The sequence below is a fragment of the uncultured Ramlibacter sp. genome, from assembly GCF_936925435.1.
Classification (GTDB): domain Bacteria; phylum Pseudomonadota; class Gammaproteobacteria; order Burkholderiales; family Burkholderiaceae_C; genus Ramlibacter.
In genome coordinates this window covers 56,142-140,028 of sequence record NZ_CAKZHQ010000051.1, presented here as the reverse complement: position 1 = coordinate 140,028, position 83,887 = coordinate 56,142, and the positions used below count along the sequence as shown (strand labels likewise).

The 83,887-nt window shown below is 67.5% G+C and carries 85 protein-coding genes, 1 pseudogene and 1 riboswitch (1 of these 87 running past the window's edge); of the genes and pseudogenes, 39 read left to right on the top strand and 47 right to left on the bottom strand.

The annotated features are described in order from the left end of the window. Positions 1-468 (bottom strand): DEAD/DEAH box helicase family protein (locus Q0632_RS21635; protein WP_298934169.1); only part of this gene is annotated, 468 nt, incomplete at its 3' end. Between the two features lie 117 nt (positions 469-585). On the opposite strand from Q0632_RS21635, the gene Q0632_RS21630 reads away from it, so the two are divergent. The 6 genes from Q0632_RS21630 to Q0632_RS21605 all read left to right on the top strand — a co-directional run bounded on the left by Q0632_RS21630 (position 586) and on the right by Q0632_RS21605 (position 6,362). Further along, positions 586-1,782 carry an amino acid aminotransferase gene (locus Q0632_RS21630; protein WP_298934167.1) on the top strand — a complete coding sequence of 399 codons (1,197 nt, stop codon included), beginning with the start codon at positions 586-588 and terminating at the stop codon, positions 1,780-1,782. 60 nt (positions 1,783-1,842) lie between these two features. Next, a complete protein-coding gene (locus Q0632_RS21625; protein WP_298934165.1) occupies positions 1,843-2,484 on the top strand; it encodes a YitT family protein in 642 nt (213 codons plus the stop codon). Between the two features lie 73 nt (positions 2,485-2,557). After that, positions 2,558-3,421 (top strand): phosphonate ABC transporter ATP-binding protein, encoded by an 864-nt coding sequence (gene phnC / locus Q0632_RS21620; protein ID WP_298934163.1) that lies wholly within the window; start codon positions 2,558-2,560, stop codon positions 3,419-3,421. Between the two features lie 36 nt (positions 3,422-3,457). After that, complete coding sequence (phnD, locus tag Q0632_RS21615) at positions 3,458-4,423, top strand: phosphonate ABC transporter substrate-binding protein (RefSeq protein ID WP_298934161.1); 966 nt, start codon at positions 3,458-3,460, stop codon at positions 4,421-4,423. 74 nt (positions 4,424-4,497) lie between these two features. After that, positions 4,498-5,268, top strand: a complete 771-nt coding sequence (phnE, locus tag Q0632_RS21610) for a phosphonate ABC transporter, permease protein PhnE (protein ID WP_298934183.1) — start codon at positions 4,498-4,500, stop codon at positions 5,266-5,268. Further along, on the top strand, positions 5,265-6,362 hold the full coding sequence (locus tag Q0632_RS21605; RefSeq protein ID WP_298934159.1) for an iron-containing alcohol dehydrogenase: 1,098 nt from the start codon (positions 5,265-5,267) through the stop codon (positions 6,360-6,362). Before phnE ends, Q0632_RS21605 begins: the two co-directional genes overlap by 4 nt. A 7-nt stretch (positions 6,363-6,369) precedes the next feature. Here Q0632_RS21605 and ygiD read toward each other — a convergent pair whose 3' ends face one another. Next, the gene (ygiD, locus tag Q0632_RS21600; protein WP_298934157.1) at positions 6,370-7,215 is read right to left on the bottom strand and encodes a 4,5-DOPA dioxygenase extradiol; all 846 of its coding nucleotides are present in this window, start codon (positions 7,213-7,215) and stop codon (positions 6,370-6,372) included. A 196-nt stretch (positions 7,216-7,411) separates the two neighbouring features. Between ygiD and Q0632_RS21595 the strand changes: the two genes are divergently transcribed. Further along, positions 7,412-8,746, top strand: coding sequence for a polyhydroxyalkanoate depolymerase (locus tag Q0632_RS21595; RefSeq protein WP_298934155.1), 1,335 nt, complete (start codon positions 7,412-7,414; stop codon positions 8,744-8,746). Beyond that, on the top strand, positions 8,743-9,336 hold the full coding sequence (locus Q0632_RS21590; RefSeq protein ID WP_298934153.1) for an RnfABCDGE type electron transport complex subunit B: 594 nt from the start codon (positions 8,743-8,745) through the stop codon (positions 9,334-9,336). The genes Q0632_RS21595 and Q0632_RS21590 overlap by 4 nt, the downstream gene beginning before the upstream one ends. Here the strand turns inward: Q0632_RS21590 and Q0632_RS21585 are convergent, their stop codons facing one another. From Q0632_RS21585 to scpA, 10 genes are all read right to left on the bottom strand, one after another. Beyond that, complete coding sequence (locus Q0632_RS21585) at positions 9,337-10,809, bottom strand: methyl-accepting chemotaxis protein (protein WP_298934150.1); 1,473 nt, start codon at positions 10,807-10,809, stop codon at positions 9,337-9,339. It lies immediately after the preceding gene. An 89-nt stretch (positions 10,810-10,898) separates the two neighbouring features. After that, positions 10,899-11,192 carry a hypothetical protein gene (locus Q0632_RS21580; protein ID WP_298934148.1) on the bottom strand — a complete coding sequence of 98 codons (294 nt, stop codon included), beginning with the start codon at positions 11,190-11,192 and terminating at the stop codon, positions 10,899-10,901. Between the two features lie 91 nt (positions 11,193-11,283). After that, complete coding sequence (locus Q0632_RS21575) at positions 11,284-11,766, bottom strand: VOC family protein (protein ID WP_298934146.1); 483 nt, start codon at positions 11,764-11,766, stop codon at positions 11,284-11,286. A 1-nt stretch (position 11,767) separates the two neighbouring features. Further along, complete coding sequence (locus Q0632_RS21570; protein ID WP_298934144.1) at positions 11,768-12,793, bottom strand: alkaline phosphatase D family protein; 1,026 nt, start codon at positions 12,791-12,793, stop codon at positions 11,768-11,770. After that, the gene (locus Q0632_RS21565) at positions 12,793-14,844 is read right to left on the bottom strand and encodes an acetyl/propionyl/methylcrotonyl-CoA carboxylase subunit alpha (RefSeq protein ID WP_298934142.1); all 2,052 of its coding nucleotides are present in this window, start codon (positions 14,842-14,844) and stop codon (positions 12,793-12,795) included. Before Q0632_RS21565 ends, Q0632_RS21570 begins: the two co-directional genes overlap by 1 nt. A 17-nt stretch (positions 14,845-14,861) precedes the next feature. Then, positions 14,862-15,482 (bottom strand): glutathione S-transferase family protein, encoded by a 621-nt coding sequence (locus Q0632_RS21560; RefSeq protein WP_298934139.1) that lies wholly within the window; start codon positions 15,480-15,482, stop codon positions 14,862-14,864. A 20-nt stretch (positions 15,483-15,502) separates the two neighbouring features. Further along, entirely contained in the window at positions 15,503-17,035 is a 1,533-nt protein-coding gene (locus Q0632_RS21555; RefSeq protein WP_298934137.1) for an acyl-CoA carboxylase subunit beta, read from the bottom strand. An 18-nt stretch (positions 17,036-17,053) separates the two neighbouring features. Then, complete coding sequence (locus tag Q0632_RS21550) at positions 17,054-17,833, bottom strand: hypothetical protein (protein ID WP_298934135.1); 780 nt, start codon at positions 17,831-17,833, stop codon at positions 17,054-17,056. Then, on the bottom strand, positions 17,830-18,828 hold the full coding sequence (meaB, locus tag Q0632_RS21545; protein ID WP_298934133.1) for a methylmalonyl Co-A mutase-associated GTPase MeaB: 999 nt from the start codon (positions 18,826-18,828) through the stop codon (positions 17,830-17,832). The genes Q0632_RS21550 and meaB overlap by 4 nt, the downstream gene beginning before the upstream one ends. Before the next feature lie 5 nt (positions 18,829-18,833). Next, a complete protein-coding gene (gene scpA / locus Q0632_RS21540; RefSeq protein WP_298934131.1) occupies positions 18,834-20,984 on the bottom strand; it encodes a methylmalonyl-CoA mutase in 2,151 nt (716 codons plus the stop codon). A gap of 90 nt (positions 20,985-21,074) precedes the next feature. On the opposite strand from scpA, the gene Q0632_RS21535 reads away from it, so the two are divergent. Both Q0632_RS21535 and Q0632_RS21530 read left to right on the top strand, forming a co-directional pair. After that, positions 21,075-21,710: a GntR family transcriptional regulator gene (locus Q0632_RS21535; RefSeq protein WP_298934128.1), complete on the top strand. Its 636-nt coding sequence runs from the start codon at positions 21,075-21,077 to the stop codon at positions 21,708-21,710. A gap of 20 nt (positions 21,711-21,730) precedes the next feature. Further along, complete coding sequence (locus tag Q0632_RS21530) at positions 21,731-22,081, top strand: cupin domain-containing protein (RefSeq protein WP_298934126.1); 351 nt, start codon at positions 21,731-21,733, stop codon at positions 22,079-22,081. A 466-nt stretch (positions 22,082-22,547) separates the two neighbouring features. On the opposite strand, the gene Q0632_RS21525 is transcribed toward Q0632_RS21530, so the two are convergent. Continuing rightward, positions 22,548-23,096, bottom strand: coding sequence for a carboxymuconolactone decarboxylase family protein (locus Q0632_RS21525; protein WP_298934124.1), 549 nt, complete (start codon positions 23,094-23,096; stop codon positions 22,548-22,550). 94 nt (positions 23,097-23,190) lie between these two features. Here Q0632_RS21525 and Q0632_RS21520 point away from each other — a divergent pair, with 94 nt between their 5' ends. After that, on the top strand, positions 23,191-24,171 hold the full coding sequence (locus Q0632_RS21520; RefSeq protein WP_298934122.1) for a hypothetical protein: 981 nt from the start codon (positions 23,191-23,193) through the stop codon (positions 24,169-24,171). Positions 24,172-24,227: 56 nt separating this feature from the next. Here Q0632_RS21520 and Q0632_RS21515 read toward each other — a convergent pair whose 3' ends face one another. The 3 genes from Q0632_RS21515 to Q0632_RS21505 form a co-directional block, all read right to left on the bottom strand. Continuing rightward, positions 24,228-24,650 (bottom strand): hypothetical protein, encoded by a 423-nt coding sequence (locus Q0632_RS21515; RefSeq protein ID WP_298934120.1) that lies wholly within the window; start codon positions 24,648-24,650, stop codon positions 24,228-24,230. 105 nt (positions 24,651-24,755) lie between these two features. Continuing rightward, positions 24,756-25,430, bottom strand: coding sequence for a lipoprotein-releasing ABC transporter ATP-binding protein LolD (gene lolD, locus Q0632_RS21510; protein ID WP_298934118.1), 675 nt, complete (start codon positions 25,428-25,430; stop codon positions 24,756-24,758). Continuing rightward, on the bottom strand, positions 25,423-26,676 hold the full coding sequence (locus tag Q0632_RS21505; RefSeq protein WP_298934116.1) for a lipoprotein-releasing ABC transporter permease subunit: 1,254 nt from the start codon (positions 26,674-26,676) through the stop codon (positions 25,423-25,425). Before Q0632_RS21505 ends, lolD begins: the two co-directional genes overlap by 8 nt. 35 nt (positions 26,677-26,711) lie before the next feature. Here Q0632_RS21505 and Q0632_RS21500 point away from each other — a divergent pair, with 35 nt between their 5' ends. After that, positions 26,712-27,659 carry a phosphoglycerate mutase gene (locus tag Q0632_RS21500; protein ID WP_298934114.1) on the top strand — a complete coding sequence of 316 codons (948 nt, stop codon included), beginning with the start codon at positions 26,712-26,714 and terminating at the stop codon, positions 27,657-27,659. Next, positions 27,656-29,365 (top strand): single-stranded-DNA-specific exonuclease RecJ, encoded by a 1,710-nt coding sequence (gene recJ, locus Q0632_RS21495; protein ID WP_298934112.1) that lies wholly within the window; start codon positions 27,656-27,658, stop codon positions 29,363-29,365. The genes Q0632_RS21500 and recJ overlap by 4 nt, the downstream gene beginning before the upstream one ends. 4 nt (positions 29,366-29,369) lie before the next feature. On the opposite strand, the gene Q0632_RS21490 is transcribed toward recJ, so the two are convergent. The 3 genes from Q0632_RS21490 to Q0632_RS21480 form a co-directional block, all read right to left on the bottom strand. Beyond that, positions 29,370-29,696 carry a hypothetical protein gene (locus Q0632_RS21490; RefSeq protein WP_298934110.1) on the bottom strand — a complete coding sequence of 109 codons (327 nt, stop codon included), beginning with the start codon at positions 29,694-29,696 and terminating at the stop codon, positions 29,370-29,372. Between the two features lie 121 nt (positions 29,697-29,817). Then, positions 29,818-30,384, bottom strand: coding sequence for a DUF2799 domain-containing protein (locus tag Q0632_RS21485; protein ID WP_298934108.1), 567 nt, complete (start codon positions 30,382-30,384; stop codon positions 29,818-29,820). 32 nt (positions 30,385-30,416) lie between these two features. Further along, a complete protein-coding gene (locus Q0632_RS21480) occupies positions 30,417-30,779 on the bottom strand; it encodes a hypothetical protein (protein WP_298934107.1) in 363 nt (120 codons plus the stop codon). A 118-nt stretch (positions 30,780-30,897) separates the two neighbouring features. Between Q0632_RS21480 and Q0632_RS21475 the strand changes: the two genes are divergently transcribed. The 3 genes from Q0632_RS21475 (at position 30,898) to Q0632_RS21465 (ending at position 34,279) form a co-directional block, all read left to right on the top strand. Continuing rightward, positions 30,898-31,815, top strand: a complete 918-nt coding sequence (locus Q0632_RS21475; RefSeq protein ID WP_298934105.1) for a delta(1)-pyrroline-2-carboxylate reductase family protein — start codon at positions 30,898-30,900, stop codon at positions 31,813-31,815. 50 nt (positions 31,816-31,865) lie between these two features. Next, entirely contained in the window at positions 31,866-33,770 is a 1,905-nt protein-coding gene (locus Q0632_RS21470; protein ID WP_298934103.1) for an acyltransferase family protein, read from the top strand. Positions 33,771-33,946: 176 nt separating this feature from the next. Then, on the top strand, positions 33,947-34,279 hold the full coding sequence (locus tag Q0632_RS21465) for a hypothetical protein (protein WP_298934101.1): 333 nt from the start codon (positions 33,947-33,949) through the stop codon (positions 34,277-34,279). 4 nt (positions 34,280-34,283) lie between these two features. On the opposite strand, the gene Q0632_RS21460 is transcribed toward Q0632_RS21465, so the two are convergent. From Q0632_RS21460 to dcd, 3 genes are read right to left on the bottom strand one after another with little or no spacing between them, the layout of a single operon-like run. Continuing rightward, positions 34,284-34,667 carry a VOC family protein gene (locus Q0632_RS21460; protein WP_298934099.1) on the bottom strand — a complete coding sequence of 128 codons (384 nt, stop codon included), beginning with the start codon at positions 34,665-34,667 and terminating at the stop codon, positions 34,284-34,286. A gap of 3 nt (positions 34,668-34,670) precedes the next feature. Then, positions 34,671-35,075 carry a GFA family protein gene (locus Q0632_RS21455; RefSeq protein WP_298934097.1) on the bottom strand — a complete coding sequence of 135 codons (405 nt, stop codon included), beginning with the start codon at positions 35,073-35,075 and terminating at the stop codon, positions 34,671-34,673. Positions 35,076-35,097: 22 nt separating this feature from the next. Then, positions 35,098-35,664, bottom strand: coding sequence for a dCTP deaminase (gene dcd / locus Q0632_RS21450; protein ID WP_298934095.1), 567 nt, complete (start codon positions 35,662-35,664; stop codon positions 35,098-35,100). 149 nt (positions 35,665-35,813) lie between these two features. On the opposite strand from dcd, the gene Q0632_RS21445 reads away from it, so the two are divergent. From Q0632_RS21445 to Q0632_RS21435, 3 genes are all read left to right on the top strand, one after another. Continuing rightward, positions 35,814-37,367 carry an ATP-binding protein gene (locus Q0632_RS21445; RefSeq protein ID WP_298934093.1) on the top strand — a complete coding sequence of 518 codons (1,554 nt, stop codon included), beginning with the start codon at positions 35,814-35,816 and terminating at the stop codon, positions 37,365-37,367. Beyond that, a complete protein-coding gene (locus tag Q0632_RS21440; RefSeq protein WP_298934091.1) occupies positions 37,364-38,032 on the top strand; it encodes a response regulator in 669 nt (222 codons plus the stop codon). Before Q0632_RS21445 ends, Q0632_RS21440 begins: the two co-directional genes overlap by 4 nt. Before the next feature lie 65 nt (positions 38,033-38,097). After that, on the top strand, positions 38,098-38,916 hold the full coding sequence (locus Q0632_RS21435) for an intradiol ring-cleavage dioxygenase (RefSeq protein ID WP_298934089.1): 819 nt from the start codon (positions 38,098-38,100) through the stop codon (positions 38,914-38,916). Here Q0632_RS21435 and guaD read toward each other — a convergent pair. The 6 genes from guaD to Q0632_RS21405 all read right to left on the bottom strand — a co-directional run bounded on the left by guaD (position 38,913) and on the right by Q0632_RS21405 (position 45,317). Then, positions 38,913-40,187, bottom strand: a complete 1,275-nt coding sequence (guaD, locus tag Q0632_RS21430; protein ID WP_298934087.1) for a guanine deaminase — start codon at positions 40,185-40,187, stop codon at positions 38,913-38,915. The two genes, Q0632_RS21435 and guaD, sit on opposite strands and share 4 nt — an antisense overlap. A gap of 4 nt (positions 40,188-40,191) precedes the next feature. Next, a complete protein-coding gene (locus Q0632_RS21425) occupies positions 40,192-41,265 on the bottom strand; it encodes a BMP family ABC transporter substrate-binding protein (RefSeq protein WP_298934085.1) in 1,074 nt (357 codons plus the stop codon). A gap of 79 nt (positions 41,266-41,344) precedes the next feature. After that, positions 41,345-43,195 (bottom strand): tetratricopeptide repeat protein, encoded by a 1,851-nt coding sequence (locus Q0632_RS21420; RefSeq protein ID WP_298934083.1) that lies wholly within the window; start codon positions 43,193-43,195, stop codon positions 41,345-41,347. Then, positions 43,195-43,593 carry a hypothetical protein gene (locus tag Q0632_RS21415; protein ID WP_298934058.1) on the bottom strand — a complete coding sequence of 133 codons (399 nt, stop codon included), beginning with the start codon at positions 43,591-43,593 and terminating at the stop codon, positions 43,195-43,197. The genes Q0632_RS21420 and Q0632_RS21415 overlap by 1 nt, the downstream gene beginning before the upstream one ends. A 14-nt stretch (positions 43,594-43,607) precedes the next feature. Further along, positions 43,608-44,648: an adenosine deaminase gene (locus Q0632_RS21410; RefSeq protein ID WP_298934055.1), complete on the bottom strand. Its 1,041-nt coding sequence runs from the start codon at positions 44,646-44,648 to the stop codon at positions 43,608-43,610. Between the two features lie 27 nt (positions 44,649-44,675). After that, entirely contained in the window at positions 44,676-45,317 is a 642-nt protein-coding gene (locus tag Q0632_RS21405) for a TetR/AcrR family transcriptional regulator (protein ID WP_298934053.1), read from the bottom strand. Between the two features lie 42 nt (positions 45,318-45,359). On the opposite strand from Q0632_RS21405, the gene Q0632_RS21400 reads away from it, so the two are divergent. Both Q0632_RS21400 and Q0632_RS21395 read left to right on the top strand, forming a co-directional pair. Beyond that, positions 45,360-45,620 (top strand): DUF4287 domain-containing protein, encoded by a 261-nt coding sequence (locus Q0632_RS21400; RefSeq protein ID WP_298934051.1) that lies wholly within the window; start codon positions 45,360-45,362, stop codon positions 45,618-45,620. Continuing rightward, positions 45,617-45,997 carry a DoxX family protein gene (locus tag Q0632_RS21395; protein ID WP_298934049.1) on the top strand — a complete coding sequence of 127 codons (381 nt, stop codon included), beginning with the start codon at positions 45,617-45,619 and terminating at the stop codon, positions 45,995-45,997. Before Q0632_RS21400 ends, Q0632_RS21395 begins: the two co-directional genes overlap by 4 nt. Positions 45,998-46,019: 22 nt before the next feature. Here the strand turns inward: Q0632_RS21395 and Q0632_RS21390 are convergent, their stop codons facing one another. The 6 genes from Q0632_RS21390 to Q0632_RS21365 form a co-directional block, all read right to left on the bottom strand. Continuing rightward, positions 46,020-46,373 carry a hypothetical protein gene (locus tag Q0632_RS21390; RefSeq protein WP_298934047.1) on the bottom strand — a complete coding sequence of 118 codons (354 nt, stop codon included), beginning with the start codon at positions 46,371-46,373 and terminating at the stop codon, positions 46,020-46,022. A 239-nt stretch (positions 46,374-46,612) separates the two neighbouring features. Further along, positions 46,613-47,773 carry a BMP family ABC transporter substrate-binding protein gene (locus Q0632_RS21385; protein ID WP_298934045.1) on the bottom strand — a complete coding sequence of 387 codons (1,161 nt, stop codon included), beginning with the start codon at positions 47,771-47,773 and terminating at the stop codon, positions 46,613-46,615. Positions 47,774-47,812: 39 nt separating this feature from the next. Next, positions 47,813-48,733, bottom strand: a complete 921-nt coding sequence (locus Q0632_RS21380; RefSeq protein ID WP_298934043.1) for an ABC transporter permease — start codon at positions 48,731-48,733, stop codon at positions 47,813-47,815. Next, positions 48,733-49,806 (bottom strand): ABC transporter permease, encoded by a 1,074-nt coding sequence (locus tag Q0632_RS21375; RefSeq protein ID WP_298934041.1) that lies wholly within the window; start codon positions 49,804-49,806, stop codon positions 48,733-48,735. Before Q0632_RS21375 ends, Q0632_RS21380 begins: the two co-directional genes overlap by 1 nt. Further along, the gene (locus tag Q0632_RS21370; RefSeq protein WP_298934038.1) at positions 49,793-51,319 is read right to left on the bottom strand and encodes an ABC transporter ATP-binding protein; all 1,527 of its coding nucleotides are present in this window, start codon (positions 51,317-51,319) and stop codon (positions 49,793-49,795) included. Before Q0632_RS21370 ends, Q0632_RS21375 begins: the two co-directional genes overlap by 14 nt. A 33-nt stretch (positions 51,320-51,352) precedes the next feature. After that, positions 51,353-52,285, bottom strand: coding sequence for a LysR family transcriptional regulator (locus tag Q0632_RS21365; RefSeq protein WP_298934036.1), 933 nt, complete (start codon positions 52,283-52,285; stop codon positions 51,353-51,355). 94 nt (positions 52,286-52,379) lie between these two features. On the opposite strand from Q0632_RS21365, the gene xdhA reads away from it, so the two are divergent. Both xdhA and xdhB read left to right on the top strand, forming a co-directional pair. Next, complete coding sequence (gene xdhA, locus Q0632_RS21360) at positions 52,380-53,942, top strand: xanthine dehydrogenase small subunit (protein WP_298934033.1); 1,563 nt, start codon at positions 52,380-52,382, stop codon at positions 53,940-53,942. Continuing rightward, positions 53,939-56,335 (top strand): xanthine dehydrogenase molybdopterin binding subunit, encoded by a 2,397-nt coding sequence (gene xdhB / locus Q0632_RS21355; RefSeq protein WP_298934031.1) that lies wholly within the window; start codon positions 53,939-53,941, stop codon positions 56,333-56,335. Before xdhA ends, xdhB begins: the two co-directional genes overlap by 4 nt. Here the strand turns inward: xdhB and Q0632_RS21350 are convergent. After that, positions 56,332-56,868, bottom strand: a complete 537-nt coding sequence (locus Q0632_RS21350) for a hypothetical protein (protein WP_298934029.1) — start codon at positions 56,866-56,868, stop codon at positions 56,332-56,334. The genes xdhB and Q0632_RS21350 overlap by 4 nt on opposite strands. Before the next feature lie 45 nt (positions 56,869-56,913). On the opposite strand from Q0632_RS21350, the pseudogene Q0632_RS21345 reads away from it, so the two are divergent. Further along, positions 56,914-57,825: pseudogene (locus Q0632_RS21345) on the top strand (alpha/beta fold hydrolase). Here the strand turns inward: Q0632_RS21345 and Q0632_RS21340 are convergent. Then, entirely contained in the window at positions 57,822-58,487 is a 666-nt protein-coding gene (locus Q0632_RS21340) for an ureidoglycolate lyase (protein ID WP_298934027.1), read from the bottom strand. The pseudogene Q0632_RS21345 and the gene Q0632_RS21340 overlap by 4 nt on opposite strands. A 138-nt stretch (positions 58,488-58,625) precedes the next feature. On the opposite strand from Q0632_RS21340, the gene Q0632_RS21335 reads away from it, so the two are divergent. Continuing rightward, the gene (locus tag Q0632_RS21335; protein ID WP_298934025.1) at positions 58,626-58,775 is read left to right on the top strand and encodes a hypothetical protein; all 150 of its coding nucleotides are present in this window, start codon (positions 58,626-58,628) and stop codon (positions 58,773-58,775) included. A gap of 42 nt (positions 58,776-58,817) precedes the next feature. On the opposite strand, the gene Q0632_RS21330 is transcribed toward Q0632_RS21335, so the two are convergent. After that, positions 58,818-59,717, bottom strand: a complete 900-nt coding sequence (locus Q0632_RS21330) for a LysR family transcriptional regulator (protein WP_298934023.1) — start codon at positions 59,715-59,717, stop codon at positions 58,818-58,820. Between the two features lie 112 nt (positions 59,718-59,829). Here Q0632_RS21330 and Q0632_RS21325 point away from each other — a divergent pair, with 112 nt between their 5' ends. The 6 genes from Q0632_RS21325 to Q0632_RS21300 all read left to right on the top strand — a co-directional run bounded on the left by Q0632_RS21325 (position 59,830) and on the right by Q0632_RS21300 (position 66,957). Then, positions 59,830-61,062, top strand: coding sequence for a PQQ-dependent sugar dehydrogenase (locus Q0632_RS21325; protein ID WP_298934021.1), 1,233 nt, complete (start codon positions 59,830-59,832; stop codon positions 61,060-61,062). Further along, a complete protein-coding gene (locus Q0632_RS21320; protein ID WP_298934019.1) occupies positions 61,059-61,646 on the top strand; it encodes a c-type cytochrome in 588 nt (195 codons plus the stop codon). Before Q0632_RS21325 ends, Q0632_RS21320 begins: the two co-directional genes overlap by 4 nt. Positions 61,647-61,757: 111 nt before the next feature. Continuing rightward, positions 61,758-63,908 (top strand): indolepyruvate ferredoxin oxidoreductase subunit alpha, encoded by a 2,151-nt coding sequence (locus tag Q0632_RS21315; RefSeq protein WP_298934017.1) that lies wholly within the window; start codon positions 61,758-61,760, stop codon positions 63,906-63,908. 13 nt (positions 63,909-63,921) lie between these two features. Further along, positions 63,922-65,508 (top strand): indolepyruvate oxidoreductase subunit beta family protein, encoded by a 1,587-nt coding sequence (locus tag Q0632_RS21310; RefSeq protein ID WP_298934015.1) that lies wholly within the window; start codon positions 63,922-63,924, stop codon positions 65,506-65,508. 30 nt (positions 65,509-65,538) lie between these two features. Next, the gene (locus Q0632_RS21305) at positions 65,539-66,522 is read left to right on the top strand and encodes a tripartite tricarboxylate transporter substrate binding protein (RefSeq protein WP_298934013.1); all 984 of its coding nucleotides are present in this window, start codon (positions 65,539-65,541) and stop codon (positions 66,520-66,522) included. A 3-nt stretch (positions 66,523-66,525) separates the two neighbouring features. After that, complete coding sequence (locus Q0632_RS21300) at positions 66,526-66,957, top strand: thioesterase family protein (RefSeq protein ID WP_298934011.1); 432 nt, start codon at positions 66,526-66,528, stop codon at positions 66,955-66,957. A gap of 6 nt (positions 66,958-66,963) precedes the next feature. On the opposite strand, the gene Q0632_RS21295 is transcribed toward Q0632_RS21300, so the two are convergent. The 4 genes from Q0632_RS21295 to Q0632_RS21280 form a co-directional block, all read right to left on the bottom strand. Then, on the bottom strand, positions 66,964-67,842 hold the full coding sequence (locus Q0632_RS21295; RefSeq protein WP_298934009.1) for a DUF4214 domain-containing protein: 879 nt from the start codon (positions 67,840-67,842) through the stop codon (positions 66,964-66,966). Between the two features lie 152 nt (positions 67,843-67,994). Next, a complete protein-coding gene (locus Q0632_RS21290) occupies positions 67,995-68,195 on the bottom strand; it encodes a hypothetical protein (RefSeq protein WP_298934006.1) in 201 nt (66 codons plus the stop codon). A gap of 47 nt (positions 68,196-68,242) precedes the next feature. Beyond that, positions 68,243-68,539, bottom strand: coding sequence for a LysR family transcriptional regulator (locus Q0632_RS21285; protein WP_298934004.1), 297 nt, complete (start codon positions 68,537-68,539; stop codon positions 68,243-68,245). Positions 68,540-68,548: 9 nt separating this feature from the next. Continuing rightward, positions 68,549-69,274 (bottom strand): hypothetical protein, encoded by a 726-nt coding sequence (locus Q0632_RS21280; RefSeq protein ID WP_298934001.1) that lies wholly within the window; start codon positions 69,272-69,274, stop codon positions 68,549-68,551. 132 nt (positions 69,275-69,406) lie between these two features. On the opposite strand from Q0632_RS21280, the gene Q0632_RS21275 reads away from it, so the two are divergent. Together Q0632_RS21275 and Q0632_RS21270 are read left to right on the top strand one after the other, a co-directional pair. Further along, complete coding sequence (locus tag Q0632_RS21275) at positions 69,407-70,246, top strand: IclR family transcriptional regulator (protein WP_298933999.1); 840 nt, start codon at positions 69,407-69,409, stop codon at positions 70,244-70,246. Between the two features lie 165 nt (positions 70,247-70,411). Beyond that, entirely contained in the window at positions 70,412-72,082 is a 1,671-nt protein-coding gene (locus tag Q0632_RS21270; RefSeq protein ID WP_298933997.1) for a DUF4214 domain-containing protein, read from the top strand. A 25-nt stretch (positions 72,083-72,107) separates the two neighbouring features. Here Q0632_RS21270 and Q0632_RS21265 read toward each other — a convergent pair whose 3' ends face one another. Further along, the gene (locus Q0632_RS21265; RefSeq protein ID WP_298933994.1) at positions 72,108-73,424 is read right to left on the bottom strand and encodes a glycerate kinase; all 1,317 of its coding nucleotides are present in this window, start codon (positions 73,422-73,424) and stop codon (positions 72,108-72,110) included. Positions 73,425-73,471: 47 nt separating this feature from the next. Between Q0632_RS21265 and Q0632_RS21260 the strand changes: the two genes are divergently transcribed. Beyond that, positions 73,472-75,748 carry a DUF4214 domain-containing protein gene (locus Q0632_RS21260; RefSeq protein WP_298933992.1) on the top strand — a complete coding sequence of 759 codons (2,277 nt, stop codon included), beginning with the start codon at positions 73,472-73,474 and terminating at the stop codon, positions 75,746-75,748. 115 nt (positions 75,749-75,863) lie between these two features. Beyond that, on the top strand, positions 75,864-76,460 hold the full coding sequence (locus Q0632_RS21255; RefSeq protein ID WP_298933990.1) for a hypothetical protein: 597 nt from the start codon (positions 75,864-75,866) through the stop codon (positions 76,458-76,460). Positions 76,461-76,496: 36 nt separating this feature from the next. Here the strand turns inward: Q0632_RS21255 and Q0632_RS21250 are convergent, their stop codons facing one another. The 4 genes from Q0632_RS21250 to xdhC form a co-directional block, all read right to left on the bottom strand. Beyond that, the gene (locus tag Q0632_RS21250) at positions 76,497-76,997 is read right to left on the bottom strand and encodes a 6,7-dimethyl-8-ribityllumazine synthase (protein WP_298933988.1); all 501 of its coding nucleotides are present in this window, start codon (positions 76,995-76,997) and stop codon (positions 76,497-76,499) included. 88 nt (positions 76,998-77,085) lie between these two features. Continuing rightward, a riboswitch (FMN riboswitch) is annotated at positions 77,086-77,243 on the bottom strand. Positions 77,244-77,318: 75 nt separating this feature from the next. Next, entirely contained in the window at positions 77,319-78,746 is a 1,428-nt protein-coding gene (locus Q0632_RS21245; RefSeq protein ID WP_298933986.1) for an 8-oxoguanine deaminase, read from the bottom strand. Between the two features lie 7 nt (positions 78,747-78,753). Then, entirely contained in the window at positions 78,754-79,971 is a 1,218-nt protein-coding gene (locus Q0632_RS21240) for a urate hydroxylase PuuD (protein WP_298933984.1), read from the bottom strand. 99 nt (positions 79,972-80,070) lie between these two features. Then, a complete protein-coding gene (gene xdhC, locus Q0632_RS21235; protein ID WP_298933982.1) occupies positions 80,071-80,877 on the bottom strand; it encodes a xanthine dehydrogenase accessory protein XdhC in 807 nt (268 codons plus the stop codon). 184 nt (positions 80,878-81,061) lie between these two features. Here xdhC and Q0632_RS21230 point away from each other — a divergent pair, with 184 nt between their 5' ends. Further along, positions 81,062-81,505 (top strand): hypothetical protein, encoded by a 444-nt coding sequence (locus Q0632_RS21230; RefSeq protein WP_298934181.1) that lies wholly within the window; start codon positions 81,062-81,064, stop codon positions 81,503-81,505. 2 nt (positions 81,506-81,507) lie between these two features. Here the strand turns inward: Q0632_RS21230 and uraH are convergent, their stop codons facing one another. Continuing rightward, positions 81,508-81,861: a hydroxyisourate hydrolase gene (gene uraH, locus Q0632_RS21225; protein WP_298933980.1), complete on the bottom strand. Its 354-nt coding sequence runs from the start codon at positions 81,859-81,861 to the stop codon at positions 81,508-81,510. 65 nt (positions 81,862-81,926) lie between these two features. On the opposite strand from uraH, the gene Q0632_RS21220 reads away from it, so the two are divergent. The 3 genes from Q0632_RS21220 to uraD all read left to right on the top strand — a co-directional run. Beyond that, positions 81,927-82,589, top strand: coding sequence for a GntR family transcriptional regulator (locus Q0632_RS21220; protein WP_298933978.1), 663 nt, complete (start codon positions 81,927-81,929; stop codon positions 82,587-82,589). A gap of 85 nt (positions 82,590-82,674) precedes the next feature. Further along, positions 82,675-83,610, top strand: coding sequence for an allantoinase PuuE (gene puuE, locus Q0632_RS21215; protein WP_298933976.1), 936 nt, complete (start codon positions 82,675-82,677; stop codon positions 83,608-83,610). 5 nt (positions 83,611-83,615) lie between these two features. Next, positions 83,616-83,887, top strand: the beginning of a protein-coding gene (uraD, locus tag Q0632_RS21210; protein WP_298933974.1) for a 2-oxo-4-hydroxy-4-carboxy-5-ureidoimidazoline decarboxylase. It continues 1,510 nt past the right edge of the window; 272 of the gene's 1,782 nt are visible here — the first part of the coding sequence; its start codon is at positions 83,616-83,618; its stop codon lies beyond the right edge, outside the window.

Sequence of the window (83,887 nt, the reverse complement as noted above, 5' to 3'; positions counted from 1 at the left end):
GATGACGTCGTCGCGTTCCAGAAGCGCCCGGGTTGCCGAGTGGCGCATGCGGTCGATCTGTTCGTTGATCTGGGATTCCTTCTCGATATAGGTGTCGGTGCGGGCGACATAGGCTTCGGGCTGGTAGTAGTCGTAGTAGCTGACAAAGTACTCCACCGCGTTCTTGGGGAAGAACTCGCGGAATTCGCTGTACAGCTGGGCCGCCAGGGTCTTGTTGGGGGCAAACACGATGGCCGGCCGCCCGGTGCGGGCGATCACGTTGGCCATGGTGAAGGTCTTGCCCGAGCCGGTCACGCCCAGCAGGGTCTGGAAGACCTCGCCGTCGTTGATCCCCTCGACCAGCAGCTCGATGGCCCTGGGCTGGTCGCCGGCCGGCGGGTACGGCATGAACAGCTCGAACGGGGAATCAGGAAAACTGATGAATTCGCCGTTTTGCTGCTGCTGCGGGGCTTCGGTGACTTCGGACATGGCGGTGGGGGCGTGGGGTCTGGGGTGACAGCTTAAAATTGGGGACAGCCGGACAGAGTACAACACCGCCGGCCTCCTGTGCACGCAAGCGCTACTGACAACTTCCAGAGGAACTTCATGTCTTTGTTCACCGCCGTCGAAATGGCCCCGCGCGACCCCATCCTGGGTCTGAACGAACAGTTCAACGCCGACACCAATCCCCACAAGGTCAACCTGGGCGTGGGGGTCTACTACGACGACAACGGCAAGCTGCCCCTGCTCCAATGCGTGCAGGAAGCCGAAAAACAGATGGCGGACGCGCCCAAGGCGCGCGGCTACCTGCCGATCGACGGCATCGTCGCCTACGACAAGGCCGTCCAGACCCTGGTCTTCGGCGCCGGCAGCGAGCCGGTCACCAGCGGCCGCGTGGCCACCGTCCAGGCCCTGGGCGGCACCGGTGGCCTCAAGATCGGCGCCGACTTCCTCAAGAAGCTCAACCCCGCCGCCAAGGTGCTGATCAGCGATCCCAGCTGGGAGAACCACCGCGCTCTGTTCAGCCAGGCAGGCTTCACCGTCGAGGCCTACCCCTATTACAACGCCGCCAGCCGCGGCATCGACTTCGACGCCATGCTGGCCGCCCTGAAGGCCGCGCCCGAGGGCACGGTGGTCGTTCTGCACGCCTGCTGCCACAACCCCACCGGCTACGACATCACCGCCGACCAGTGGGACCAGGTCATCGCCGCCGTGAAGGCCAGCAAGCTCGTGCCCTTCCTGGACATGGCTTACCAGGGCTTCGGCTACGGCATTGCCGAAGACGGCGCCGTCATTGGCAAGTTCGTTGCCGCCGGCCTGTCCTTCTTCGTCTCGACCTCGTTTTCCAAGAGCTTCAGCCTGTACGGTGAGCGCGTCGGCGCCCTGTCCGTGCTGTGCCAGGACAAGGAAGAATGCTCGCGCGTCCTGAGCCAGCTCAAGATCATGATCCGCACCAACTACAGCAACCCGCCCACCCACGGCGGCACGGTCTGTGCCATGGTGCTCAACACCCCCGAGCTGCGCGCCCTGTGGGAAAAAGAGCTGGGCGACATGCGCGCCCGCATCAAGCAGATGCGCGTGGCCCTGGTCGAAAAACTCAAGGGCGCCGGCGTGACCCAGGACATGGGCTTCATCACCGACCAGATCGGCATGTTCAGCTACTCGGGCCTGAGCAAGGACCAGATGGTGCGGCTGCGCAACGAGTTCGGCGTGTACGGCACGGACACCGGCCGCATGTGCGTGGCGGCGTTGAACAGCAAGAACATCGACTACGTCTGCGCCTCCATCGCCAAGGTGATCTGACCCTGGCGCAACTTTTGCCTTGCGCGCTGGCGCGCCTCTTGCTGTGAAGGCGGCATGACCATGGCCGCCCCTTCCCCTGCCCCCGTCGTCTCCCGCGCCATCGCGGCCGTGCAGCCGCACAGCCCGGTGGAAGACGCGCAGGCGCTGTTTGCCGGCACCCTGTTCGTCTCGCTGGCCCTGCTGCTGTACAACAAGGCCGGCCTGCTGACCGGCGGCACGGCCGGCGCCGCCTTCCTGCTGCACTACGCCACAGGCTGGAGCTTCGGCAAGCTGTTCTTCGCCATCAACCTGCCCTTTTACTGGTTCGCCTGGCGCCGCATGGGCCGCGAGTTCACCCTCAAGACCTTTGCCAGCGTCAGCCTGCTGTCGCTGCTGGCCGACTGGTCACCCACGGTCTTTCGCATTGAAACCCTGCACCCGGCCTATGCGGCCATCGCCGGCGGCTTTCTGCTCGGGACGGGCTGCCTGTTCCTGGCCCGGCACCGCGCCAGCCTGGGCGGCGCCACCATCGTCGCCTTGTACCTGCAGGACCACCACGGCATCCGGGCCGGCAAGGTGCAGCTGGCGATCGACTGCTGCATCGTGCTGCTGGCCCTGTTCGTGGTCGATCCCGCACGCGTGGCCTGGTCCATCCTGGGCGCCGCCGTCATGGGCATCTTCCTGTGGCTCAACCACAGGCCCGGGCGCTACACAGCACTGTGAGCTGCGCGGGGCAGTCATCTGCCCGTCACGAAGCCGTCATGCCTTGGTCACGCCACCGTCTTAACTTCGGCGGATGCCCTCTGCCGTCACTGTCCACCACGCCACCAAGACCTTTCCGACCCAGCGCGCGCTGAGCAACGTCAGCTTCGAGGTCCAGCCCGGTGAGCGGGTCGCCCTGATCGGCGCCTCGGGTTCGGGCAAATCCACCCTGCTGCGCAGCCTGTGCGGCCTGGAGCGGCTGGACGCCGACAGCGGCAGCGTCGAGGTCTTCGGCCGCCAGCTGCAAGGCGGCGGCCGCCTGTCAGCCGACATCCGCGCGCTGCGCCGCCAGGTCGGCATCATCTTCCAGCAGTTCAACCTGGTCGGCCGCCTGCCGGTGCTGACCAATGTGCTCACCGGCCTGGCCGCTGAACAACCTCTGTGGCGCACTCTGTCGCGCAGTTTCCCAATAGAAGCCCAGGCCCGCGCCCTCGATGCCCTGGCCAGCGTGGGCCTGCAGGCCCATGCCTTCCAGCGTGCCTCCACCCTGTCGGGCGGCCAGCAGCAGCGCGCCGCCGTCGCCCGCGTGCTGCTGCAGGGCGCCCGCCTGCTGCTGGCCGACGAGCCCGTGGCCTCGCTCGACCCCGAATCCACCCGCCGCGTGATGGACCTGCTGCTGGAACTGAACCGCCAGCAGGGCATGACGCTGATCGTCAGCCTGCACAACGTTCCGCTGGCGCGCCGCTATTGCGAACGCGCCATCGCGCTGCGCAACGGTGCCCTCATCCATGACGGCCCGACCTCCGATCTAACGCCGCAGTTCCTCGAACACCTGTATGGCAGCGCCGCCCACGAGCTGCTGGCCGATGGCGACGCGACCGACAACCAGACCACAGCGCCGCGGCCTGCCTGCGTGACCGTGCCCACACGCCTGGCCGAGGCCGCCATCGCGGCCTGACAGCTTTTCCATCCATCCGACCCGAAGAGACGCACCATGAAACACCGCACCCGCCTGCTCGCTCCCCTGCTCCCCTTGCTGGCCTGCATGGCCCTGGCCGCGCCGGCCCAGGCCCAGGACATCAGCTTCGGCATCATCGCCACCGACTCGGCCAGCACCCAGCGCGAACGCTGGGAGCCCTTCTTTCGCGACATGGAGAAAAAGACCGGCCTGAAGATCACCTCGTTCTACGCGCCCGACTACGCCGGCGTGATCGAGGCCATGCGCTTCAACAAGGTCCAGGTCGCCTGGTACGGCAACAAGGCCGCCATGGAGGCGGTGGACCGCGCCAACGGCGAGGTTTTCGCGCAGGTGATGTTTGCCGACGGCACTTTCGGTTACCACAGCCTGCTGATCACCCACAAGGACAGCCCTTACAAGACGCTGGACGACGTGCTGAAGAACTCCAAGAACATCAACTTCGGCATCGGCGACCCCAACTCCACCTCCGGCTTCCTGGTGCCGACCTACTACGTGTTCGCCCAGAACAACGTCGACCACCGCACGGCTTTCAAGACGGTGCGCAACGCCAGCCACGGCGCCAACATCCAGGCCACCCTGGCCAAGCAGGTCGACGTGGCGGCCAACAACACCGAGGAGTTGATCAAGCTGCAGTCGGCAAAGCCCGAGCTGTACAGCCAGCTGCGCACCATCTGGCAGAGCCCCCTGATCCCCAGCGATCCCTTCGTCTGGCGCAAGGACCTGGACCCGGCCGTCAAGGCCAAGCTCAAGAACTTCGTGCTCGGCTACGCCAAGACCGACGAGGCCGAGAAGGCCATCCTGAAGAACATCTACAACTACGGCGGGTTCCGCGAATCGAGCAATGACCAGTTGATCCCAATCCGCCAGCTCGAGCTGTTTCGCGACCGCACCAAGATCGCCAGCGACGACAAGCTCAACACCGACGAGCGCGGCAAGCAACTGGCCGAGATCGACCGCAAGCTCGCGGCGCTGAAGAAGTGAGCGCGGTCCAAGCCGCTGCGGCCGATACCGCCGGTTTCGCCCAGGCCAGCGCGGCTTCGCTGCAGCAATTGCGCCTGCGCGCCGAACAGGAACGACCGGGCTGGCTGCACTACGCTGCTTGGGCGGCCGCCATCGCCCTGCTCGCCTGGGCCTGGCGCGGCGCCGAGATCCGCCCGCTCGACCTGGTGCGCGACTCCGGCAACATCGCCACCTACGCGCGCGACTTCTTCCCGCCGGACTTCCGCGAATGGCGCATCTACCTGCGCGAAATGGTCATCACCTTCCACATCGCCATCTGGGGAACATTGCTGGCGGTGATCGCAGCCGTCCCGCTGGGCCTGCTGAGCGCCTCCAACGTCACGCCGCGCTGGGTCCACCAGCCAGTGCGCCGGCTGATGGACGCATGCCGTGCCATCAACGAGATGGTCTTCGCCATGCTCTTCATCGTCGCCGTCGGCCTGGGGCCCTTCGCCGGCGTGCTGGCGCTGGCGGTGCACACCACCGGCTCCCTGGCCAAGCTGTTCTCGGAGGCGGTCGAGGCCATCGACCCGCGGCCTGTCGAAGGCATCCGCGCCACCGGCGCCCACAGCCTGGTCGAAGTGGCTTACGGCGTGCTGCCCCAGGTGGCGCCGCTGTGGGTCTCGTTCACGCTCTACCGCTTTGAATCGAACGTGCGCTCGGCATCGGTGGTCGGCATGGTCGGCGCCGGCGGCATCGGTGTGGTGCTGTACGAGGTGATCCGCGGCTTCCAGTACGCCCAGACCTGCGCCGTCCTGCTCATCCTGGTTGCCAGCGTCACCCTGATCGATCTGCTCTCAGCGCGCTTGCGCACGAGGCTGATATGAGCACCGCCTTCCAGTGGCACATGCCGGTGGCGGTGGACGCCGGCCCCGGCAGCCTGGAGCGCATCGCCGCGGCCCTGGACCAGCGCCGCGCCGTGGTGCTGGCCTTCACGCCGGCACGGGCGCTGGGCATCCACACGCGCCTGGCGACGGCGCTGGGCGAGCGGCTGGCGCTCTGGCTGGACTGCGACGACAGCATCTCCAGCCTGGCCCGGGCGCGCGAGCTGGCGGCCGCCGCCTGGCCCGCATTGGCCGCGCCCGATGCGCCGGTGCTGTTGGCCATCGGCGGCGGCACCACGCTGGACCTGGCCAAGCTGCTGCGCTGCCGCCCGCAAGACGGCAACTTCAACGCCCTGCAGGCCGCCGTGCGCGGCGAGCAGGCCTGGCCGCTGCTGCAACTGGCCGACCTCTGGCTGGTGCCGACGACGGCGGGCACCGGCAGCGAGGTCACGCGCTGGGCCACGGTCTGGGACACCGAGGCCGCCCTGCCCTGCAAGCGCTCGCTGGACGAGCCCTTCGGCTGGGCCCAGCGCGCCTTCGTCGACCCGGCCCTGACCCACAGCTGCCCGAGCGCGGTCAGCCGCGACAGCGCCGTCGACGCCCTGGCCCATGCGCTGGAGGCGATGTGGAACCGCCATGCCAACCCGGTCAGCGACAACCTGGCGTTCTCGGCGGCGCGGCGCATCCTGCGGCATCTGCCACGCAGCCTGCGCGATCCCGGCGACGCGGCCTTGCGCGCCGAAATCAGCCAGGCCGCACTGGAGGCAGGCCTGGCCTTCTCGCAGACCCGCACAGCCCTGGCCCACGCCCTGTCCTACGCGCTGACGCTGGACCAGGGCATCCCGCACGGCATGGCCTGCGCGATCTGGCTGCCTTCGGCCTGGGAACTGGCCGTGGGCCATGACCCGAGGCTGGACGGTTTGCTAGGCGGCCTGTTCGGCGGCGACCCGGCCCAGGGTGCGCAGCAGTTGAAGGAATGGCTGGGCTCGATCGGCATCGATGCGCGCCCGCAAGCCCATGGCATCACCGACGCGCCCGAACGCATCCACGACGCGCTGACCAGCGCCCGCGGCCGCAACTTCCTGGTCGCGGCCTAGGCTGGGATCAACCCCAGACCACCGAGCGCATCGCAATCGATGCGCTCTGGTAGTCGGCGTTGAAGAAGCGCACCGGCTCCTTGGCGTCGGCCGCGCCAGCGGCGTGCAGCAGGGGCAGGTAGTGGTCGTAGGTGGGATGGGCCAGCTGCGCCACGTTGCCCAGCTTCTGGAAGTCGGCCAATGCAGCCAGATGGCCCTTTTGCAGCAGGTCGGCGGTCTTGCTGTCGAACTCCAGCGCCCAGTCATAGGCCTGGTTGGGCGCCGTGCCGCGGCGGGTGGCGCGCAGGTTGTGGACGATGTTGCCGCTGCCCACGATCAGCACGCCGCGCTCGCGCAGCGACTTGAGCTGCTGGCCCAGGGCGAAGTGTTCGGCCGGCGGCCGGCTGTAGTCCATGCTCAGTTGCAGCACCGGGATGTCGGCCTTGGGAAACATGGGCTTGAGCACCGACCAGGTGCCGTGGTCGTAGCCCCATTCGTGCGCGTCCAGGCCCACGGGGGGCTGGCGCAGCGAGCGGCTGATCTCGGCCGCCACTGCCGGCGCGCCGGGCGCCGGGTAGCGCTGGTCGAACAACTCCTGCGGGAAGCCGCCGAAGTCGTGGATGGTCTTGGGGCTGGCCATGCCGGTCAGGTACCAGCCCTGGGTCAGCCAGTGGGCCGAGATGCACAGGATCAGTTGCGGCTTGGGCAGTTTGGCGCCGAATTCCGCGCCCAGGGCCTGCCAGCTGCGCCGCCAGGCGTTGTCCTCGATCGCGTTCATGGGGCTGCCGTGGCCCAGGAACAGCACCGGCATGCGCGGGCTGGGCTTGAGCGCCTTGAGCGGCTCCAGGGTTGCTGCTTCGAGTTTGTCCGTCATCCAGTGTCCTCCTGCCAGGGTCAGACCGCCGGCGGCGGCGACCAAGCTTCTTCTGCGCATAAGTGATTGATTCTGATTTGTAACCAGTTTGGGATGGTCTTGCATCCGCAAGGTTCCCGGGTTTTTCCCGTGTTTCTCCGGGGACTGGAGGATTGTCTCAACTGCTATATTGCACTGCACAACACCGGACATCCGCATGCTTTACCAACTCTATGAAGCCCAACGGTCGCTGATGGAGCCCTTCGCGGACTTCGCCCAGGCTGCCTCCAAGATGTACAGCAACCCGCTGACCGCATTTGGCCAGAACCCGCTGTCGCAACGCGTGTCGGCCGGCTACGACCTGACCTACCGGCTGTGGAAGGACTACGAGAAGCCCGAGTTCGGCCTCAAGACCGTCAACGTCGATGGAACGGACGTGGTGATCCAGGAAGCCATCGAGCTGGACAAGCCGTTTTGCGAGCTGCGCCGCTTCAAACGCTTCACCGACAACGCCAAGGTGCTCGACGGCCTCAAGACCCAGCCCGTGGTGCTGATCGTCGCCCCGCTGAGCGGCCACTACGCCACCTTGCTGCGCGACACCGTGCGCACCATGCTCAAGGACCACAAGGTCTACATCACCGACTGGAAGAACGCCCGCATCGTGCCCCTGGCCCAGGGCGCGTTCCACCTGGACGACTACGTCAACTACGTGCAGGAGTTCATCCGCCACCTGCAGGCCCAGTACGGCAACTGCCACGTGGTCAGCGTCTGCCAGCCCACCGTGCCGGTGCTGGCCGCAGTCTCGCTGATGGCCTCGCGCGGCGAAACCACGCCGCTGACCATGACCATGATGGGCGGCCCCATCGACGCCCGCAAGTCGCCCACGGCGGTGAACAACCTGGCGACGAACAAGAGCTTCGAATGGTTCGAGAACAACGTGATCTACCGCGTTCCGACCAGCTTCCCGGGCGCCGGCCGCCGCGTCTACCCGGGCTTCCTGCAGCACACCGGTTTCGTGGCCATGAACCCCGACCGCCACATGACCAGCCACTACGATTACTTCAAGGACCTGATCAAGGGCGACGACGCCAGCACCGAAGCCCACCGCAAGTTCTACGACGAGTACAACGCGGTGCTGGACATGGATGCCGACTACTACCTGGAGACCATCCGCGTGGTGTTCCAGGAGTTCGCCCTGGTCGCCGGCACCTGGGACGTGATCAGCGAAGAAGGTGACCTCGAGCGCGTGCGCCCGCAGGACATCCGCGGCACGGCCCTGCTGTCGGTGGAAGGCGAGCTCGACGACATCTCCGGCTCGGGCCAGACCGAGGCCGTCCATGGCCTGTGCACCGGCGTGCCCAAGAGCCAGCAACGGCACCTGGAGGTCAAGGGCGCGGGCCACTACGGCATCTTCAGCGGCCGCCGCTGGCGCGAGACCGTCTACCCCCAGGTCAAGGCCTTCATCGCCGACCACAATACGCAGCAAAAACGCGCTGCAGCCCCCGCAAAACGGACCCGCTCTGCTACCAAAAAGGTAGCATCCAAGGCGTGAGCCCACTGGCTGCGCGGCTGCATGCCGCCCTGCCCCAAACCCAGTGCACGCGCTGCGGTTACCCCGACTGCGCGGCCTATGCCCAGGCCGTCAGCACGGGCGAGGCCGCCATCAACCAGTGCCCGCCCGGCGGCGCCGAAGGTATTGCGCGGCTGGCGGCACTGACCGGCCAGGCCGTGCTGCCGCTCAACCCCGTCCATGGTGTGGAGAGCCCGCGCGGCATGGCGGTGATCGACGAGGCCTGGTGCATAGGCTGCACCCTGTGCCTGGACGCCTGCCCCACCGATGCCATCCTGGGCGGCAACAAGCGCATGCACACCGTGATCGAGGCGCACTGCACTGGCTGCGAGCTGTGCCTGCCGGTCTGCCCGGTGGACTGCATCAGCATGGACAACGCCAGCGGCGCTGCCACGGGCTGGCAGGCCTGGTCGGCCGCGCAGGCCGCACAGGCCCTGCAACGCTACGAACTACATAGCAAGAGGCCAAAGAAAGACGGGAGCTCCGCCCTGGAAGAGCCGCAAAAAGACGGCAAGCGCTCCGTCATTGAGGCGGCGCTGGCGCGCGCGCGGGCGCAACGCGGCCAGGCCTGATCAGGCGGCCTTGGCCAGGGCCACGCTCTTGTAGACGCCGCAGCCCACGTACAGCTCGCCCAGCTTGAGCACATAGGACATCTTGGTCTGGACGGCGCGCGTCACCGGGTTGGTGATGTCGTACTCGGCCCAGCCGGGCTCCAGGTCGGCCTGGCGCACGATGGCCGCCAGCAGGGCGTCGCCGTCCACGCCGGGGATGTCCTGCACGCGCGTTCCCAGCTTGGCGGGGTTGCCGCCAAAGCCCAGGTAGCTGCCCTGGCTGTCCAGCGCAAAAACATACATGTCGCGGTCGAAGAAGCCGCCTGCCTGGGCCGTCAGCTGGCGCAGAAAGGCCTCGCGGCCCAGGCCGCTGGCGAACAGCGACTGCGCCCGCTCGACCAGGCCGATGGCCTCGCCCGCCGTGCCCTGGGCCAGGCGGAAATGGGCGACCGCGCCGGACAGGGTGCCGGCGCGCTCCTTGAGGTAGACCGCCTGGTTGGCCGATTCCTCGACCAGCGTGGCGTTGTGCCGGGTGATCTCGTCCAGGTCGTGCACCGTGGCCGAGATCTGGCTCAGGCCCGTGCTCTGCTCGCCCGAGGCGCGCGAAATCTGCGACATGCTGTCGGCCACGCCGCGCACGCCGTCGACGATGCCCTGCATGCCGCCGCCGGCGGCGCGGATGCGCAGCACGCTGTCCTCAACCTGGGTGTTCGAACCCTCGATCAGTTCGCGGATCTTGCGGGCCTCGTCGCTGCAACGCTGGGCCAGGCGGCGCACCTCGGAGGCCACGACGGCAAAGCCGCGGCCCTGGGCGCCGGCCCGCGCGGCTTCCACCGCGGCGTTGAGCGCCAGGATGTTGGTCTGGAAGGCGACGCCGTCGATGATGCCGACGATGTCGCGCATGCGCTGGGTGTCGGCCTGGACGGCGGCGATGGTCTCGACCGCCGCGGCCATGGAGCGCTGGCCCTCTTCGGCGGCGCTGCGCACGTGAACGGCCCGCGCGTCGGCCTGGCCGGCGGTCTGGGCGTTTTGCTGCACCGTGCCGGCCAACTGGGTCACGCTGGCCGAGGTCTGTTCCAGGCTGCTGGCCTGGCGTTCGGTGCGGCCCTGCAGGTCGACAAAGCCCCGGGCCAGCCGGCTGCCTGCCTGCTCCACCAGAGCGGAATTGGTGCGCACGTCGGCGACGATGGCCGACATGCGGCCGGCCATGCGTTCCATCATCTGCGATAGCGCGGCCAGCTCGTCACGGCCGGTGCCTGCGGCCGCGGCGGCCAGGTCGCCCTGCTCGATGCGCTGCATGCGCTCCAGCGCCGCGCCCATGTCGGCGCGCAGGCTGCTGGCCAGCGCCGCCAGCAGGTACAGAACCAGGGCGATGCAGGCGCCGGCACCCAGGCGCAGGGCTGGGGTCGGGGCCAGCCAGGCGGCGGCGCACAGCGGCGCCAGCACGCACAACGCCAGGCAGGCCAGCTTGGCGTTGAGGGACAGTCGGCGCATCAGGCGCGCGCCGGGTAAAAGAATTTTGGACAGCAAGGTCAACAAACAGCGGATGCTTCAGGACCAGGGGCCGCAACGCGGCCGCCGGCTCAATTGGCGTATTGCAGTCCCGTGCGCTGGCGCTCGAAATAGCGGAACAGGCCCATGGCCAGCGCGCGCAGTTCGTCGTCGGCAGTGGCATGGGCCTGGCACAACTGCTCCAGCGCATAGCGGCGCTCGCCCAGCATCATGGTGCTGCTCACGTACACGCCGTGGTCGGCCATGCGCACTTTGAAAGCCTGCAACGCGTACGGCGGCCAGTCGACTTCGCTCGCCGGGATGGCAGGCAGCGAGTGCGCGTAGGCGCGCGGCGTAGCGGAAATGGCTTGCTTGAGTTGGGCCATGGCGAACTCCTGTTTGGTAGGACAGGTAGAGCTTAGGCAGGCAAGGCTGTCTGCATTGCCGCGATAAAAGGCGGCAAAAGGGGCTATTTCGTCAGCCGGGCGCGACCTGCAACGCGCAGAAGGCCTTGACCACCTCGGGCGGGGCCTGGACCAGCTCGATCAGCACGCCCTCGCCGCCGATGGGATGCTCCTCGTTGCCCTTGGGGTGGATGAAGCAGATGTCAAAACCGGCCGCGCCGCGGCGGATGCCGCCCGGGGCGAAGCGCACGCCCTGCCCGGCCAGCCAGGCCACCGCGACCGGCAGGTCGTCGACCCACAGGCCCACGTGGTTGAGCGGCGTGGTGTGGACAGCAGGCTTTTTGTCCGGGTCCAGCGGCTGCATCAGATCGACCTCGACCTTGAACGGGCCGACGCCGATGGCGCAGATGTCCTCGTCCACGTTCTCGCTCTCGCTGCGGAAAGTCCCGGTGACTTCCAGGCCGAACAGGCCGACCCAGAGCTTTTGCAGGCGCTGCTTGTCGGGGCCGCCGATGGCGATCTGCTGGAGGCCGAGGATCTTGAAGGGACGGGTCATGTCATGCCTTGAGGTCGTTGAATGCGATGGCCTGGCCCAGGCGCTCGGTGCCCTGGGCGTCGCGCACCGCCAGGCGCAGGCTGCGCCCGGCCCAATCGATGTCGACGGTGGCGTAATTGAAGCCGGTGTAAGGCGCGCCAACGCGGTTGCCCTGGGCGTCGGTCGGGCTGTCCCAGCTGTGGGTCACGCCGCTGGAGGTCAGCTCGGTCAGCCCATAAGGCAGGCCGGCCTCGCGCCGGTACAGGGCGCCGAAATGGCGGTCCCCCGAGAGCAGCACCACGCCCTGGGCGCCTGTGCCGCCGACCAGGGCCAGCAGGCGCTCGCGCTCGGCCGGCAGATTGCCCCAGCGCTCCCAGCGGTGGCCCTCGGCCAGCACCTGGATGCTGGAGACGAGCAGCCGCACCTCGGCCGGCTGGCGCAGCTGTGCCTCCAGCCACTGCCATTGGGCAGCGCCCAGCATGGTCTTGGCCGGGTCCGGGTCGGGCGTGTAGCCGCCGTCGCCGGGCAGCCGTACCGTGTCACGCAGGATGCGCGAACGGAACGAACGCGTGTCCAGCACGATGACCTGGACACGCTGGCCGGGCGGGCCGAAGGTTTGCGCGTGGTACAGACCCTCCTGGCTGCGGCGCGGGTCCTGGGACTGCACCTGCCAGAAGGCCAGGAACTCCTCGCGCGCCTCCTGCCGGAAGGCAAAGCTGGCGCCGCCGTCGGCCGAGTCGTAGTCGTTGTCGTCCCAGACCGCCATGTGCGGCTGCTTGCGGCGCAGGCGGGTGTAGCCAGGCGCGGCCGCGGCCTTGTCATAGGCGGCGCGCAGCTTGTCGCGCCCATAGGGCCGCGGCGCGTAGACGTTGTCGCCGCCGAACAGGAACAGGTCGAAGGCCTGCTCGGCCAGGAAGTCCACCAGGGCTTGCGGCCGCTCCTGGTGGATGCAGGAGACAAAGCCGATGCGGCGCAGCGGCCCGGCGGCGGCGTGCGCAAGCGGCAGGGCGGCGGCCGCCCCCAGCGCAAGGACGCCCCGCCGCTGCATCAGGCGAACTCGACGATGGGCTGGTCCACGCTGAGCGACTCGCCCTGCGCTGCCAGCACCTTGGCCACCACGCCGTCGGCGGCGGCGAACAGCACGTTCTCCATCTTCATGGCCTCGATCACGGCCACGCGCTCGCCGGCCTGGACCTTCTGGCCCGGCTGCACCGCCACCTGCACCAGCAGGCCTGGCATGGGCGAGAGCACGTAGCGGCTCATGTCCGGCGGCGCCTTGTAGGGCATCAGCGCATGCAGCTGCGCCGTGCGCGGCGACAGCACCATCGCGTCCAGCTGCGTGCCGTTGTGGCTGATGCGCAGGGCCAGCGGGTTCTTGCCTACGCCGCGTTCGACCTGGGCAGAGAAGGCCTGGCCATTGGCCGTGCCGCGGATGCGGGCACCGCCCAGATGCCACTGGCCGCTGCAGATCTCGTAGCGCTTGCCATTGGTCTCGACCACGCTGGAGCCCGATTGCTGCTGGAAGTCGCTGACAGTGGCAGCTTGAGACAGGTTCTGGCCGTCCGCGCCCAGTTGCACCACGACAAACTGCTCGCCGACCTTGAACTGGTGGCCGCTGAGCTGGCCGCTGATGCCGGCCGAGCGCTGCAGGGCGCGGCGGTTCACATAGGCCGCCAGCGCGATCAGGAAGTCCGGGTCGGCGTGCGCCACGTCCGAGGCGTTGAAGCCGCCGGCGTAGTTCTCGGCAATGAAGCCGGTGTTGAAGTCGCCGGCCTGGAACCTGGGATGGGCCAGCAGCGCCGCCTGGAACGGGATGTTGCTGCTGATGCCGCGGATCACAAAGCTGTTCAAGGCTTCGCGCATCTTGGCAATCGCATCGGCCCGGTCCGTGCCATGGACGATGAGCTTGGCGATCATCGAGTCGTAGTACATGGGGATCTCGCCGCCGTCCTGCACGCCGGTGTCCACCCGCACGCCTTGCAGGTGCTCTGTGTCCGAGGCCCACATGCTGGCCTTGGGCGGCTGGAAGCGCACCAGGCGGCCGGTCGACGGCAGGAAGTTGCGGAAGGGATCTTCGGCGTTGATGCGGCACTCGATGGCCCAGCCCTTGCGCTGCACGTCCTGCTGCGCGAGCGGCAGCTTCTCGCCGGCAGCCACGCGGATCATCAGTTCCACCAGGTCCAGGCCGGTGATGCACTCGGTGACCGGATGCTCCACCTGCAGCCGGGTGTTCATCTCCAGGAAATAAAAGCTCTGGTCCTTGCCGACCACGAACTCCACCGTGCCGGCCGACTGGTAGTTGACCGCCTTGGCCAGGGCCACGGCCTGCTCGCCCATGGCCTTGCGGGTGGCCTCGCTGATGAAGGGCGACGGCGCCTCCTCGATCACCTTCTGGTGGCGGCGCTGGATCGAGCACTCGCGCTCGTTCAGGTAGAGGACGTTGCCGTGGGCGTCGCCCAGCACCTGGATCTCGATGTGGCGCGGCTCCTCGACGAACTTCTCGATGAAGACGCGGTCGTCGCCGAAGCTGTTGCGCGCCTCGTTGCGGCAGGAAGTGAAGCCCTCCAGTGCCTCCTTGTCGTTGAAGGCCACGCGCAGGCCCTTGCCGCCGCCGCCGGCGCTGGCCTTGATCATCACCGGGTAGCCGACGTCCTGGGCGATCTTGACCGCCGCCTCGGCGCTCTCGATGGCGTCGTTCCAGCCCGGGATGGTGTTGACCTTGGCCGCATTGGCCAGCTTCTTGGAGGCGATCTTGTCGCCCATGGCGGCAATGGAGTGGTGCTTGGGACCGATGAAGACGATGCCCTCCTCCTCCACCTTGCGGGCAAAGGCCTCGTTCTCCGACAGGAAGCCGTAGCCCGGGTGCACGGCCTGGGCGCCGGTCTGCTTGCAGGCGGCGATGATGCGATCGGCCTGCAGGTAGCTTTCGCGGGACGGCGCAGCGCCGATGTGGACCGCCTCGTCGGCCAGCGCCACATGGCGCGCGTCCTTGTCGGCGTCGGAATACACGGCCACGGTGGCGATGCCCATCTTCTTTGCTGTGACGATGACGCGGCAGGCGATCTCACCCCGATTCGCGATCAGAATTTTCTTGAACATTTTTCTCTCCGTCGGGGCTACTGAAGGCCCAGTTGCTTGCGCATCTGCAGGTTGCGCGCGTCGGCGCGCTGGAAGGCCGGCCGGGCATCGAGCCGGGCCACATAGTCCGTGAAGGCGGGCCGGGGCTCGATCTGCTTGAAGCCCATCATGAAACGCAGCGTGCCGCCGAACACCACGTCCGCCATCGAAAACTGCTCGCCCAGCAGGTAGGGCCCGGCCGCGATGGCACTTTCCGCCGAGGCGATCATGGACTCGAAGTTGCCCCAGCCGGCTGCCATCTCCTTGACCTCCCAGCCCGAGTTCTTGGCCATCACGGCCGGCTCGATCACGCTGGGCGCGAAGAACGACCAGCGCAGGTAGGTGCCGCGCCGAGGATCCTCCAGCGCCGGCGCCAGCCGGCCAGGCGCGTAGCGGTCGGCCAGGTACAGCGCGATGGCCGCTGCCTCGGTGACGACCACATCGCCATCGACCAGGGTGGGGATCTTGCCCATGGCGTTCTTGCCGGTCAGCGGCGGCTGCTTTTGCTCGCCCTTCATGATGTCGACGAGCTCCAGCGTGCAGGCAACACCGGCTTCCTCCAGCGCCCAGAGAGTGCCGGCGGCGCGGGAATACGGGTGGTAGGACAGGCTCAAGGACATGGGGATGCTCCTTTCAAGGCTCACAGCGGAATGTTGCCGTGCTTGCGCCACGGGTTTTCAAGCTTCTTGTCGCGCAGCATGACCAGGGAGCGGCAGATGCGCTTGCGGGTCTCGTGCGGCAGGATGACGTCGTCGATGAAGCCGCGGGCGCCGGCGACAAAGGGATTGGCAAAACGGGCTTTGTACTCGGCCTCCTTGGCCGCCAGCTTGGCCGGGTCGCCCTTGTCCTCGCGGAAGATGATCTCCACCGCGCCCTTGGCGCCCATCACGGCGATCTCGGCGTTCGGCCACGCAAAGTTGACGTCGCCGCGCAGGTGCTTGGAGCTCATCACGTCGTAGGCGCCGCCGTAGGCCTTGCGCGTGATCACGGTGATCTTGGGCACCGTGCACTCGGCGTACGCGTACAGCAGCTTGGCGCCGTGCTTGATGATGCCGCCGTACTCCTGGCTGGTGCCGGGCATGAAGCCGGGCACGTCGACAAAGGTGACGACCGGGATATTGAAGGCATCGCAAAAGCGCACGAAGCGCGCCGCCTTGATGGAGCTCTTGATGTCCAGGCAGCCGGCCAGCACCAGGGGCTGGTTGGCCACGATGCCCACGGTCTGGCCTTCCATGCGGCCGAAGCCGATGATGATGTTCTTGGCGTACTCGGGCTGGATCTCGAAGAAGTCGCCGTCGTCCACCGTCTTGGTGATCAGCTCCTTCATGTCGTAGGGCTTGTTCGGGTTGTCCGGCACCAGGGTGTCCAGCGAATGGTCCATGCGGTCGACAGGATCGTTGCTGGGGCGGATCGGCGGCTTTTCGCGGTTGTTCAGCGGCAGGTAGTTGTACAGGCGGCGCAGCATCACCAGGGCCTCGACGTCGTTGTCGAATGCCAGGTCGGCCACGCCGCTCTTGCCGGTGTGGGTGGCGGCGCCGCCCAGCTCCTCGGCCGTCACGTCCTCGTGGGTCACCGTCTTGACCACCTCGGGACCGGTGACGAACATGTAGCTCGAATCCTTGACCATGAAGATGAAATCGGTCATGGCCGGCGAGTACACGGCGCCGCCGGCGCAGGGGCCCATGATCATGCTGATCTGCGGCACCACGCCCGAGGCCATGACGTTGCGCTGGAAGACGTCGGCGTAGCCGCCGAGCGATGCAACGCCCTCCTGGATGCGGGCACCGCCCGAGTCGTTCAGGCCGATCACCGGCGCGCCGACCTTCATGGCCTGGTCCATCACCTTGCAGATCTTCTCGGCATGGGCCTCGGAGAGCGCCCCGCCGAAGACGGTGAAGTCCTGGCTGAAGACAAAGACCAGGCGGCCATTGATCATGCCGTAGCCGGTGACCACACCGTCGCCGGGAATCTTGTTGTCCTGCATGCCGAAGTCGTGCGAGCGGTGCTCGACGAACATGTCCCATTCCTCGAAGGTGCCGTCGTCCAGCAGGATCTCCAGCCGCTCGCGGGCGGTGAGCTTGCCCTTCTTGTGCTGCGCATCGATGCGCTTCTGGCCGCCACCAAGCCGGGCCGCCGCGCGCTTTTGTTCCAGTTGTTCGAGGATGTCTTGCATTCGGTCTCTCCAGGGAAATCAGTGCGGGCGCGGCTGCGCCCAGTCGTAGAGGAAGGAAGCGGCTGCCTGGGCGCTGATGACATCGCGGCCCCAGGGCTTGCGCTCGCGCGGCAGGTGCCGCATCCAGCCCAGTCTGCGCGCGGTTTTGAGAAGCAGATCGGCCTGCAAGCCGCATGTGACGGGCACGAATTGCTCCCAGATCGATAGCAGGCGGGGATGGGCCTCAGGCAGCAGCCAGAGGGTGGACAAGAGGTAGACCAGCCAGTCGTGGGCCTGGGCCTCGGCCAGCGTCATCACTTCCAGCGGGTCGTCCTCGAAGTCGATGGCCACCGGGCCTTGGGGCGTGACGATGAAGTTGCGGGCATGGGCCTGGCTCAGGTACTGGCCGCACGCGTGGGTCCGGGCGATGGCCTCCAGCCCCTGCTGCCACAGCGCCAGGCCGTTGGCGGGGCGGCCGGCCAGCCACTGGGCCAGGTTGCGGCCCGGCACCAGCTCCATGACGAAGAACTCAGTCTCGGCGTGCAGCACCTCGGGCACCGACACGCCGGCAGCGTGCAACGCGGCCAGGCGGCGCAGCTCCACTTGCTGCGAGGCGGCGCCGCCGTGCATGGGCACGGCCTGCAACAGGCGCGAGCCGCTCAGCCTGGCCATGGCATTGAGCGCGGCGTAGCCCAGGTTGCTGTGCGGCGCCCGCTGGCCCTTGGCGATGACCGGGCCCTCGCCGGTCTCGAAGATTTCGACGCGGTCGCACCGCCAGCCCTGCGAGGCGCGGATGCGCTCAATGTCCTGCGCCTTCATGGACGGCTCCGCAGCACCAGGTCCAGCAGCTGGCGCGCCGCCGCCGAGGGCACAGCATCGCCGGCGGCCACGCGCTGCTGCAGGGCCGGCAAGAGCTCGCGCACCTGCGGGTCGCCGCGGAAGGCCTGCTTCAGGCCCGCGTCGATGCGTTCCCACATCCAGGCCAGGGCCTGCTGGCGGCGCCTGTGGGCCAGCAGGCCGTTGGCGCCCTGCAGCTGCCGGTAGCGCGTGACGGCGGCCCAGAAGGCGGCAATGCCCTCGGCCTTGAGCGCGCTCAATTGCAGCACCTGCGCATGCCAGACCTCGCCTGCCACAGCCGCACCATGGCCATGCTGGCTGAACAGGCGCAGCGCGCTGGTGATCTGGGCCTGGGCCCGGGTGGCGGCGTCCACATCCAGGTCGGCCTTGTTGATGGCGACCAGGTCGGCCAGCTCCATCACGCCCTTCTTGATGGCCTGCAGGTCGTCGCCGGCATTGGGCAGCTGCATCAGCACGAACATGTCGGTCATGCCGGCCACGGCGGTTTCCGACTGGCCGACACCCACGGTTTCGACGATGACGGTGTCGTAGCCCGCGGCCTCGCAGACCAGCATCGCTTCCCGCGTCTTCTCGGCCACGCCGCCCAGCGTTCCGCTGGAGGGGCTGGGCCGGATATAGGCCTGGTCGTGCACTGAGAGCAGCTCCATGCGGGTCTTGTCGCCCAGGATGGAGCCGCCGGAGACGGTGGACGAGGGGTCGATGGTCAGCACCGCCACGCGCTGGCCCTGGGCGATGAGGAACAGGCCGAAGGCTTCAATGAAGGTCGACTTGCCAACACCGGGAACACCCGAGATGCCCAGGCGCAAGGCCTTGCCGGTGTGCGGCAGCAGCTCGGCCAGCAATGCGTCCGCCTGCGCCCTGTGGTCGGCGCGGGTGGATTCGAGCAGCGTGATCGCCTTGGCGATGGCACGGCGCTGCTGCGGGCCCTGTTGCGTGATGGCGGCGGCGGAAACCATGTCCTTCAGGCGATGGCCTTGCGGATCTGCTCGAGCACGTCCTTGGCCGAGGCGGGGATGGGGGTGCCGGGGCCGTAGATGCCCTTGACGCCGGCGTCGTAGAGGAAGCCGTAGTCCTGCTGCGGAATGACACCGCCGACGAAGACGATGATGTCGTGGGCGCCCTGCTTCTTGAGCTCCTCGATGATGGCCGGCACCAGGGTCTTGTGGCCGGCGGCCAGGGTGGAGACACCGACCGCATGCACGTCGTTCTCGATGGCCTGGCGGGCGCATTCCTCGGGGGTCTGGAACAGCGGCCCCATGTCGACGTCGAAGCCCAGGTCGGCGAAGGCCGTGGCCACCACCTTGGCACCGCGGTCGTGGCCGTCCTGGCCCAGCTTGGAGATCATCACGCGCGGCCGGCGGCCCTGGGCTTCGGCAAATTCAGCGATCTCTTTCTGGAGTTTCTCCCAGCCCTCGGCCGAGTCATAAGCTGCTGCGTACACACCAGTCACCTTTTGCGTGTCGGCGCGGTGGCGCCCATAAACAGTTTCCAGCGCATCGGACACCTCGCCCACCGTGGCGCGCAGGCGCACGGCCTCGATGGCCAGCGCCAGCAAATTGCCCTCGCCGCTGTGCGCCGCGGCCGTCAAGGCCTCCAGCGCCGCTTTCACCTTGCTGGCATCCCGCGTGGCGCGGATTGTCTCCAGCCTGGCGATCTGGCCGGCGCGCACCATCATGTTATCGACGTCGCGGATTTCCAGCGGGTCTTCCTTGGCCAGCTTGTACTTGTTGACGCCGACGATCACATCCTTGCCGCTGTCGATGCGGGCCTGCTTCTCGGCGGCGGCCGCCTCGATCTTGAGCTTGGCCCAGCCGGAATCCACGGCGCGGGTCATGCCGCCCATGGCCTCAACCTCTTCGATGATGGCCCAGGCGGCGTCGGCCATGTCCTGGGTGAGTTTTTCCATCATGTAGCTGCCGGCCCAGGGGTCGATCACATTGGTGATGTGGGTCTCTTCCTGGATGATCAGCTGGGTGTTGCGGGCGATGCGGGCCGAGAACTCGGTGGGCAGGGCAATCGCTTCGTCGAAGGAATTGGTGTGCAGCGACTGGGTGCCGCCGAAGACCGCGGCCATGGCCTCGATGGTGGTGCGCACCACGTTGTTGTAGGGGTCCTGCTCGGTCAGCGACCAGCCCGAGGTCTGGCAGTGGGTGCGCAGCATCAGGCTCTTGGGATTCTTCGCATCGAAGCCCTTCATGATCTTCCACCACAGCAGGCGCGCCGCCCGCATCTTGGCCACCTCCAGGTAGAAGTTCATGCCGATGGCCCAGAAGAACGAGAGGCGCCCGGCGAATTCATCCACGTCCAGGCCCTTGGCCAGGGCGGTCTTCACGTACTCCTTGCCGTCGGCCAGGGTGAAGGCCAGTTCCAGCGCCTGGTTGGCGCCGGCTTCCTGCATGTGGTAACCCGAGATCGAGATCGAGTTGAACTTCGGCATCTTCCTGGCCGTGTACTCGATGATGTCGCCGATGATGCGCATCGAGGGCTGGGGCGGGTAGATGTAGGTGTTGCGGACCATGAACTCCTTGAGGATGTCGTTCTGGATGGTCCCGCTCAACTGGTCCTGCGCAACGCCCTGCTCTTCTGCCGCCACGACATAGCCAGCCAGCACCGGCAGCACGGCGCCGTTCATGGTCATCGAGACGGACACCTTGTCCAGCGGAATGCCGTCGAACAGGATCTTCATGTCTTCCACCGAATCGATGGCCACGCCGGCCTTGCCGACGTCACCGGTCACGCGCGGGTGGTCGCTGTCGTAGCCGCGGTGGGTGGCCAGGTCGAAGGCCACCGACACGCCCTGGCCGCCGGCCGCCAGGCCCTTGCGGTAGAAGGCGTTGGACTCTTCTGCCGTGGAGAAGCCAGCGTACTGGCGGATGGTCCAGGGCCGGGCCGCATACATGGTGGCTTGCGGGCCGCGCAGATAGGGCGCGAAGCCAGGCAAGGTGTCGGTGGCCGCAAGGCCCTGCAGGTCGGCTGCGGTGTACAGCGGCTTGACCGTGATGCCGTCGGGCGTGACCCAGTTGAGCGCGTGGATGTCGCCGCCGGGCGCGGATTTGGCGGCCGCCTTGGCCCAGGCTTCGAGGTTGGTGGCGGGAATCTCAGGCGTGCTCATGGATGGTCCGGGTGGTGTCCGTGGAATTCCCGCATCATACCGTATTCATAATTATTGATAAAGAATTGCGTTTCCCCTAGAATCCGGCCCATGTCCGCTGTCTCCCTTGCCCCCCGCGCCCTTTACGAAGAAGTGGCTGAGCTGCTGCGCCAGCGCATCTACCGGCGCGAGCTGGCGCCCGGCAGCTGGATCGACGAGATGAAGCTGGCCGAGGAGTACGGCATCAGCCGCACGCCCTTGCGAGAGGCCTTGAAGGTGCTGGCCACGGAAGGCCTGGTGACCATGAAGGTGCGGCGCGGCGCCTATGTGACCGAGGTCTCGGACAAGGACCTGTCCGACGTCTACCACCTGCTCTCGCTGCTGGAAAGCGACGCCGCCGGCGTGGTGGCCCAGAGCGCGACCGACGCGGAGATCAAGGAACTGCAGGCCCTGCACGCCCAGCTGGAAAAAGCCGTGGCCGACACGGACAGGTTCTTCACCCTGAACGAGCGCTTCCACATGCGCCTGCTGGAGATCGCCGGCAACCGCTGGCGCGACCAGATGGTGGCCGACCTGCGCAAGGTGATGAAGCTCAATCGCCAGAACTCCCTGCTCAAGTCCGGCCGCGCCGCCGAATCTCTGGCCGAGCACGGTGCCATCGTGAAGGCCCTGGTCGCCCGCGACGCCGCTGGCGCCACGCGGCGCATGCAGGAGCACTTTGCCAACGGGCTGGAAGCGGCGGCCTGAACACACAGGGAGCAGCGCACATGGAAGCCATCAACCTCGCCAACAAGCTGTCCACCTTCAGCGAGCACTGGCAGCCCAGGACCGTGGGCCAATTCAACGGCAACGACCTGATGGTGGCCAAGGTCAAGGGCGAGTTTGTCTGGCACAAGCATGACGACACCGACGACTTCTTCCTGGTGCTGCAAGGCCGCATCACCATCCAGATGCGCGACGGCAACGTGACCCTGGGCCCGGGCGAGGTCTTCGTCGTCCCCAAGGGCGTGGAACACCGCCCCGTCGCCGAGGAGGAAGCCCACATCCTCCTGATCGAGCCATCCAACACGCCGAATACCGGCGATCCGGCAACGGCTGCGGCTCGCCGGGTCGTCTAGGCGCTATCAAAAAAAGAGCGCCTCAGGGCCATTTGACGGGAGGTAGCGGCTGATTTCGCTCTGGAATTGCCTGTTTCCCGTCATCCCGGGCTTGACCCGGGATCCATCGTGGCGTGCTCCCAGCCGCATGCGGGCGGGCTGCGGGGCGCAGGTGTGGCGGCCGCGTCGCTCGCTGCGCTGTGCTCCCGGCTTCCCTGGGCTGGCACGGTTGTCCGGCCGCACGGTACAACTCACAGAGCGCCTAAGGCCGCTCTGTTCGAGCAAGTCCCGTGAGTCAGAGCACGAAGCGCGCTAGAGCGCGCCGGCCGGACAACCGGCCAACCCAGGCGCCCCACAAGCGCCCCGCAGCCCGCCCGCATGCGGCTTGGCGAATGGTTGGCTCGGCTGCATACAGAGGGGAATGCCCACAAACGCAGCGCGTATCTTGCGGCGGACGATGGCGTGGTGCATGAAATGGCTTCTTGCCTCAGCGCGGCGGGAACCTGGGCGCGGACTCTTCATGCTGCACGCCGAAGGCATTGACCATGAAAGACACACCGTGGTAACTGCCCGCCAGCATGACCAGCTCGATGAGTTGCTCCGCGGAGAAGGATGCAGCGGCGCGGCGCCAGGCCTCGTCGCTGACGCCGCTGCTGGCGTGCAGCTGGTCGGCCAGCAGGAGGACCGCCTGTTCCTGCTCCGACCAGCAGGCGTCGTCCGGGCCGCCGTGGACCGTGGCGCGCAGCTGCTCCTGGGTCCACTGCGCCTTGGCGCCGAAGCTCGCGACGTGGACACCCCATTCGTATTCCGCGCCGCACAGAGCGGTGGTGCGCAGAATCATCAGCTCTCGCAGGCGCAGCGCAATGCTTCCCTTGTCCAGAAGCCCACCGGCGAACCAGCGCTGCAGGACGCGGGGATTGCGGGCCACCGTCCTGAACAGCAGCAGCGGCGGCGCGCCCCGCATGATGGTGTCGAACTCCGCCTGGATCTCCGGCGGGAAGGGCGCTTCGAGAGGGGCGATACGGGCGTCGGGCATGGCGCCCGTTATAAATTCTTCGCCCGGGGCCGGCAAGCAAAAGTTGCCGCCCTCCCGCTGTTACGCTTGTTGTTGGAAAGGGAGGCTCTTTCCGATGAAAGACGGAGTGCATACATTGAAAACAAAAATTTCCGCAACTCGCAAATCGACGCTGGCCTTTTTCCTGATGGCCGCAAGCATGAACGCGTTGGCGGCAGACCCCGGTCCAACCGGCCCGTGGACCAAGTTTGTGAAGGTCGAAGGCCAGAGCGAGCCTGTGCCTGAGGAGTGGCTGAAAGACGAGGAAGCGCGCATCGCCTACAGCCTCAAGCTGCCGGACTCGGTTCCAAAGCCCGTGCCATTTGACTTCGCGGCCGCTGCGCGAACGGGCTGGCTTCCTGGCCGGCCTTCTGCGGACGTCCAGTATTTCTTTCACCTGTGTAACACCGAAGCCGGCGAATGGATCTTTCGGAAAGAAGCCAACGTCGAGGGGCTGTACTTCGCCCGGCCGCAGAAGGCGCCGGCGAGCGGAGTATTGACCGAACCCTACGCGCCGGAGATGCCCTGGATCCAGCGATGGTTTGTATTGCAGGGCAATCCGTTGTCCAGTCAGGGAGGGTGGTTTGTCTACCCACCGATCTACAACTACAAGTTCATCGAGCAGCCTAGACGTGATCTTGAATGGCAAAGCGCGATTCGCGATCCGTATGTTCGTATCTTCGGACTTACGCATGAGCAAGCCCCAGGGCCCGACGGAAAACCCACAGTGCACTTAAAGCAAAAGAGTCCCATGCAAGTCGTCGGTATCCCCTCGCTCTCAGCGCGTTACGGCTATACGTGGAGAGGGCTTAAACGACTTCAAGACCGTGAGAACGGAATTGCGGGTGGAGAACTTCTCATCTACGACCTGCAGACAAAGGAAGTGCTTGCAGTGCGTCGCCAGTTTCTCAAGGCCAGTCGCAATCCGCGTGGAGAAGGAAAAACCATGTGGGAAGTTGCAGCTTCATGCAGAGAACCAGAAGCGCGAACAGGAGAGTTCTCGCAGTTTGCGTTTGATGTCCTCACTACAAAACCGCCGTCGTCAACAAAACCATGAGCCCGAGCCGGCGCCCAGAAGAAGCCCGCCCGCATGCGGCTTGGGGCAAGCAGAAACTAGGCTTCCGCCAGACGCCCCAGCCGGACCAGGCTCCAGACGACGATCGCCAGCTGGACGATGTTGATCAGGATGGCGATGGCGTGGGTTTTGCGGAAACCCGGGATCGCATCTATGGGGTTGACCTGGATCTGTTCGCCCAGCGCATCCATCTTGGGAATCACCTGCTTGCGCAGGACCACGGCCATCAAGGCCAGCGCAGCGGCGCCGGCGGCGAAGGCCGGGTGGCCGGCGAAGGCATAGCTGATGGCCGTGGCGCCGGCGGTGAAGACCGCACCACGGTAGTAGATGTTGAAGAAGGCCCGCACAAAGCGCGCGTCCAGCGGCGTGTCGTGCTTGAGGACCAGCAGCGGGATCGAGCCCAGGATGAAGTAGGCCGTCGTGGCCAGCAGGGCCACCGTGAAGAACAGGGCAGCAACCATGGGAAAAGTCATGTTGCTCAGGCCTTGCGAAAGTTGAATCGGGTCAGGCGTTTATAGGGTGTCCCGCCCCGACCGGCAAGAGCTGCTTTCCCGGTGCGGCGCCAACTAGGCCAGCACGCCCGATGTCAGCCGCAGCTGCCGGCCGCAACGCGCCGCCAGGGCCTGGTCGTGCGTCACCAGCACAAAGGCCGTGCCACGGTCGCGGGCCAGCTGCAGCATCAGGTCAAAGACGCCGTCGGCCGTGCTGCGGTCCAGGTTGCCGGTGGGCTCGTCGGCCAGCACGCAGGCCGGGTGACTGACCAGGGCACGGGCGATGGCCACGCGCTGGCGCTCACCACCCGAGAGTTCTGCCGGCCTGTGCCGCACCCGCTGGCTCAGGCCCACGGAGGCCAGGGCGGCCTGGGCCGCCTGCGCACACTGTTCCTTGCTCTCGCGCCGGATGCGCAGCGGCATGCTGACGTTGTCCAGCGCGCTGAACTCGGGCAGCAGGTGGTGGAACTGGTAGACGAAGCCCAGGTGCTTGTTGCGCAGCTGCCCTTGCTGCGCGGCGCTGAGCGTGGACAGCTCCTGCCCCATCAGATGCACCGAGCCGCTGGTGGGCGCATCCAGCCCGCCCAGCAGGTGCAGCAGCGTGCTCTTGCCCGAGCCCGAGGCGCCGACGATGGCCACCGTCTCGCCGGCACGCACCTCGAAGTCGATGCCGTGCAGCACTTCCACGTCCAGCCGGCCCTCGTTGAAGCGCTTGGTCAGGCCCTGACATTTCAAGACTACGTCACTCATAGCGCAGTGCCTCCGCCGGATTGACGCGGCTGGCGCGCCAGCTCGGATAGATGGTGGCGACGAAGGCCAGCGCCAGTGAAATGAAAGCGATGGGCATGATGTCCGCGCCTTGCGGGTCGCTGGGCATGCGGCTGATCAGGTAGATGTCCTTGGGCAGGAAGCTGGCGCCAAGGGCCTGCTCCAGCGCCGGCACGAGGACGTCGATGTTCAGCGCGATGCCCAGTCCCAGCAACAGGCCGGCGAAGGTGCCGATCACGCCCACCAGGGCGCCCTGCACGACGAAGATGCCCATGATGCTGGACGGGCTGGCGCCCAGGGTGCGCAGGATGGCGATGTCGGCACGCTTGTCGGTCACCGTCATCACCAGCGTGCTCACCAGGTTGAAGGCCGCCACCGCGACGATCAGGGTCAGGATGATGAACATCATGCGTTTTTCCAGCTGCACCGCGGCAAACCAGGTGCGGTTCTGGCGGGTCCAGTCACGGATCATGAACTGGCCGGTCAGCGTGGCGCCCAGGTCGGCCGCCACCTCGCGCGCCTGGTGCAGGTCCTTCAATTTCAGGCGCAGGCCGGTCGGCCCTTCCAGGCGGAAGATGCGCTGGGCGTCGTCCTGGTGCAGCATCACCAGGCCACTGTCGTACTCGAAGTGGCCGGAGTCGAAGGTGCCCACCACCGTCATCTGTTTCAGGCGCGGCACGATGCCGGCCGGCGTGACCTGGCCGCTGGGCGCGATCAGGGTCACCGGGTCGCCGGCACGCACACCCAGCAGGCGCGCCAGTTCCCCGCCCAGCACGATGCCGAACTCGCCGGGCACCAGCTTCCTGAGCACCTGGCCCTGGCTGACGGCCAGGTCGGTCACCTGCGGCTCCAGCGCCGGGTCGATGCCGCGCACCATCACCCCGCGCATGTCCTCGCCGCGGGCGATCAGGGCCTGGGCCGAGACGAAGGGCGCGGCGCCGATCACCTGCGGGTGGCGCCGCACCTCGTTCAAGGTCAGGGCCGGGTCGGCCAGCACGCCGCCGCCGGGGCCGTAGATCTCCACATGCGAGACCACGCCCAGCATGCGGTCGCGCACCTCTTTCTGGAAGCCGTTCATCACCGACAGCACGATGATCAGCGCCGCCACGCCCAGCGCGATGCCCAGCATGGACACGCCAGAGATGAAAGAGATGAAGCCGTTGCGGCGGGTGGCGCGGCCGGCGCGGGTGTAGCGCCAGCCCAGCACCAGTTCGTAGGGGATTCGCATGGAGCGGCGATTGTGGCATCCCGGACAATAGGCCCATGTCGGACAAGCTCCATTTGATCGTTCCGGGTGCCGTGCTGGCCCCCGATGGCGGCGACAGCGCTGCCGCGCCCTCCCCGCTGCCCCCCAATCTGCGCGCCCTGCTGGCCGGCATGGCGACGGCCGGCCGCACCGAGGCCGATGAGGACAGCCTGTCCGAGCCCAGCGAGATCGCCACAGCCCAGGCCCTGGGCCTGCCATCGGAAGACGGCCGCATCCCCTGGGCGGCGGTGGAAACGGGTACGGTGGGCACGCCCTGCGCCTGGGTCAGGCTGTGCCACTGGCGCGTGGGCGCCGACCACGTGGCCCTGGTGCCGGCCCAGGAGCTGGCACTGGACGAGGCCGACGAGCAGACCCTGCTGGCGGCGATGGCGCCCTACTTCCTGGAAGACGGCATCGCGCTGCGCCCCCGGCCCGGCATGGCCGGCACCTGGCTGGCCACGGGCGAGCTGTTTCGCGGCCTGCCCACCCTGGCGATGGAACGCGCCAGCACCCGGCGCCTGACCCCCACCTTGATCGACACCGGCGGCGCGGCAGCCGCCACGCTGCGCCGACTGCAAAACGAGATGCAAATGCTGCTCTACACCCACCCGCTGACCGAAGAACGGCAACGCCGTGGCCTGCTGCCGGTCAACTCCTTCTGGGTCGGTGGCGCCGGCATGCTGGAGCAGCCCTTCACACCCGCGCCCCATGTGCGCGTTGAATCGCGCCTGGCATCGCCCGCGCTGCGCGGCGATGCCGCCGCCCACGCCGCTGCCTGGGCCCAGGTGGACGCGGATGCCTGCGCCGCCCTGCTGGCCGTGCTGCGCGCCGGCGGCGACGCCAAACTCACACTCTGCGGCCCGCGTGCCGCCCAGACGCTGGCACCAGCCCCGACCGGTCTCTGGCCCCGAATTCAGAGGGGAATCGGCCTCAATCCCCCGTGGAATGGACTGGAACAGCTATGAAAATCGTAGCAAGAGACATCCCACCCCGGGCCGCCTGGGCACTGGAACAGGCCGGCGTGCACCCGCTGCTGGCCCGCCTGTACGCCGCCCGCGGCGTGCTGGGCAAGGACGAACTCGATGACGGCCTGGCGCGCCTGCTGCCGCCCTCGGGCCTCAAGGGCGTGCAGCAAGCGGCCGTGCTGCTGGCCGATGCCATCGCGCAAAACCGGCGCATGTGCATCGTGGCCGACTACGACTGCGACGGCGCCACCGCCTGCGCCGTGGGCATGCGCGGCCTGCGCCTGCTGGGCGCGCAGCATGTCAGCTACATCGTCCCCGACCGGGTGGTGGACGGCTACGGTCTGACCGCGCCGATCGCCAAACGCGTCAAGGACAGCGGCGCGGACCTGCTGATCACCGTGGACAACGGCATCGCCAGCGTCGAGGGCGTGGCCATGGCCAATGCCCTGGGCCTGCAGGTGCTGGTGACCGACCACCACCTGCCCGGAGCGCAGCTGCCGGACGCTGCGGTGATCGTCAATCCCAACCAGCCAGGCTGCGATTTCGAGAGCAAGTCCATCGCCGGCGTGGGCGTGATGTTCTATGTGCTGCTGGCGCTGCGCGCCGAGTTGCGCGCGCGTGGTGTGTTCGACGCCCAGAATCAGCCCAAGCTCGATGCCCTGCTGCCGCTGGTGGCCCTGGGCACGGTGGCCGACGTGGTCAAGCTCGACGCCAACAACCGCCGCCTGGTGGCGCAAGGCCTCAAGCGCATCCGCGCCGGCCAGCTGCCCTGCGGTCTGGCCAGCCTGTTTGGCGCCGCCATGCGCAAGCCGCAGGCGGCCACCACCTTCGACTTCGGCTTTGCCCTGGGCCCGCGCATCAATGCCGCCGGCCGGCTGGCCGACATGACACTGGGCATCGAATGCCTGCTGACCGATGACGCCGCGCGCGGCGACGAACTGGCGCGCTCGCTGGACGCCATCAACCGCGAGCGGCGCGACATCGAGGGCGGCATGCGCGAGCAGGCCATGCTGGTGGCCGAGGCCATGTTCGACGAGGGCGAGGTACCGCCGGCGGCGATCTGCGTGTTCGATCCCGACTTCCATGAGGGCGTGGTCGGCATCGTGGCCTCGCGCATCAAGGACAAGCTGCACCGCCCAACCTTTGTCTTTGCCGCCAGCCAGGCCGACGGCAAGGAACACGAGCTGAAAGGCTCGGGCCGCTCCATCCCCGGCTTTCACCTGCGCGATGCGCTGGACCTGGTGGCGAAACGCCATCCCGGCGTGCTGCTGCGCTTTGGCGGCCATGCCATGGCGGCCGGCTGCACCATCGCCGAGGACCAGCTCGACACCTTCGAGCAGGCGCTGGACCAGGTGGCGCAGGAATGGCTGGACCACGAGACGCTGCTGCGCCGCCTGCACACCGACGGCCCGCTGGCGCCGGAGTACCGCCGGGTCGACCTGGTGGACACGCTGCACCACGAGGTCTGGGGCCAGGGCTTTGCACCACCGGTGTTCAGCGAGGAAGTGGAAGTGGTGTCGCAGCGTCTGGTGGGTGAGAAGCACCTGGCCTTGAAGCTCAAGCACCAGGGCCAGGCGGTGGACGGCATCTGGTTCAGCCACACCGACCCGCTGCCGCCCAAGGTGCTGCTGGCCTTCCGGCTGGACGCCGACGAATGGCAGGGTGTGCGGCGCGTGCGCTTCCTGGTGGAAGGCGCGGAGTACTAGGCGTTCAGGCCTGCTGCAGGGCCGCGCCCCAGCCGCGCGGATCGTCGAAATAAGTGAACAGGCGCACGGCCACGGCGCGCAGTGCTTCGTCGGCCATCGCATGGGCGCGGGCCAGCTGCCACATGGCGTACTCGCGGTCGCCCAGCATCATGGAGCTGCTGACACTGCGGCCATGGCCGGCCATCAGCAGGGTGAAGCTGGCCAGCAACTGCATGGGGCAGTAGCCCGCCACATCTCTCGCATCGCCCCAGTCATCGGACCAGTCGAGCGAGGCTGGCCGCGACCGGGTGGCAGTCAGGGCCGAGGCGAAGGTGGAAGCGGACTGTTGCATGGCGCTCTCCAATGCGTTGATTGCGTGCTGCAAAGATAGGCGGCACCCGCAGGCTGTGCAGTCGGCGGCAATGCCCAGCCGGTGTCAGACGCAAGCTCAACCCGGGAGGAAAGTTCCCCCCTCAGCGCAAGCGGTCGTAAGCCCACTCCGCATCGCGCAGGCGGTCGCGGGCCCGGCGCAGGCTGCGGTCCAGGTCGCTCAGGTCGTCACGCAGGCGCTTGCGCTCGTCGTTGCCCTTGGCATCTTCCAGCTTGTCTTCCAGGGAGTTGCGCCGGCTGTCCAGGCTGCGCAGCTCGGAGCGGGCGCGGTAGACCTCGCGCCCCACGCCATAGCGGTGGCGGAACTCGGCGTCGATGCCGGCAGCGCAGACGCCGTGGTAGCTCTTGCCGTCCAGGCCCAGGCGTGCCGCGTGGTCCAGGCGGCAATAGCTTTGCAGTCCCTGGTTACGCCCGTGCAGGTAGGCCTGGGCGTTGGCCTGTACACCCGCCTCGGCGCAGGACTTGGTGCGCGCATCCAGCGCGGTCAGCGGTTCGCCGGCCAGGCCGTCGCGCAGGCCGACGTCCTGCCAGTTGGCGTTCTTGCACTCGGCCGGCGTCATGCTGGCGCAGCCGCCCAGGGCGGCCAGCAACAGGCTGGCGAAGGCGATACGGAAGAAGGAGAGGGAAAGAAGAAACGGGCGCGGCGTCATGCGCCGATTATTGCCGCCGTCCGCGACGGCACTCAGCGGTAGCTGAAGCTGACCGGAATGGCGGCGCCCATGGGCGCACGGACCGCGACGATGGCGCCGGCCTCGCGGGTGGCCGTGGTCACGTCGTCGGCGCGGTACAAGTCACGCTCCCTGGTGTCAGCGGCCATCTGGCGGAAGCAGCTGCCGATGGTGGATTGGGCCTGGTACTGCAGGCAGTCGTTGACGGCCGTGCGCTGCATCTGGATCTGGCTGGCCCGGGCGTCAGCATTGCGCATCTGCTGGCTGCACAGCATGTACAGCGCCGCCAGTTGCACCAGAGCCACCACGCCGACTGCGGCCCAGAACAGCTTGGAATAAGGCGAGCGGGCGTTGGGGTCGATGAACCGGGACAGCATGGTGAAACTCCTGGTGGCGTTGGGGACATGCTAAGAAGCTGCCCGCCGTCTGCACGCACGCGGACAACGCGTCGCGGCGTAGGACAGAATCGCGACACGCGTCCTCACTCTCCAGCCGATGACTTCCCTGCCCCATCCTCTTCAGACAGCCGCCCAGACCGCCGCTCGCCTGCCCTATGGCGCGCTGGCGCGAGAGATTGCCGCCCTGCTGGCCGATCCCGCCGTGCAGGTGCCGCCGCGCCTGGTGCAGGCCCTGCCGGGCGGCGCCAGCCTCTTCGTCATGCCGGCGCTGGACGGCCGCATTGCCATCACCAAGCTGATCACCTTCACGCCTGCCAACGCCGGAACCCAAAGGCCGGCGATCCAGGGCGACGTGGTGGTCTTCGACATCGCCACCGGCAGCCGCGCCCTGGTGCTGGACGGTCCCACCGTGACGGCACGCCGCACGGCCGCCGTCTCGCTGCTGGCGGCGCAGCGCCTGGCCCCCCATCCTGAAGGTCCATTGCTGATCGTGGGTGCAGGGGCGCAAGGCTTGGCGCATCTGGAAGCCTTTGCCGAGGGCCTGCCGGTCAAGGAAGTGCGCATCGCCTCACGCAGCGATGCCAGCGCACAGGCCCTGGCTTCACGTGCGCGGGAACTGGGCCTGCAGGCTAGCGTGGTGGGCGATGCGAATGCGGCTTTGGCCGAATGCCCGCTGGTGGTGACTTGCACGCCGGCCAATGGCGTGGTGCTGTCCGCGATGCCGCGCGCCGACGCCTTCATCGCAGCGGTAGGTGCCTTCACGCCCAGGATGGTGGAGTTGTCAACGGCGTTCTGCCGCCACTGTGCGGAGCGAGGCAGCATCTTCGTCGATACCTCAGATGCAGAACATGAAGCAGGTGATCTGCTGCAGGCTGGGCTGGATGTGGCTCCGTTCGCGGCCTTGCGGGATGTGATTGCCGGCACCGCATCGGCGGCACGCGGCCCGGTGTTGTTCAAGAGTTGCGGCTGGGCGGGCTGGGATCTGGCTGCGGCGCGCTGCGCGATGAATCTCTGAGACTTATCACCCCGGTTTCCCCCCTAGTAGACTCCTGCCTCAGTCCCACAATGTCTTTAGATCCATACTCCACACGTCGCACTGATATTGAGGGACTACGGGCTATTGCCGTGCTGGCTGTGGTCATTTACCACGGCTTCCCTGTACTGCTCCCGGCAGGTTTCCTGGGCGTTGATATTTTCTTCGTCATCAGCGGCTACGTGATTACGCGCAGCCTGCTACGCGCGCGCTTGACCGGTCGGGCTTCGCTATGGGACTTCTATGCACGCCGGGTGCGAAGACTGTTTCCCGCGCTGACAGTTGTTTTGTGCGCAACGATCGCACTTTGCTGGTTTGTGTTGCTTCCCGAGGAATTCTTAGCTACAGCAAAACTGACAATTGCAGCTGGATTGTCGTTGGGCAATCTGCAGTTGCTTCGCGAATCAGGCTACTTTGACGCTGCCACGTCTACCAAACCGCTCATGCACCTGTGGTCCCTGGGAGTAGAAGAACAGTTCTACATGCTATGGCCGCTCATATTCGCATGGATAGCACCGCGACGTATGGCGTTGTCTCTGGTGATTATTTGCGCAATCGCTTCCTTGGCGCTTGAAGCGCTGTGGATGCCCGAAGACGCTGCAAGCGCCTTTTACCACCCACTAGCGCGTGCCTGGGAATTGCTTGCAGGTGTGGCACTGGCTTGGCTTCCTTCAACTTGGCGCAGCCCCCGCTGGCTAGCATGGTCAGGGTTCGCGCTCATTGCTGCGGCCTTGCTATCAGATGGCACCCAATCGCTGCACCTTGAGTTGATGATGGCGAGTGTCGGCGGCGCGGCCGCGATCATTGCTGGAGGCTATAGCGATAAAACCGTGCGCTGGCTTGCCAGCGCACCGCTGCAATTGCTGGGCCGCATAAGTTATCCCCTTTATCTATGGCATTGGCCGGTCATAGCACTTCGAAATTTATTGGGTCGTGGTGAGGCCGAAGCAGCCAGCTTTACTGGCGCATGGTTGCTTGCTGCCGCAATCCTGGCCTACGGCACCCACCGTTGGATTGAGAGGCCAATCGCCGCACGACCTACCCGGCAAATGGCGGCGTTGTGTGCCATTGCGCTTGCCGTTCCTATTGCTGGTGCTGCGGCAGTGCTGTCGGGCAATGGATTCTCAGATCGAACTGTTGCTCGCATCAATGCAAAGGCTGGAACAGGCGGCTTGCGCAGAGGAATTGAATTGACAATTCCCGATTGCATCTCCACCCGCAGTGGACCGCGAGACATGCACTGCGCGCGCAACGCTGGCGGTTTGCCTGACTCCGTGGTATGGGGCGATTCAAAGGCTGAGGCGCTTTACTGGGGATTGGTACGTGAGAGCCAAAGAGGCGACGACAGGTGGATGCTCATCGGGTCGTCTGGCTGTCCTCGCGGGAATGCAGAACTTGGCGCACCGACCTGTTCTCAGGGTAGAGCGCTGGTGTGGGAAGCCCTTGCCGACCCGAAGATAAAAACCGTGTTGTTGGTGGCTGCTTTCCGCGTATCCCATGAAGAAGGTCAGCGGCGCAATTTTGAAGATGCCGTTTCCGGGCTTGTTCAACGAGGCAAGAACGTCGTGCTTGTAGCTGATAACCCTACGGTTACCGGTGAACATGAGTCACCCGCAGCTTGCTCGCGCGAACTGATCGTTCCTTTTCTTGCTGAGATAGCGAGGCAACGCACTTGCATTCTTCCGCTTGCCCAACACCTGTCCGACACATCCAGCTATCGCGCATGGCTGCGAGAAATTGCGAACTCTTCCCCCAAAGTAAGGTTTTTTGATATGACACCACTTTTGTGCGATGCCGAACTCAATATTTGTCCGGTCGCCAATGGTGGAAAGCTCCTGTACAGCTATGGTGACCATTTGTCAGACGCGGGAAATGAGCTTGTAGCGCGCGAGATTCGGCAGTGGCTGAAAAGCCCAAAGGAGGGGGGCGCTGTTTGATTTGCTGATCTGAACGTTCTTGTCGAGTCACGAAACAAGGATTTGCAATCCGCATACCGGCGCGCGTGAAGAGGAATAGCCACCCCAGACACGTCCTACCCTGCAACAGCACCGCGACCGACATACGCGCCGGCCCGCAGGGCTACCCTGGTTGTGTATCCCTACAGGAGACCGCCATGGACCTGCCAATTGCTTCCCCAAACGTCCCGGAAGAAGCCGACCCCGACCTGACCGAGCAAGCCAAGCCGGGCCATGGCGTGCCATCACAGGATCCCGAACCTTCGGCGCAGATTCCGATGGACCCTGAACATGCGGCGCACGAAGCCAAGTCGGTCTTTGTCGGTGCCGGCGTGGTGGCCGGTGCAGCCGCCGGCGCTGCCATCGGCGCGGCAGTGGCTGGGCCCATCGGCGTGCTGGTGGGCGGCCCTGTGGGCGCGATCGCCGGAGCAGGTGGCGCGGTTGCGGCGGGATCGCTGCAGCATGAGGACAAGACCGCGGTGGAACACTGACCCGTCAGGAGTGGCAGGCAACGCAGAGCTTGTTGCCCTCGGGGTCGCGGAAGTAGGCGCCGTAATAGTTCGCGTGGTACTCGGGCCGCAAACCCGGGGGGCCCTCCGAGGTCCCGCCGTTGGCAAGCGCGACCGCATAGACCTGGTCCACCACTGGCCGGCTCTGCGCCGAAAACGCCACCATCTGGCCGTTGCCCGGCGTGTGCAGCCCATCGAAGGGCTTGCCGATGACAAACAATGGCCGCGGCTCCGGTTGGGACTGCCAGCCCGCCCATGGCCGGCTGTGCTCACAAAAGCGCGCCTGGATGCCCAGCGCAGCCATCACCGGCGTGTAGAACGCCAGCGCCCGGTCGAAGTCGCGGACACCAACAAAGATGTGTGAGAACACGTCTTAACTCCGCCTGTCGGCCGGGTGATTCACCCCATCCGACACCGGCACGTCGCCCAGCAGAAAGGGGTTGATGCCCTCCAGGCAGCCCACGTTGTAGCCGTACTGGTCGGGAAATGAGCGGCGCTGGTGGTGGGTGTAGATGCCGCAGACGCCGCAGAAGTAGTGCCTGGCCACGCCGGTGTTGAACTGGTACTGGCGCAGATGCTCTTGTCCTTGCAGCAGGCGGATGCCACTCAACGGAACCGAAGCAACGACCGCGCCCTTGCGCCTGCAGATCGAGCAATCGCAGTGGCGCGGATTGACGATGCCGTCCGGCAGGTCCACCTCAAAGACCAGGGCGCCGCAGTGGCAGGACAGGCGGTGCTTGGGCAGGACGGGGGCGCCGCCCACAAACTTGATGGACACAGCAGCCTCCCTTTCCAAGGACTCAGGCCTTTGGGAGCGTCACACCGCGCTGGCCCTGGTACTTGCCGCCGCGGTCCTTGTAGCTGGTCTCGCAGACCTCGTCGCTCTCGAAGAACAGCACCTGGGCGCAGCCTTCGCCGGCATAAATCTTGGCGGGCAGGGGCGTGGTGTTGCTGAACTCCAGCGTCACATAGCCTTCCCACTCGGGCTCGAAGGGCGTCACGTTGACGATGATGCCGCAGCGCGCGTAGGTGCTCTTGCCCAGGCAGATGGTCAGCACGTTGCGCGGGATGCGGAAGTACTCCAGCGTGCGCGCCAGGGCGAAGCTGTTGGGCGGGATGATGCAGACGTCGTCGTGGAAGTCGACAAAGCTCTTCTCGTCGAAGTTCTTCGGGTCGACCACGGTGCTGTGGATGTTGGTGAAGACCTTGAATTCGGGCGCGCAGCGGATGTCGTAGCCGTAGCTGGAGGTGCCGTAGCTGATGACTCGCTTGCCGTTGGCCTCGCGGATCTGGCCGGGCTCGAAAGGCTCGATCAGGCCGTGCTGCTCGGCCATCTTGCGGATCCACTTGTCGCTCTTGATCGTCATTGCGTTCTCTCCTGTGGGTCATTTTACGGGCCACCCTCCCGGCGCAGCCGCCGCCCTCCTCATTTCCTCCCCGATCGGCGCCTAAAGTGGGCGCATGACGCCACCCAACACCCTCGCCGGCGGCAACCAGCCTCCTGCAAAATGAGCCGATGCCCCGCCTGACGCTGCAGCGCAAGTTCTTCATCGCCCTGGCGCTGCTGCTGGCCCTGCTGCTGGCCCTGTTCACCGGCCTGTCGCGCCTGGGCCTGCAGCGCGGCATCGGCGCCTATGTGGCCGAGATCGAGCTGTCACGCCTGGACTGGATGGTGGCCAACCTGCAGCGCATCTACACCCGCGACGGCAACTGGAACCGCTTGCGCGGCGACAGCCAGGCCTGGCATGCGGCCCAGATGCCCGGCGGCATGCTGCCGGTGCGCGACGGCGGGCCACCCGGGCCGCCGCGCGGTGCAGGGCCGGACCGCGGTCCCGGCTTCGGGCCTGGGGGCCCGGGTAGGCCGCTCGGCGGGCCGCAGCTGGACGTGCTGCCCGACCGCTATACGCCGCCCCCGCCACCCGGCCGCCCTGGCGACCCGCGCGCCATGCCCGGCTCGATTTACAGCCGACTGGCCCTGCTGGCCGCCGACGGCAGCGAGCTCATCGCCGGCAATGCGTCCATCGATGCCGATGCGCTGCGCACACCGGTGCAAGTGGACGGCCGCACCGTGGGCTGGCTGGCGCTGGCGCCGCTGGCCGGCATAGGCTCGGCCGCCGACCAGGCCTTCATCGCCCAGCAGTCGCGCTTCATCATCTATACCGGCCTGGCCGGCCTGCTGCTGGCCCTGCTGCTGTCGGCCGCTCTGGCGCGCCGCTGGCTGCGGCCGGTGGAGCAGCTGGTGGGCGCGGCCAGCGCCGTGGCCGACGGCCGGCTGAATGTGGCTGTCCCGGTGCAGGGCAACGACGAGCTGGCCGACCTGAGCCAGACCTTCAACGCCATGGCCGCCAAGCTGGCGGCAGTGGAGCAGTCGCGCCAGCAATGGCTGTCCGACGTGGCGCACGAGTTGCGCACACCGGTGGCAGCGGTGCGCGCCGAGATCGAGGCGGTGCAGGACGGCGTGCGCAGCTTCGATGCCGGCACGGCCCGCCGCCTGCATGGCCAGGTGATGCGCCTGGGCCAGCTGGTGGACGACCTGCGCCTGGGCATGGAAGAGGCCTACGACCCGCAGGCCTTGCAGGCGACGACGGCCGAACCGCTGCAGGTGCTGCTCGATGCGGCCGAGGCCATGGCCCCGCGCCTGGCGCAGCGCGGCATCCGCATCGAAGGCCTGGACAGCCTGCGCGCCCTGCAGGCCGGCGCGCGCCCGCGCGTGCGCGGCGACGACGGCCGCCTGGCCCAGGTGACCAGCAACCTGCTGGAAAACAGCCTGCGCTACACCGACACGGGCGGAACGCTGCGCCTGTTCGCGGCCCTGGGCGCCGGACCGGGCAGCCTGCTCACCCTGGTGGTCGAGGACTCGGCGCCCGCGCCGCGGCGGGAGGACCTGCCGCGCCTGTTCGAGCGCTTCTTCCGCGGCGAGGCCTCACGCGCCCGGGCCAGCGGCGGCGCCGGCCTGGGCCTGGCCATTTGCAAGGCCATCGTGCAAGCACACGGTGGCAGCATCGCGGCGGCGCTGTCGCCGCTGGGCGGGCTGCGCATCACCATCACCCTGCCGGTGGCCCCGGCATGAGCGGACCGGCCATCTTCGTCGTCGAGGACGAGGCCGACATCGCCTCCGTGCTGGTCGACTACCTGCGCGCCGCCGGCTACACGCCCCAGCACTTCGCCGATGGCGAGCTGGCCCTGCAGGCCGCGCTGGCACAGCCGCCGGCCCTGGTGCTGCTGGACCTGATGCTGCCGGGACGCGATGGCCTGTCCGTGCTGCGCGCCCTGCGCGAGCGCGGCAGCCTGCCGGTGGTGATGCTCACGGCCCGGGTCGAGGAGGTCGACCGCCTGCTGGGCCTGGAGCTGGGCGCGGATGACTACATCTGCAAGCCCTTCTCGCCGCGCGAGGTGGTGGCGCGGGTCCAGGCCGTCCTGCGGCGCAGCGGCGGCCAGGCGCCGCGCAGCGGCCTGCAACTCGATGCGGGCCAGGGCAGGGCCATGCTGCAGGGCGCGCGGCTGGATCTCACGCGCAAGGAGTTCGGCCTGCTGGCGGTGCTGGCGGCGCGGCCCGGCCGCATCTTCTCGCGCGCCCAGTTGCTGGACCTGGTTTATCCCGAGGCGCTGGACGCCAACCAGCGGGCGCTGGACAGCCACGTGAAGAACCTGCGCCGCAAGCTGGGGGCGGTCGATCCCGGCCATGACTGGATCCGCTCGGTCTACGGCGTGGGCTTCAGCTTCGAAGAGCGCTGAACAGCGCGCGCGGGCCGCTGCGCTTCTGCCAGATTTCTGCGCAATTGGCCGCGATGCTGGAGGCCATGCAAGCACACAAACACTCCCACCCCGAGGGCCTGGCCCACGACCTGTCCACCCTGCTGCAGCGCCGCCAGGCCCTGGCCTGGCTGGGCGCCGGCGCCACCGTCCTGCTGGGCGCCTGTGGCGGCACGGAAGACGAGGAAAGCTCCTCGTCTTCCAGCAGCGGCACCAGCTGCAGCGCCATCCCGCAGGAGACCGCCGGCCCCTACCCTGGCGACGGCACGAACGCCGGCGCCGGTGGCAGCACGGCCAATGCGCTCACGCAAAGCGGCATCGTGCGCAGCGTCATCACCTCCAGCTTCAACGGCGCCAGCGCCACCGCAGCCGGCATTGCCCTGACCCTGCGCCTGCAGCTGGTCAACACCGCCAACAGCTGCGCCTCGCTGGCCGGCTTCGCGGTCTATCTCTGGCACTGCGACGCCCTGGGCCGCTACTCGATGTACTCCCCGGCCATCGCCGGCGAGAACTACCTGCGCGGCGTGCAGGTCAGCGACACCGCCGGCGACGTCACCTTCACCACCATCTTCCCGGGCTGCTACGACGGCCGCTGGCCGCACATCCACTTCGAGGTGTTCTCCAGCCTGTCCGCGGCCACCGGCGGCAACAATGACATCCGCACCTCGCAGCTGGCTTTGCCCAAGGCGGCCTGCAGCGCCGTCTATGCCGATTCGCGCTACACCGGCAGCGCCGCCAACCTGGCGGGCACCAGCCTGTCGGGCGACAACGTCTTCGGCGACGGCTCCAGCCTGCAGCTGGCCAGCGTGACGGGCAGCAACAACGCCGGCTATGTCGCCACGCTGCAGCTTGGCGTGGCGGCTTAGGAGATCACGGTCCGTTCGACGATCCGGTCGTCGCCCAGCACGATCAGCGAGAACAGCAGCTCGTCGAGGTTGCGCGCATGCGCCACTTTGCGCGCCAGCAAGGGCATGGCCTGCGGGTTGAGCACGATGAAGTCGGCCTCGCAGCCGGGCTGCAGGTTGCCCACCACGCCGTCCAGGCCCAGGGCCTGGGCCGCGCCGGCCGTGTGGCGCCACCACAGCTGCTGCGGCGACAGCGACACGCCCTGCTTGGTTTGGCCCTCGCGGCCCACGTAGTAGGCCGCCAGCATGGTGTGGAAGGGGCTGAAGCTGGTGCCGCCGCCGACGTCGCTGGCCAGGCCGTACTGGAAGCCGATGCGGTCGGCCCCGGCAAAGTCGAAGAAACCGCTGCCCAGAAAGAGATTGCTGGTGGGGCTGACGGCTGCCGCCGCGCCGGTGCTGCGCATCAGGGACCGGTCTTCGTCGTCGAAGTGGATGCAGTGGGCGTAGATGGCGCGCTCGCGCATCAGGCCGAAGTCGTCGTACACAGCCAGGTAGCTGCGCGAAGCCGGGAACAGCTGGCGCGCCCAGGCGATCTCGTCCTTGTTCTCCGCCACATGCGACTGGATCCACACGTCGGGGTACTTGGCCGCAAGCTCGCCGGCGCCGCGCAGCTGGGCCTCGCTGCAGCTGGGCGCAAAGCGCGGCGTGATGGCATAGCCCAGGCGGTCCGTGCCGTGCCACTTCTGGATCAGCGCTTCGCTGTCGGCCAGCGATTGCTCGGTCTCGTCGCGCACGCCGTCGGGCGAGTGGCGGTCCTGCAGCACCTTGCCGGCGATCAGGCGCAGGCCGCGGCGCTGGGCGTCTTCCATCAAGGCATTGACGGAGGCCGGATGCGAGGTGGCAAAGGTCAGGGCCGTGGTCACGCCGTGGCGCAGCAGTTCATCGAAGAAGACGGTGGCCACGCCCTGGGCATAGGCCGGGTCGGCAAAGCGCGATTCGTGCGGGAAGGTGTAGTTCTCCAACCAGGGCAGCAGGCCCTCGGCCGGCGAGCCGATCACGTCGGTCTGCGGGAAGTGCACATGCAGGTCAATGAAACCCGGCGCCAGGATGCGGCCCGGCAGGTGCTCCACCGCCACGCCGGGGAAATTGCCGGCCAGCGCGCTGTACGCGCCAGCGGCGCGCACCACCTTGCGGCCGCTGGCATCGGGGCCGATGACCAGCAGGCCGTCTTCGTCGTAGAGGGCCGACCCATCATCGGCAAAACGCAGGAGGGCGGCGCGGTAGGCTTTCATGCCCTTATTTTGCAAGCTTCCCCTGCACTCCCGATACAAGAAAATTCATACCCAGGATCTGTTCGTCGCTCAGCGATGCACCAGCAGCGAGTACGGACTTGCCCTCGTTGTCGCTCAGGGGGCCGGCAAAAGGCCGCAGCTTGCCGGCGGCGATGTCCTTCTGGCGCGCCAGCACTTCCTCTTGCACCGCCTTGGGCACCTTGGGGCCGAAACCCTCGACGCGGGTCATGCCTTCCTTGACGCCGCCCCAGAGATTGGCGCTGGTCCAGCTGCCATCGAGCACCGCCTGGGTGCGGCGCTTGTAGTACTCGCCCCACTGGTGGGTGACGGCAATGATCTGGGCGTCGGGCGCGGTCTTGCGCATGTCGGAGTGGTAGGCCACGGCCATCTTGCCGCGCTCCTGGGCCGCTGCCATCACGGCGGTGGAGCCGGTGTGGAAGGACACCACGTCGGCCTGCTGGTCGAACAGGCTCATGGCGGCGTCGCGCTCGCGCGGCGGGTCGAACCAGGCGTTGAGCCAGACCACCTTGACCGTCGCCTTGGGGTTGACCGAGCGCATGCCCAGGGTGAAGGCGTTGATGCCTTGCAGCACCTCGGGGATGGGAAAGCCCGCCACGTAGCCGGCCACGCCGGTCTTGCTCATGCGGCCGGCGGCGATGCCGGCCAGGTAGCGGCCCTCGTAGTGGCGCGCGTTGGCCACGGCCACGTTGGCCGCGGTCTTGTAGCCGGTGATGGACTCGAACTTCACGTCGGGGAAGTCCCTGGCCACCTTGAGCGTGGGCTCCATGTAGCCGAAGCTGGGCGTGAAGATCAGCTTGTGGCCCTGGCGCGCCAGGTCGCGGATGACGCGCTCGGCGTCCGGGCCCTCGGCCACGTTCTCGACGAAGCTGGTCTTGACCTTGCCCGCGAACGCGGCCTCGACGGCCTTGCGGCCTTCCTCGTGCTGGCGGACCCACCCGGCATCGGTGACGGGCGTGACGTAGACGAAGCCGACCTTGAGCGGCTCCCTGGTCTGGGAGAAAACAGGGGAAGCAAAACAGCAGGCAGCCACAAACGTGGCGGCGAGGTTTTTGTACATGGTGGTCCTCTACATGGCCCCGAACAATGAAAAAAGCCGCTGCGGGGCACAGCGGCTGGATGCATTTTAAACGCTAGCCCTATAGAGCGCGCACCAGTGCTGGGAGCTGGGCAAACAGCGGCGCCCAGTCGCCAGGCGTGGTCTGGCGCAGCAAGCGCGCCGTCGGGTACCAGGGGCTGTCAGTCCGCTCTTCCAGCCAACGCCAGTCGGCCGGGCGCGACAACAGCAGCCACAGCGGCCGGCCCAGCGCGCCCGTGAGGTGGCCGATGGAAGTGTCGACGCTGATGACGGCGTCCAACGCGCAGATCTGCGCCGCCGTGTTGGCGAAGTCGCTCTGCGCAAACTCCAGGATGGGCTGGCCATCTGGCACGCCGTCGCTGGCATCCCCGGGCTTTTGCAGGCTCCAGTAGTCGGCGCAGGGCGGCAGGCCACGCTGCATCACGGCCTTGGCCATGGAGCGGCGGTGGTCGTTCCAGTAGCCGGCATTGCCCGACCAGGAGACACCGATCTGCGGCCTGCCCGTGGCGGCCTTGCGCTGCGCCAGGAACTGCTGCCAGTGCGCCACCAGGGCAGGCTCGGCGCGCAGGTAGGGCACAGATGCGGGAATGGTGTCCAGCGTCGTGCCCAGGGCCAGCGGCACGCTCAGCAGCGGGCAGTGCAAGTCGATGGGTGACAGGGCGTCGCCGCGCGCCACCAGCTGCGCCACGCCCTCCAGGCCTTGCAGCAGGCCCACCAGCGGCGCCTGCACTTCCAGCACCACGCGCGCGCCCAGCGCCGCCACCGCCGCGGCATAGCGGCAGAACTGCAGCGTGTCGCCCAGGCCCTGCTCTGCATGCAGCAGCACGGTGCGGCCGGCCACGGAGGCATCGCCCAGCCACAGCGGCACGCCGAAATCGCGCGCACGGTGGCCCAGCTTGTCGGCCTGGGCGCGTGCCTGGTAGTCGCGCCAGCCCTGGGCGTAGTCGCCAGTGGCCAGCAGCGACAGGGCGCGGTTCCAGCGCACGCCGGCATTGCCCGGGTCCAGCGCCAGGGCCTGGTCGTACCAGGGCTGGGCCTGGCTGTGGTCGCCGCTATCGCGCAAGGTGTTGGCCAGGTTCATCAGCGCATCGACGTCGCCGGGCCGCGCGGCCAGCACCGCCTGGTAGTCGGCGATGGCTTCGCCGTGGCGCTCCAGCGCGGCCAGCACATTGCCGCGGTTCAGGCGGGCATCGGCCAGCTGCGGCTGCAAGGCCAGGGCGCGGTCCAGCATGGCCAGGGCGTCGTCATGGCGCTTGAGTTCCAGCAGGCTGACGCCGGCATTCATCATCGCCATGGCATCGGGCTGCAAGGCGACCGCCTGCTCAAAGGCTGCCAGCGCCTGCGCGTGCTGGCCTTGCTGGTGCAAGGCGATGCCCAGGCTGTTGTACAGATCGGCCGAGCGCGGCTGCAGCGCCAGCGCCGCGCGCCAGGCGTCGATGGCCTCGTCCAGCCGGCCCAGCTGCTTCAGGGCCACGGCCCGGTTGTGGTGGGCGCTGAACAGGCGCGGATTCAGCTGCAGGGCCGCGTCGTAGGCGGCCAGGGCCTCTTGCGGCCGGTCCAGGTTTTTCAAAGCAATGCCGCGCGCCTGGTGGAAAACGTCGACATCACCGCGCAGCCGCAATGCCGCGTCGAAGGCCGCCAGCGCCTGCGCATGGCGGCCGGCCTCCTGCTGCACCAGGCCCAGGTTGAAATGCAGGCCGGGATTGGCGGGCGCGGCCTGGGCCGCGCGCTGCAGGAGGGCCGCACCCTCGCTCAGCTTGCCCTTGTGGGCCTCGATCAGGCCCAGAAGGCCCAGGGCGTCGGCGCTGCAGGGCGCGCCCTGCAGGTAGCTGCGGCACAGCACCTCGGCCAGCGCCCAGTTGCCCTGGCGCTGGCAGGCCAGGGCCTCGCGCAGTGTCTGCAGGTCCGCCATCAGCTGGTGTGGCTCTTGACTTCGACGATGTCCGAGCCCAGCAGCTGGTTGATGCGCAGCTTGAGCGCGGCGCGCCTGTCGTTGCCGGCGTAGATGCTGCGCGCCGAGCCGATGAAGGCCGCGTCGAAGCGTTGGGCCGCCTCGGCCGCGCGCACGCTGTTCTCCAGATCCCACAGGGTGCTGTTGACAGCGTGCAGTTCGGCCACCAGCACGTTCACATCGGCGGCCTGCGGCGCGCCCTGCAGCAAGCCGGCGGCGATGCCGTCCAGCAGGCCCAGCTCGCGCCCCACATGGGCCAGCTTGGCGGCGTCGCTGATGCGCTCCTGCTTGATGCGCAGGATGGTCTGCTTGTCGAACAGCTCGCCGGCGGAGACCGGCACCTCGATGGCTTGGGACATTGCCTCTCCGGAACTCAGACGAAAGCAGCGACGCTGGCGTCCAGCAGATCGATGTACTTGCGCTTGTGCGAAGCCGCGATGAAGCTGGCGTCGAAACTGTTCTTGGCCAGCTGGTAGGCCTGCGCCGCATTCAGCCCGGTGGCGGCAAAGGTCTGCAGGAAGTTTTCGTTCATGTAGCCGCCGAAGTAGGCCGGGTCGTCCGAGTTGACGGTGGCGACCAGGCCGGCGTCCAGCAGCAGGCCGATGTTGTGGTCGGCCAGCTTCGGGAAGACGCAGAGCTTGAGGTTGGACAGCGGGCAGACGGTCAGCGCAATCTTGTCTTGCGCCAGGCGGCGCATCAGGGCCGGGTCCTTGGAAGACTGCACGCCGTGGTCGATGCGCTCCACCTTGAGCAGGTCCAGCGCGGTCCACACATAGGCCGGCGGCCCCTCTTCGCCGGCATGGGCCACCAGGTGCAGGCCCAGCGCGCGGCAACGGGCGAAGACCTTGGCGAATTTCTCCGGCGGATGACCGACCTCGCTGGAGTCCAGGCCGACGCCGATGAACTTGTCGCGGAACGGCAGGGCCTGCTCCAGGGTCTCGAAGGCCTCCTCCTCGCTGAGGTGGCGCAGAAAGCACAGGATGAGCGCGGCGCTCACGCCCAGTTCGGCCTCGGCCTGCAGGCAGGCGCGGTGCAGGCCATTGACCACCGTCTCCATCGCCACGCCGCGCGCCGTGTGGGTCTGCGGGTCGAAAAAGATCTCGGCGTGGACCACGTTGTCGGCCTTGGCGCGCAACAGGTAGGCCCAGGCCATGTCGAAGAAGTCCTGCTCCTTGAGCAGCACGCTGGCGCCGGCGTAATAGATGTCCAGAAAGCTTTGCAGGTTGCTGAAGGCATAGGCTCGGCGCAGCTCCTCCACCGAGGCATAAGGAATCTGCACGCCGTTGCGCTGCGCCAGGGCGAAGATCAGCTCAGGCTCGAGCGAGCCCTCGATGTGGATGTGCAACTCGGCCTTGGGCATGGCGGCCAGGAAGGCGGGAAGGCGGTCGGGGGACAGGGTGGAAATGGTGGTCATCGTGGAAGCTCCTGCCTCAAGTGTCTTTCATTTTGCCGCGGCGCCGCCCGCGGTGAGCGCCTGCGCCAGGGTCTGTTCCAGCCAGTCCTGGTAAGCCTGGGGCTGCCAGCCCGATTCCAGCACCAGCTTGTGGTAAATCTCCCGGCCGGTGTACATCCACAACAGGGTGGCCGCCGCTTCGCGCGTCAGCCCGGGGCGCTCGCGCCCGGCGTCGAACAGGGCATCGATGCGCTCTTTCTGCATCTGGCGGCGCAGGTTTTCGAAGCCCTGCTGCGACTTGCGCAGCTCCGGCGAGAAGGCCGAGGCCTTCATCAGCAGGCTCAGCTCCGAGCTTTCGCCCTCGTAGATCGCCCGCGCCACATGGGCGCTCAGGGCGATGCTGCGCTGCGGGTCGCTCACGCCCTTGAGCCGCTCCTGGGCCTGCTGGAACTGCGGGCCGAACAGGGCGCGCTGCATCAGGCCCTGCAGCAGGCCGGCCTTGGACCTGACCGTGGCGTAGACCGTGGCCTCCGACACCTTGGCCCGCTCGGCGATCTGGGCAATGGTGGTGGCGTCGATCCCCTTGCGCGAAAACAGGTAGCGCCCGGCGTCCAGCACGCTGGCCAGGGTGCGGGCGGCGGATTCGGTCCGGGCCTGCGAACGGTAGGCCCTTTTGCCAAGGTTTTCCATATTGGATATAGTTATCAATACTCAATTAAGGAGTTCACCTGCATGAGTTTTGAAGCCTACATCAAGAACATCCACGCCAAGACTGGCAAGAGTCCGCGCGACTTCTTCGAGCAGGCCGTGCGCGAGGGCATCCTGCGGCCGGACACCAAGACCATGGAGTTCGTGCGCTGGCTCAAGGACAGTTCGGGCCTGGGCCACGGCCACGCCATGGCCGTCTGGGAAGCCTGCCGGCGTGAGGGCTGGGTGCCGCTGGCCGGCGCCGCGCCGGCGCCAGTCAAAGCCCGCACGGGGGCACGGCGATGAGCTGGGCCCAGCGCATCGGCGTCGGCCTGTCGGCCCTGGCGACCCTGTTCTTCCTGATGGATGCGGTGGGCAAGCTGCTGCGGATCGAGCCCGTGCTCAAGGCAAGCGTGGAATTGGGCTGGCCGGCCGCCAGCGCTGTGCCCTTGGGCATGCTGCTGATGGCCGGCGCCCTGCTCTACGCCCTGCCCCGGACCAGCTTCATCGGCGCGGTCTGGCTGACCGCCTACCTGGGCGGCGCCATTGCCTCGCAATACCGCATCGGCGCGCCGCTGGTCAGCCACGTGCTGTTCGGCGTCTACGTCGCCCTGGTGATGTGGGGCGGCCTGGCGCTACGCTACCCGGCGGTGTTCCGCGCCGCGCTGGCCAACCCGCAATGAGCGGACGCTGCGTCGCTGGCGTTCAGCTCTGGCACTGGCCCGCAATACCCGGCACCAGGCCGCTGGTATCGGTCCCACGGAAGGACACGGCGGAACCCACGCCGCCCGCGCCTGGGCGGACGAGGGCCGCGGAGCCGGCGGGTGGCTGCTGGGTGGGAACGTAGACGTTGTACGCCGTGCCATTGGCAAGCACGGTTTCCACCCAGACAGGTGTGCGTGCGTTGGTCGCCCATTTCAAGGCGATGCAGTCGGCGGCGGCGGTGGGGGACAGAGCACTGGGGCCCACGGGAGCCGCAGACGGCGGTGGCGGTGGCGACTGGCTGGCGCAGCCGCTGACGGCAATGATGAACGCGGTGGATGCAAGTCTGAGTTTCATGCTGTGGCTCCCTGTGAAGAAATGGGTGATTCCGTTTGAGAAATTTGCCATCAGACAGCATGAGCACGGTCATCTCAAGTGCTAGCTCGTCCGCGATACCGACCAGTGTAAGAACCATTGCACGTGACAGTGTCCACGCATTTGTATCCGTTTGAGGGCCGTGCTGAGCCCGCACAACGGGAGCGGGCCCATGAAAAAGGGCCGCATGCTGCGGCCCTTTGCATTGGCGCGAAGCGCGCTTACTTCTTGTCGCCGCCCGGGACCTTGCCTTCCACGCCCTTGACGTAGAAGTTCACGCCGGACAGGAATTTGTCATCAGCGACGGCGTCCTTGGCAACCACTTCCTTGCCGGTGTTGTCAACGATCGGGCCCTTCCAGATCGAGAACGTGCCGTCCTTCAGGCCAGCCTTGACCTCGTCGATCTTCTTCTTGGTCTCGTCCGGCACGTCGGCGGCGAGGGACACCATGTCGATGGCGCCTTCCTTCACGCCCCACCAGGTCGAGCCCGTGGCCCACTTGCCGTCGAGCGCGTCACGCGTGGCCTTGATGTAGTACGGAGCCCAGTTGATGATGGCCGAACCCAGGTGAGCCTTGGGGCCGTAGGCGGTCATGTCGCTGTCCCAGCCGAAGGCGCGCTTGTTCATTTTCTCGGCGGTCTGCAGCACGGCCGAGGAGTCGGTGTTCTGCATCAGGATGTCGGCGCCGCCGTTGATCAGGGCGGTGGCGGCTTCGGTTTCCTTCGGGGGAGCGAACCACTCGCCGACCCAGACCACCTTGGTCTTGACCTTGGGGTTGACCGACTGCGCACCCAGCGTGAAGCTGTTGATGTTGCGGATCACCTCGGGGATGGGCACCGAGCCGACCACACCCAGCGTGTTGGTCTTGGTCATCTTGCCGGCGATCACGCCGGCCATGTAGGCGCCTTCGTAGGTGCGGCTGTCGTAGGTGCGCATGTTCTCGGCGGTCTTGAAGCCGGTGGCATGCTCGAACTTCACGTCCTTGATGTCGCCGGCGACCTTGAGCATGGGCTCCATGTAGCCGAAAGTGGTGCCGAAAATCAGCTTGTTGCCCTGCGATGCCATGTCGCGGATGACGCGCTCGGCGTCGGCCGACTCGGGCACCTTCTCGACGAAGCTGGTGACGACCTTGTCGCCGAATTCCTTCTCGACCGCCTTGCGGGCGTTGTCATGGGCAAAGGTCCAGCCGCCGTCGCCCACCGGGCCGACGTAGGCAAAGGCGATCTTCAGCGGCTCGGGCTTGGCTGGGGCCGGGGCCGGGGCGGCGACGGGCGCGGGCGCAGGCGCCGGCTCTTCCTTCTTGCCGCAACCCACCAGGGCCGCCGCAGCCACCGCGGACAGTGCCGCAGCTTGCAACAGGGAGCGTTTCTTCAGGTCAGTCATGTCTAAGTCCTCTGAGGGGTTGGCTTGTGAAAATGGCGATTATGTGCCGGGATAAAAAGGTTTTCCAAGGGATGCAGGCATGTTGATGCGGATCCATGCGGGGTTGCGCGAGATCAGCGCCAGCACGACGATAGTGGCCAGGTAGGGCAGCATGGTCAGGAACTGGCTGGGCACATCCACGCCGATCGCCTGGAGATGGAACTGCAGCATGGTCACGCCGCCGAACAGGTAGGCACCAAGCAACACGCGTGCCGGGCGCCAGGTGGCGAAGGTCGTCAGGGCCAGGGCGATCCAGCCCTTGCCGGCCACCATGCCCTCCACCCACAGCGGCGTGTAGATGATGGCCAGGTAGGCGCCGGCCAGGCCGCACAGGGCGCCGCCGGCCACCACCGCCATGAAGCGGATGCGCCGCACCGGGTAACCCAGGGCATGGGCCGACTCGGGCGACTCGCCCACCGAGCGCAGCACCAGGCCGGCGCGCGAGCGGTACAGGAACCACACCAGGAACAGCACCAGGAACAGGCCCAGGTAGACCATGGGGTGCTGGCGGAACAACGCCGGGCCCACGAGCGGAATGTCGCCCAGCACAGGAATATGGAACTGCGGCCGCGGCGGCAGTTTCTCCTGCACGTACTTGATGCCGGCAAAGGCCGAGAAGCCGGCGCCGAACAGGCTCAGGGCCAGGCCGGTGGCGTACTGGTTGGTGTTGAGCCAGACCACCAGCACGCCGAAGATGGCGGCCAGCAGGGCGCCGGCACCAATGCCGGCGGCAAAACCCGCCAGGTCGCTGCCGGTGTGGACCACGGCGGCAAAGCCGGCGAGGGCAGAGCACAGCAGCATGCCCTCGGCGCCCAGGTTGACGACGCCGGCCTTCTCGTTGACCAGCAGGCCCAGGGCCGCCAGCGCCAGCACGGTGCCGGCGTTGAGGGTCGCGGCCATCAGGAGCGCATAGGATTCCATCAGGCCACCGCTTTCTTCGCGCTGCTCCAGCGGATTTTGTAGGCCATCAAGGTGTCGCAGGCCAGCAGGGTGAACAGCAGCAGGCCCTGGAAGACGCCGGTCAGCGACTTGGGCAGACCCAGGCGCGACTGCGCCAGCTCGCCGCCGATGTAGAACATGCTCATCAACACCGCCGAGAAGACCATGCCCACCGGATGCAGACGGCCGACGAAGGCCACGATGATGGCTGCGAATCCATAACCTGCCGGCACATAAACCGTGAGCTGGCCGATGGGACCGGCCACCTCCAGCGCGCCGGCCAGACCGGCCGCGCCGCCCGACACCAGCAGCGCCGTCCACAGCGCCTTGCGCGAGGAGAAGCCCGCATAGCGCGCCGCCGCCGGCGCCAGGCCGCCAACCTGCTGGGCGAAACCGGCCCGGGTACGGAACAGGAAGATCCACAGCGCGGCCACGCCGGCCAGGGCGATCAGCAGGCCGATGCTCACGCGCGAGCCGGCCATCAGGCGCGGGATCTGGGTCATGGCATCGAAGGTCCGGGTCTGCGGGAAGTTGTAGCCGGCCGGGTCCTTCCAGGGCCCGAACACCAGGTAGCTGAGCACCTGGTCGGCCACATAGACCAGCATCAGGCTGACCAGGATTTCGTTGGCGTTGAAGCGATCCCGCAGCAGGGCCGTCAGCGCCGCCCAGGCCATGCCACCGGCAATACCGGCCAGCACGATGGCCAGCACGATCCAGCGCCCGGTCTCCTTGCCCGCCAGCAGGGCCACGCCGCCGGCGGCGATGGCGCCGATGACGAACTGGCCTTCGGCGCCGATGTTCCAGACGTTGGAGCGAAAGCACACGGCCAGGCCCAGGGCGATGATGAGAAGCGGCGTGGTCTTGACCATCAGCTCGCCCAGGGCATAGGGCGACTTGATGGGCTCCCAGAAGAACACCTGCAGGCCGCGCACCGGGTCCTTGCCCAGCGCCAGGAACAGCAGCACGCCCAGCACCACGGTGATGGCCAGGGCCAGCAGCGGCGAGGCCAGGCTCCAGAACTTCGAGGCCTGGGGACGGGGTTCAAGCCGCAGCATGGGCGTCCTCCTGCTGGCCGGACCACAGGCCACTCATCCACTCGCCCACCTGGCTGACCGTGGCGTCGGCGCGGCGCAGCGAGGGCGAGAGCCGGCCCTTGGCGATCACGTGCAGGCGGTCGCTGATCTCGAACAGCTCGTCGAGCTCCTCGCTGACCACCAGCACGGCGCAGCCGGCGTCGCGCAGGGCCAGGATGGCGCCGCGGATCTGCGCCGCCGCGCCCACGTCCACGCCCCAGGTCGGCTGCGACACGATCAGCAGCCTGGGGTTGGCGTCGATCTCGCGGCCGACGATGAATTTCTGCAGGTTGCCGCCCGACAGCGACCGGGCCGCCGCATTGGGGCCGCCGGCCTTGACGTTGAAGCGGCTGATGATTGCCGCGGCCTGCTTTTGCAGGGCGGCCACATTGATCCAGCCGCTGCGGCCGATGGCGTCGGTGCGCGTGAGCATCAGGTTGTGGGCCAGGCCCAGGCTGGGCACGGCGCCGCGGCCCAGCCGCTCCTCCGGCACGAAATGCAGGCCCAGAGCGCGGCGCGCCGCCGGGCCCAGCTGGCCGGCGTCCTGGCCGGCCACCTGGACCGCGGCTGCATCGGCCCGGGTGTCCTCGCCCGACAGGGCATAGAGCAGCTCGCGCTGGCCGTTGCCCGAGACGCCGGCGATGCCCACCACCTCGCCGGCGCGCACCTCCATGGCGATGCCTTCGAGGTCAACGCCGAAAGGCGACTCGCGCTGCAGCGACAGGTCTTGCACTCGCAGCACGGCCTCGCCGGGCACGCGGTCGTGGTGCTCCAGGGCCGGCGGCTCGGCGCCGATCATCATGCGGCTGAGGGACGAATTGGTCTCTTCCTGCGGGTTGCACACGCCGGTGACGACGCCGCCGCGCAGCACGGTGCACGCGCTGCACAGCTCGCGGATCTCGTGCAGCTTGTGGCTGATGTACAGCAGGCTGCAGCCCTGGGCCACCAGCTGCTTGAGCACCACGAACAGGCGCTCCACCGCCTGCGGCGTCAGCACCGAGGTCGGCTCGTCCAGGATCAGCAGCTTGGGATTGGTCAGCAGGGCCCGGATGATCTCCACCCGCTGCATCTCGCCCACCGACAGGGTGTGGACCGGCCGGCCCGGGTCAATGTCCAGCCCGTACTCCTGGGCCTTGGCGCTGATGCTGGCCGCGACCTGGGCCAGCGACAGGCTCTTGTCCAGGCCCAGCCAGACGTTCTGCGCCACCGTCAGGGTGTCGAACAGGCTGAAGTGCTGGAACACCATGCTGATGCCCAGGGCCCGTGCCTCCTGCGGGTTGCGGATGCTCACCGGCCGGCCCTCCCACAGCACCCGGCCCTCGTCGGGCTTGACGGCGCCGTAGATGATCTTCATCAGCGTGGACTTGCCGGCGCCGTTCTCGCCCAGCACCGCATGGGCCTGGCCGGCCTCCACGTTGAGCGACACCGCGTTGTTGGCCACCACCGCCGGATAGCGCTTGGTGATGTGTTCGAGTTGAAGCCGGGGCGTGCTCAAGCCGTTTCTTTCTGTGTTCTGGTCTGGTTGTCGTCAGTCTTTGCGCAGCGCCGCCGCCACGCCCTTGACCCGTTCGCGCAGCCAGCGGGCCGAGGCCGAGGCATGGGTGCGCTCGTGCCAGAGCTGGTAGTAGGTCAGGCGCGGGAAGTCCACCGGGCAGGGCAGGATTGTCACCGGCAATTGGCCGGTGAAACGCTCGCAGTACTGGCGGCCGGTGGTCAGCACCAGCAAACTCGATGCCACCATGGCCGGGATCAGGCCGAAATGCGGGCAGCGCGCCGTGATCTTGCGTGCCAGGCCCAGGCCGGCCAGGTGCTCGTCGATCACGCCGCGGGCGCCGGGATGGGTGGGCGTGGGGGCGATGTGCTCGGCGGCCAGCCAATCCTCGGTGCTCCAGCCGCGCCGCACGGCCGGGTGCTCCTTGCCCACCAGGCAGACCACGTCGTCGGAGAACAGCTCGCCGCGGTGCAGGTCCTGCGGCGGCTGCAGCCAGTTGCCGACCACCACGTCGACATCGCCCTGCCCCAGCTGGAAGTGGTAGTCCCAGTGGCCCGACAGGGCCAGGATCTCGATCTGGCACAACGGCGCCTGGGCCTTGATCTGGGCCACCAGCTGCGGCAGGAAGAGCGGGTCCAGGTAGTCGCTGGCGCCGACGCGGAAGGTGGTGTCGGCAGTGCGCGGGTCGAAGCCGCGGGCATCGCTGAACAAGACCTGGGCGGCACGCAGAATGCTTGCACTGGGCTCGACCATGCGCAAACCAGCATCCGTGGGCACCATGCCGGCGCCCGAACGCACCAGAATCGGGTCGCCCGCCAGCTCGCGCAGGCGCTTGAGCGCTGCGGAAACCGCCGGCTGGTGCATGCCCAGCCGGAGGGCGGCACGCGAGACGCTGCGTTCAGTCAACACGGTGTGCAAGACCCTGATCAAGTGGAGGTCTATCTTGTCGAAAAGCGCCTGGTCTCTCATACCTGAGCCTGGATTTTTGTCATAAGCCGGCCCTTATGCCGTGGCCACGCTGGTCTTCTACGCTCACACTACAGGCCAAAGATTTTTATCAAGCATGGACAAGCAAACGATCCGATTTTTCCGCCGTGGCGAGCTTGTCTCGCTGGGCAATGTACCACCCGAGCGCACGCTGCTGGAGCTGCTGCGGGAGGACCTGGGCGAGTGCGGCACCAAGGAAGGCTGCGGCGAGGGGGACTGCGGGGCCTGCACTGTTGTTCTGGGGGAGGCCGAAGGCAACAGCATCAAGTACCGTGCCATCAACAGCTGCATCCGCCTGGCCCATTCCATCGACGGAATGGCCTTGTGGACGGTGGAAGACCTGGCGGCCGGGGACGGCAGCCTGCACCCGGCACAAGAGGCCATGGTCCAGTGCCATGGCTCGCAATGCGGCTTTTGCACGCCGGGCTTCGTCATGAGCCTGTTCGGCATGTACCAAAACTACATTGCCCCCACGCTCGGCACTGCGTGTACCTCGCTGCCCCCCGAGGGGGCCCTCGCGCCTAGGGGCGGCCCGTCGGCGCTCGACGTCTGCGGGCGCAATCCGATCACGCGCGAACTGGCGCAGGAAGAACTCTCGGGCAATCTGTGCCGCTGCACCGGCTACCGGCCCATCCTGGACGCCGCCCAGCAGATGGCGCGGCTGCCAAGGGTGGCGGTGGACGAAGCCGATTTGCTATCAAAATTGAAGCGACTCAAGCTGCAAAGCCGGGGGCTACAGGCCGATTTGGCAACAAAAACAGCCTATCTGGCGCCCACCAGCCTGGCCGGCCTGCTGGCGGCCCGCGCCCAGCATCCGCAGGCCCAGATCGTGGCCGGCTGCACCGACGTGGGCCTGTGGGTGACCAAGCTGCACATGCAGTTTCCGCAGCTGCTGGACGTCACCCGGGCCAAGGAGCTGCGCCGCATCGAACGCTATGAGAACCACATCGCCATCGGCGCCGCCGTGACGCTGACCGAGGCCTTTGCCGCCCTGGTGGCGGACCGGCCCCAGCTCAAGAGCTTTGCCAATCGCTTTGCCGGCCTGCCGGTACGCAACTCCGGCACCCTGGGCGGCAACATCGCCAACGGTTCGCCGATCGGCGACTCCATGCCCTTGCTGATCGCCCTGGGCGCCCAAGTCATCCTCATGAGCGAACGCGGCCACCGCCGCATGGCGCTGGAAGATTTCTACACCGGCTACCGCAAGAACCGGCTGGCCCCCGACGAGGTGCTGGCCTGGACCGTGGTGCCGCGGCCCGCAACGGGTGAGTTCCTGCGGGCCTACAAGATCAGCAAGCGCTACGACGACGACATCTCGGCCGTCTGCCTGGTGCTGAATTTGCGGCGGGATGGGGAGCGTGTGACGCAAGTGAGCATCGGCGCAGGCGGCGTCGCGGCCACGCCGGTGCGCGCCTTGCAGACTGAAGCTTTCCTGGCCGGCAAGGCCTGGACGGACGCCACGGTGCGCGAAGCCACCCAGGTGCTGCGCGCCGAGTTCCAGCCGATCAGCGACATGCGCGCCTCGGCCGCCTACCGCAGCGAGGTACTGGGCGGCCTGCTGCAGCGCTTCTGGCTGGAGAGCCAGGGCATGGCCAACATCAACCTCGAATCCTTTGCCCTGGTGGAGGAAGCGGCATGAACACGCGCAACAAGGAGTTCAGCGCGCAAGACGGTGGCGGGCCCGGTGGACCGGCCGCCGCCGGCGAGCGCAACATCGCGCCGGCCACCCTTTCGCCCCATGCGCCGGCCGCGCCCGGCCCGGCCTCGGGCGTGTCGCGCCCGCACGAGAGCGCGCGCGCCCAGGTGGCGGGCAGCGCCACCTATGTCGACGACATCCCCGAGGTCAAGGGCACGCTGCATGCGGCGCCCATCCTGTCCACCGTCGCCCATGGCCGCCTGCTGGGCGTGGACGCCAGCGCCGCCCTGGCCCTGGCCGGCGTGCGCGGCGTGGTGCTCAGCGCCGACATCCCGGGCGACAAGCTGCTGGCCACCTTCGTCCACGACGAAGCCATCTTCGCCATCGACAAGGTCGAACACATCGGCCAGGTCGTCGGCCTGGTGCTGGCCGACACTGTGATGCAAGCGCGCCGCGCGGCGCGCAAGGTGCAGCTCAAGATCGAGCCGCTGCCGCCGGTGCTGTCGCCGCGCGAGGCCCACGCCCAGAAAAGCTATGTGCTGCCGGCCGTGACCGTGCGGCGCGGCGAGCCCGAGGCGGCAATGGCAACGTCGCAGCACACCCTCAGCGGCCAGCTCGAGGTCGGCGGCCAGGAGCACTTCTACCTGGAAGGCCAGGTGGCCTATGCCCTGCCGCTGGAGCAGGACCAGTGGTGGATCTATTCCAGCACCCAGCACCCGGGCGAGATCCAGCACTGGGTGGCCCATGCCCTGGGCCTGGAGAACAACGCGGTGACGGTGGAATGCCGGCGCATGGGCGGTGGCTTCGGCGGCAAGGAAACGCAAGCCGGCCACCTGGCCGTGTGGGCCGCGCTGGCGGCACGCAAGTTCAAGCGCCCGGTCAAGCTGCGGCTGGACCGCGACGACGACTTCATGGTCACTGGCAAGCGCCATCCCTTTGCCTACGACTACCAAGCCGGCTTCGACGGCACGGGCCTGCTGACAGCCCTGAAGCTGACCATGCTGGCCAACTGCGGCTTCTCGGCCGACCTCTCGGGTCCGGTGGCCGACCGCGCCATCTTCCATGTCGACAACGCCTACTACCTGAGCGACGTGGAGATCGTCTCGCACCGCTGCAAGACCAACACCCAGAGCCACACGGCTTTCCGCGGCTTCGGCGGGCCGCAGGGCGTGATCGTGATCGAGGCCATCCTGGGCGACATCGCGCGCCAGCTCGGACTCGATCCCTTCGATGTGCGCATGCGCAACCTCTATGGCATCGAGGAGCGCAATGTCACCCACTACCAGATGAAGGTGGAGGACAACATCCTCGCGCCCCTGCTATCGAAACTGGAGCAGACTGCGTCCTACCGGTCCCGGCGTGCGGCCATTTCGGCATGGAACAAGAGCAGCCCGGTGCTCAAGCGCGGCATCGCCATCACGCCGGTCAAGTTCGGCATCAGCTTCACCGCCACCTTCTTCAACCAGGCCGGCGCCCTGGTCCATGTCTACACCGACGGCAGCGTGCAGGTCAACCACGGCGGCACCGAGATGGGCCAGGGCCTGAACACCAAGGTGGCGCAGATCGTCGCCGACGAACTGGGCGTGCCCTTCGAGCGGGTGCGCTCCACAGCGGCCGACACCAGCAAGGTGCCCAACGCCTCGGCCACGGCGGCGTCGAGCGGCACCGACCTGAACGGCCGCGCCGCCCAGTACGCGGCGCGCAATGTGCGCGACAACCTGGCGGCCTTCGTCGCCGGCCTGGACGGCTGCGGCGCGGGTGCCATCGAGTTCCGTGGCGGGAGTGTGCTCAGCCCCAAGTCCACGCGCTCTTTCGACGAGGTGGTGAAAGCGGCTTACGCCAACCGCATCCAGCTGTGGAGCGACGGCTTCTACCGCACGCCCAAGATCCATTACGACAAGGTGACGCTCACGGGCCGGCCCTTCTACTACTTTGCCTACGGCGCAGCCTGCTGCGAGGTGGTGATCGACACCCTGACAGGCGAGAGCCGCGTGCTCAAGGTCGACATCCTGCATGACGTGGGCACCAGCATCAACCCGGCGCTGGACATCGGCCAGATCGAGGGCGGCTTCGTGCAAGGCATGGGCTGGCTGACCACCGAGCAGCTGGTGTGGAACGACAAGGGCTATCTGAGCACCCACGCGCCCAGCACCTACAAGATCCCGGCCACGGGCGACATCCCGGCCCACTTCAAGGTCGATCTCTGGCCCGAGGCCAACCGCGAGGACAACGTGGGCGGCAGCAAGGCCGTGGGCGAGCCGCCCTTCATGCTGGGCATCGCGGTGTGGGAAGCGCTGCGTGAAGCCGTGGGCTCTGTGAAGGCTTCGAAGGAACAGGTGAAGCTGCAAGCGCCGGCAACGGCGGAGAACCTGCTGCGGGCCTTGAACGGGCGCTAGGCGCTCTGTGCGGCCTGCGCCTTGCGCACACGCGCGCAGGCCGCATGGAGCAGCAGCCGCGCATACAGCCGGTGGAAACCCAGCAGGGCATGGAAGACCCAGCCCATGCTGCGTTTTCCGTCCGAAGTGCGCGCCACCGGCACAACGGCCGAGCCGAAGTACAGGCGCGTGCCCTCGCCCCCTATAGTCGCCACCATCAGCCAGGACTTGGTGCGGCCGCTGAAGTCGCCCAGCAGGATCTGCGTTGCGTCCTGGCCTTCGACCCGCCAGGCGGCGAAGGACTGCAGCGTGCCCTGCGCCAGTTGCCGGGCCTGTATATCGGTCGAAGGGCGGCGCACAGCCCAGCGCAGGATGGCGCGTTCGAGCTTGAACAGCCAGGTCGTGTAGAAGGCTTCGACATACATCGGCCGGCTGATGGCGCCCGGCAGTTCGGCGGCATAGCAGTCCGCATAGGCGCCGCTCTCGCTGTAGCGGCGCAGCAACGCGCTTGCAGGGAGCTCGCAGGGCTTGCTGCCCAGGAAGGTGGCGGCCATGAAAGGCATCGTACAGGGCCATCCCAAGATCGCGACAATGCAGCCATGCAAGCGCTCAAACACATCAACGCCGGCGTTCTGTCCATTGCCTATGCCGAGTCGGGCCCGGCCGACGGCCCGCCGGTGTTCCTGATGCACGGCTTCCCCTACGACATCCATGCCTACGCTGAAGTCGCACCGCTGCTAGCCGCGGCCGGGTGCAGGGTCATCGTGCCCTACCTGCGCGGCTTCGGGCCCACGCGCTTTCTCGATGCGGCCACGCCGCGCTCGGGCGAGCAGGCGGCGCTGGGCGCCGACCTGCTGGCGCTGATGGACGCGCTGGCCGTGCCGCGCGCCGTACTCGCCGGCTACGACTGGGGCGGCCGCGCCGCCTGTGTGGTGGCGGCGCTGTGGCCGCAGCGCTGCGCCGGGCTGTTGTCCTTCAACAGCTACAACATCCAGAACATTGCCCGCGCCATGGAACCGGACACGCCGGCCAATGAGCACAGCTACTGGTACCAGTACTACTTCCACAGCGAGCGCGGCCGCGCCGGCCTGGCCAAGGACAGGCGCGGCCTGGTCCGCCTGCTGTGGCGCCTGTAGTCGCCGACCTGGGTTTTCGACGACGCCACATTCGAGCGCAGCGCGCCGGCCTTCGACAACCCGGACTTCGTCGAGGTGGTGGTCCAGTCCTACCGGCACCGCTTCGACCTGGTGCTGGGTGACCCGGCCTACGAGGCGGTCGAACAGCGCCTGTCTGCGCAACCAGTCATCACCGTGCCCACCATCACTTTCGACGGCGCAGACGATGGCGTGCGGCCACCCGCCGATGCATCGGCCCACGCCGCGCGCTTCAGTGGACCGCGCTCGCACCGCGTCGTGCCGGGTGTGGGCCACAACATGCCCCAGGAAGTGCCGCAGGTCTTTGCCGATGCGGTGCTGGAGCTGGTGCCCGCGCTGCGCGCCGGCCGGTCCTAGGCCAGCGGCTGGTCCGGCGCCAGCGGCATCTCCAGCAGGCAGCCGAACTCGGTGGCGAAGTTGACCGAGACGCGGGCATGAACCGCGCCCTGCTCGTCGTAGAAGCTGCGCCGGCCGCTGGGCGCGAACACACCTTCGTGCCAGACGTTGGGATGCATGCGCAGGCCCTGGCCGCCGCGGAACCAGAAGCAGACGAAGTCCTGCGGCTTCACGTCGTCGCCCGGCAGCGCCATGGGCACCAGGAAAGGACCGGGCTCCAGCGGGAAGAACATCTGGCCGCCGTCCGGGTGGTAGTTGCAGTGCCACAGCAGCAGCCTGGCGGGCGGGCGGCGGTGCGTGGTGTCGGCCTGCTCGGGCAGGCTGTTGTAGCCCAGGATGTAGTGGCCACCGACAGCGTCGTTCTTGCCGTAGAGGATGTCGCCCTCCCACTCAGCGATAAAGGTGCCGGTGGTGGTGCCGCCCTCGTCGCCGCTGTCGCTGTCCACCGGCCGCCAGCCCTGGGCCGGCCAGCGCACGATCTCCACCTTGTGCGCCTTGGGGTCGTCGACCAGCACGCCATAGCCCTGCAGCGAAGCCTCGGTGGCTTCGACCAGGGGAATGCGGACGGTGGCCAGGCCGGCCGGCAGGCCAGGGTTGAGGTAATTGGGAGGAAGCGTCGTCATGGCTTCATTCTGGGCCAGGAACAGCTGAGGCGTGGGGCCACGTTGGTGCCGTCCGACAGCGGGAAGCGCGCTTTGTCCGCCAACCGGGACGGAAACCGCCTACAGGGCCAGTGGCAGGTCTTGCGCAGGATCCATGACATGAAAATCCTGCACTTCATCCATGTCACGTTCGCCCAGGCGTTCTACCGCTGGGCGATGGCCGAGATCAATCCCTTGCACCCCGACGTGCCGCGCATCATGCAGCGGCAGCTGGAGCTCAAGGACAAGGCAACGCGCATCTTCGCCTGAGGCTGGACGTCGACACGACGGCCAGTTGCAGCGCGGGCGCGCTCACGACTTGAACAGCCCCACCACGGCCTGGCGCAGCCAACGGTTGCCGGGGTCGGATTCGAAGCGCTTGCTCCAGTGCAGCGACACCGCGAAGTCGCGCAGCGGCAGCGGCGGCTCGACGATGGCGTAGCCACCCTCGGCGGCAAAGCCCTGCGCGATGTTCAGTGGCATCACCACAGCCAGGTCCGTGGCCTTGACGATGGAGGGCAAGGCCATGAAATGCTCGGTGGTCAGCCGCACCTGGTCTTCCAGTTGCAGCAGCTGCAGGATGCGCAGCGTGTCGGCATGGGTGCGCACCGCCACGAACTCCAGCTTGTGCAGGGCGTCGAGCAAGGCCTTGCCCGTGCTGCGCCGGCGCGTGAAGGGATGGCCTTTGCGTAGCAGCACGCAGTAGCGGTCCTTGAGCAGTTGCAGCCGCTGCGTCTCCTTGACCATGGGCAGGAAGCCAAAAGCAAAGTCGATGCGGCCGCTGTCCAACGCCTCGGTCACCTCGCCGCGCGGCAGCGGCATGGTCTCGATGCGCACCCCCGGCGCCTGGTCGCGCAGCAGCACCATCAGCTCGGGCAGGAAACGTCCCTCGCCGATGTCGCTCATGTGGATGCGAAAGCTCTTGTGCGACTGCAGCGGATCGAAGTCGGCCGAGTCGTTGAGCGCCTCTTCCAGCGTGCCCAGCGCGCTGCGCACCGCGTCGGCGAGGCGTTGCGCCTTGGGCGTGGGCTGCACGCCGCCGGCGGCACGTACGAACAGCGGATCCTTGATGAGCAGGCGCAGCCGGGTCAGGCCGTGGCTGGCGGCCGGCTGGGTCATGCCCAGCTGCTCGGCCGCGCGGCTGACGTTGCGTGAGCGGTGCACCGCGTCGAACAGACGCAGCAGGTTGAGGTCGATGTCGTTGATATGCATGGCTTGCATACTGAATAGATTGATTATTGTATTGAACTGCGTCCAGGCGCCGCGCACACTCGCCCGCACTGCGCTGACGGGAGCGCCACAAGAGCAACAAAAGGAGACAAGCATGAGCACACGAGAACGCATCGCGCGCTGGTGCGCCGCAAGCCTGGCGCTGGCAGCAGCAGTCGCTGTCGCACAGACACCGCCCGCGGCGCCCGCTGGGGCGCCAGCGCAGGAAGAGCCCTTCTGGGCGCGCGGCCGGCCGCGCAGCGACGCCACAGCCATGCGCATGGCGCCTGTGCCCTCCTATCCCATCCCGACCGCGGCCGACAAGCTGCCCCTGGCCAAGTTCAAGCTGCCGCCGGGCTTCAAGATCGAACCCTGGGCCACCGGCCTGCTCGATGCCCGCGCCCTGCGCCAGGGCGACAGGGGCACGGTCTTCGTCAGCACCCGCTTCGTCGGCAGCAAGGTCTACGCCGTCAGCGACAAGGGCGGGAGCCGCGAGGTCAAGACCCTGATCGACAAGATGCAGCTGCCCACCGGCATCGAGACGCACAACGGCGCGCTCTATGTGGCCACACCCAAGCAGGTGCTGCGCTACGACAACATCGAGGGCAAGCTGGACAACGTGGGCCAGCCCGTCGTGGTCTACGACAAGCTGCCCGGCGACGTGCCGCATGGCTGGAAGTACATCCGCATCCGCGACAACAAGCTCTATGTGCCTGTGGGCGCGCCTTGCAACATCTGCGAGCCCGGCGACACGCACGCCCAGATCCTGCGCATGAACCTGGACGGCAGCAATGTCGAGGTCGTCGCCAAGGGCGTGCGCAACACCGTGGGCTTCGACTTCGACCCGAAGAACGGCGAGCTCTGGTTCACCGACAACGGCCGCGACTGGCTCAGCGAAGACCTGCCCCATGACGAACTCAACCGCGTCGGCGCGCCCGGCCAGCACTTCGGCTTTCCGTACTGCCACCAGGGCGACTTCACCGACCCGGAGTTCGGCTGGGGCAAGAGCTGCTCGGCCTACCAGAAGCCGGCCCTGCTGCTGGGCCCGCACGCCGCGGCCTTGGGCATGACGTTCTATACGGGCGCCATGTTCCCCAGCAACTACCAGGGCGCGATGTTCATCGCCCGCCACGGCCCCTGGAACCGCACGGCCAAGTACGCCGACATCCTGGTGGCCTGGCCCGATGGCAAGGGCGGCATCGCCAGGAGCGAGCCCTTCCTCACCGGCCTGGTGGAAAACAACCAGTACCTGGGACGCCCGGTCGACTTCCTGCAGCTCAAGGACGGCTCGCTGCTGGTCAGCGACGACTTCCACGGCGCGGTCTACCGCATCAGCTACAGCCGATGAGGCGGGCCGCCCTGCTGCTGGCCGCCGGAGCGCTCTGGGCCGCGGCCGCAGGGGCCCAGCCGGCCCAGACCTATGCACAGCGCTATGCCGCGCTGTGCGCCACCTGCCACGGCGGCAATGGCCGCAGCGAGATGGCGGGCACGCCCAGCCTGGCCGGCCAGCCCGGCTTCTATGTGGTCACCCAACTGTTCCTGTTCCGCGAGGGCCGACGCGATAACGAAGCCATGACGGCGGTGGCCAAGAGCCTGAGCGACGACGACCTGCGCGGCTTTTCCGAGCTGGTCGGCAAGATGACGCCGGTGCCGGCCCCGGCGCTTGCGCCGGTTCCAGATCCGGCCCGCATGGCGCGCGGCAAGGCGCTGGTAAGCCAGCACCTGTGCGTCAACTGCCACGGCGCGGACCTGGGCGGCGGCGAGCAGGTGGCGCGGCTGGCCGGCCAGCGCGAGGACTACCTGGCCCTGGCGCTCAAGGAGTTCAAGGCCGGCAAGCGCGTGGGCTACACGCCGGCCATGAGTGAGGCGCTGGGCGGCCTGGCGGCGGTCGACCTGGACACGCTGGCGCACTACCTGGCGCACCTGCCCTGAGCCATCATGCGCAAACCGCATACCGCATAGCTTGCTCATTGCATTGAGGAATGTGCGGGAATCACCGACACTGCCCGCTCCTTACAAATAGAAGGCCCACGGGCGCCCCACATGGAAGTTTCATTCAGCAAAGAAATCGAGTCGCTGCGCCTGGGCGCGGGCGAGACCTTCCACGGCGAAGGCATTCTGGCGATCACCAAAGCCTTGCTGCAGTCCGGCGTGGCCTACGTCGGCGGCTACCAGGGGGCGCCGGTCTCGCACCTGCTGGACGTGATGGTCCAGGCCAAACCCTACATGGACGAACTTGGCGTGCACGTGGAGGCCTGCTCCAACGAGGCCTCGGCCGCCGCCATGCTGGGCGCCTCCATCCACTACCCGCTGCGCGGCGCCGTCACCTGGAAGTCCATCGTCGGCACCAACGTGGCCTCGGACGCGCTGTCCAACCTCTCGTCGCCGGGCGTCACCGGCGGCGCCCTGATCGTGGTGGGCGAGGACTACGGCGAGGGCGCCTCGGTGATCCAGGAGCGCACCCAGGCCTATGCCCTCAAATCCAGCATGTGCCTGATCGACCCGCGGCCCGACCTGGGCGTGATGGTCAAGATGGTGGAGCACGGCTTCCGGCTGTCGGAAGCCTCCAACATGCCCGCCATCCTGGAGCTGCGCATCCGCGCCTGCCATGTGCGCGGCAGCTTCGAGGCCAGCGACAACGTCAAGCCGGCGGTCTCCACCCGCGCCTGGATGGAAAACCCGGCCGGCTTCGACTACATGAAGCTGGCCCATCCGCCCGTGACCTTCCGCCACGAAAAGCTCAAGGGCGAGGAGCGCATCCCGGCGGCGCGCAAGTACATCGCCGACAACAATTTGAACGAGCTTCTGCCCGGCAAGCATGCGGACTTGGGGATCATCATCCAGGGCGGCCTGTACAACTCTGCCATCCGCAGCCTGCAGCAGCTGGGCCTGGCCAATGCCTTCGGCGACAGCGACATCCCACTGCTGGTGCTCAACGTCACCTACCCGCTGGTGCCCGAACAGATCGCGGATTTCTGCGCCGGCAAGCGCGCCGTCATCGTGGTGGAAGAGGGCCAACCCGAGTACATCGAGCAGGAGATCGCCACCCTGCTGCGCCGCCGCGACATCCAGACCCCGCTGCACGGCAAGGACCTGCTGCCGCCGGCCGGCGAGTACAGCGTGGAAGTGATGTCGCAGGGCCTGTCGCTGTTTGCCTCTGCCTACCTGCCGGGCGCGGCCACGGAGTCGGCCAAGCGCTGGCTGGAAGGCAACCGCACGCGCCGCAGCGAAGTGGCGGCGGTGCTGGACAAGCCCCTGCCGGCGCGCCCGCCCAGCTTTTGCATCGGCTGCCCGGAGCGGCCGGTGTTCTCGGCGCTGAAGATGACGCAGGCGGAGATCGGCGCTGTCCACATCGCCGGCGACATCGGCTGCCACGCCTTCGGCACCTTCGAGCCCTTCTCCATGGGCCACTCCATCCTGGGCTACGGCATGAGCCTGGCCAGCCGCGCCGGCGTCTCGCCCATGATGCAGCGGCGCACCCTGGCCATCATGGGCGACGGCGGCTTCTGGCACAACGGCCTGCTCACCGGTGTGCAGTCGGCCCTGTTCAACGGCGACGACGCCGTGCTGCTGATCTTCAAGAACGGCTATTCGTCGGCCACCGGCACGCAGGAGCTGATCTCCACGCCAGGTCCGCATGAAGCCATGTCGTCCGAGCGCATGAAGAGCCAGACCCACACCAACACCACCATCGAGGCCACGCTGCAAGGCCTGGGCGTGCAGTGGCTGCGCACAGTCCACACCTACAAGGTGGCGAAGATGCGCGACACGCTCAAGGAGGCCTTCACCAGCGACTTCAACGGCCTGAAGGTGATCGTCGCCGAGGGCGAGTGCCAGCTGGAGCGCCAGCGCCGCATCAAGCCCTGGATCGCCAAGCTGCTCAAGACCGGCAAGCGCGTGGTGCGGGTCAAGTACGGCGTCGACGAAGACGTGTGCAACGGCGACCACGCCTGCATCCGCCTGTCTGGCTGCCCGACGCTGACCATCAAGGACAACCCGGACCCGCTCAAGGTCGACCCGGTGGCAGTGGTGATCGACGGCTGCGTGGGCTGCGGCCTGTGCGGGGAGAACGCGCACGCGGCGACGCTGTGCCCGTCGTTCTACCGGGCTGAGGTGATCCAGAACCCGAAGTGGCATGAACGCCTTGTCGCCGGCTTGCGCGGCAGCTTCGTGAAGATGCTGCAACCGGCCTAGAAAGAAAACAACAATGACCGACGCAAGACCCACCAGCCTCCTGATCTGCGCCCTCGGCGGCGAAGGCGGCGGCGTGCTGACCGAATGGCTGATCGAGACCGCGCGCCACGCCGGCTATGCGGCCCAGAGCACCTCCATCCCAGGCGTGGCCCAGCGCACCGGCGCCACCACTTACTACATCGAGGTCTTCCCGGTGCCGGTGGCGCAGCTGGGCGGGCGCAAGCCGGTGTTCAGCCTGAACCCCGTGCCCGGCGCGCTCGACGCCATCGTCTCGTCCGAGCTGCTGGAGACCACGCGCCAGATCGGCAACGGCATGAGCGCGCCGGACCGCACGGCCGTCATCACCTCGTCGGGCCGCACCCTCACCACCCAGGAGCGCATGCAGCTGGGCGACGGCCGCGCCGACAGCGCCGAGCTGCTGGCCGTGGTGCGGCGCTTCAGCCGCGAGCACCACGTGTTCGACATGGGTGCGGTGGCCAAGGAGGCCGGCACCATCGTCAGCGCCGTGATGCTGGGTGCGGTGGCCGGCAGCGGCCTGTTCCCCTTCAGCCGCACCGACTACGAGGCGGTGGTGCGCGGCGACGGTGGGCGCATGGCGCAGGCCAGCCTGCGCGGCTTCGCGCGGGCCTACGACATCGTCAGCCAGCCCCGCATCCAGGCCGCCTTCGTCGGCGATCTGCTATCGAATGAGGAGCATGTTGCGCCCATTCAACGGGGGCTGGAGGCCGATATCGCTGCAATGTTCCCGCCGCAGGTGCACGCCATGCTGGCGCTGGGCCATGCCCGCATGCTGGACTACCAGGGCCCGGCATATGCCCGCCTGTACCTCGAGCGCCTGCAACAGGTGCTGGCGGCCGAACGCGCCGCCGACCCGGCCGGTGCCCAGGGCTTTGCCACCACCACCGAGATAGCGCGCTGGCTGGCCCTGTGGATGGCCTTCGACGACATCGTGCGGGTGGCCGACCTCAAGAGCCGCGCCACGCGCTGGCAGCGGGTGAGCGGCGAGGTCAAGGCCGGCGAGGACGACCTGCTGCAGGTCTATGACCACTTCAAGCCGGGCGCGCCGGAGTTCGCCGCCCTGCTGCCCGTAGGTCTGGCCAACAAGGTGCTGGCCTGGGACCGCGCTCGCGTGTTGGCAGGCAAGACGCCCTGGGCCCTGCCGCTGAAGATCGGCACGCATTCGGTCTTTGGCATGCTGGCCCTGCGCAGCCTGGCCTCGCTCAAGTGGCTGCGCGTGCGGGGCAGCCGCTACGCCAACGAGCAGGCCATGATCGGCAAATGGCTGGCCGGCGTGGTGCAGGGAACCCGCCGCGACTGGCAACTGGGCCACGAGATCGCCCTATGCGGCCGCCTGATCAAGGGCTATGGCGCGACCAACGAGCGCGGCAAGGACAACCTGCTGCACGTGCTGGACCACCTGGCCCTGGGCGCCGACGCCCAAGCCGCGGCCCAGGCCGTGGCAGCCGCGCGTTCCGCTGCCTTGGCCGACGACGCCGGCCGCGCGCTGGATGCGACACTGCTGGCCCATGGCGCGCCGGCCCGCCCCGTCAAGGAGCAGCCGATCCGCTTCGTCCGCAAGCCCAAGACCCTGGCAAGCTAGACCACCCCGATTTTTTTCAAGGAGACAACCATGACAAAAAGCATTTCCTTCGGCCGCCGCGCGGCGCTTGCAACCGCCGCAATGCTGGCCCTGGCCGCGCCGGCCGCTTTTGCCCAGGCCTGGCCCAGCAAGCCGGTGCGCTTCATCGTCAGCTTTCCGCCCGGCGGCGCCGCCGACCAGATCGCCCGCGCCATTTCGCAGCCCCTGTCGGACGCGCTGGGCCAGCCAGTGGTGGTGGAGAACCGCGCCGGCGCCAACGGCAACATCGCGGGCGACTACGTGGTCAAGCAGCCGGCCGACGGTCACACCCTGCTCATGAGCTCTGGCGGCACGGTGTCGATCAATCCGCACCTGTACCCCAAGATGCCGTTCGACCCGGCCAAGGACCTGGTGCCGGTGGCCGCCGCGGCGCGCGTGCTGGTCTACCTGGAAGTCAACCCCAAGCTGCCAGTCAACAACGCCAAGGAATTCCTGGCCTACCTCAAGGCCAACCCCGGCCGCCTGAGCTACGGCTCGCCCGGCAACGGCAGCTCACCGCACCTGGCGGCCGAGATGATGAAGGCACAGACCAACCTGTTCGCCACCCACATCCCCTACCGCGGCGCGGCGCCTGCCATGCAGGACCTGCTGGGCGGCCAGATCGACTTCATGTTCGACCCCGGCATCGGCCTGCAGCAGGTCAAGGCCGGCAAGCTCAAGCTGCTGGCCGTGGGCAGCCCCAAGCGCTCGCCCCAGTACCCGGACGTGCCGACCATGGAAGAAGCAGGCCTCAAGGGCTTCGACGCCGACACCTGGTTCGGCTTCTACGCCGCCAGCGCCACGCCGGCCGCCGTGGTGACGCGCCTGAACACCGAGATCAACAAGATCGTGCGCAGCCAGGCCTTCGGCGAGCGCATGGCTGCCATCGGCGGCATCCCCGCGCCCATGAGCCCGCAGGACTTCGGCATGCGCGCCCAGATCGACAGCGTGCGCTTCGGCGCTTTGATCCGCGCCCGCAACATCAAGGGTGATTGAATCTTGAGCGAAGCGAAAGACAGCGGCCGCAGCGTCGCCTACACCGTGAAGGTGGAATTCGGCGACTGCGACCCCGCGCGCATCGTCTGGTTTCCCAACTTCTTCCGCTGGATCGACGCGGCCTCGCGGCATTTCTTCGTGGAATGCGGCGTGCCGCCCTGGCACGAGACCGAGAAGACCCTGGGCGTGATGGGCACGCCCCTGGTCGACACCCATGCGAAGTTCGTCAAGACCGCCAGCTATGGCGACACGCTGCAGATCCACACCAGCATCGCCGAGTGGCGCGGCAAGAGCTTCGTGCAGCGCTACCGCGTTGTACGTGGCGAGGACCTGATCATGGAGTGCGACGAGGTGCGCATCTTCGCGGCCCACCGCGAAGGCGGCGGCATCCGCGCCCTGGAGATTCCGCCGTCGATCAAGGCTCTGTGCGCGTGAGCCTGCTCATTGCACGGCCAGGGTCACCATGATTTGCTGGCCGGGGTATTGGCGAATCATGTTGTCGCGCGCGGCTTCGGCACCCGCCAATTTCTCGTCATTGATCACATTCCACTCCCCGCCCATGACGGTTCCATCCGGCCTCGGAAGGATGCGCTGGCCGTCCGCCGCCGCAATGCACTTGGCCCTCATTTGCGCGTAGTAGGAGTCGAAAATGATTTTCGCGTTCGCAAAGGATTGCGCGCTGGATTCGGCCGGCTTGGCAACGCTGATGGTCTGCGAATAGCAACCCGGGTTGACGGTCGCGCTCGGCCCTGCATGCATGGGCTGGTAAAGATAGAAACGCAACTGCCCTGCGCCACCGCTGCCCGTGGAAGCGTTGTACTTCGTCGCCACCCGCTCGATGTTCTCGGGCGATTCGGAGAACGAGGCCAGGGTGTCGGCGTAGTCCAGGCGCCGCGTCGCCAGATTGGACTCATGGAAAAACAGGCCGGCGGTGTCGGGGGCGCGGCCCAGGACATTCTGGTACAGCAGTTCCACGAAGATCCTGGGGCTGACCTCGCCGTAGCGCGCCTTGAATTCCGGGCTGTTGAAGAAGCCCACAGCCATGTTCTTCAGCGTCAACTGGCCTGTCGACAGCTTGTCGACGTAGTACGCCAGGCCCTGCGCGTCCGGCGCCCTGTCGAACGCCGCCTGGTACATGCGGTAGGCCTGGCCGCTGTAACCCGAGAGCACATCCGCCGCCATGGGCGTTTCGGCGCTCTGTGGAGCCTGCCCGCCGGCGACTTCAGCCGGGCCGCCGCCGCCACATGCCCCCAACAACAGCACCGTGGTGAGCAGCACGCCGGACATGAAACGGGAAGGAAAGTGCAATGGCGTGTGCATCAAGGTCCTGGGGCGATGGTTTTTTGCTTGCGCGATTTGACCAAATATCCTCTGGCTGCGCGATCTTCCCCCATCAGCTGCCGGCGCCCTTGTCGCGCCCGCACAACGGCGCCGCCATCATGCGGCCCGGGCGTGGGCCGCCCCGGGCCCCATCAGAGGTCCAGGTAGGTCACCTCGATGCCGGGCAGGACGCTGTCCTGTTCCTTGCACGCGTGGGCGCAGGCCAGGGCCTTTTCCAGGCGGCGCTCGTCCGCCGCCCGCTGCTTGCCTGAGCTGGAAGAAGCCCGAAAGCGTTCCAGTAGGTCACGCAGAACGCGCTGGGCCGGGAAGTCGGAAGCTTGTTGCACTTTCATGCCGCAAGCATGCCCGCAGCCCCGCCATCGCGCGATGACGGACTGCTTCAGATTGCTGTGACGTATTGCCCGGACAGCTGCGGCACTGCGACCACGGGCACCAGTGCGGCGGCCACGGCCTTGATGGCGGGACGCAGGCGGCGCGCCAGATCGGCGCCTTGCCGTGTCGGGTACAGCACGCCGTCGCGCGCGGTGAACAGCGGATCGCCGACCTGCAGTCGCAGCATCGCAAGCGCATTGCGCACCGTGCTTTCGCTCACCCCGAGGGACCCAGCCGCACCCTTGAGCGAGCGGCACTCCTCGAGCGCCACCAGCACATGGGCCAGATTCAGGTCCGGGCGCACGGCACGGTCTCAGCGGTCGGCCTCGCTGGCCGGGGGTGAGAAAGGGGGGACGGACGCGGTGTCCACAGGCGTGGCCGAGTACGACAGCTGGTACAGGCCGCTGACGCTGCCGGGCGAGGCGCCCAGGGTTGCCAGCGCGGCCTGCCCGAACTCGGCACGCTCCAGGGCTTGCAGCGCCTGGGCGTCGTAGCCGGTGGCCACCAGCACCCAGTCGGCAAAGCTGTCGCCGCCGCGGATCTTCTGTTCGGTGGTCTGGGCAATCGCCGGCGTACGGTGCTGCAGCAGGTGGGCGCCGGTCAGGCCGGCGCGGCCGGGCAATTGGGCCAGCAGCGGCGCCAGTTGCTGGCGCAGGATGTCGCCATCGCTGCCAGGCGCGGGCGACAGGCGCACCGTCAGCGCGTGGCGTGCCGTCACGCCGCCATGCGACTCGAGCACCCCGCACTGGCTGCGCACCATGTTGCGGTGGTGCGGCATCATGCGCGTCGACCAGGGAGACGGCGCGTTCAGCCGCGCCAGGTAAGGGCCGGAAGACAGCACGCCGTGGTCCTCGAGTTCGTACATCTGGAACACGCCCTCACCGCCGCGGGCATCGCTCCAGCGGCTGGCGCGGCGAAAGCCGGGAATGGCCAGGCGCTCGGGAAAGTGCTCGTGGCTGTGCCAGTGCTCGAAGTCGGCGCGCATGGCGCCGGCCATGTCCCACCACATGGCCAAGGCCGCTTGTCCCAGCATGCTCATGGGCACACCACCGGGCTGGAATTCTTTTGCATCAGGTTGATCTCGTCGTTGCCAGGCGGCGGCGATCATGCCAGAAAGTTGAACGCCATTCAAATTTCTGCTAGCGTTCAAATTTTGAACGACAGGATCCCCATGAGCGGCGCAATGGAAAAGGCACTGGCGATCCTGGAATACCTGACCGACTGCCCCGAGGGCGCCGCCCTGGCCACCATCGCCACCGAGCTGAACCAGCTGCGCAGCGGCTGCCACCGCACGCTGCACGAACTGATCCGCTACGGCTACGTCCGCCAGCTGCCGCGCGGCGACTACGCGCTGACCACCAAGATGGCATCCATGGGCCTGAGCTTCCTGAGCAAGTCGGGCGTGGTCGATATCGCGCAGCCGGTGATCCACCGCTTGGCCCAGGCCACCGAGGAAATGGTGCGCCTGGCCATCGTCGACGGCGAGCGCCTGACCCTGGTGGCCAAGGCCCAGGGCGCGCGCTCGGGCCTGCTGTACGACCCCGACATGGGCATCGACCTGCGCCTGTCGTGCAGCGCCGCCGGCCAGGCCTGGCTGATGACCCTGCCCGAGGACCTGGCGATCGAGTTCGTCACGCACCAGGGGATGGGCGACCCCAAGCACTACGGGCCGAACGCGCCAACCAGCGTCAAGGCCTTGCTCAAGGTGCTGGACGAGGCCCGCCATCGCGGCTTCAGCATCATCCAGGAGGCCTACGCGCCGGGCATGAGTTCGATGGCGGCGCCGGTGCAAAAGGCCGGCGAGCCCGCCACGGGCGTGATCGTGGTGGCCGGGCCCTCGTCGCGGCTGACGCTGGCACGCATGAAGCAGTTCGCGCCGGCCCTTCTGTCGGCCGCGCAGGAGCTGGCGGTGTCGGGCCATGCCTCGCCCCTGCTCAAAGGCGCCAACGTCGGCACCTGGGGCAACCTGGCCGACCAGCCCAAGCGCGGCCGCGCCGCAGGCCCGCGCTAGCCGCGCCGGCCGGGTTGGGCGACGATCTTTGCCTCCAGGCACGTGCGCGCTACACGCCCAGGCCAGGCCGGCATACCCCACAACTGGGGGATAGCCAGAGGAGGCCTTCTGGGCCACCCTCATTGTCGGCGCTCCGCCCGCGTTTCCTCCCTTGCAGGTACCACCATGTTCATGCAGAGCCTTCGTCTGGTTGCCGCACAAAGTGCACTGGTTCTCCTGGCGTCGTGCGGAGGGAGCCAGGAGCCCACACCTGACTTGGTCGCGGGTGCACCACAATCTGCTGCCCAGGCGCCACAGGCTCCGACGGCACTGGGCGAGGAGGCAATGTGCTGCAACCTGGTGACCAATGGCCACTTCGAACAAGGCACAGCCTCATGGAGCGGACAAGGCTTCACGGTTGTCAACGCACCCTACGTGACCAACAAGATCGACAAGGTGCTGTACCTGAACGGGGCCAACGCGGCTGTCTATCAGGACATCTCGATTCCAGGCCTGCAGGGTAATCAGGTCCAGCCCATTTTGGAGGTCAGCTACCGCAGCGCGGGCACGGATCCTCACCTCCAGGTCTCCGTCACGCCAGGCAGCGTTCAGGACGGGCCATGGCCGCTGCTCGACGGCGGCGCCAACGGCTCCGGCACTCTGCGCGTCCAGCTCAGGCCCGCGCCACGGCAGTTTTTTGCCACGGGCAACTTCCGGGTGCACATCACCGGTTCCAATGTCTACTTGGACAACATTTATGTTGGCTACGGCTTCAAGCGCATGGAAACCGCCAACCCCAGCCTGGGTCTGTCCGTGCAGTCCTATGGCACCCTCAAGCTTGACCAGGGAATCGCGATCGCTTCCCGGTCTGGCGTGGGACGCTGGTATCCCAATGCGCAGCAGGTCAAGTTTTCCGATTCGGTGGTCAGCACGAACGTGGATGGCCCGCCGGGGGCGGTGTACCGCCTGTACCGCGCCGCCTTTGGCCGCGTACCCGACGCCCAGGGATTGGGCTACCAGATCGCAGAAGTGGAAACACTCAACCTGCCCATGAGCAGCGTCGCGCGCAACTTCATCAACAGCCCGGAGTTCCAGAGCAAGTACGGCTCGCTCACGACCAGCCAGTTCATCACCCAGCTGTATGCCAACGTCCTGAATCGCGCGCCCGATGCGGGCGGCTTGCAGTACCACGTTGACCGGATCGACGGGCAGGGGGGCAGCCGCGCAGACACACTGATCGGGTTTTCCGAATCTCCAGAGAACAAGGCCAACGTGGCGCCTGCGATCCGCAACGGCATCCCGTTCACGGAACGCCAGATCACGCCGCCAAGTGTTGGCGGCAGCGGTACCAGCGGCTCAAGTTCGGGCTGCAATTTCACGGACCGGATTTCCGCGGCAGAAAGGACCCAGGCCAATGCCTGCGGCATCCAGGTGTCCTCTTTCGTCGCGCAAGCAGACCTGCGGCTCCAGCAGATCGTCGCCGCGTGCCAGCGCGGATTGGTCTCCCAGGCAAACGCCGAGTACAACGACGTGTACGCCAAGATGATCCTGACCACCCGCAACGCGTTCGAGGCGACGTCCTGCGGCACGGCGGGCAGCACAGGCATCGTCGCAGGCACCAGCAGCCCGGGCGCCAACGGCTTTGGCGAGGGCCTTCGTTATCACGTCTGCACCATGACGTACCAATCGCTCGACGCGCTCATGGCGGGGCAGGTGCGCACGCTGGTGGAGGCCGAATGCGCCGGCCCCTCCGACGTCAATGACACCTTCTGCGGCGCAGCAGGCTACAACTACCGCGCTTCCTATGAAACCGGCGAACAGTGCAACGCCGCCCGCGTCAGCCTGATGCGCCGCTGAGCTCCGAGCAAGGGCAGGTCACTGCTCACAGCACCAGCATTGCCCGGAAGTCGTTGACGTTGGTGTGGGTCGGCCCGGTGACCACCAGGTCGCCCAGGGCGCTGAACCAGCCGTAGGCGTCGTTGCGGTCCAGGAAGGCCGAGGCCTTCATGCCCAGGACTTGCGCCCGCGCCAGGGTGTCGGGCGCGACGAAGGCGCCGGCGTTGTCTTCCACGCCATCGATGCCGTCGGTGTCGGCCGCCAGCGCCCAGACATGGGGCTGACCTTGCAGGGCCTGGGCCAGGCCCAGGCAAAACTCGCCGGCACGGCCACCGCGGCCCTTGGGCGCGCCCTCGGCCCGCTTCTTCACCGTCACCGTGGTCTCGCCGCCCGACAGGATGACGCAGGGTTTGCCAAAGGGCTGGCCACGCTGGGCCACAGCGCGTGCCAGCGCGGCATGGACCTTGCCGACCTCGCGCGACTCGCCTTCCATTTCGTCGGACAGGATGTGGGCATCGATGCCGGCGGCGCGGGCCGCAGCGGCGGCCGCCTCCAGCGACTGCTGGGGCGTGGCGATCAAATGCACCTGGTGGCCGTCGAAGGCACGATCACCCGGCTTGGGGGTCTCCAGGGCGCCCTGCTCCAGCAGGCGCATGATGCCGCCGGGCACGGCGATGCCATAGCGCTGCAGGATGGCGAGCGCATCGGCACAGCTCGTCGCATCGGCCACGGTGGGGCCGCTGGCGATGACCGAGGGGTCGTCGCCCGGCACGTCGCTGATGGTGAGCGTCACCACGCGGGCCGGCGCGCAGGCCGCGGCCAGGCGGCCACCCTTGATGCGCGACAGGTGCTTGCGCACGCAGTTCATCTCGCCGATGTTGGCGCCGCTGTTGAGAAGGTCGCGGTTGATGCGCTGCTTGTCTTCCAGCGTCAGGCCCTCGGCCGGCAGCGTCAGCAGGGCCGATCCGCCGCCCGAGATCAGGCACAGCACCAGGTCATCGGCCGTCAGGCCCTGGGTCATCGCCAGGATGCGCTGGGCCGCGTCCTGGCCGGCGGCATCGGGCACGGGATGGGAGGCCTCGACCAACTCCAGCCGCTGCGCCAGGCCGGCGGGGCGCGGCGGGATGTGGTGGTAGCGGGTGACGACCAGGCCTTGCAGCGGCGCATCGGCCGGCCACAGGGCCTCGACCGCTTGGGCCATCGAGCCGCCGGCCTTGCCCGCGCCCAGCACGATGGTCCGGCCCTTGGGCGGCGGCGGCAGAAAGCCCGCCATGGTGTGCAGGGGCAGGGCCCGCAGCACGGCCGCCTGGTACAGGTGCTCGAGGAAGGCGCGGGGCTGGGTGGCGGGGTCGGGCGCGGTCATTCTTGTCTCCTGCGCCGATTGTGACGCTGCCAACTGTAAGCATAATCATGCCCGTTCGAAAGCAGTCGATCCCAGGGGCAATGGGCTCCCTTTTCTGCAGCGTCGCTGGTGCGCTTCACCTTCAAGCGGCTGCCAAGCCCATCCGTCTTTCAGGGGTTAGTTTGTCTGTTTCCAAATCTGAGCTCATCGAGCTGTACCTGGCCTACTTCGGCCGTCCTCCCGACGCCGCTGGCCTGGCGTACTACACGTCCAACCCTGCCTTCAGCCTTCAGACGGTCTCAGCCGACTTCAGCACTTCGGCGGAGTCGATCGCCCTGTATGGCAGCGCTTCCGGCAGCGCGCCGATCAACGCGATCTACCAGAATCTTTTCAATCGCGACGCCGAACCCGACGCCCTGAGCTACTGGTCCGCGGAAATCACTTCGGGCCGGCTGACCGCCGCATCCGCCGCGCTGGCCATCCTGCAAGGCGCGCAGAACTCGGACCGGACGGCGGTGCAGAACAAAGTCGCGGTTGCAACCGCCTTCGTGGTCCAGCTGGACACTCCCGCGGAAATCGCGGGTTACTCGGGCGCGGCTGCCGCCGCAAGCGCAAGAGCCTTTCTCAAAACCGTGGATGCGACCGCTGCCAGCCTGTTCGCCGCCAACAGCGCCCTGCTTCATCAGGTGGGCCTGGCCACCAACCCGCCAGCACCAGCCCCCGCACCGTCGGCTCCGGCTCCGGCCCCGGCGCCCTTCACGCTGGTCGAAGCCACGCACGCGGTGAGCCTGTCGGGCACATCCACCGACGCCTTCGTCTACACCCTCAATGGCGCAGCCACGCGTGCCGCCAGCCCCGTGACTGCATCGTCCGGCTCGCTGACCAACAGCGTGACGAGCTTCAGCGCAGCGGGCTATGCCGGCGCGACCACGGTCACCTTGAACGCCGCCGGCGACTCGGTCACCGGCGGCTCGGGCGACGATACCGTCAAGGTGCTGGCATTGCGGGCAACGGGCAATCTCAACGGCGGCGCCCCCTTCGGCAACGCCATTGAAGTCAGGGACGGCGCGGACCTTTCCGGTGCCACGCTCAGCAACTTTGTCCGTCTGACGTTCGACAGCACCGGCGTTGCCGGGACCAATGACCTGACGATGACGGCAGCCCAGCATGCGCTGTTCATCAGCATGAACGTCGCCGCCAACGGAGCGGGCGGTGAAAGCATCACCTTGACCACCGCCTTCAACGGCTCAGGCTTGTCCAACATCGAAAAGTACATCCTGCAGGCGGCCTCGACCTTCACGCTGGGCAGCACCGTCCAGCAGGTCTCCGGTTCCATAGCGGCCGACACGTTCAATGTGGGACAGCTCTCATTGAACGCCACCAGCGTCCTGGACGGCGGTACAGGCGCCGCCAACACCCTGAACGTCAGGGACCTGGCGAACCTGTCACAGGCCGCAATCAGCAACATCACGCAGCTGAACTTCGACGCGACGTCAGTGACAGGCACCAACGACGTCAGCATGACGGCGGCCCAGTACCTCGCTTTCACCGGCGTCACCGCCGCCGGCACCGGAGCGAACGCCGAGAAGATCATCCTGACAACAGCCTTGACCGGCGGTGCCACGTTGGCGGACGGCGTTGAATTCTTCCAGTTGGCGGCAGGCGCCAACAGCGTGACCACCGGCGGCAGCGGCCAGACGGTCAATGCCGACGCGCTGCTAGCGGGGCAGACGCTGACGCTGGCCGGCACGCATGCGGCGACGGTCTCCCTGACCGCCGGCAATCTCGCGTCAAGCTCCTCGGGAAACCTCACGGTCACTGCCACGGCCGGTGCAAACACCATCACCACAGGCGCCGGCAGGGACACCATCTCAGGCGGTGGGGGCGCGGACGTGCTGACCGGCGGCGCGGAGTACGACACCTTCGTCATCGGCGCGACCGAGTCACTCAACACCTCGCTGGTGACCATCACCGACTTCCAGACCAACCTCCAGCCGGCATGGGATGTGCTGAAACTGGCCACGAGGCCGACCTCCATCATCGCCACCACGGGGACGGCCAACTTCTCCGTCGCCGCTGCCTTCGCTTCCACCGGAACGACCGCCGGCACGCTGGCAACCGACATCGCAACCGCCGTTGCCGCACAGATTGCAGTCCATGCGAATTTCTGGGGCCAGGTGGGCGACACCATCGCCGTCACGCTCAATGGCGCTTCCTTGGCCGGCACGGGAGCCATCTACGTCATCCAGAACCGCGCCGAGGATACGACGTACGACCCAACTGCCGACACCGTCGTTGGCCTGGTCGGAACCTCGACCGCACCATACCTGGCGAGTTTCGGCTGAACGGCAGCGCCACCCGCCCGGCAAAAGGGCGGTGGCGCTACCCAGGCATGCGACCAAAGGGCAATGGCCTGCCGGGCGGCGCACTCCTATCCTCGCTGCAACACTGGAGATCACCATGCACCTGAAAAACCTGACCCCCTTCATCGCCGCGGCCCTGTTCGCGGCCGTCGCGCCCGCCACCCAGGCCCAGACCCTCACCGTCGGCGGTGCCAAGGCACAAGGCGCCGGTGCCATCGTGGCCGATGCGCGGACCACCGCCGTGGTCGAATCGATCGACCAGACCACGCGCAAGGTCAAGCTGCGCGGGGCCGACGGATCGGTCTACAGCTTTACCGCCAGCCCCGATGTGAAAAACCTGGCCCAGGTCAAGGCCGGCGACCAGGTGACGCTCAGCCACACCGTGGCCGTGGCGCTGGAGCTCAAGAAGAACGGCGGCGCCACCCGCACCAAGACCGAAACCGAAGGCGCGGTCCGCGCCAAGCCGGGCGAGGCGCCCGCCGCCGCGGCAGCGCGTGAGATCCGCGTCATCGCCGATGTGGTCTCGATCGACCAGGCAAAAAAGACGGTACGCCTGCGCGGACCGGAACGCACGGTCGACCTGAAGGTGGAAGATCCCAAGCAGCTGGCCGACATCAAGGTCGGCGACCAGGTCGAGGCCGTCTTCATCGAAGCCGTGGCCATCGCGGTCGACAAGGCTCCCGCCAAGAAGTAAGCCTCCCGGCCCGCAGCAGCGGGCCCGCGCGCGTCCTCAGGCCGGCACGTTGTCGAACTGCCGGTGGCAGGCGATGGTGTCCAGGCAGGCGCGCGCCACCTCCGTGCCCTTCTTGACGAAGTGCTCCCTGAAAAAGCGCAGGTGGTCCTCGTGCTCGTGGAAGTCGCGCGGCGTCAGCACCGCCGACAGCACCGGCACCTCGGTGTCCAGTTGCACGCGCATCAGGCCGTCGATGACGGCGCTGCTGACGAATTCATGGCGGTAGATGCCGCCGTTGACCACCAGGCCGCAGGCAATGATGGCGTCGTAGCGGCGGCTGCGCGCCAGCTTGCGGGCCAGCAGCGGGATCTCGAACGCGCCGGGCACGTCCAGCAGGTCGACCCGGCTGGACGGCAGGCCGCCGCGCTCGAACTCCGCCAGCAGTGCGTCGCGCGCCTGGTGGACGATGTCCTGGTGCCAGGACGAACAGATGACGGCGACGCGGATGCGGCTGCCGTTGGAAGAAGCGGAGACGGAGACAGAAGAAGCCTGGTTCATGGTGTTGCCAAAGAGCTGGTTGCCAGAATCAGGGCGCGTGCGAACGGCCGACCCCGCCTGCACCAGAGGCGCATGCGGCAGCCAGACTTCGCGTCTCTTTCATCCGGACTGTGACCGTCGGCCCTGGCATCGCACCAGGTCTGCTGACCCCGGCACGCGCTGTGGCGCAGGCCGGGCGCTCGCGGGCTCCCGCGCTTGCGCACGGATACCGCCGGTGGGGAATTGCACCCCGCCCTGAGAACGCTGCCAGCCTTTGCAGGCTGGCGCTGTGATTTTAGGCTGGGCACCAATCCCCGCGTGTCGCGCAGGGGATGGTTCGGGCTAATGCGCGCTGCGCGCCGCTTCGGCCAGCACGATGGCCAGCCGGTTGTGGCGCTCCAGCAGGGGCGGCAGGTCCAGAGTGGCCAGCCGGCCTTCGCGCACCACGGCGCGGCCATTGACGATGGTCCAGGCTGCCTGCGGGCTGGCGCACAGCATCAGCGCACCGACCGGGTCGTGCACCGCAGCGCCGGCCATCGCCGCAGTGCGCAGGTCGTACAGCGCCATGTCGGCGCACATGCCGGGCGCCAGGTGGCCGATGTCGCTGCGGCCCAGCACCTGGGCGCCGCCGCGCGTGGCCAGGGCCAGGGCGTCGCGCGCCGTCATCTGCGCCGGGCCCAGGTCGCAGCCAAAGAAGGTCCGGCCCGTGGGGTCCGTCTCCGGCGGCTGCAGCGCGCGCGCCACGCGGGCCAGCAGCAGGGCCTGGCGCGCCTCGGCCAGCAGCTGGGCGCCGTCGTTGCTGGCGCTGCCGTCCACGCCCAGGCCCACCGGCACGCCGGCATCGAGCATGCGGCGCACAGGCGCGATGCCCGAGGCCAGGCGCATATTGCTGCAGGGGCAATGGGCGACGCCGGTGCGGCTGGCAGCGAACAGGAAGATGCCCTCGTCATCGAGCTTGACGCAGTGGGCATGCCAGACGTCGTGGCCCAGCCAGCCCAGCTCCTGCGCGTACTGGGCCGGCGTGCAGCCGAACTTGGCCTGGCTGTAGGCGACGTCGTGGTCGTTCTCGGCCAGATGGGTGTGCAGGCGCACGCCATGGGCTCGGGCCAGCGCGGCCGACTCGCGCATCAGGTCGCGGCTGACGCTGAAGGGCGAGCAAGGCGCCAGCGCCACCTGGGTCATCGCGCCGTGCGATGCGTCGTGGAAGCTCTCGATCAGGCGCAGGCTGTCGCGCAGGATGGCGTCCTCGCGCTCGACCACGCTGTCGGGCGGCAGGCCGCCCTGGGACTGGCCCACGCTCATGCTGCCGCGGCTGGCGGTAAAGCGCATGCCGATCTGCGCCGCCGCCTCGATGCTGTCGTCCAGCCGCACGCCATTGGGATAGATGTAGAGGTGGTCGCTGCTGGTGGTGCAGCCCCCCAGCAGCAGTTCCGCCATCGCCACCTGGGTGGAGACACGCACCATCTCCGGCGTCAGGCCGGCCCAGATCGGGTAGAGGCCGCGCAGCCAGGCGAACAGCTCCGCGTCCTGCACGCCAGGGATGGCGCGCGTGAGCGACTGGTACATGTGGTGGTGGGTGTTGACCAGGCCGGGCACCACGATGTGGCCGCGCGCGTCGATCACCTCGTCGGCCTCTTGCGGCAGCGCGTCGGCCGGGCCGATGGCCTCGATGCGGTGGCCGCGCACCAGGACCGAGGCCCCGCGCAGCTCGCCCAGCGCCGCGTCCTGCGTGGCGATGCAGTCGGCACCTCGGATCAGCAGTGTGCGCATGGCGGCCTCAGTCCAGCGAGGCGCCGGCCTGGAACCAGCGGCCGATCACGGCGCGCTCGGCGTCGGTGATGCCGGTGGCGTTGTTCAGCGGCATGACCTTGGTGACCACGGCCTGCTGGTAGATGTTCTGGGCGTGCTGCTTGGCCAGGGCCGGCGAGTCCAGCCGCAGGTTCTTCATCTGCACCTGGGCGCCATGGCAGGCATAGCAGCGCTGCTCCAGCACCGTTTGCACGGATTTGAAGCCGGATTCGGCTCCAGCCCCCGTGGATTGGACCTGAGATGCTATTGAATCAGGAGCGGAAGGCTTGAGCCAGACGATGGTGGCGATGATCACCGCAATGCCCACCAGAGCGTAGGGCAGCGGGTTGCCGTTGCGCCCCAGCTTGTGGCCGTGGCGCATGACGAAGAACTGGCGGATGGCGGCGCCGGCGAACATCATCAGGATCAGCACCAGCCAGTTGTGCGGATGGCTCCAGGTGAAGCTGTAGTGGTTGCTCAGCATGGCAAACAGCACCGGCAGCGTGAAGTAGGTGTTGTGCACGCTGCGCTGCTTGCCGCGCTGGCCATGGACCGGGTCCACCGGCTCGCCGGCCCTGATCGATGCGATCACCTTTTTCTGGCCCGGGATGATCCAGAAAAAGACGTTGGCGCTCATGGAGGTGGCGATCATGGCGCCCACCAGCAGGAAGGCGGCGCGGCCGGCAAACCAGTGGCAGGCCAGCCACGAGGCGACGCAGACCAGGAGCAGCACCAGCGCGCCGACGATGGCCTCGCCGTTCTTGCGCTGGGCGAAAAACTGGCAGATGGCGTCGTAGAGCATCCAGAACACCACGAAGAAGGCCAGGGCCACGCTGATGGCCGCGCCGGGCGACCAGTTCATCAGCGACTTGTCGACCAGGTAGCTGCCGGCGTTCCAGATGTAGGAGGCCGTGAACAGGGCAAAGCCCGACAGCCAGGTGGAATAGCTCTCCCAGTAAAACCAGTGCAGGTGTTGGGGCAGCTCGGGCGGCTTGACCGCGAACTTGACCGGGTGGTAGAAGCCGCCGCCGTGCACCGCCCAGAGCTCGCCGCTGACGCCCTGCTTTTTCAGGTCTTCATCGACCGGCGGCGTCAGGCTGCTGTCCAGGAAGACGAAGTAGAACGAGGAGCCGACCCAGGCGATGGCGGTGATGACGTGGACCCAGCGCAGCAGCAGGTTGGCCCAGTCGAGAAGATAGCTTTCCATGTCTCAATCTTTCGGGGCCTGCTCACCACCGCGGGCGCTCTGAGCAGATGGGGCCGCGAACCAAGGGCTGGAAAGCCCGGCGCCGCTGCGGCCTGATGTCTAGAGCGAGAGTGTATGCAAAAGCTGTGCCGCCACGCTGACGGCGATCACCTCGGGCTGCTTGCCCGTGATACCGGCCAGGCCGATCGGGCAGGTCACATGGGCCAGTTCTTCGGCGCTGAAGCCGCGTGCCTCCAGCCGGTGGCGGAAGGTGGCCCACTTGGTCTGGCTGCCGATCAGGCCGATGAAAGGCAGGTCGGCATGCGCGCGCTGGCGCTGCAGGCAGGCCGCCACCACGTCCAGATCCTCGGCATGACTGAAGCTCATGACCAGGACCCGAGAGCCGGGCGCCAGGCCGGCAACCGCTGCCTGCACCGGGTCGGAATGCTCGCAGGCCACGTTGTCGGGCAGCTCGGTCGGGAAGATCTCGTCGCGGCTGTCGATCCAGGTCACGGCAAAGGGCAGCTGGCCCAGGACGCGGACCAGGGCCTTGCCCACATGACCCCCGCCGAACAGGGCCAGGGGCACGGCCGGCGTGGCCAGCTCCTGGCGCAGGGACGGCAGGTCAGCGGCCGTGACGCGACGGTAGCGCAGCTGCACCACGCCGCCGCAGCACTGGCCCAGGCTGGGGCCCAGGGGATAGCGCTGCAACGCCTCCTCGCCCTGCCCTGCCTGGTCGCCGGCCAGGCGGCGCCGCGCCTGGGCGATGGCCTCGTGTTCCAGCTGGCCGCCGCCGATGGTGCCGGCCACCGCATCGGCAAACACGGCCATCCAGGCGCCGGCCTCGCGCGGCACCGAGCCCTGGGTGGCGGCCACCTGCACCAGCACGGCATCGGAGCGGGCCAGGCGGCTTGTGAAATCTTTCATGGACATGGCGGGGAATCGCGCAAGCGGACGCAAGCGGCGGATTCTTTTGTAAACGCTGTCATCACAGTATGCTCAATGCCGTTGAATGGATCAGCCTTGCGGCGATCCGCCCACGATTGGAGACAAAACCTTGAAACAACAGCTTTCCAGACTGCGCCGCCTGGCTCTGCCCCTGAGCAGCGCAATGGCCGCCATCCTGGCCGCCTGCAGCTCCGCGCCGCCGCCCGCCGCAACGGCCTCGCCCGAGACCGTGCAATCGGGCGCCACCCCCATCACTGGCACACGCGCCTCGGCCGCCGGCAACCCCAAGGCCTACCGCCAGGACGCCGCCACCCACCTGTACGGGCTGAACCGCGATCGCATCTACCAGGGCCGGCTGCCGCCCATGCTCTATGCCATCGGCGTGCTGCAGGTGGACATCGACAACCGCGGCGCGGTGCGCAGCCTGAACTGGATGCGCGCGCCCAAGCACGCGCCGGAAGTGATCGCCGAGATCGAGCGCACCGTCCGCGCCGCCGCGCCCTACCCGGTGCCGGCCCGCATGGGCAAGGTGGTCTACACCGACACCTGGCTGTGGCACAAGAACGGCAAGTTCCAGCTGGACACCCTGACCGAGGGGCAGGACTAGTCTCAACTGCCGCGGTAAGTCGAATAGGCCCATGGGCTCACCAGCAGGGGCACGTGGTAGTGCTGGTCGGCGTGGGCCACGCCGAAGTCCAGGCTGACGCGGTTGAGGAAGTTGGGCTCGGGCAGGGCCACGCCGCGGGCCTTGAAGTACGCCGCCACATCGAACACCAGGCGGTAGGTGCCGGTTTTCAGGCTGGTGCTGTCATAGAGCAGGCCGCCGGGGTTGCGCCCGTCCTGGTTGAGCACAAAGCTCTTGACCAGCGTGGCGGCCTCGCCCTGCGTGGTGTAGAGCGACACCGTCATGCCGACGGCCGGCGCTCCATGCATGGTGTCCAGGACGTGCGTGCTCAAACCCATGGTCTTCTCCGTATTTGGTGGACACAAGTGTATACACTTTTCCCGTTCAGGACTATCATGCCGCCATGGAGTCCTCCACCAGCGTCATCGTCGAATCGCTCACCCGGGCCATCGTGGAGCACAGGCTGCAGCCGGGCAGCAAGCTGGCCGAGCAGAAGCTGGCCGACCACTTTGGCGTCTCGCGCACCCTGGTGCGCCAGGCCCTGTTCCAGCTGGCGCAAAACCGCCTGGTGACGCTGGAGCCGGCGCGCGGCGCCTTCGTCTCCACCCCCTCGGTGCAAGAGGCGCGCCAGGTCTTTGCAGTGCGCCGCATGCTGGAAGCCGAAATGACCCGCGCCTTCGTGCGCGAGATGACACCGGCCCGCCTGCGCGCCCTGCGCGAGCACGTGGCCCTGGAAAAAGCCGCCGTCGACAGCCAGGACGCTGCGGAGCGCGTCGAACTGCTGGGCGACTTCCACGTGCGCATGGCCGAACTCATGGGCAACGAGGTGCTGGCCCAGATCCTCAAGGACCTGGTCTCGCGCGCCTCCCTGATCACCCTGATGTACCAGCCGGGCGGCGCAGCGCGCCACTCGCAGGAGGAGCACGTGGAGATCGTCAAGGCCCTGGCGGCCCGCGACGAAGGGCGTGCCGTGCGCCTGATGGAGGAACACCTCTTGCATGTGGAGCAGAGCCTGGCCTTCGACCGCCAGCTGCCCACCCACGACATCGCCCTGGCACTCGCATGAACATGACGACCCCCACGCTCACATCCGTTCGCTGCCCCCCGAGGGGGCCTCAGTGCCCTACGGGCGGCCGGGCGGGCACTGAACCATGACCTACGACAGCACAGCCCCCTACCCGCGCGACCTGGTCGGCTACGGCCGCAATCCGCCCCACGCGCAATGGCCCGGCCAGGCCCGCATCGCCCTGCAGTTCGTCCTCAACTACGAGGAAGGCGGCGAGAACGCCGTGCTCCATGGCGACGCCGGTTCCGAGCAGTTTCTCTCCGAGATGTTCAACCCGGCGACCTACCCGGCGCGCCACATCAGCATGGAAGGCGTCTATGAGTACGGCTCGCGCGCCGGCGTCTGGCGCCTGCTGCGCGAGTTCGAGAAGCGCCAGCTGCCGCTGACGGTGTTCGGCGTGAGCATGGCCTTGCAGCGCCACCCCGAGCTGACGGCCGCCTTCCAGGAGCTGGGCCACGAAATCGCCTGCCACGGCTGGCGCTGGATCCATTACCAGGGCCTGCCCGAGGAAGTGGAGCGCGAGCACATGCGCGTCGGTATGGAGATCATCCAAGAGATGACGGGCGAGCGCCCCCTGGGCTGGTACACCGGCCGCGACAGCCCCAACACGCGCCGCCTGGTGGCCGACTACGGCGGCTTCGAGTACGACAGCGACTACTACGGCGACGACCTGCCCTTCTGGATGAAGGTGCAAAAGACCGACGGCGCCGTTGTGCCGCAACTCATCGTGCCCTACACCCTGGACACCAACGACATGCGCTTTTCCCTGCCCCAGGGCTTTGCGCAAGCCGAGGACTTTTTCGTCTACCTGCGCGACAGCTTCGATGCCCTTTATGCCGAAGGCAAAGAGGCGCCCAAGATGCTGAGCATCGGCATGCACTGCCGCCTGCTGGGCCGGCCCGGTCGCATCGTCGCCCTGCAGCGCTTCCTGGACCATGTGCAAAAGCACGACAAGGTCTGGATCACGCGCCGCATCGACATCGCGCGCCACTGGAAGCAGACCCATCCTTTTCAAGGCTGATGCACATGGCCCTCACCCTGGACCAACTCAACGCGGCCAGCGCCGCCGACGCCGCACAACTGCTGGACGGCACCTACGAGCATTCGCCCTGGATCGCCGCAGCCGCGATGGCGCAGCGGCCCTTCCGCTCCCTGGCCCACCTCAAGTACGCCATGGCGCGCGTGGTGGCCGATGCCGGCCGCGACAAGCAGCTCACTCTGATCCGCGCCCACCCCGAGCTGGCGGGCAAGGCCATGGTCAGCAAAACGCTGACCGCCGAATCCACCAACGAACAGGG

Coding starts and splice junctions, on each gene's coding strand:
- Q0632_RS21630 (WP_298934167.1), top strand. CDS start 586: ATGTCTTTGTTCACCGCCGTCGAAATGGCCCCGCGCGACCCCATCCTG.
- Q0632_RS21625 (WP_298934165.1), top strand. CDS start 1,843: ATGGCCGCCCCTTCCCCTGCCCCCGTCGTCTCCCGCGCCATCGCGGCC.
- phnC (WP_298934163.1), top strand. CDS start 2,558: ATGCCCTCTGCCGTCACTGTCCACCACGCCACCAAGACCTTTCCGACC.
- phnD (WP_298934161.1), top strand. CDS start 3,458: ATGAAACACCGCACCCGCCTGCTCGCTCCCCTGCTCCCCTTGCTGGCC.
- Q0632_RS21605 (WP_298934159.1), top strand. CDS start 5,265: ATGAGCACCGCCTTCCAGTGGCACATGCCGGTGGCGGTGGACGCCGGC.
- ygiD (WP_298934157.1), bottom strand. CDS start 7,215: ATGACGGACAAACTCGAAGCAGCAACCCTGGAGCCGCTCAAGGCGCTC.
- Q0632_RS21595 (WP_298934155.1), top strand. CDS start 7,412: ATGCTTTACCAACTCTATGAAGCCCAACGGTCGCTGATGGAGCCCTTC.
- Q0632_RS21585 (WP_298934150.1), bottom strand. CDS start 10,809: ATGCGCCGACTGTCCCTCAACGCCAAGCTGGCCTGCCTGGCGTTGTGC.
- Q0632_RS21580 (WP_298934148.1), bottom strand. CDS start 11,192: ATGGCCCAACTCAAGCAAGCCATTTCCGCTACGCCGCGCGCCTACGCG.
- Q0632_RS21575 (WP_298934146.1), bottom strand. CDS start 11,766: ATGACCCGTCCCTTCAAGATCCTCGGCCTCCAGCAGATCGCCATCGGC.
- Q0632_RS21570 (WP_298934144.1), bottom strand. CDS start 12,793: ATGCAGCGGCGGGGCGTCCTTGCGCTGGGGGCGGCCGCCGCCCTGCCG.
- Q0632_RS21565 (WP_298934142.1), bottom strand. CDS start 14,844: ATGTTCAAGAAAATTCTGATCGCGAATCGGGGTGAGATCGCCTGCCGC.
- Q0632_RS21560 (WP_298934139.1), bottom strand. CDS start 15,482: ATGTCCTTGAGCCTGTCCTACCACCCGTATTCCCGCGCCGCCGGCACT.
- Q0632_RS21555 (WP_298934137.1), bottom strand. CDS start 17,035: ATGCAAGACATCCTCGAACAACTGGAACAAAAGCGCGCGGCGGCCCGG.
- Q0632_RS21550 (WP_298934135.1), bottom strand. CDS start 17,833: ATGAAGGCGCAGGACATTGAGCGCATCCGCGCCTCGCAGGGCTGGCGG.
- meaB (WP_298934133.1), bottom strand. CDS start 18,828: ATGGTTTCCGCCGCCGCCATCACGCAACAGGGCCCGCAGCAGCGCCGT.
- scpA (WP_298934131.1), bottom strand. CDS start 20,984: ATGAGCACGCCTGAGATTCCCGCCACCAACCTCGAAGCCTGGGCCAAG.
- Q0632_RS21535 (WP_298934128.1), top strand. CDS start 21,075: ATGTCCGCTGTCTCCCTTGCCCCCCGCGCCCTTTACGAAGAAGTGGCT.
- Q0632_RS21530 (WP_298934126.1), top strand. CDS start 21,731: ATGGAAGCCATCAACCTCGCCAACAAGCTGTCCACCTTCAGCGAGCAC.
- Q0632_RS21525 (WP_298934124.1), bottom strand. CDS start 23,096: ATGCCCGACGCCCGTATCGCCCCTCTCGAAGCGCCCTTCCCGCCGGAG.
- Q0632_RS21520 (WP_298934122.1), top strand. CDS start 23,191: ATGAAAGACGGAGTGCATACATTGAAAACAAAAATTTCCGCAACTCGC.
- Q0632_RS21515 (WP_298934120.1), bottom strand. CDS start 24,650: ATGGTTGCTGCCCTGTTCTTCACGGTGGCCCTGCTGGCCACGACGGCC.
- lolD (WP_298934118.1), bottom strand. CDS start 25,430: ATGAGTGACGTAGTCTTGAAATGTCAGGGCCTGACCAAGCGCTTCAAC.
- Q0632_RS21505 (WP_298934116.1), bottom strand. CDS start 26,676: ATGCGAATCCCCTACGAACTGGTGCTGGGCTGGCGCTACACCCGCGCC.
- Q0632_RS21500 (WP_298934114.1), top strand. CDS start 26,712: ATGTCGGACAAGCTCCATTTGATCGTTCCGGGTGCCGTGCTGGCCCCC.
- recJ (WP_298934112.1), top strand. CDS start 27,656: ATGAAAATCGTAGCAAGAGACATCCCACCCCGGGCCGCCTGGGCACTG.
- Q0632_RS21490 (WP_298934110.1), bottom strand. CDS start 29,696: ATGCAACAGTCCGCTTCCACCTTCGCCTCGGCCCTGACTGCCACCCGG.
- Q0632_RS21485 (WP_298934108.1), bottom strand. CDS start 30,384: ATGACGCCGCGCCCGTTTCTTCTTTCCCTCTCCTTCTTCCGTATCGCC.
- Q0632_RS21480 (WP_298934107.1), bottom strand. CDS start 30,779: ATGCTGTCCCGGTTCATCGACCCCAACGCCCGCTCGCCTTATTCCAAG.
- Q0632_RS21475 (WP_298934105.1), top strand. CDS start 30,898: ATGACTTCCCTGCCCCATCCTCTTCAGACAGCCGCCCAGACCGCCGCT.
- Q0632_RS21470 (WP_298934103.1), top strand. CDS start 31,866: ATGTCTTTAGATCCATACTCCACACGTCGCACTGATATTGAGGGACTA.
- Q0632_RS21465 (WP_298934101.1), top strand. CDS start 33,947: ATGGACCTGCCAATTGCTTCCCCAAACGTCCCGGAAGAAGCCGACCCC.
- dcd (WP_298934095.1), bottom strand. CDS start 35,664: ATGACGATCAAGAGCGACAAGTGGATCCGCAAGATGGCCGAGCAGCAC.
- Q0632_RS21445 (WP_298934093.1), top strand. CDS start 35,814: ATGCCCCGCCTGACGCTGCAGCGCAAGTTCTTCATCGCCCTGGCGCTG.
- Q0632_RS21440 (WP_298934091.1), top strand. CDS start 37,364: ATGAGCGGACCGGCCATCTTCGTCGTCGAGGACGAGGCCGACATCGCC.
- Q0632_RS21435 (WP_298934089.1), top strand. CDS start 38,098: ATGCAAGCACACAAACACTCCCACCCCGAGGGCCTGGCCCACGACCTG.
- guaD (WP_298934087.1), bottom strand. CDS start 40,187: ATGAAAGCCTACCGCGCCGCCCTCCTGCGTTTTGCCGATGATGGGTCG.
- Q0632_RS21425 (WP_298934085.1), bottom strand. CDS start 41,265: ATGTACAAAAACCTCGCCGCCACGTTTGTGGCTGCCTGCTGTTTTGCT.
- Q0632_RS21420 (WP_298934083.1), bottom strand. CDS start 43,195: ATGGCGGACCTGCAGACACTGCGCGAGGCCCTGGCCTGCCAGCGCCAG.
- Q0632_RS21415 (WP_298934058.1), bottom strand. CDS start 43,593: ATGTCCCAAGCCATCGAGGTGCCGGTCTCCGCCGGCGAGCTGTTCGAC.
- Q0632_RS21410 (WP_298934055.1), bottom strand. CDS start 44,648: ATGACCACCATTTCCACCCTGTCCCCCGACCGCCTTCCCGCCTTCCTG.
- Q0632_RS21405 (WP_298934053.1), bottom strand. CDS start 45,317: ATGGAAAACCTTGGCAAAAGGGCCTACCGTTCGCAGGCCCGGACCGAA.
- Q0632_RS21400 (WP_298934051.1), top strand. CDS start 45,360: ATGAGTTTTGAAGCCTACATCAAGAACATCCACGCCAAGACTGGCAAG.
- Q0632_RS21395 (WP_298934049.1), top strand. CDS start 45,617: ATGAGCTGGGCCCAGCGCATCGGCGTCGGCCTGTCGGCCCTGGCGACC.
- Q0632_RS21390 (WP_298934047.1), bottom strand. CDS start 46,373: ATGAAACTCAGACTTGCATCCACCGCGTTCATCATTGCCGTCAGCGGC.
- Q0632_RS21385 (WP_298934045.1), bottom strand. CDS start 47,773: ATGACTGACCTGAAGAAACGCTCCCTGTTGCAAGCTGCGGCACTGTCC.
- Q0632_RS21380 (WP_298934043.1), bottom strand. CDS start 48,733: ATGGAATCCTATGCGCTCCTGATGGCCGCGACCCTCAACGCCGGCACC.
- Q0632_RS21375 (WP_298934041.1), bottom strand. CDS start 49,806: ATGCTGCGGCTTGAACCCCGTCCCCAGGCCTCGAAGTTCTGGAGCCTG.
- Q0632_RS21365 (WP_298934036.1), bottom strand. CDS start 52,285: ATGAGAGACCAGGCGCTTTTCGACAAGATAGACCTCCACTTGATCAGG.
- xdhA (WP_298934033.1), top strand. CDS start 52,380: ATGGACAAGCAAACGATCCGATTTTTCCGCCGTGGCGAGCTTGTCTCG.
- xdhB (WP_298934031.1), top strand. CDS start 53,939: ATGAACACGCGCAACAAGGAGTTCAGCGCGCAAGACGGTGGCGGGCCC.
- Q0632_RS21350 (WP_298934029.1), bottom strand. CDS start 56,868: ATGGCCGCCACCTTCCTGGGCAGCAAGCCCTGCGAGCTCCCTGCAAGC.
- Q0632_RS21340 (WP_298934027.1), bottom strand. CDS start 58,487: ATGACGACGCTTCCTCCCAATTACCTCAACCCTGGCCTGCCGGCCGGC.
- Q0632_RS21335 (WP_298934025.1), top strand. CDS start 58,626: ATGAAAATCCTGCACTTCATCCATGTCACGTTCGCCCAGGCGTTCTAC.
- Q0632_RS21330 (WP_298934023.1), bottom strand. CDS start 59,717: ATGCATATCAACGACATCGACCTCAACCTGCTGCGTCTGTTCGACGCG.
- Q0632_RS21325 (WP_298934021.1), top strand. CDS start 59,830: ATGAGCACACGAGAACGCATCGCGCGCTGGTGCGCCGCAAGCCTGGCG.
- Q0632_RS21320 (WP_298934019.1), top strand. CDS start 61,059: ATGAGGCGGGCCGCCCTGCTGCTGGCCGCCGGAGCGCTCTGGGCCGCG.
- Q0632_RS21315 (WP_298934017.1), top strand. CDS start 61,758: ATGGAAGTTTCATTCAGCAAAGAAATCGAGTCGCTGCGCCTGGGCGCG.
- Q0632_RS21310 (WP_298934015.1), top strand. CDS start 63,922: ATGACCGACGCAAGACCCACCAGCCTCCTGATCTGCGCCCTCGGCGGC.
- Q0632_RS21305 (WP_298934013.1), top strand. CDS start 65,539: ATGACAAAAAGCATTTCCTTCGGCCGCCGCGCGGCGCTTGCAACCGCC.
- Q0632_RS21295 (WP_298934009.1), bottom strand. CDS start 67,842: ATGCACACGCCATTGCACTTTCCTTCCCGTTTCATGTCCGGCGTGCTG.
- Q0632_RS21290 (WP_298934006.1), bottom strand. CDS start 68,195: ATGAAAGTGCAACAAGCTTCCGACTTCCCGGCCCAGCGCGTTCTGCGT.
- Q0632_RS21280 (WP_298934001.1), bottom strand. CDS start 69,274: ATGAGCATGCTGGGACAAGCGGCCTTGGCCATGTGGTGGGACATGGCC.
- Q0632_RS21275 (WP_298933999.1), top strand. CDS start 69,407: ATGAGCGGCGCAATGGAAAAGGCACTGGCGATCCTGGAATACCTGACC.
- Q0632_RS21270 (WP_298933997.1), top strand. CDS start 70,412: ATGTTCATGCAGAGCCTTCGTCTGGTTGCCGCACAAAGTGCACTGGTT.
- Q0632_RS21265 (WP_298933994.1), bottom strand. CDS start 73,424: ATGACCGCGCCCGACCCCGCCACCCAGCCCCGCGCCTTCCTCGAGCAC.
- Q0632_RS21260 (WP_298933992.1), top strand. CDS start 73,472: ATGCCCGTTCGAAAGCAGTCGATCCCAGGGGCAATGGGCTCCCTTTTC.
- Q0632_RS21255 (WP_298933990.1), top strand. CDS start 75,864: ATGCACCTGAAAAACCTGACCCCCTTCATCGCCGCGGCCCTGTTCGCG.
- Q0632_RS21250 (WP_298933988.1), bottom strand. CDS start 76,997: ATGAACCAGGCTTCTTCTGTCTCCGTCTCCGCTTCTTCCAACGGCAGC.
- Q0632_RS21245 (WP_298933986.1), bottom strand. CDS start 78,746: ATGCGCACACTGCTGATCCGAGGTGCCGACTGCATCGCCACGCAGGAC.
- Q0632_RS21240 (WP_298933984.1), bottom strand. CDS start 79,971: ATGGAAAGCTATCTTCTCGACTGGGCCAACCTGCTGCTGCGCTGGGTC.
- xdhC (WP_298933982.1), bottom strand. CDS start 80,877: ATGAAAGATTTCACAAGCCGCCTGGCCCGCTCCGATGCCGTGCTGGTG.
- Q0632_RS21230 (WP_298934181.1), top strand. CDS start 81,062: ATGGCCGCCATCCTGGCCGCCTGCAGCTCCGCGCCGCCGCCCGCCGCA.
- uraH (WP_298933980.1), bottom strand. CDS start 81,861: ATGGGTTTGAGCACGCACGTCCTGGACACCATGCATGGAGCGCCGGCC.
- Q0632_RS21220 (WP_298933978.1), top strand. CDS start 81,927: ATGGAGTCCTCCACCAGCGTCATCGTCGAATCGCTCACCCGGGCCATC.
- puuE (WP_298933976.1), top strand. CDS start 82,675: ATGACCTACGACAGCACAGCCCCCTACCCGCGCGACCTGGTCGGCTAC.